General features: G+C 68.9%; 116 protein-coding genes, 1 tRNA gene and 1 riboswitch (2 of these 118 running past the window's edge). Of the genes, 45 read left to right on the top strand and 72 right to left on the bottom strand.

Going from position 1 to position 108,670, the window contains the following annotated elements; genetic code table 11:
* From RA210_RS17115 to ahcY, 3 genes are all read right to left on the bottom strand, one after another.
* Window positions 1–1,302, bottom strand: partial view of a DEAD/DEAH box helicase gene (locus tag RA210_RS17115; protein ID WP_201487401.1) — the 5' portion only. The gene continues 627 nt to the left of window position 1, outside the view; the window shows 1,302 of its 1,929 coding nt (coding positions 1–1,302); the start codon lies at window positions 1,300–1,302; its stop codon lies off the left edge, out of view.
* Window positions 1,303–1,540: 238 nt separating this feature from the next.
* Window positions 1,541–2,386: a methylenetetrahydrofolate reductase [NAD(P)H] gene (gene metF / locus RA210_RS17110; RefSeq protein ID WP_136491722.1), complete on the bottom strand. Its 846-nt coding sequence runs from the start codon at window positions 2,384–2,386 to the stop codon at window positions 1,541–1,543.
* 150 nt (window positions 2,387–2,536) lie between these two features.
* Complete coding sequence (gene ahcY / locus RA210_RS17105) at window positions 2,537–3,940, bottom strand: adenosylhomocysteinase (RefSeq protein WP_201487400.1); 1,404 nt, start codon at window positions 3,938–3,940, stop codon at window positions 2,537–2,539.
* Window positions 3,941–3,948: 8 nt separating this feature from the next.
* Window positions 3,949–4,073, bottom strand: a riboswitch (S-adenosyl-L-homocysteine riboswitch).
* A 167-nt stretch (window positions 4,074–4,240) separates the two neighbouring features.
* Here ahcY and RA210_RS17100 point away from each other — a divergent pair.
* Complete coding sequence (locus tag RA210_RS17100; RefSeq protein ID WP_136491720.1) at window positions 4,241–4,687, top strand: c-type cytochrome; 447 nt, start codon at window positions 4,241–4,243, stop codon at window positions 4,685–4,687.
* On the opposite strand, the gene ligB is transcribed toward RA210_RS17100, so the two are convergent.
* The 9 genes from ligB to RA210_RS17055 all read right to left on the bottom strand — a co-directional run bounded on the left by ligB (window position 4,681) and on the right by RA210_RS17055 (window position 14,683).
* On the bottom strand, window positions 4,681–6,375 hold the full coding sequence (ligB, locus tag RA210_RS17095; RefSeq protein WP_201487399.1) for an NAD-dependent DNA ligase LigB: 1,695 nt from the start codon (window positions 6,373–6,375) through the stop codon (window positions 4,681–4,683). The two genes, RA210_RS17100 and ligB, sit on opposite strands and share 7 nt — an antisense overlap.
* Window positions 6,376–6,531: 156 nt before the next feature.
* The gene (gene dctM, locus RA210_RS17090) at window positions 6,532–7,815 is read right to left on the bottom strand and encodes a C4-dicarboxylate TRAP transporter large permease protein DctM (protein WP_136491065.1); all 1,284 of its coding nucleotides are present in this window, start codon (window positions 7,813–7,815) and stop codon (window positions 6,532–6,534) included.
* Entirely contained in the window at window positions 7,812–8,444 is a 633-nt protein-coding gene (locus RA210_RS17085) for a TRAP transporter small permease (RefSeq protein ID WP_201487398.1), read from the bottom strand. Before RA210_RS17085 ends, dctM begins: the two co-directional genes overlap by 4 nt.
* 102 nt (window positions 8,445–8,546) lie before the next feature.
* Window positions 8,547–9,554 (bottom strand): C4-dicarboxylate TRAP substrate-binding protein DctP, encoded by a 1,008-nt coding sequence (gene dctP, locus RA210_RS17080; protein ID WP_136491063.1) that lies wholly within the window; start codon window positions 9,552–9,554, stop codon window positions 8,547–8,549.
* Window positions 9,555–9,872: 318 nt separating this feature from the next.
* The gene (locus tag RA210_RS17075) at window positions 9,873–11,255 is read right to left on the bottom strand and encodes a sigma-54-dependent transcriptional regulator (protein ID WP_201487397.1); all 1,383 of its coding nucleotides are present in this window, start codon (window positions 11,253–11,255) and stop codon (window positions 9,873–9,875) included.
* Window positions 11,252–13,066 carry a sensor histidine kinase gene (locus tag RA210_RS17070; protein ID WP_201487396.1) on the bottom strand — a complete coding sequence of 605 codons (1,815 nt, stop codon included), beginning with the start codon at window positions 13,064–13,066 and terminating at the stop codon, window positions 11,252–11,254. The genes RA210_RS17075 and RA210_RS17070 overlap by 4 nt, the downstream gene beginning before the upstream one ends.
* Before the next feature lie 29 nt (window positions 13,067–13,095).
* A complete protein-coding gene (gene rfbD, locus RA210_RS17065) occupies window positions 13,096–13,965 on the bottom strand; it encodes a dTDP-4-dehydrorhamnose reductase (RefSeq protein ID WP_201487395.1) in 870 nt (289 codons plus the stop codon).
* Window positions 13,962–14,510: a dTDP-4-dehydrorhamnose 3,5-epimerase gene (rfbC, locus tag RA210_RS17060; RefSeq protein ID WP_136491059.1), complete on the bottom strand. Its 549-nt coding sequence runs from the start codon at window positions 14,508–14,510 to the stop codon at window positions 13,962–13,964. Before rfbC ends, rfbD begins: the two co-directional genes overlap by 4 nt.
* On the bottom strand, window positions 14,507–14,683 hold the full coding sequence (locus RA210_RS17055; RefSeq protein ID WP_136491058.1) for an SDR family oxidoreductase: 177 nt from the start codon (window positions 14,681–14,683) through the stop codon (window positions 14,507–14,509). Before RA210_RS17055 ends, rfbC begins: the two co-directional genes overlap by 4 nt.
* Window positions 14,684–14,813: 130 nt before the next feature.
* Here RA210_RS17055 and RA210_RS17050 point away from each other — a divergent pair, with 130 nt between their 5' ends.
* Window positions 14,814–15,641, top strand: a complete 828-nt coding sequence (locus RA210_RS17050; protein ID WP_136491057.1) for a TlpA disulfide reductase family protein — start codon at window positions 14,814–14,816, stop codon at window positions 15,639–15,641.
* A 61-nt stretch (window positions 15,642–15,702) separates the two neighbouring features.
* Window positions 15,703–15,778: transfer RNA gene (locus RA210_RS17045), tRNA-Thr, on the top strand.
* Window positions 15,779–16,749: 971 nt separating this feature from the next.
* Here the strand turns inward: RA210_RS17045 and RA210_RS22030 are convergent.
* The 26 genes from RA210_RS22030 to RA210_RS16925 form a co-directional block, all read right to left on the bottom strand.
* Window positions 16,750–16,881, bottom strand: coding sequence for a hypothetical protein (locus RA210_RS22030; RefSeq protein ID WP_268932802.1), 132 nt, complete (start codon window positions 16,879–16,881; stop codon window positions 16,750–16,752).
* Window positions 16,882–17,044: 163 nt separating this feature from the next.
* Window positions 17,045–19,420 (bottom strand): hypothetical protein, encoded by a 2,376-nt coding sequence (locus RA210_RS17040; protein ID WP_201487394.1) that lies wholly within the window; start codon window positions 19,418–19,420, stop codon window positions 17,045–17,047.
* A gap of 16 nt (window positions 19,421–19,436) precedes the next feature.
* Window positions 19,437–20,390, bottom strand: coding sequence for a hypothetical protein (locus tag RA210_RS17035; protein WP_201487393.1), 954 nt, complete (start codon window positions 20,388–20,390; stop codon window positions 19,437–19,439).
* A complete protein-coding gene (locus RA210_RS17030) occupies window positions 20,363–21,073 on the bottom strand; it encodes a hypothetical protein (RefSeq protein WP_201487392.1) in 711 nt (236 codons plus the stop codon). Before RA210_RS17030 ends, RA210_RS17035 begins: the two co-directional genes overlap by 28 nt.
* Window positions 21,073–21,612 (bottom strand): baseplate complex protein, encoded by a 540-nt coding sequence (locus tag RA210_RS17025; RefSeq protein ID WP_201487391.1) that lies wholly within the window; start codon window positions 21,610–21,612, stop codon window positions 21,073–21,075. The genes RA210_RS17030 and RA210_RS17025 overlap by 1 nt, the downstream gene beginning before the upstream one ends.
* Entirely contained in the window at window positions 21,609–22,532 is a 924-nt protein-coding gene (locus RA210_RS17020) for a hypothetical protein (protein ID WP_201487390.1), read from the bottom strand. The genes RA210_RS17025 and RA210_RS17020 overlap by 4 nt, the downstream gene beginning before the upstream one ends.
* Window positions 22,529–23,239: a DUF4376 domain-containing protein gene (locus tag RA210_RS17015; RefSeq protein ID WP_201487389.1), complete on the bottom strand. Its 711-nt coding sequence runs from the start codon at window positions 23,237–23,239 to the stop codon at window positions 22,529–22,531. Before RA210_RS17015 ends, RA210_RS17020 begins: the two co-directional genes overlap by 4 nt.
* An 8-nt stretch (window positions 23,240–23,247) precedes the next feature.
* Window positions 23,248–24,837 carry a phage tail-collar fiber domain-containing protein gene (locus RA210_RS17010; RefSeq protein WP_201487388.1) on the bottom strand — a complete coding sequence of 530 codons (1,590 nt, stop codon included), beginning with the start codon at window positions 24,835–24,837 and terminating at the stop codon, window positions 23,248–23,250.
* Window positions 24,838–24,851: 14 nt separating this feature from the next.
* Window positions 24,852–25,427, bottom strand: a complete 576-nt coding sequence (locus tag RA210_RS17005; protein ID WP_201487387.1) for a phage tail protein — start codon at window positions 25,425–25,427, stop codon at window positions 24,852–24,854.
* Entirely contained in the window at window positions 25,420–26,595 is a 1,176-nt protein-coding gene (locus tag RA210_RS17000; RefSeq protein WP_201487386.1) for a baseplate J/gp47 family protein, read from the bottom strand. The genes RA210_RS17005 and RA210_RS17000 overlap by 8 nt, the downstream gene beginning before the upstream one ends.
* A complete protein-coding gene (locus RA210_RS16995) occupies window positions 26,592–26,909 on the bottom strand; it encodes a DUF2590 family protein (RefSeq protein ID WP_201487385.1) in 318 nt (105 codons plus the stop codon). Before RA210_RS16995 ends, RA210_RS17000 begins: the two co-directional genes overlap by 4 nt.
* Window positions 26,906–28,843, bottom strand: coding sequence for a phage tail tape measure protein (locus RA210_RS16990; RefSeq protein ID WP_201487384.1), 1,938 nt, complete (start codon window positions 28,841–28,843; stop codon window positions 26,906–26,908). Before RA210_RS16990 ends, RA210_RS16995 begins: the two co-directional genes overlap by 4 nt.
* 3 nt (window positions 28,844–28,846) lie before the next feature.
* On the bottom strand, window positions 28,847–28,993 hold the full coding sequence (locus RA210_RS22250) for a DUF6890 family protein (RefSeq protein ID WP_442963405.1): 147 nt from the start codon (window positions 28,991–28,993) through the stop codon (window positions 28,847–28,849).
* A gap of 20 nt (window positions 28,994–29,013) precedes the next feature.
* Window positions 29,014–29,301, bottom strand: a complete 288-nt coding sequence (locus tag RA210_RS16985; protein ID WP_201487383.1) for a putative phage tail assembly chaperone — start codon at window positions 29,299–29,301, stop codon at window positions 29,014–29,016.
* Window positions 29,298–29,561, bottom strand: coding sequence for a hypothetical protein (locus RA210_RS16980; protein ID WP_201487382.1), 264 nt, complete (start codon window positions 29,559–29,561; stop codon window positions 29,298–29,300). The genes RA210_RS16985 and RA210_RS16980 overlap by 4 nt, the downstream gene beginning before the upstream one ends.
* Before the next feature lies 1 nt (window position 29,562).
* Window positions 29,563–29,925, bottom strand: coding sequence for a DUF1353 domain-containing protein (locus tag RA210_RS16975; protein WP_201487381.1), 363 nt, complete (start codon window positions 29,923–29,925; stop codon window positions 29,563–29,565).
* A gap of 1 nt (window position 29,926) precedes the next feature.
* Complete coding sequence (locus tag RA210_RS16970; protein ID WP_201487380.1) at window positions 29,927–30,319, bottom strand: D-Ala-D-Ala carboxypeptidase family metallohydrolase; 393 nt, start codon at window positions 30,317–30,319, stop codon at window positions 29,927–29,929.
* Window positions 30,316–30,528 (bottom strand): TraR/DksA family transcriptional regulator, encoded by a 213-nt coding sequence (locus RA210_RS16965; protein ID WP_201487379.1) that lies wholly within the window; start codon window positions 30,526–30,528, stop codon window positions 30,316–30,318. Before RA210_RS16965 ends, RA210_RS16970 begins: the two co-directional genes overlap by 4 nt.
* A complete protein-coding gene (locus RA210_RS16960) occupies window positions 30,528–30,977 on the bottom strand; it encodes a DUF2597 family protein (protein ID WP_201487378.1) in 450 nt (149 codons plus the stop codon). The genes RA210_RS16965 and RA210_RS16960 overlap by 1 nt, the downstream gene beginning before the upstream one ends.
* Before the next feature lie 6 nt (window positions 30,978–30,983).
* Entirely contained in the window at window positions 30,984–32,102 is a 1,119-nt protein-coding gene (locus RA210_RS16955; RefSeq protein ID WP_201487377.1) for a DUF2586 domain-containing protein, read from the bottom strand.
* Window positions 32,103–32,117: 15 nt separating this feature from the next.
* Window positions 32,118–32,798, bottom strand: a complete 681-nt coding sequence (locus RA210_RS16950) for a phage virion morphogenesis protein (RefSeq protein WP_136490259.1) — start codon at window positions 32,796–32,798, stop codon at window positions 32,118–32,120.
* Window positions 32,788–33,237 (bottom strand): phage tail protein, encoded by a 450-nt coding sequence (locus tag RA210_RS16945; RefSeq protein WP_201487376.1) that lies wholly within the window; start codon window positions 33,235–33,237, stop codon window positions 32,788–32,790. The genes RA210_RS16950 and RA210_RS16945 overlap by 11 nt, the downstream gene beginning before the upstream one ends.
* A complete protein-coding gene (locus tag RA210_RS16940; protein ID WP_201487375.1) occupies window positions 33,234–33,695 on the bottom strand; it encodes a head completion/stabilization protein in 462 nt (153 codons plus the stop codon). The genes RA210_RS16945 and RA210_RS16940 overlap by 4 nt, the downstream gene beginning before the upstream one ends.
* A 99-nt stretch (window positions 33,696–33,794) precedes the next feature.
* On the bottom strand, window positions 33,795–34,553 hold the full coding sequence (gene gpM / locus RA210_RS16935; RefSeq protein ID WP_136490256.1) for a phage terminase small subunit: 759 nt from the start codon (window positions 34,551–34,553) through the stop codon (window positions 33,795–33,797).
* A complete protein-coding gene (locus RA210_RS16930; RefSeq protein ID WP_201487374.1) occupies window positions 34,553–35,572 on the bottom strand; it encodes a phage major capsid protein, P2 family in 1,020 nt (339 codons plus the stop codon). The genes gpM and RA210_RS16930 overlap by 1 nt, the downstream gene beginning before the upstream one ends.
* A gap of 1 nt (window position 35,573) precedes the next feature.
* Entirely contained in the window at window positions 35,574–36,485 is a 912-nt protein-coding gene (locus RA210_RS16925) for a GPO family capsid scaffolding protein (RefSeq protein ID WP_201487373.1), read from the bottom strand.
* 158 nt (window positions 36,486–36,643) lie between these two features.
* Here RA210_RS16925 and RA210_RS16920 point away from each other — a divergent pair, with 158 nt between their 5' ends.
* From RA210_RS16920 to RA210_RS16910, 3 genes are all read left to right on the top strand, one after another.
* Window positions 36,644–38,704: a terminase large subunit domain-containing protein gene (locus RA210_RS16920; RefSeq protein ID WP_201487372.1), complete on the top strand. Its 2,061-nt coding sequence runs from the start codon at window positions 36,644–36,646 to the stop codon at window positions 38,702–38,704.
* Complete coding sequence (locus RA210_RS16915; protein ID WP_201487371.1) at window positions 38,616–39,476, top strand: phage portal protein; 861 nt, start codon at window positions 38,616–38,618, stop codon at window positions 39,474–39,476. Before RA210_RS16920 ends, RA210_RS16915 begins: the two co-directional genes overlap by 89 nt.
* A 71-nt stretch (window positions 39,477–39,547) precedes the next feature.
* A complete protein-coding gene (locus RA210_RS16910) occupies window positions 39,548–39,802 on the top strand; it encodes an ogr/Delta-like zinc finger family protein (protein WP_201487370.1) in 255 nt (84 codons plus the stop codon).
* A gap of 56 nt (window positions 39,803–39,858) precedes the next feature.
* Here RA210_RS16910 and RA210_RS16905 read toward each other — a convergent pair whose 3' ends face one another.
* The 4 genes from RA210_RS16905 to RA210_RS16890 are packed head-to-tail and all read right to left on the bottom strand — an operon-like array spanning window position 39,859 to window position 42,562.
* On the bottom strand, window positions 39,859–40,557 hold the full coding sequence (locus RA210_RS16905; protein WP_201487369.1) for an HIRAN domain-containing protein: 699 nt from the start codon (window positions 40,555–40,557) through the stop codon (window positions 39,859–39,861).
* On the bottom strand, window positions 40,544–41,536 hold the full coding sequence (locus RA210_RS16900; protein WP_201487368.1) for a hypothetical protein: 993 nt from the start codon (window positions 41,534–41,536) through the stop codon (window positions 40,544–40,546). Before RA210_RS16900 ends, RA210_RS16905 begins: the two co-directional genes overlap by 14 nt.
* Before the next feature lie 48 nt (window positions 41,537–41,584).
* The gene (locus RA210_RS16895) at window positions 41,585–42,088 is read right to left on the bottom strand and encodes a hypothetical protein (protein WP_201487367.1); all 504 of its coding nucleotides are present in this window, start codon (window positions 42,086–42,088) and stop codon (window positions 41,585–41,587) included.
* Between the two features lie 36 nt (window positions 42,089–42,124).
* Complete coding sequence (locus tag RA210_RS16890; RefSeq protein ID WP_201487366.1) at window positions 42,125–42,562, bottom strand: helix-turn-helix domain-containing protein; 438 nt, start codon at window positions 42,560–42,562, stop codon at window positions 42,125–42,127.
* 87 nt (window positions 42,563–42,649) lie between these two features.
* Between RA210_RS16890 and RA210_RS16885 the strand changes: the two genes are divergently transcribed.
* The 16 genes from RA210_RS16885 to RA210_RS16810 all read left to right on the top strand — a co-directional run bounded on the left by RA210_RS16885 (window position 42,650) and on the right by RA210_RS16810 (window position 53,250).
* The gene (locus tag RA210_RS16885) at window positions 42,650–42,988 is read left to right on the top strand and encodes a hypothetical protein (protein ID WP_201487365.1); all 339 of its coding nucleotides are present in this window, start codon (window positions 42,650–42,652) and stop codon (window positions 42,986–42,988) included.
* Window positions 42,985–43,251: a hypothetical protein gene (locus RA210_RS16880; RefSeq protein WP_201487364.1), complete on the top strand. Its 267-nt coding sequence runs from the start codon at window positions 42,985–42,987 to the stop codon at window positions 43,249–43,251. Before RA210_RS16885 ends, RA210_RS16880 begins: the two co-directional genes overlap by 4 nt.
* Before the next feature lie 21 nt (window positions 43,252–43,272).
* Window positions 43,273–43,830 carry an antA/AntB antirepressor family protein gene (locus RA210_RS16875; protein WP_201487363.1) on the top strand — a complete coding sequence of 186 codons (558 nt, stop codon included), beginning with the start codon at window positions 43,273–43,275 and terminating at the stop codon, window positions 43,828–43,830.
* 85 nt (window positions 43,831–43,915) lie between these two features.
* The gene (locus RA210_RS16870) at window positions 43,916–44,386 is read left to right on the top strand and encodes a YmfL family putative regulatory protein (protein WP_201487362.1); all 471 of its coding nucleotides are present in this window, start codon (window positions 43,916–43,918) and stop codon (window positions 44,384–44,386) included.
* Window positions 44,383–44,730, top strand: a complete 348-nt coding sequence (locus RA210_RS16865; RefSeq protein ID WP_201487361.1) for a hypothetical protein — start codon at window positions 44,383–44,385, stop codon at window positions 44,728–44,730. Before RA210_RS16870 ends, RA210_RS16865 begins: the two co-directional genes overlap by 4 nt.
* Window positions 44,731–44,804: 74 nt before the next feature.
* Complete coding sequence (locus tag RA210_RS16860) at window positions 44,805–45,038, top strand: hypothetical protein (RefSeq protein ID WP_201487360.1); 234 nt, start codon at window positions 44,805–44,807, stop codon at window positions 45,036–45,038.
* A gap of 18 nt (window positions 45,039–45,056) precedes the next feature.
* Window positions 45,057–47,774, top strand: coding sequence for a toprim domain-containing protein (locus tag RA210_RS16855; RefSeq protein ID WP_201487432.1), 2,718 nt, complete (start codon window positions 45,057–45,059; stop codon window positions 47,772–47,774).
* A 55-nt stretch (window positions 47,775–47,829) separates the two neighbouring features.
* A complete protein-coding gene (locus tag RA210_RS16850; protein WP_136490243.1) occupies window positions 47,830–48,045 on the top strand; it encodes a hypothetical protein in 216 nt (71 codons plus the stop codon).
* Window positions 48,046–48,104: 59 nt separating this feature from the next.
* Window positions 48,105–48,458 carry a DUF7673 family protein gene (locus RA210_RS16845; RefSeq protein ID WP_201487359.1) on the top strand — a complete coding sequence of 118 codons (354 nt, stop codon included), beginning with the start codon at window positions 48,105–48,107 and terminating at the stop codon, window positions 48,456–48,458.
* Window positions 48,459–48,477: 19 nt separating this feature from the next.
* On the top strand, window positions 48,478–49,470 hold the full coding sequence (locus RA210_RS16840) for a hypothetical protein (RefSeq protein ID WP_201487358.1): 993 nt from the start codon (window positions 48,478–48,480) through the stop codon (window positions 49,468–49,470).
* A 157-nt stretch (window positions 49,471–49,627) separates the two neighbouring features.
* Window positions 49,628–49,804, top strand: a complete 177-nt coding sequence (locus RA210_RS16835) for a hypothetical protein (RefSeq protein WP_305956056.1) — start codon at window positions 49,628–49,630, stop codon at window positions 49,802–49,804.
* The gene (locus RA210_RS16830) at window positions 49,794–51,356 is read left to right on the top strand and encodes a DNA cytosine methyltransferase (protein WP_136490239.1); all 1,563 of its coding nucleotides are present in this window, start codon (window positions 49,794–49,796) and stop codon (window positions 51,354–51,356) included. The genes RA210_RS16835 and RA210_RS16830 overlap by 11 nt, the downstream gene beginning before the upstream one ends.
* Window positions 51,356–51,679 (top strand): hypothetical protein, encoded by a 324-nt coding sequence (locus tag RA210_RS16825; protein WP_136490238.1) that lies wholly within the window; start codon window positions 51,356–51,358, stop codon window positions 51,677–51,679. The genes RA210_RS16830 and RA210_RS16825 overlap by 1 nt, the downstream gene beginning before the upstream one ends.
* Window positions 51,676–51,813 (top strand): hypothetical protein, encoded by a 138-nt coding sequence (locus RA210_RS16820; protein WP_168772523.1) that lies wholly within the window; start codon window positions 51,676–51,678, stop codon window positions 51,811–51,813. Before RA210_RS16825 ends, RA210_RS16820 begins: the two co-directional genes overlap by 4 nt.
* Before the next feature lie 85 nt (window positions 51,814–51,898).
* Window positions 51,899–52,111, top strand: a complete 213-nt coding sequence (locus RA210_RS16815; protein WP_136490237.1) for a DUF4224 domain-containing protein — start codon at window positions 51,899–51,901, stop codon at window positions 52,109–52,111.
* Window positions 52,108–53,250: a site-specific integrase gene (locus RA210_RS16810; RefSeq protein ID WP_201487357.1), complete on the top strand. Its 1,143-nt coding sequence runs from the start codon at window positions 52,108–52,110 to the stop codon at window positions 53,248–53,250. The genes RA210_RS16815 and RA210_RS16810 overlap by 4 nt, the downstream gene beginning before the upstream one ends.
* A 230-nt stretch (window positions 53,251–53,480) precedes the next feature.
* On the opposite strand, the gene RA210_RS16805 is transcribed toward RA210_RS16810, so the two are convergent.
* The 4 genes from RA210_RS16805 to RA210_RS16790 all read right to left on the bottom strand — a co-directional run bounded on the left by RA210_RS16805 (window position 53,481) and on the right by RA210_RS16790 (window position 59,666).
* Complete coding sequence (locus RA210_RS16805) at window positions 53,481–53,804, bottom strand: helix-turn-helix domain-containing transcriptional regulator (protein WP_136490235.1); 324 nt, start codon at window positions 53,802–53,804, stop codon at window positions 53,481–53,483.
* Window positions 53,805–53,816: 12 nt separating this feature from the next.
* On the bottom strand, window positions 53,817–54,149 hold the full coding sequence (locus RA210_RS16800; protein ID WP_201487356.1) for a type II toxin-antitoxin system RelE/ParE family toxin: 333 nt from the start codon (window positions 54,147–54,149) through the stop codon (window positions 53,817–53,819).
* Window positions 54,150–54,416: 267 nt separating this feature from the next.
* Window positions 54,417–55,670, bottom strand: coding sequence for an MFS transporter (locus tag RA210_RS16795; protein ID WP_136490234.1), 1,254 nt, complete (start codon window positions 55,668–55,670; stop codon window positions 54,417–54,419).
* 174 nt (window positions 55,671–55,844) lie between these two features.
* On the bottom strand, window positions 55,845–59,666 hold the full coding sequence (locus RA210_RS16790) for a DUF3427 domain-containing protein (protein ID WP_201487355.1): 3,822 nt from the start codon (window positions 59,664–59,666) through the stop codon (window positions 55,845–55,847).
* Between the two features lie 327 nt (window positions 59,667–59,993).
* On the opposite strand from RA210_RS16790, the gene RA210_RS16785 reads away from it, so the two are divergent.
* The 3 genes from RA210_RS16785 (at window position 59,994) to RA210_RS16775 (ending at window position 62,622) form a co-directional block, all read left to right on the top strand.
* A complete protein-coding gene (locus RA210_RS16785; RefSeq protein WP_201487354.1) occupies window positions 59,994–61,391 on the top strand; it encodes a DUF3300 domain-containing protein in 1,398 nt (465 codons plus the stop codon).
* Window positions 61,392–61,405: 14 nt separating this feature from the next.
* Window positions 61,406–62,302: a DUF2950 domain-containing protein gene (locus RA210_RS16780; RefSeq protein ID WP_201487353.1), complete on the top strand. Its 897-nt coding sequence runs from the start codon at window positions 61,406–61,408 to the stop codon at window positions 62,300–62,302.
* A gap of 65 nt (window positions 62,303–62,367) precedes the next feature.
* Window positions 62,368–62,622 carry a hypothetical protein gene (locus RA210_RS16775; protein WP_201487352.1) on the top strand — a complete coding sequence of 85 codons (255 nt, stop codon included), beginning with the start codon at window positions 62,368–62,370 and terminating at the stop codon, window positions 62,620–62,622.
* Here the strand turns inward: RA210_RS16775 and RA210_RS16770 are convergent.
* Window positions 62,619–63,065 carry a 3'-5' exoribonuclease gene (locus RA210_RS16770; RefSeq protein WP_201487351.1) on the bottom strand — a complete coding sequence of 149 codons (447 nt, stop codon included), beginning with the start codon at window positions 63,063–63,065 and terminating at the stop codon, window positions 62,619–62,621. The two genes, RA210_RS16775 and RA210_RS16770, sit on opposite strands and share 4 nt — an antisense overlap.
* A gap of 67 nt (window positions 63,066–63,132) precedes the next feature.
* The gene (locus tag RA210_RS16765) at window positions 63,133–63,732 is read right to left on the bottom strand and encodes a LysE family translocator (protein WP_201487350.1); all 600 of its coding nucleotides are present in this window, start codon (window positions 63,730–63,732) and stop codon (window positions 63,133–63,135) included.
* Window positions 63,733–63,886: 154 nt separating this feature from the next.
* Here RA210_RS16765 and RA210_RS16760 point away from each other — a divergent pair, with 154 nt between their 5' ends.
* Entirely contained in the window at window positions 63,887–65,350 is a 1,464-nt protein-coding gene (locus tag RA210_RS16760; RefSeq protein WP_201487349.1) for an aminotransferase-like domain-containing protein, read from the top strand.
* 33 nt (window positions 65,351–65,383) lie between these two features.
* On the opposite strand, the gene RA210_RS16755 is transcribed toward RA210_RS16760, so the two are convergent.
* From RA210_RS16755 to RA210_RS16740, 4 genes are all read right to left on the bottom strand, one after another.
* The gene (locus RA210_RS16755; RefSeq protein WP_236574788.1) at window positions 65,384–65,644 is read right to left on the bottom strand and encodes a DUF2790 domain-containing protein; all 261 of its coding nucleotides are present in this window, start codon (window positions 65,642–65,644) and stop codon (window positions 65,384–65,386) included.
* 207 nt (window positions 65,645–65,851) lie between these two features.
* Window positions 65,852–66,361, bottom strand: a complete 510-nt coding sequence (locus RA210_RS16750; RefSeq protein ID WP_201487348.1) for a hypothetical protein — start codon at window positions 66,359–66,361, stop codon at window positions 65,852–65,854.
* A gap of 215 nt (window positions 66,362–66,576) precedes the next feature.
* A complete protein-coding gene (locus RA210_RS16745) occupies window positions 66,577–67,023 on the bottom strand; it encodes an acyl-CoA thioesterase (RefSeq protein WP_136491743.1) in 447 nt (148 codons plus the stop codon).
* A 247-nt stretch (window positions 67,024–67,270) separates the two neighbouring features.
* Complete coding sequence (locus RA210_RS16740; protein WP_201487347.1) at window positions 67,271–68,212, bottom strand: AraC family transcriptional regulator; 942 nt, start codon at window positions 68,210–68,212, stop codon at window positions 67,271–67,273.
* A 170-nt stretch (window positions 68,213–68,382) separates the two neighbouring features.
* On the opposite strand from RA210_RS16740, the gene RA210_RS16735 reads away from it, so the two are divergent.
* The gene (locus RA210_RS16735) at window positions 68,383–69,237 is read left to right on the top strand and encodes a class I SAM-dependent methyltransferase (protein WP_201487346.1); all 855 of its coding nucleotides are present in this window, start codon (window positions 68,383–68,385) and stop codon (window positions 69,235–69,237) included.
* 30 nt (window positions 69,238–69,267) lie between these two features.
* On the opposite strand, the gene RA210_RS16730 is transcribed toward RA210_RS16735, so the two are convergent.
* Window positions 69,268–69,570, bottom strand: coding sequence for a hypothetical protein (locus RA210_RS16730; RefSeq protein WP_201487345.1), 303 nt, complete (start codon window positions 69,568–69,570; stop codon window positions 69,268–69,270).
* Window positions 69,571–69,633: 63 nt separating this feature from the next.
* Window positions 69,634–70,617 carry a LysR family transcriptional regulator gene (locus RA210_RS16725; RefSeq protein ID WP_201487344.1) on the bottom strand — a complete coding sequence of 328 codons (984 nt, stop codon included), beginning with the start codon at window positions 70,615–70,617 and terminating at the stop codon, window positions 69,634–69,636.
* A 236-nt stretch (window positions 70,618–70,853) separates the two neighbouring features.
* Between RA210_RS16725 and RA210_RS16720 the strand changes: the two genes are divergently transcribed.
* Genes RA210_RS16720 through RA210_RS16705 form a run of 4 tightly spaced genes read left to right on the top strand, consistent with a single transcriptional unit; the run spans window position 70,854 to window position 75,678 of the window.
* On the top strand, window positions 70,854–72,365 hold the full coding sequence (locus RA210_RS16720; protein ID WP_236574787.1) for an efflux transporter outer membrane subunit: 1,512 nt from the start codon (window positions 70,854–70,856) through the stop codon (window positions 72,363–72,365).
* A gap of 10 nt (window positions 72,366–72,375) precedes the next feature.
* Entirely contained in the window at window positions 72,376–74,532 is a 2,157-nt protein-coding gene (locus RA210_RS16715; RefSeq protein WP_201487343.1) for an FUSC family protein, read from the top strand.
* A 29-nt stretch (window positions 74,533–74,561) separates the two neighbouring features.
* Window positions 74,562–74,762 carry a DUF1656 domain-containing protein gene (locus RA210_RS16710; protein WP_201487342.1) on the top strand — a complete coding sequence of 67 codons (201 nt, stop codon included), beginning with the start codon at window positions 74,562–74,564 and terminating at the stop codon, window positions 74,760–74,762.
* A gap of 22 nt (window positions 74,763–74,784) precedes the next feature.
* Window positions 74,785–75,678 (top strand): efflux RND transporter periplasmic adaptor subunit, encoded by an 894-nt coding sequence (locus RA210_RS16705; protein WP_136491464.1) that lies wholly within the window; start codon window positions 74,785–74,787, stop codon window positions 75,676–75,678.
* 13 nt (window positions 75,679–75,691) lie between these two features.
* On the opposite strand, the gene RA210_RS16700 is transcribed toward RA210_RS16705, so the two are convergent.
* The gene (locus RA210_RS16700; RefSeq protein ID WP_201487341.1) at window positions 75,692–76,936 is read right to left on the bottom strand and encodes an OprD family porin; all 1,245 of its coding nucleotides are present in this window, start codon (window positions 76,934–76,936) and stop codon (window positions 75,692–75,694) included.
* A gap of 364 nt (window positions 76,937–77,300) precedes the next feature.
* On the opposite strand from RA210_RS16700, the gene RA210_RS16695 reads away from it, so the two are divergent.
* Window positions 77,301–77,549, top strand: a complete 249-nt coding sequence (locus RA210_RS16695; protein WP_136491471.1) for a DUF2790 domain-containing protein — start codon at window positions 77,301–77,303, stop codon at window positions 77,547–77,549.
* Window positions 77,550–77,709: 160 nt separating this feature from the next.
* Here the strand turns inward: RA210_RS16695 and RA210_RS16690 are convergent, their stop codons facing one another.
* The 9 genes from RA210_RS16690 to RA210_RS16650 form a co-directional block, all read right to left on the bottom strand.
* Window positions 77,710–78,090 (bottom strand): carboxymuconolactone decarboxylase family protein, encoded by a 381-nt coding sequence (locus RA210_RS16690; protein WP_201487340.1) that lies wholly within the window; start codon window positions 78,088–78,090, stop codon window positions 77,710–77,712.
* Between the two features lie 46 nt (window positions 78,091–78,136).
* Window positions 78,137–78,538, bottom strand: a complete 402-nt coding sequence (locus RA210_RS16685; RefSeq protein ID WP_136491467.1) for a MerR family transcriptional regulator — start codon at window positions 78,536–78,538, stop codon at window positions 78,137–78,139.
* A 291-nt stretch (window positions 78,539–78,829) separates the two neighbouring features.
* A complete protein-coding gene (locus tag RA210_RS16680; RefSeq protein WP_201487339.1) occupies window positions 78,830–79,459 on the bottom strand; it encodes a CoA transferase subunit B in 630 nt (209 codons plus the stop codon).
* A 3-nt stretch (window positions 79,460–79,462) separates the two neighbouring features.
* Entirely contained in the window at window positions 79,463–80,158 is a 696-nt protein-coding gene (locus RA210_RS16675; RefSeq protein ID WP_201487338.1) for a CoA transferase subunit A, read from the bottom strand.
* 82 nt (window positions 80,159–80,240) lie between these two features.
* Window positions 80,241–81,140 carry a hydroxymethylglutaryl-CoA lyase gene (locus RA210_RS16670; RefSeq protein ID WP_201487429.1) on the bottom strand — a complete coding sequence of 300 codons (900 nt, stop codon included), beginning with the start codon at window positions 81,138–81,140 and terminating at the stop codon, window positions 80,241–80,243.
* A 161-nt stretch (window positions 81,141–81,301) separates the two neighbouring features.
* Window positions 81,302–83,254: an acetyl/propionyl/methylcrotonyl-CoA carboxylase subunit alpha gene (locus RA210_RS16665; protein WP_201487337.1), complete on the bottom strand. Its 1,953-nt coding sequence runs from the start codon at window positions 83,252–83,254 to the stop codon at window positions 81,302–81,304.
* Window positions 83,251–84,051 carry a gamma-carboxygeranoyl-CoA hydratase gene (locus RA210_RS16660; RefSeq protein WP_201487336.1) on the bottom strand — a complete coding sequence of 267 codons (801 nt, stop codon included), beginning with the start codon at window positions 84,049–84,051 and terminating at the stop codon, window positions 83,251–83,253. Before RA210_RS16660 ends, RA210_RS16665 begins: the two co-directional genes overlap by 4 nt.
* 11 nt (window positions 84,052–84,062) lie before the next feature.
* On the bottom strand, window positions 84,063–85,670 hold the full coding sequence (locus RA210_RS16655) for a carboxyl transferase domain-containing protein (protein WP_201487335.1): 1,608 nt from the start codon (window positions 85,668–85,670) through the stop codon (window positions 84,063–84,065).
* A 112-nt stretch (window positions 85,671–85,782) separates the two neighbouring features.
* A complete protein-coding gene (locus RA210_RS16650; protein WP_201487334.1) occupies window positions 85,783–86,946 on the bottom strand; it encodes an isovaleryl-CoA dehydrogenase in 1,164 nt (387 codons plus the stop codon).
* 240 nt (window positions 86,947–87,186) lie between these two features.
* Between RA210_RS16650 and RA210_RS16645 the strand changes: the two genes are divergently transcribed.
* The 10 genes from RA210_RS16645 to RA210_RS16600 all read left to right on the top strand — a co-directional run bounded on the left by RA210_RS16645 (window position 87,187) and on the right by RA210_RS16600 (window position 97,820).
* On the top strand, window positions 87,187–88,866 hold the full coding sequence (locus RA210_RS16645) for an AMP-binding protein (RefSeq protein WP_201487333.1): 1,680 nt from the start codon (window positions 87,187–87,189) through the stop codon (window positions 88,864–88,866).
* 163 nt (window positions 88,867–89,029) lie between these two features.
* The gene (locus tag RA210_RS16640; protein ID WP_136491041.1) at window positions 89,030–89,623 is read left to right on the top strand and encodes a peroxidase-related enzyme; all 594 of its coding nucleotides are present in this window, start codon (window positions 89,030–89,032) and stop codon (window positions 89,621–89,623) included.
* Between the two features lie 131 nt (window positions 89,624–89,754).
* The gene (locus RA210_RS16635; protein WP_136491042.1) at window positions 89,755–90,528 is read left to right on the top strand and encodes an ABC transporter ATP-binding protein; all 774 of its coding nucleotides are present in this window, start codon (window positions 89,755–89,757) and stop codon (window positions 90,526–90,528) included.
* A complete protein-coding gene (locus RA210_RS16630; RefSeq protein WP_201487332.1) occupies window positions 90,525–91,250 on the top strand; it encodes an ABC transporter ATP-binding protein in 726 nt (241 codons plus the stop codon). The genes RA210_RS16635 and RA210_RS16630 overlap by 4 nt, the downstream gene beginning before the upstream one ends.
* 106 nt (window positions 91,251–91,356) lie before the next feature.
* A complete protein-coding gene (locus tag RA210_RS16625; protein ID WP_201487331.1) occupies window positions 91,357–92,583 on the top strand; it encodes an ABC transporter substrate-binding protein in 1,227 nt (408 codons plus the stop codon).
* 98 nt (window positions 92,584–92,681) lie between these two features.
* The gene (locus RA210_RS16620; RefSeq protein ID WP_201487330.1) at window positions 92,682–93,569 is read left to right on the top strand and encodes a branched-chain amino acid ABC transporter permease; all 888 of its coding nucleotides are present in this window, start codon (window positions 92,682–92,684) and stop codon (window positions 93,567–93,569) included.
* Window positions 93,570–93,571: 2 nt separating this feature from the next.
* Window positions 93,572–94,582 (top strand): branched-chain amino acid ABC transporter permease, encoded by a 1,011-nt coding sequence (locus RA210_RS16615; protein ID WP_201487329.1) that lies wholly within the window; start codon window positions 93,572–93,574, stop codon window positions 94,580–94,582.
* A 16-nt stretch (window positions 94,583–94,598) separates the two neighbouring features.
* The gene (locus RA210_RS16610; protein ID WP_201487328.1) at window positions 94,599–95,348 is read left to right on the top strand and encodes an electron transfer flavoprotein subunit beta/FixA family protein; all 750 of its coding nucleotides are present in this window, start codon (window positions 94,599–94,601) and stop codon (window positions 95,346–95,348) included.
* Window positions 95,348–96,277: an FAD-binding protein gene (locus tag RA210_RS16605; protein ID WP_201487327.1), complete on the top strand. Its 930-nt coding sequence runs from the start codon at window positions 95,348–95,350 to the stop codon at window positions 96,275–96,277. Before RA210_RS16610 ends, RA210_RS16605 begins: the two co-directional genes overlap by 1 nt.
* Before the next feature lie 124 nt (window positions 96,278–96,401).
* Entirely contained in the window at window positions 96,402–97,820 is a 1,419-nt protein-coding gene (locus tag RA210_RS16600) for a homospermidine synthase (protein WP_201487326.1), read from the top strand.
* Window positions 97,821–97,872: 52 nt separating this feature from the next.
* On the opposite strand, the gene RA210_RS16595 is transcribed toward RA210_RS16600, so the two are convergent.
* The 7 genes from RA210_RS16595 to RA210_RS16565 form a co-directional block, all read right to left on the bottom strand.
* Window positions 97,873–98,586, bottom strand: coding sequence for an ABC transporter ATP-binding protein (locus RA210_RS16595; protein ID WP_201487325.1), 714 nt, complete (start codon window positions 98,584–98,586; stop codon window positions 97,873–97,875).
* A complete protein-coding gene (locus tag RA210_RS16590) occupies window positions 98,579–99,799 on the bottom strand; it encodes an ABC transporter permease (protein ID WP_136491050.1) in 1,221 nt (406 codons plus the stop codon). The genes RA210_RS16595 and RA210_RS16590 overlap by 8 nt, the downstream gene beginning before the upstream one ends.
* Before the next feature lie 4 nt (window positions 99,800–99,803).
* Window positions 99,804–100,988, bottom strand: coding sequence for an efflux RND transporter periplasmic adaptor subunit (locus tag RA210_RS16585; RefSeq protein WP_201487324.1), 1,185 nt, complete (start codon window positions 100,986–100,988; stop codon window positions 99,804–99,806).
* A gap of 189 nt (window positions 100,989–101,177) precedes the next feature.
* The gene (locus RA210_RS16580) at window positions 101,178–101,549 is read right to left on the bottom strand and encodes a histone-like nucleoid-structuring protein, MvaT/MvaU family (RefSeq protein ID WP_136491227.1); all 372 of its coding nucleotides are present in this window, start codon (window positions 101,547–101,549) and stop codon (window positions 101,178–101,180) included.
* Between the two features lie 270 nt (window positions 101,550–101,819).
* On the bottom strand, window positions 101,820–102,506 hold the full coding sequence (locus RA210_RS16575; RefSeq protein ID WP_136491226.1) for a UPF0149 family protein: 687 nt from the start codon (window positions 102,504–102,506) through the stop codon (window positions 101,820–101,822).
* Window positions 102,507–102,614: 108 nt separating this feature from the next.
* A complete protein-coding gene (locus tag RA210_RS16570; protein ID WP_136491225.1) occupies window positions 102,615–102,965 on the bottom strand; it encodes a YajD family HNH nuclease in 351 nt (116 codons plus the stop codon).
* Between the two features lie 115 nt (window positions 102,966–103,080).
* Window positions 103,081–103,950: a helix-turn-helix transcriptional regulator gene (locus RA210_RS16565; RefSeq protein ID WP_201487323.1), complete on the bottom strand. Its 870-nt coding sequence runs from the start codon at window positions 103,948–103,950 to the stop codon at window positions 103,081–103,083.
* Between the two features lie 120 nt (window positions 103,951–104,070).
* Between RA210_RS16565 and RA210_RS16560 the strand changes: the two genes are divergently transcribed.
* A complete protein-coding gene (locus RA210_RS16560) occupies window positions 104,071–104,742 on the top strand; it encodes an HD domain-containing protein (RefSeq protein ID WP_201487322.1) in 672 nt (223 codons plus the stop codon).
* Window positions 104,743–104,748: 6 nt separating this feature from the next.
* Here the strand turns inward: RA210_RS16560 and RA210_RS16555 are convergent, their stop codons facing one another.
* Window positions 104,749–105,390, bottom strand: a complete 642-nt coding sequence (locus tag RA210_RS16555; protein WP_136491223.1) for a TetR family transcriptional regulator — start codon at window positions 105,388–105,390, stop codon at window positions 104,749–104,751.
* A 244-nt stretch (window positions 105,391–105,634) separates the two neighbouring features.
* On the opposite strand from RA210_RS16555, the gene RA210_RS16550 reads away from it, so the two are divergent.
* Window positions 105,635–106,801 carry an efflux RND transporter periplasmic adaptor subunit gene (locus RA210_RS16550; RefSeq protein ID WP_136491222.1) on the top strand — a complete coding sequence of 389 codons (1,167 nt, stop codon included), beginning with the start codon at window positions 105,635–105,637 and terminating at the stop codon, window positions 106,799–106,801.
* Window positions 106,802–106,813: 12 nt separating this feature from the next.
* Window positions 106,814–108,670, top strand: partial view of an efflux RND transporter permease subunit gene (locus tag RA210_RS16545; RefSeq protein ID WP_201487321.1) — the 5' portion only. Its footprint extends 1,284 nt past the window's final position; the window shows 1,857 of its 3,141 coding nt (coding positions 1–1,857); the start codon lies at window positions 106,814–106,816; its stop codon lies beyond the right edge, outside the window.

Genomic DNA, 108,670 nt, shown 5'->3' with positions numbered 1-108,670 from the left:
CCTCGGCTTGTCGCCCTTCTCGCTCTTCTCGCCCTTGGCGGCGCGCGGGGCGCGCTCCTTGCGTTCCTGCTGCGGCAGGTCCTTGCGGCCGTGGCCACGGCCCTGGCGCGGCGGCCGCTCGTCGCTGTCGGTCGGCGCGGCTTCCACCACCTGGCTGGGGTCGAAGCCCTGCATGTCGCCTTCGGGGATGCGCTGCTTGGTCAGGCGCTCGATGGCCTTGAGCAGCTTGTCCTCGTCCGGGGACACCAGCGAGATCGCCTCGCCGCTGCGTCCGGCGCGGCCGGTGCGGCCGATGCGGTGGACGTAGTCCTCCTCGACGTTGGGCAGCTCGTAGTTGACCACGTGCGGCAGCTGGTCGATGTCCAGGCCGCGGGCGGCGATGTCGGTGGCCACCAGGATGCGCACGCTGTTGGCCTTGAAGTCGGCCAGCGCCTTGGTGCGCGCGTTCTGGCTCTTGTTGCCGTGGATCGCGGCGGCCGGCAGGCCCTGCTTGCACAGGTACTCGGCCAGGCGGTTGGCGCCGTGCTTGGTGCGGGTGAACACCAGCACCTGCTCCCAGGCGCCGACGGTCACCAGGTGGGCGAGCAGGGCGCGCTTCTGGGTGGCGGCGATGCGGAACATGCGCTGCTCGATGCGCTCCACCGTGGTGTTCGGCGGGGTCACCTCGATGCGCTCGGGGTTGTGCAGCAGCTTGCCGGCGAGATCGGTGATGTCCTTGGAGAAGGTCGCCGAGAACAGCAGGTTCTGGCGCTTGGCCGGCAGCTTGGCGAGCACCTTCTTGACGTCGTGGATGAAGCCCATGTCGAGCATGCGGTCGGCCTCGTCGAGGACGAGGATCTCCACGTGGCCGAGGTCGATGGCCTTCTGGTTGGCCAGGTCGAGCAGGCGGCCGGGGCAGGCGACCAGCACGTCGAGGCCCTTGGCGACGGCCTGGACCTGCGGGTTCATGCCGACGCCGCCGAAGATGCACGCGCTTTTCAGCGGCAGGTCGCGGGCGTACAGCTTGAAGCTGTCGTGGACCTGGGCGGCCAGCTCGCGGGTCGGGGTCAGCACCAGCACGCGCGGCTGCTTGGCGGCGTGGCGGTGTTCGCGGTCCGGGTGGCCGCCCGGGAACAGCAGTTCGAGCACCGGCAGGGCGAAGCCGCCGGTCTTGCCGGTGCCGGTCTGCGCGGCGACCATCAGGTCGCGGCCCTGCAGGACGGCGGGAATGGCGCGCTGCTGCACCGGGGTGGGCTGGGTGTAGCCGGCGGCCTCGACGGCGCGGGCCAGGGCCTCGGAGAGACCGAGGGAAGTAAAGGACATGCGGGGTTCCTGTTTCACGTCGGCAACCCGCCGACTCGGGGGGGATCGACCCGGCCTCTGGCCGGTAGATCCCGCGCGCATCATCATCGACTGCGAACAGGGCATGGATTCGGACCATGCCCCCGCCCGACGGCCATCGCCCTGCGCCGGGCGGTGGTCTGGACGGAGGTCCGTAGCGTTGCGAGCCGCCGTCCGCGCCGATGGCGCGGACGGGCGCTCTGAGCCCGGGGGCTCGACCTCAGCGGGGCAGCTTGAGGTTGTTCCAGATCGCCAGGCTCGGTTCGGCCTGGTTCAGGGTGTAGAAGTGCAGGCCCGGGGCACCGCCGGCGAGGAGTTTCTCGCACATCTCGGTGATCACCTGTTCGCCGAACGCCTGGATGCTGGCGAGGTCGTCGCCGTAGGCTTCCAGCTGCTTGCGGATCCAGCGCGGGATCTCGGCGCCGCAGGCGTCGGAGAAACGCGCCAGCTTGCTGTAGTTGGTGATCGGCATGATACCCGGAACGATCGGGATTTCGACACCCAGCTTGCGCACGCGTTCCACGAAATAGAAGTAGCAGTCGGCGTTGAAGAAGTACTGGGTGATCGCGCTGTCGGCGCCGGCCTGGGCCTTGCGCACGAAGTTACGTAGATCATCCTCGAAACTGCGCGCCTGCGGGTGGACTTCCGGATAGGCGGCAACCTCGATATGGAAATGCTCGCCGGTTTCCGCGCGGATGAACTCGACCAGCTCGTTGGCGTAGCGCAGCTCGCCGCTGGCCATGCCCATGCCCGAGGGCAGGTCGCCGCGCAGGGCGACGATGCGCTGGATGCCGGCGTCCTTGTAGGTGGCCAGCAGCTCGCGCAGCTCGGCCTTGCTGTCGCCGACGCAGGACAGGTGCGGCGCGGTCGGCACCTTCACCTCGCCGTCGAGCTGCAGCACGGTGTTCAGCGTGCGGTCGCGCGTCGAGCCGCCGGCGCCATAGGTGCAGGAGAAGAAATCGGGGTTGTAGCCGGCCAGTTGGCGGGCCACGGTCAGCAGTTTTTCGTGCCCGGCTTCGGTCTTGGTCGGGAAGAACTCGAAGCTGTAGCGGCGTTCCTGGGACATGGAGTCGATCCGTTCAGACGTAGGGTGCGCCGTGCGCACCGGGGTAATCATCGCTGCGGGTGGTGCGCGTGGCGCACCCTACGATGTGTCCGTTTGGCGAAGCGGAGGGAGGGAAGCCGCGGCACGGGTTTCCCTCCCGGCGCAGGCGTATCAGTAACGGTAGCTGTCCGGCTTGAACGGGCCTTCGGCGTTCACGCCGATGTACTCGGCCTGCTTGCCGGTCAGGCGGGTGACCACGCCACCGAAGCCCTTGACCATCTCCAGGGCCACTTCTTCGTCGAGCTTCTTCGGCAGCACCTCGACGGTCAGGCGCTGGGCCTTCTCCGCGGCCGGCAGGTCGGCGAAGCGCGCGCCGTACAGGTGGATCTGCGCCAGCACCTGGTTGGCGAAGGAGCCGTCCATGATCCGGCTCGGGTGGCCGGTGGCGTTGCCCAGGTTCACCAGGCGGCCTTCGGCCAGCAGGATCAGGTAGTCGTCGTTGGTCGGGTCGATGTCCTTGCCGGTGCGGTGGATCTTGTGCACCTGCGGCTTGACCTCTTCCCAGCCCCAGTTGGCGCGCATGAAGGCGGTGTCGATCTCGTTGTCGAAGTGGCCGATGTTGCACACCACGGCGCGCTTCTTCAGCGCCTTGAGCATGTTGGCGTCGCAGACGTTGACGTTGCCGGTGGTGGTGACGATCAGGTCGATCTTGCCGAGCAGCGCCTTGTCGATGCTGGCCTCGCTGCCGTCGTTGTTGCCGTCGAGGTACGGGGACACCACCTCGAAGCCGTCCATGCACGCCTGCATGGCGCAGATCGGGTCGATCTCGCTGACCTTGACGATCATGCCTTCCTGGCGCAGCGACTGCGCCGAGCCCTTGCCCACGTCGCCGTAGCCGATCACCAGCGCCTGCTTGCCGGACAGCAGGTGGTCGGTGCCGCGCTTGATGGCGTCGTTGAGGCTGTGGCGGCAGCCGTACTTGTTGTCGTTCTTGCTCTTGGTCACCGAGTCGTTGACGTTGATCGCCGGGACTTTCAGGGTGCCGGCCTTGAGCATGTCGAGCAGGCGGTGCACGCCGGTGGTGGTTTCCTCGGTGATGCCGTGGATCCGCTCCAGCATCGCCGGGTAGCGCTCGTGGAGGATCTGGGTCAGATCACCGCCGTCGTCCAGCACCATGTTGGCGTCCCACGGCTGGCCGTCCTTGAGGATGGTCTGCTCGATGCACCACTCGTACTCCTCCTCGGTCTCGCCCTTCCAGGCGAACACCGGGATGCCGGCGGCGGCGATGGCGGCGGCGGCCTGGTCCTGGGTGGAGAAGATGTTGCAGGACGACCAGCGCACCTCGGCGCCGAGGGCGACCAGGGTCTCGATCAGCACCGCGGTCTGGATGGTCATGTGGATGCAGCCGAGGATCTTCGCGCCGGCCAGCGGCTTCTCCGCGGCGTACTTGCGGCGCAGGCCCATCAGCGCCGGCATCTCGGACTCGGCGATGATGATCTCGCGACGGCCCCAGTCGGCCAGGGCAATGTCGGCAACCTTGTAATCGGCAAAAGCAGCGCTCATGCGTATCTCCATTCGTGATTGGCGAATGGGCGCCGTTGAAGTCAGGAACGGACGCAGGCTGCGTGCCGTGGCGACAGCCCGTCCGAGCCTGACAGGTGCCGGTGCATCGACCGGCGCAAACCCTGCTGCAGCGCCCCTCGGACGGGAGGCGGGTGCGGCCGGAGGCCGCGGGGAGCCCGGATTATAGCGGCGCGCGCGGCCGTGCCCAAGTTTTCCGTACGTGCGGCGCCCCGACGCGCCCGCAGGCCTTGGCCCGCAGGAGCGATGCGCGGATACTGTCGCGCGTTTTCGACCCGACCCCCGCGAGTAGCCATGATTGCCCGAACCCTGCTGTTGCTGGCCCTGAGCGGCCTGACCCTGACCGCCTGCGACCGTGTCGACCCCAATTCGCCGCTGGGCCAGCGCCAGGCGCTGTTCAAGCAGATGCTCAACACCAGCGAGGACCTCGGCGGCATGCTGCGCGGCCGCATCGGCTTCGACGAGCAGCGCTTCGCCGAGGGCGCCGCCAGGCTCGATGCGCTGTCGCGCCAGCCCTGGCAGCACTTCCCGCAGGTGCGCGAGGAGGACAGCAGCGCCCGCGACGAGGTGTGGCAGCGTCAGGAGCGCTTCCAGCAGCTGGCCCGCGACCTCGAGGCGAGCACCGCGGCGCTGGTCGCCGCCACCACCGCCCGGCCGCTCGAGGCCAAGGCCCTGGCCGCGCCGGTCGATCGCGTGGAGAAGGCCTGCAAGGCCTGCCACGAGGAATTCCGCATCTACTGAAAGCCGCGCACGCCGGCGACCTGCAGCCGGCGGCGCAGCTCGCCCACCTCGGGATGGGCGAAGAACGCCTGCAGCTGCGTGGCCTGTCGGGCGCTGGCGCCGGCGGCCTGCCAGTCCGCGGCGCTGCGCGCCGCCAGCGTCGCCCAGTCCTCCGCCAGCCGGGCACCGCCACTGGGCGGCAGGCCCAGCGCCCTGAGCCAGTGCGCGAACGGCCGCTGGCGGGCCGTCTGCAGGCTGCGCCACACAGTCGCCGCGCGCCGCGGGCCGAAGCCCGGCAGGGCCGCCAGTTGCGCCTCGTCCAGCGCCAGCCAGTCGAGCAGGCCGTCCAGCCGGCCGCTGTCCTGCAGCGCCTGCCAGGTGCCCGGGCCAAGGCCGCCCAGCGCCAGGCCCTGGCGTCCGCCGAGCCAGACCAGCCGCGCATGGAACTGTCCGGCGCAACCCGGCTCGCTGGCCCGCCAGCAGCTCAGCGGATGATGGCGCGCCGGGTCGGGCACGGCGAGCGGCGCCCGCTCGGCCGCCTGCCAGGCCACGCCGTCGAGGCGCGGAATGCTCAGCCCGGCCAGGCGCAGCGCCACCTGGTCGCCGGGGCGGATGTCCAGCTGCCGCCAGCGCCCGAGCGAGCCGGCGCTGACCCGGGCGATGCGCCGGTCGTCCAGCTGCAGCGGTTCGAGGTGCAGCAGCGGGGTGATGCGCCCGCGGCGGCCGATGCGGAACTCCACTGCGCGCACCTCGGCCAGCGCCTGCGCCGCCGGGTATTTCCAGGCCACCGCCCAGTGCGGCGGCTCGGCCTGCCAGCGCGTGGCCGGCGGGCGGCTGCCGTGGCGGATGACGATGCCGTCGCTGGCGAACGGCAGCGCCTGGCGATACCACTGCTCGCGCCAGCGGGCGATCTCGTCGGCACCGCGTACCGGTCGGGTGTAGTCCGGGCTGTCGAAGCCCAGGCGGCGCAGGCCGGCCAGGCGTTCGCCCATCTCCTGCGGCCCCTCCGGCCAGTCCCAGACGAACAGGCCGATGCCGCGGCCCTCGGCCTCGCTCAGCGCCGCGCGGGCGAGCAGGCCGGCGACCCGGGCGCGCGCCCCGGCGCCGCCGTGTTCGGCCTGCACGTGGCCGTCGAGCCGCCAGTACAGCTCGCCCTGCAGCAGCAGGTGCGCGGGCGCGCCGGGCAGCTCGGCGGGGATGGCGGGGATCCGCCGCGCGCTGGCGGTCCAGTCCTGGCCGTGGCGGCCGTCGCCGCGGCTGATCGCCCGCGCCAGCCGGCCGCGCTCGTAGATCAGGCTGACCGCCACGCCGTCGACCTTGGGCTGCACCCACAGGTCGTCCTGCCCGCCGACCCAGGCCGCCACCGCCGCGGCATCGGCGAGCTTGGCCAGGCCGGTGTGCGCCACCGGATGGGCGAGCGGCCCGGCGGCCGTGGCCAGCGCCGGCGGCGTGCGGGCCGCGGCGGGAAAGCACTGGTTCCACTGGGCGAGGCGCGCGCGGGCCTGGTCGTAGAGGGCGTCGTCGACCGGCGACTGGCCGTCGCGGTGATAGGCGGTGTCCCAGGCGGCGATGCGCTCGGCGAGCGCCCGGACTTCGCGGGCGGCGCGTGCGGCCGGCCAGTCCGGACAGGCGGCGTGGACGAGGGGAGGCAGCAGCAGGGCCAGCGCCAGGGCGGCGCCCGGCAGCGTGCGCGGCAGGCGGCGGGGCATGGAGGTGAGCGTCCTTGCTCGAGGGAGATCGCAGCTTAGGGGCGGCGCTCCGTTCTGGCTGTGCGCCGCTGCGCACTCCGCGCCGCCTTTCGTCGGACAAAAAAAGACCCGGCAGAGCCGGGTCGAACGCCTTTCAAGCCAGAACGCGCAACGGGATCAGCTCATGCCCAGCCACTCGGGCAGGGCCAGGGAGATCGCCGGGATGTAGGTGATGAGGAGCAGGAAGCCGATCAGCATCATCAGCCAGGGCATGGCGGCGCGGATCACCGCGGAAACCGGCATGCCGGTGACCGCCGAGGTGACGAACAGGTTGAGGCCGACCGGCGGGGTGATCAGGCCGATCTCCATGTTCACCACCATGATGATGCCGAGGTGGATCGGGTCGATGCCCAGCTGCACGGCGATCGGGAACAGGATGGGGGCGAGGATCAGGATGATCGCCGAGGGCTCCATGAAGGCGCCGGCGACCAGCAGCACGATGTTCACCACCAGCAGGAACATCCACGGCGACAGGCCCATCTCGACCACCCAGGCGGTGATCTGCTGGGGGATCTGCTCGGTGGTCAGCACGTGGGCGAACAGCATGGCGTTGGCAATGATGAACATCAGCATGATGCTCAGCTTGGCCGACTCGAGGATCACCGCCGGCGCCTCGGACAGCTTCATGTCCTTGTAGACGAACAGGGCGACGAAGGCCGAGTAGACCGCGGCCACGGCAGCGGCCTCGGTGGGGGTGAACATGCCCGAGTAGATGCCGCCGAGGATGATCACCATCAGCAGCAGGCCCCAGATCGCCTTGCGCGCGGCGCCCAGCCACTCGCGCACGCTGGCGCGCGGCAGGGCCGGCAGGTTCTTCTTCACCGCGATGATGTAGATCGCCACCATCAGCACCGCGCCGAGCAGGATGCCCGGCACCACGCCGGCCATGAACAGCTTGCCGACCGAGGTCTCGGTGGCGGCGGCGTACACCACCATCACCACCGACGGCGGGATGAGGATGCCCAGGGTGCCGGCGTTGCAGACGATGCCGGCGCCGAACGCCTGCGGGTAGCCCGAGCGCACCATGCCGGCGATGGCGATGGAGCCGACCGCGGCCACGGTGGCCGGGCTGGAGCCCGACAGCGCGGCGAACAGCATGCACGCCAGTACCGCGCCGATCGCCAGGCCGCCGCGGATGTGGCCGACGCAGGCGTTGGCGAAGTCGATCAGCCGGCGGGCCACGCCGCCGGTGGTCATGAAGGCGCCGGCGAGCAGGAAGAACGGGATGGCCAGCAGGGTGTAGTGCTCGGAGGTCTCGAACAGCTTGATCGCCAGCGAGCGCACCGAGTCCTCGCTGAAGATCATGATGGTCAGCGAGCCGGCCAGGCCGAGCGACACGGCGATCGGCACGCCCATGAACATCAGCACGAACAGGGCGAGGAACAGGAACAGGATGGTCATTTGGTGTGCTCCTCGTGCTCGGTCAGCTTGATCGCCTCGGCGGCCTCGTCGGCCAGGCCCAGGCCGGTCTGCCGGTTGGTCAGGATGCGCACGAAGATCTCGGCGAAGCGGATGAACACCATGGCGAAGCCGAGCGGCACGATCAGGCCGATGTGCCACTGCATGACGCCGAAGTGGCCGAGATCCTCGGCACCGATGGCGGCGGTGAACAGGGTCTGTACCCACTCGAAGCTGGCGACGCTGAGCAGGCCGGCGTAGCCCAGGCAGGCCAGGCAGCCGACCAGGCCGATCAGGCGCTGCACCGGCTTGCTGGCCAGCTTGACCAGCGCGTCGACGCCGATGTGGCCGGCGGTGCGCACGCCGTAGGCCAGGCCGAAGAAGATCAGCCAGGCGAACAGCGCCTTGGTCAGCGCGTTGCTCCAGGTCATCGCCTGGGCCAGGTCGAGGATGAAGTCGCCGATGGCGAAGAAGAAGTCGCCGGCCGCCGCGAAGCGGTCGCCGAGGTTGTAGAACAGCGTGTACAGGTTGTTGAGGATGACGTAGACGAACGTCACCAGGGTCATGGCCGCCAGCAGGAAGACGATGAAGCCTTCCTCGAAGCGATCCCAGACCAGGCGCAAGGCGTTCATGGCAGGTATCTCCGGTGGAAAGAACGGCGGGGCGGGCGGCGTGCAGCTCTGCGGCTGCCGGCGGCGCCCGCCCCGCGGGCGAACCAATCGCTCAGGTAGAACTCAGTTGGCGGTATTGGCGGCTTCGGCGGCCTTGATCAGGTCGGCGCCGATCTCGCCCTCGAACTTCTTCCACACCGGCTTCATCGCCTCGCGCCACTTGGCGCGCTGCTCGTCGTTGAGGGTGATGATCTCGGTGGTCTTGGCATCGAGGATGCGCTGCTTGTCGCCCTGGTTGAGGGCCTCGGCCTGCTTGTTCACCTCGACGGACACCTCGTCCATGATCTTGCGCAGCTCGCTGCGCACGTCATCCGGCAGGCCGTTCCAGAACTTGGTGTTGGTGATCACCATGTAGTCCAGCACGCCATGGTTGGACTCGGTGATGTACTTCTGCACCTCGTGCATCTTCTGCGAGTAGATGTTCGAGTAGGGGTTCTCGGCGCCGTTGACCACGCCGGTCTGCAAGCCCTGGTAGACCTCGGCGAAGCTCATCTTGCGCGGGTTGGCGCGCACCGCCTTGAACTGCTCCTCGAGCACCTGCGAGGCCTGCACGCGGAACTTCAGGCCGCGGGCGTCCTTGGGTTCGTACAGCGCCTTGTTGGCCGACAGCTGCTTCATGCCGTTGTGCCAGTAGCCCAGGCCGGTGATGCCCTTGCTCTCCATGGAGGTCAGCAGGCCCTGGCCGGCGGGGCTGGCCTGGAAGCGGTCGACCGCCGCCATGTCGTCGAACAGGAACGGCAGGTCGAAGACCTGGACGCCCTTGGAGTAGTGCTCGAACTTGGCCAGCGACGGGGCGATGAGCTGCACGTCGCCGAGCAGCAGCGCCTCCATCTCCTTGCCGTCGCCGAACAGCGAGGAGTTCGGGTAGACCTCGACCTTGACCTTGCCCGCCAGGCGCTCCTCGGCCAGCTTCTTGAACAGCACCGCGCCCTGGCCCTTGGGCGTGTTCTCCGCCACCACGTGGGAGAACTTGATGACGATGGGGGCGGTCGCAGACTCGGCGGCCTGGGCCAGACCGGCGACGGCGAGCGAGAGGGCGCAGGCGAGCGCCTTGGCAGTCAGCTTGAACATGCGGGTACTTCCTCGTTGTTGTGATGACGCAGCTTGAACGGCGTTACCCCGGCGGCCGGCCTGCCGCCGGCCCGAGCGGTGGAGAGAGGGGGAACCGCTCGGGCGCGGCGGACAGGCCGGCGCGGGATACCCTGAGCTTAGCAACCGCTATGCCAGCGGCCGGAAACGTGCGCCAGCGCCCGCCCGCATGGAGGCGCCAAGGCCTCTGGTGCGCGGCTTGCAGGGGCGGGTTCGACTTTGGTCGAGGGGGGGAATGCCGCGCCCGGCGCGGCCCGGAGTGGCCGGCGCGGGCGGGTGGGGTGGCGGGATTCCGCCAGATCAGTCGAGATCGTCGTGCGGGTTTCCGCCACCCTCGCCGAGGCTCAGGCCGTGCTTGCGCAGCTTGTCGTGCAGGGTCTTGCGCGGCACGCCGAGCGCCTCGGCCAGGCTGCGCAGCGAGCCGTGGCCGCGGGCCAGTTCGGCGGTGATCAGGCCGCGCTCGAAGGCCTCGACGCGGGCGGCCAGGTTGCCTTCGGTCGGCTGCCCGACGGGCGCCGCGCCGAGGCCCAGATCAAGGCCGAGGGCGAAGCGCTCGGCGGCGTTCTGCAGCTCGCGCACGTTGCCCGGCCAGGCATGGCCGAGCAGGGCGGCGCGCTCGCCGGCGTCCGGTTCGCGCAGCGGCAGGCCGTGGCGCTCGGCGGCCAGGGCGCCGAAGTGGCGGAACAGCAGCAGCACGTCGTCGCCGCGCTCGCGCAGCGGCGGGATGCGCAGCGGCGCGACGTTGAGGCGGTAGTAGAGGTCGGCGCGGAAGCGGCCCTGGTCGGCGGCCACGCGCAGGTCCTCCTTGGTCGCCGCGATCACGCGGATGTCCAGCGGGATCAGCTGGTTGGAGCCGAGGCGCTCGACCGTGCGCTCCTGCAGCAGACGCAGCAGCTTGACCTGCACGTCGAGGCTCATGCTCTCGATCTCGTCGAGGAACAGGGTGCCGCCGTTGGCGAACTCGAACTTGCCGATGCGCCGCTTGCTGGCGCCGGTGAAGGCGCCGACCTCGTGGCCGAACAGCTCGCTCTCCACCACCGACTCGGCCAGGGCGCCGGCGTTGATCGCCACGAACGGACCGTCGCGGCGCGCCGAGAGGTCGTGCAGGGCGCGCGCCACCACCTCCTTGCCGCTGCCGGTCTCGCCGAGGATCAGCACGTCGGCGCGGGTGCCGGCCAGCGCGGCGACCTGCTGGCGCAGGCGCACGATCTCCGCCGACAGGCCGATCAGGCGGCCCTCCAGGGCGTCGCGGCCGGACAGGGTCTGGCGCAGCTGGCGGTTCTCCAGGGCCAGGCGGCGCATCGCCTGGGCGCGGCGCACGCTGTCGAGCAGCGCGTCGCTGGAGAACGGCTTCTCGAGGAAGTCCCAGGCGCCGGCGCGCATCGCCTGCACCGCCAGCGGCACGTCGCCGTGGCCGGTGATGAGGATCACCGGCAGCTCGGGATCGCGGCCGTGCAGTTGCCCGAGCAACTGCAGGCCGTCGATCCCCGGCATGCGGATGTCGCTGACCACCACCCCCGGCCAGTCCGCCGGCAGCGCTTCGGCCAGGCCGCGGGCGTCGCAGCGCGCCTCGACCCGCAGGCCGGCCAGGTCGAGGGTCTGCGCCAGCGCCTGGCGCAGGTGCGGGTCGTCGTCGACCAGCAGCACCTCGGTGGTGGCGGCGACGGTGGGCGCGGAACTCATGGGCGATCCTCCGGAGACTGGGTGCCGGGCCCGGCGCTGGCCGGCAGCAGGTTGAGGGTGACCAGCGCGCCGCCATCGTCGTGGTTGGCCAGCAGCAGCTCGCCGCCGAGGGCGCGGATCAGGCTGTCGCAGATGGCGAGGCCCAGGCCGAGGCCGCGGGCGGTGGTCTTGGTGGTGAAGAACGGCTCGCGGGCGCGCGCCAGCGCCTCGGCGGAAAAGCCCGGGCCGTTGTCGCGCAGGGTCAGGCTGATGCGGCCGTCGGCCAGGGTCTGCGCGCTGAGCCACAGGCGCCGCGGCGGCGCGCGCTCGGCGAGGGAGTCGAGGGCGTTGGCCAGCAGGTTGCCGAGCACCTGGCGCAGGCGCGTCTCGCCGGCCTGCACCCACAGGGTGGCGTCGGGCAGGTCGCGCAGCAGCTCCACCTCCAGCGCCCGGCGGCGCTGGGCGAGCAGGGCCAGGGCGTCGTCGAGGGCCGGCTGCAGGGCCACGGTCTCCGGCGCCTTGCGGTCGCGGCGGGCGAAGGCCTTGAGGTGGCTGATGATCGAGGCCATGCGCGCGGTCAGCTCGCTGATCAGCCTGAGGTTGCCGCGGGCGTCGTCGATCCGGCCGTGGTCGAGCAGCACGCCGGCGTTGTCGGCGTAGCTGCGGATCGCCGCCAGCGGCTGGTTGAGCTCGTGGCTGATGCTGGCGCTCATGGTGCCCAGCGCGGAGAGCTTGCCGGCCTGCACCAGCTCGTCCTGGGCGCGCACCAGCTCCTGCTGGGCCTGCTCGCGCTCGAGCACCTCCTGCTTGAGGCGCTCGGTCAGCGCCACCAGGTCTTCGGTGCGCTCGGCCACCCGCTGCTCCAGTTCGCGGCGGGTGCGGGCGTCGAGGGCCAGGCGTTCGAGCAGGTGGCGGCGGCGCTGCAGCCACACGGCGAGCAGCAGCAGGATCGCCAGCAGGGTCGCCGTGGCGATGGCCATCACGCTCTGCACCGGGCGCTCGACCAGGCTGCGCGGGGCGAGGATGTTCACCGTCCAGCCGGTTTCGGCGAGCAGGTGGCTCTGGCGCAGCCAGTCGTGCTCGGCGAGCGCCAGCGGCTGCGGCTGCTGGGTCGGATAGGGCAGGTTGGCGGCGATGTCGGCGCGCTCGGCGGCGCTCAGCGCGCGGGTGGCGCGGAAGCGCCAGTCCGGGCGCGAGGTGAGGATCACCACGCCGTTGGCGTCGGTGACCAGCAACTGCTCGGGGGTCGAGCCGAGCAGGGTCTCGGTGTGGTCGAGGTCGATCTTGACCACCAGCGCGCCGAGCACCTCGTGGCCGTCGCGCACCGCGGTGGCGAAGTAGTAGCCGCGCTTGCCGGAGGTGGTGCCGAGGCCGAAGAACTGGCCGAGGCGCCCGGCCAGCGCCTCGCGGAAGTACGGGCGGAAGGCGAAGTTGCGCCCGACGAAGGCGTCGTAGTCGCTCCAGTTGGAGGCCGCCAGGGTCAGCCCGGCCGGGTTCATCAGGTAGATCACCTCGGCGCCGCTCTGCCGGCGCACCCGGTCGAGCAGCTGGTTGGCGGCGTTGATGCTGTCGGCGTCCTCCTGGGCGCGCAGGGCGGCGCGCAGTGCCGGCAGGTCGCCCATGATGTGCGGCAGCGCCTCGTAGCGGCGCAGGGTGCCGCGCAGGTTGGCCACGTACAGCTCGAGGGTCTGGCTGCTCTGCCCGGCCACCCGCTCGCGGTAGTAGCGGGTCGCCAGGTGCTCGATCGGCCACAGCAGCGGGGCGAGCAGGGCGGCGAGGACGAACAGGGTGCGCCAGCGCGGACGCTGCAGCAGGTCGAGGGGGCGGAGCATGGCGGCCTTCGGCGGTGGATCGGCCGGCATTATGCGGGGCCGGCCAGACAGGCCGCCAGCGCCGTGCGCCAGTCGGGCAGCGCCACGCCCCAGTCGCGCTGCAGGGCGCTGCAGTCCAGGCGAGAGTCGGCCGGGCGCGCCACCGCGCTGGGATAGTCGGCGGCGGCGATCGGCAGCAGGCGCGCACAGGGCTCGCCGCGGGCGCGCAGGTCGGCGGCGATCGCCTCGGCCAGCTCGTACCAGCTGGCGCCGCCGGTGCAGCTGGCGTGGTACAGGCCGCCGGGGCCGGGATTGCCGGCGGCGATGCGCGCCACCAGCGCGAGGCTGGCGGCGGCCAGCGCGGCGCAACTGGTCGGGTTGCCGAACTGGTCGGCGACCACCCGCACCTCGGCGCGCTCGCGCAGCAGGCGCTGCATGGTCAGCAGGAAGTTGCGGCCGTGGCGGCTGTACAGCCAGCTGGTGCGCAGGATCAGTGCTTTGCCGCCGGCGGCAACGATGGCCTGCTCGCCGGCCCGCTTGCTCTGGCCGTAGACGTTGAGCGGCGCGCAGGCGTCGTCCTCGCGGTAGGGGCGGCCGAGGCGGCCGTCGAACACGTAGTCGGTGGAGTAGTGCAGCAGCCAGGCGCCGAGCGCCGCCGCCTCCTCGGCCAGCGCGGCCGGCGCTGCGGCGTTGAGGGCGAAGGCCGCCTGCGGCTCGCCTTCGGCCTGTTCCACCGCGGTCCAGGCCGCGGCGTTGACCACCAGCTGCGGCCGTTCGCGGCGCAGGCACTGGCGCAGCGCGGGCAGGTCGTGCAGGTCCAGTTCGGCGCGGGTCAGCGCCTGCAGTTCACCGAAGCTGGCCAGCAGCGGGGCGAGGCTGCGGCCGAGCTGGCCGTGCGCGCCGAGCAGGAGGATCTTCACGGGAACACCTCGGCATCCGCCAGCGCCAGGCCCTCGGCATCGCGCGGCGACAGCAGCGGCGCGGCGGCCAGCGGCCAGGCGATCGCCAGGGCCGGGTCGTCCCAGCGGATGCAGCGCTCGTGCCGCGGACTGTAGCCGGCGGTGGTCTTGTACAGGGTGACGGTGTCGTCGGCCAGGCTGAGGAAGCCGTGCGCGCAGCCCGGCGGAATCCACAGCTCGCGGCGGTTGGCCGCGCTCAGCTCGATCCCCAGCCAGCGGCCGAAGGTGCTCGAACCGCGGCGCAGGTCGACCACCACGTCGAACACCGCGCCCTGTACCACGCGCACCAGCTTGCCCTGCGCGGCCGGCGGCAGCTGGTAGTGCAGGCCGCGCAGCACGCCGCGGTGCGACAGCGAATGGTTGTCCTGGACGAACTCGGCCGCGATGCCGGTCAGCTCGGCGAAGGTGTGCGCGTTCCAGCTCTCGAAGAAACAGCCGCGCGCGTCCTCGAACACCCTGGGTTCGAGGATCAGCACGCCGTCCAGGGCGGTGGCGATGGCCTTCACGGCAGTTCCTCCAGCAGGTGTTCCAAGCGCTGCGCCGGATCGCATTCGGCAAGCACCTCGGCATGTTGGCCGCGATTGCTCAGATACATCTCCGCTTCTCCGCACTGACGGATCAGCTGGGGCACCAGCGCCGAGCCGATGAAGCCGGCACCGCCGGTGAGCAGGATGCGCATGCGCGGTCTCCGCAGGTCATTTCCGGTAACGGCGCCGGGCTGGCTCCGCTGCGTGGTGCGGGCGAAGATGGCCGCCCGCCGCCCAGCCACAAGGATACCCGATGCCACCGCCTGCCGCCCCGGAGCACCGATGCTGACCCTCGACCTCGGCCCGCTGGCCCTGCCGGTGCGCTACCTGCTCCTGCTGCTGGCCTTCGCCGCCGCCTGGGCCGTCGGCTGGTGGGCCGGCCGACGGCAGCGCCTCGATCCCGAGCCGACCCTGTTCGCCATGCTGCTCGGCGGCCTCGTGCTGGCGCGGCTGGCCTTCGTGCTGCAGTACGCGGGCGACTACGCCGCCGCCCCCTGGCAGGCGCTGGACATCCGTGACGGCGGCTTCCTGCTCTGGCCCGGGGTGCTCGGCGCGCTGCTGATCGGCGCGATCCGGGCCTGGCGCCGCGCCGCGCTGCGCCGCCCGCTGGCGCTCGGAGTGCTGGCCGGCGCGCTGGTCTGGGGCGGGGCCAGCCTGGCCCTGCACCAGCTCGAACGCGCCGGCCGCCTGCCCGAACTGACCCTGCGCGATCTCGCCGGCCGGCCGGTGCTGCTCGACGAACTGCGCGGCCAGCCGCTGGTGATCAACCTGTGGGCCAGCTGGTGCCCGCCGTGCCGGCGCGAGATGCCGGTGCTGCTGGCCGCGCGGCAGAGCGAGCCCGACGTGCGCTTCCTGCTGGTCAACCAGGGCGAGGGCGCCGCCGAGGTTGCCGCCTTCCTCGCCCGCCAGGGCATCGACGGTCAGGACGTGCTGCTGGATGGCGGCAACCAGCTCGGCCAACTGGCCGGCTCGCGCGCCCTGCCGACCACCCTGTTCTACGACGCCGCAGGCCGTCTGCGCCACAGCCACCTGGGCGAGCTGTCCCCCGCCAGCCTGCGCCACGCCCTGCAGTTCATCCGCCAGCCTCCGGGGGATGGCGCAAGACCCTGAAGATTCAGGCATTTTCCGGTTTACTCCAGCGCCTCAGTCGCTATAATCCGGACCCATTCTTGCCGGTATAGCTCAGCTGGTAGAGCAACTGACTTGTAATCAGTAGGTCCCGGGTTCGATTCCTGGTGCCGGCACCATCTACATCAAGGCCTGCAGCCGATCTGGCTGGATGCTGACAAGCCTTCGCGTAACAAGGCGCGTAACAAGGAAAAGGCGCAGACCTGAAGCGCCACCCCCATAGGCGGAGCGTCCAGCCAAGGTACAGGGGGGGGCAAAAAAAAGAGTAACATCGGTAACCTTTCCTGACGCTGGCCAGCAACCCGTTGAAAATGCTGGGCTTTCTGCTCACGGCAAAAGGTAATCTTTGAGTAACCTTGAAGTAACCAGATTACTCTTTTGATAGGTGATTTCCGCTCAAGAAAAAAGCCTTATAAATCAGGCGCTTAGCAAAAAATTACCTTTTCAGTTACCTCCTTGTTACTCCTGCCTGTAATCGTGAAAGCCACGAACGACGGGGCCTCCAGCCCGGTTACCAGGCGAGATTGCAGAAATTACTCTTTCTGCAGACCCCACCCCCTACCAACGATCCTGCATCCCATCCAGATGTCCATTCATGGCTCCATCGTTCCTGGTGCAGCTGTGGGTGCTGCGGAGTGAAATCATCGGGCACCGATGATTTGAACGAGCACCAGGAGCGGCGTGGCCTCCAGCGAGTTGTTACGCCGGACAGCGCTGTCGCTTGGCCGTTGCAGGCTTGACGTGATCGCGGATGGAAAAACTAGCGTTCGCCAAGTTTTCGTTGGTGTTGGAAGATGATCGCCGCATTTCATGATGTGCCCAGAGGGCCGTGCGAATCTCCAGGCCGTGCCAATGATTTCGCAGCCCAGCAATTCCTTTCACGCAGTGAAATTCCGGCCTGTCAGCGCAAGCCCGCGCCGCGCCTGGGCTGGGGCCGGCCGTTCACCTCATGCCCAGGTTGCACAAAAAAAGTGCACAAGCCGCGTCGGCGGGAGGGGGATAAGTGCGTTTGGTGGCTGGGTTTTGTCGGGGCGGGAGGTTTTCCAGTGGAGCAGGGGCGGTCTGCCCCTGCTCCTGGATGCGTTGCGCCTCAGCGGCGGCGCATCACCACCCGCTCACGCTTCTGCTGCACGACTCCGCCCCCGGGGAGTGGGATGCGGATGACCTCGGTGATCACCTGGATCTCCGGCTCGGCCGGCTGGGTTTTCTTCTGCTCGGACATAGGTGCCTCCTTCGGCGGTTCTTGTCGGGCAGTCATGCTATGCGAGGTGGTGAGCGCCTCATGGATGCACTTTCCGATTCCTGGCCGTAAGGCGCAGGCATGAAAAAGCCCGCCGGGTGGCGGGCTGTGAATGGTGTGGATAGAACGTGAAAGATTTGTCATGTCAAATCGGCTTAAATTGCAGGCGTGCCCCATAGAGATACCAGCGCCGTGTGCCGGCTTCACCCCACGCGCGCATGGTGGCGATATTGGTCCTTTCCTTGTGATCGAACCCGCCGCCATGGATGACAGCCTGCGCCCCAGTCTCCAGGTAGTGGGCGGCACCGAAATAGGTGGTTTCGCTGCCGCCGACAATTGAGACAGACGTCATCGGAACCTTTGGCCGGACCGGATCGAAGGCAAGCTCCGTGGCCCAGACTGGATCAACGCCTCCTGTATTTCCCTGCTGCAGTTGGATAGGCTCGGCCAATGGACGATAGCTCCCGCCCACCTTATTGAACTCGTAATCTGTGATGTCATCGGAGACGTACAGTACTTGATCGACGAAGTGCACGTCCGGCAGCCAGTGCCAGACGTTGCCGCATAGGTTCTCGATGCGCCGATACCGATTGCAGTTCAAGCGATCACGGGAAATGGTCGAAGCCTGGATCGCCTTGGCGCGATCAAGGCGACCAGTGTGGTAGTCCATGGCATCGGTCTGTCCGGTGGTCTGCGGAGCACCGCCGAAGAACATGCTCGTGGTGACCGCAATGGCGGAGCCGTCGACCACAACCGACGACTGTCCGACAACCGGCGAATTGATGCTCACCGAAACAACCTTGCGTCGCGCAACAATGTTGGCCTGCTCTGTATCGCAGATCAGGATGTCCGCGCCCGGCCACAGGCGCTCCTGGTCGTTGTTGGACAGCGCGCGATCTGTCACCAGCGTATTGGTGCTGCTGGATGCGACGACAATCGGTAGATAGTCGGTGCGAGGCTGGATCATGTCGGAGATGCCGTGGCCGATGATCAGCGTGCTGTTGCGCTTGCCGTGCTCGATCCACATCAGGTTCTGTAAGGCATCCAGGGTTCTCGAATCGAACAGTGTCCAGCCGGGCCCCTTCGCGGTTGCAGCATCTAGGAATGTCTGCGGGTATTCGTTACTGGTCGGCAGCACGCCGGGCCGCGAGTACAGTACACCGGCCTCGATGTTTCCCTCGAAGGCGGAGACGTAGATCCGGTCAAGCACACGCCCGCCCTCGATGAACGCCGGATGCGGCTGAGTACCAACGGCGCTGATCCAGCGGTATTCGTAGCCGCCGATTATCGAGCGCTCATGATAGAAAAGCGGGATCTCCAGCATGATGTCGCCCGCAGAACCATCGGCGGCATAGCCGGCATCAGTCTCGTAGAGTATGCGGGTAGCACCACTGGCAAGCGTCGACACCGCGCAGCGCTTAATCTGTGACCACGGATAGACGCTGTCGAAACTGTTGGCGCCTCCGGCCGTTCCGGTGCCGATCACGGTCTGTGCTGTCATCCCGACCGCAGCTCCGAGGCGTTCGCAATCTGACGATGAGGACGCCACTTGCCAGCGGATGCCATAGCGGCCGGTGTCTATGCTCTTGCTCAGTTGCTGATAGCGCCCGTCGGACACGGTGCGGCCATAGACGTCAAGCTCGCGCCCGGTGACGCGGCGCACGACTGGAGGGTACGTATTGTAGCCGCTGACGCGAACCTTGGTGGCGCCCCCCGGGATCGTCAGCTTGTAGTTGGGATGGGCAGTGCCGGTGCCGGTGCCGTGCAGTTCGTAGCCTAGATAGTTATTCGCGTTGTCGTAGTACGCTATGGCCACACCTATGGATGACTGCGACCAACAATCCACATATATCTCGTCGGTCGCATTGATGGCGATGTATTCAGTTGTCCGGTAGGCAGTTGATGCTGCATACACGCCATCTGTAAAGCGGATATAGCCATTGCTGAGCGTACCGTTATGCAGCGTCTCCGTCACATCGTTGATCAGGCTCTGGGCAGCTTGATACATGACGTCGGCTTTCGCTTTAACGGCAGTGACCAGAACTTCGGACGGATATCGCTTTCCAGTGTCCTGTGCTAATCCAGAAATGTTGCGATAGAGGGCCAAATACTCGTCGCTCGATGCGCTCGGAACACTGAAGTACTCCCCACTTGCCGTCCCAGCCAACCCCGCCGCCGTATCCGCAAACACCCCAGCCGACAACTGTGCCGCATCCCGCGCCACCTCCGCTCGGCCTGCCGCCGCCTCAGCATCGGCCACGCTCTCCTGGACATCCACGCACTGCACCCGCACCCGGTAGTCCCGCGGCCCCTTCACCACCCGCAGGTCGTACAGCCCGTTCGGCGCGGCGAACTGGATCAGGCCTTTGGCGTCGGCGGTGAAGGGGTTGGCCAGGGCGGTGCCGTTGGCGGCCTGCAGGCCGGCGGCGAGGTTCTCGGTACCGCGGGCGTACAGGTAGCAGGTCGCACCGCCGAGGAGGTTGCCCTGGTCATCCTGGGCGAAGAAGTTCTTCAGTTCCATGTCGTGTTCCTTGGGGTCAAGCGGTGATCGGCGCGAGCTGGCCGTGCAGGCCGGCGGCGGTGGCGGCCATCGTGCTGAAGGCCGAGGCGTCGCCCGGGCTCGGTTGTGGGCCGGGGATATGGGTGTGGGCGGCCACCTGTTGGGCCAGCTGTTCCACCAGGTCGATCAGGTCGCAGAGGATCTGCAGCGCGTTGACCGATCCGGAGCCGATCCAGGTGGTATCCGCCACGCTGCGGCGCAGGCCCTGGATGCGCTCCTCGAGGTCACCGCCGACGGTGACGTTGCCCTTCTGGCCGAGCACCAGGTTCAGGTCGCGGCCGGTGGCCAGGTGCAGATCGTCCAGCGCCGCCAGGCTGGCGGAGCCGCCGGACAGCAGCTTCAGCGCGCCCAGCGCTTCCACTTTCTTGATGCCGCCCACCGTCTCGGTGGCGTGGTCGCCGACCTCCACCCTGTGGCTCTGGTAGTGCTCGGTGTTGGCCATGGCCTCCACCTCGCGCTCGATCGCCTGGTCGCGGATCTTGCCGTCGGTCTGGCGCAGCCAGTTGCCGTCGGCGTCAACGCGTTGCTGCGCGGCCTCGCTGTGCTGCCACACCTGGTCGCCCTTTGGCACCCGCGGCAGGCTCAGGCCGTGCGGCAGGATGCTCTGGATGTACGGCTTGTGCGGCAGGCCGTAGGCGAAGCTGACCACCACCGTGGTGCCTTCCTCGGGGAAGGCGAAGAAGCCCATCTCCTCGCCACCCACCGGCAGCGGCAACGGCAGGCCGGCGAGCAGCGGCAGCGCCGCGTCGGGCTCGCCGTCCGGGCCGAGCACCTCCACGTCCACCGCGAAGCGCGGGCGGAAGTCGTCGCACAGGCCGGCGCCGGCCGGCGCGTCGGCCACCGCCACCACGCGGGCGAAGCGCGGCAGGTGGTAGCCGCCGGCCAGCTCAGGGAATTGCCGCTCTACGCTGCGGCGGATTGCGTCGTCCATCGGATCGCCATCTGGTTGCCGGCGAGCGTCACGCTGGTGACCCGCTCGCCCTGGTTGATCGATGCGCCCGGTCGCAGGCCCGGCAGGGCCGCCACCATCGCGCTCTGGTTGCCCTGGTAGCCGTCGAACAGCTCGACCGGCAGCTGCAGCGCCGCGCGGGCGCCGAAGAAGCTGTGCGCCCAGCTGCCCACGAACACCTCGCCGTCGCCCTGCTGCTGCCAGATGCAGTCGGCGATGCCGAACACCCGGGCGAGGCTGTCCATCGCCTGGTAGCCGCTGGCCAGGCTGTAGAAGAACGGCGCCCTGACCTGCGCGTAGGGCTGCTCCGGCACGCGGAAGCGCAGGCCGGTGCGCTCGCCGATCGCCGCCAGCACCGCGCGCAGGTCTACGTGGCGCAGGTTCAGCGGCAGCGGGTTGGCCAGGATCGCCGCCAGCTCGCGGCAGAACAGCACCTGCTGCTTGGCGTTGGCCGCGGTGCAGTGCTCCACGTAGCCGATGAAGTGGCGCTGCAGCGGCGCCTGGTTGTAGCCGATGTCGAGCGTCACCAGCCCCTTCACCGGCGCGTCGGCCTGGACGGTGAAGGTCGCCCGGCCAGGGCTGCGCAGCTCCAGGCGCACCTCGTCCTTCACCAGGTCGTAGGCGGTGCCGGCGATGGTCAGCACCTTGTGCAGCTTCATGCTCATCAGGCCAGCCAGTCGTCGAGTTTCTTCAGGGTCGCCTCGAAGCCGGTCAGCTCCTGGGCGGGCTCGGTTGCGGCGCCGCTCCCCGCACTGCTGCCTGCCACCGCCTGGCCGGGTGCCGACTGGGTGGTGACGGCGTTGCCGGCGCGGCGCTTCTCCACCCGCTCGGGGTTGGAGAGCTTCTCGGCCAGGGTGAACTGCACCCGCCAAGCGGCCAGGCTGTCGTCCTCGCGCGCGCTCACGCCGTCGGAGAACTGCACCTGACGCACGCCGAAGGCTGCCGCGGTGTCGTTGACGATGCGGTAGGTCTTCAACTGGCTGCCGCCCTCGGTGGCCTCGGCCAGGCTCATCAGGCTGCGCAGCTGCGCCGCGTCGGCGAAGCGGATCAGCAGCGAGACGGTCAGGGTCTTGGGCTTGAAGCCCTTGTGCGCCGAGTCCGTGTTGCTGGTCTGGCCGGACAGGTCGTCGCTTTCGATGCGCAGGTTGGCCGTCACCTTCAGGCCCTTGCCGCGCACCTGTTCGCCATCGAGCAGCAGAGTCATAGGCCCACCAGCTCCCTGACGAAGGACAGCCCATCGAGCGAGCCGACCAGCATCACGCCGGCCGACAGCGCCCACTCATGCCCAGGCGCCTCGCCCTCGAGCAGCTGGCGGCGCAGCTCGGCGCCGTCGCCGGGGCCGATCAGCTTCGCGCGCATGCTGGTGTCCGGCGTGCCGCCGGCGAGCAGCGCCTGCAGGTCGGCCAGCTTCTGGTCGCGGGCCGCCGCCTGCGCCGCCTTGCGTGCGGCCAGGGCGCCCAGCTCGGCCAGCGGCGCGCCGTCGGCGGCGTAGCTCTCCAGCACCGCCAGCTGCCCGGCCATGGCCTGGCTGGCGGCCTTGGTCAGCGTGCAGCGCTCCAGCGGCAGCTGCCCCCAGCGCGGCAGCGCGCCGGCCTTCGGCAGCTCCCACTTTTCCGTCTCCAGATCGAACAGCCGCTGCGCGCGGCGCTCGGCGCGTTGCAGGTCGGGCAGCGGCAGCAGCGCGTTGAAGCGCGCCAGGGTGGTGGCGAACTGGTCGTAGCGGGTGGCCAGGAACAGCACGACCAGCGCGTACTGCGGGCCGATCGGGCGCGCCTCGTCGCTGCTGTCGGTCAGCTTGCCGGCCAGCTGCTGCCGCACGTTGGGTGCCGACAAGTAGCGCTGCAGGCCCGCGCCCTGGCCGATTCCGCTCTGGAACGGGGTGACCACCAGGCAGGCCGGCGCCTCGCCCAGCGCGCCGGCCAGGGCCGCGCGGCCGGCGGCGATCGCCTCCTGCGCCGCGGCGCCCACCGGGCCAGGGTTGGTCGTCGCCAGCCCATCGAGCGAGGAAAGGCGCAGCCCGGTGCTGGCCAGCTCGCTGCCGGCCAGCGTCTTGGCCGCGTCCAGGTCGGCCAGCCACTGGGTGGCCTGCTCGGGCCAGCGCAGGGTGATCGGAGCCCAGGTCATGCCCGCTCGTCCTCCCAGCCAAGCGCCTCGATGGCGTCCAGATCGCCCAGCGCGCGCGCCTCGGCCAGCAGCACCTTGAGGGCATGCACCTTCTGCAGACGGTCCAGCTTGAAGGCGGTGAACTCGTCGCCCACCTGGCGCAGCTGCTCGGCGCTGTGCTGGCGGAAGGCCTTCGTGCCCTGCTCGTCGCGGCAGGCATAGGGCCCATCCAGGCCGCGCAGCACCATGCCCGTCAGGTTGATCTGGTCCTCGAGGAGAGTGTCGTAGCGGTGCGGCGCGCCGAGCGCCGAGGACCAGAAACCGGCGGAGATCTCCGCCTCGCAGGCCGCGTTCACCGCCTGCAGCTGCTCGACATAGCGGCGCTCCACCAGCGCTGGGATGTCGTCCACCCACTGGTGGCCGTTCCACACCTGCTGCGCGCCGGGCACCTCCAGTGTGTAGCCGGCCGGCAGGCGCCCGTGGCGCTCGATGGTGATCGGCTCGCGGGTCTGCACGTTGTAGGCGGTCAGGCCCTGGTAGGAGTCGATCAGTTGCCAGTGCTCGCCGTCCCACAGCGCCGCCTTGCGCTCAGGCACCGCCGGCGGCGCCTCCTCGACACAGCCTGCCGGCAGCAGCCAGACGTCAGGCTCCAGCGGCGAACGGTCGGCCACGGCGGTACCGACGTAGATGCCAAGGTGGTCGGTTTGGTAGACGGTCTTGGTGGTCATGGGCGGCCTCAGTACTTGATGCAGGCGAGCAGCGCGGTGTTTCTCGGGCGCGTCTCGGCCCCGCCTGTCGCGTTGATGGTGACGGGGTGGGTGTGGTCGGGGACGGGGTTGATGTTGAGGATGTGCCCGTGGCTGCCGGACGTGCCGGATGCCTTGCTGGTGTTCGGCTCCGCGGAGGAGCCCCAGGGGGTCGGCCCGTCGGACGGCCAAATCCCAGAGTGCACAGGCACATCATGGCTGTGTGCCCCATCGGTGCTGGTGGAGCCAGTGTGAGTGTGCCCGCCATTCGCCCCCGTGCTACCCGTATGCCCGTGGCTCTGGATCGCCCCATCCTGGTCGCTGCCCAGTGCCCGTCCGGTGTCAATGCCGCGGCCGTCGTCCCAGTAGCGCGGGAACTGGCCGCGCAGGTCCGGCAGATTGAAGGTGGTGCTGCCGTTGCCGGTGCCGTACAGCGTGCCGATCCTGGCGAACAGCGCCGCATAGGTGATGCGCGATACCGCCGCGCCGTTGGCTTTCAACCAGCCGCTGGGGGCGGCGCTCATGGCAAAGGTGGCCACCTGGCCGACCAGCGGGTCCTCCACTGACTTCTTGCTGGCCAGCACCGCCTTGGTGGTGGCGAGGATCTCGCTGCTGTCGGTCGTCGGGTCGTCGCTCTTGGCGTTGGGCAGGTTGCCCAGGCCCACGTCCGCCTTGGTGGTGGCCCGGGCACGCAGGTTGGCGTAGTCGCCGTTGCGCGCGGCGAAGTGCTGCACCAGCGCGCCGCCGATCGGCTCGACGGTGCGCAGGTCGGTGATGGTGCTTGTATCCGGGATGTCGGCCAGCGGCACCCGGTAGTGCGCAACGCCGTTGGCGTCGGTGGTGTCCACCAGGTCGGCACCGAATACCACCTGCCAGCTCGCCACCACGTCGCTGGCCTGCCGCTCCAGGGCCACGTCCAGCCAGGCCTTGGCCGGCAGCGCCGGCAGCTGCACGCCCACCGGCTCGACCAGCTCGACGCGGATGCCTTCCACGTAGGCGATGCCGGCCTTCAGCTGGTAGGCGCCGAACATCTTCTCCATCTGCAGGCTGTCGGCCAGGAAGCAGGCGCGGCCGAAGGTGTCGCGGTTGCTCATCCGCTCGCGCGCGTCGATGCCGAGCAGGCGCACGGTGAAGTCGTGCTGCCAGGTGCTGGCATCCACAGTCAGACCGGTCAGCTCCTGAGCGCCGTTGAACTCCACCAGGAAATTGCGGGTGATGTTGTTGCCGATCTGCAGCGGCGGGATGTTCTTGCGCTTCTGCTGGGTCGGCACGTAGGCCACCGCCAGCAGCACGTCCTCCTCCGTCTCCAGGCCGATCCAGTTGAAGTCCCAGTCGCCGACGTTGGAGCCGACCATCATGCTGTACACCACCTGCCGCGGGTTCACGTAGCCCGAGCGGGTCACCTCGGCGACGTGCACGATCTGCCCGGCGGGCGGCATTCCCGCGGCGCGGTCCACGGCCGCGTTGTGGTTGAGGCCCGGCACGTTGGCCAGCACGAAGCGGGCGACGGTCAGCACCTCCTGGGCGGCCTGCTTCTGGGCGATCAGATCCTCGCCGGCGAGGGTAATGCTTGCTGCCATGGGGTACTCCTGGGTCAGGGCTGGCTGGCGACCAGCGCCAATTCGTTGATGACCACCACCGGCGGCTCCAGGCGCGCAACCAGCGTCTGCTGGTCGTCGTTGAAGTCGGCCAGGACGATGCCGACGGACACCGGGGTGATGGTTGCGAACTCGTAGCGGCGGCAGGTGCGCCCATACTGCTGGGTGATCACCCGCAGCAGGGTGGGCGAGCGGCTCAGCTGGGCATCGGTCAGGTGCAGGCGGATCACGTCCCAGTCGACCGGGTCGAAGCGCTCCTCGAGCTCCACGTAGCCGACCCCGAGGCGCTGGAAGATCCGCAGCATCCCGGCGCCGCTGCCGGCGTCCACCGCGTTGCTGAAGGCCCACTTCACGCGCAGGCGGTACAGGCTTTCCGGCTCACCGACGAAGCGGGAGATGTCGCGCTGCCAGGCCAGCAGGTCCAGCACCGTCAGGTGGCAGGTCAGCGGATCGAGCTGCAGCAGCGGCCAGCGCAGCCAGTTCTCGACCTTGCCCCACCAGTTCTGCGCGGCGGCGCGCAGCTTGGCCAGCTCGGTACCGTCGAGCCAGAACGGCAGGCTGAGCTTAAGCATCGATCGTCACCGTCAGGATCTGCAGGCGCGGGATGGCCAACTCCGAAACGATGTCCTCGTTGGCGAAGCGCAGCGAGTCGATGCCCGGGAACTGCTGGTGCAGCTCCTCGCCCAGGCGGCTGAAGGAGAAGCGCGACTGCGGATAGGTCAGCGTCGGCTGGTAGTCGCTGGCGGTGCTCTCGCGGAAGGCGGCGCGGATGAACAGCTCGATCTCCGCCTGCAGCGCGGCGTGCTGCTCGGCGCCCACCGTCGGCTTCGGCCACACCGTCAGGCTCACGTCGTGCAGGGTTTCCGGCATCGCCAGCACCTGCAGGTCGTCGCCGTGGCCGTGGTTGCCCTGGTCGTTGATGTAGGCGTTGATCTGCTCCAGGTAGCTCTCGGCCGGCGTGTCCGCCTCGAACAGCACGTAGGCGTTGGCGCTGCCCGGGCCGCGCGGCGCGTTGTGCTCGAAGTACACCCCGTCGGCGCGCACGCCCTGGAACGAGGTGATCATCGCCCGGTACACCGCATCGGTGTGCCACTGGTTCACCGCCGAGTACTGGTTGCGCACGCGCAGGCGCAGGTCGTCGTCGGGCTCCTTGTCGGTGCCTGGCTGGGTCAGCCAGTTCTCCGCGTTCACCACCTGGACGATGCCGGTCACCGGCTCCGGCAGGATCGCGTAGTAGCCCGGGGCCAGGTTGTAGCCGCTGCCGGCGGCCACCGCGCGCACCGCGATCTCGCGCTGCGCCTGACCATCGGCGAAGCTCGCCGCCGCCAGGGTGGCCAGCTCGTAGACGTTGCCGTTGATCGACACCGAGCGCACCCGCGTGCCGGCCGGCACCTCCAGGGCGCCCGCCGTGGTGCTGCGGGTGAACAGGATCACCCCCTCGGCGCGGGTGGCCGCCTTGCGCTCCACGTTCACCTGCCAGGCCAGCATGTCCAGCCAGCTGTCGCGGGCCGTCTTCACGAAGAAGTTCGGCAGCACCGTGCCGCTGACGAACTCCAGCAGCCACAGCACCGGCTTGGTCACCAGCGCGTTGACCACCCGCCAGAAGGGCGAGTAGGCGCTGGTGTTGCTGAGCAGGCTGCCCTGCGCGGTGGCCTCGCTTTCCCAGGCGGCGCGCAGCCCGGCCTCGGTGGTCGGGATGCCGGCGTCGGCCAGCGCCTTCTTGAAGTCCACGTCGCTCACAAGCTCACCTCGATGCTGCCGAACTTCAGGGTCTTGGCGGTCACCAGGTACTGGCCCGGCTCCACCTGGACGATCTGCGCCGTGCCAGGCACCAGGCGCTCGTCGGTCTCCACCAGCAGCTCCAGCTGCTGGATGCAGTCGCGTTGGCGCAGCCGGTCGCGCTCGGCCACCAGCGTCACCAGCAGGCCGCTGTCGCGGATCATGTGGGCGATGTCCTGGGCGATGCTGGCCCGGTCATCCACCAGCAGCGGCTGGCGGCCGGCGTCCAGGGCCAGGTCGTTGTTGACGATCAGCAGGTCGATGTACTCGCTCATCCGCCCACCGCCATGCTCATCATGTTTTCCAGCTCCAGCGGGCTCATGGCCTTGCCGGTGTGGATCTCGACCTTCTCGATATGGTTGCCGCGGTTCTGCGTCTGGGTGTTCTGGATGCTGGTCAGCAGGCCGCCGGGCGGCACCGCTGCCGGCCGTTGCGGGGAAAGGCTGGGGATGGCCGCGTTGATGGTCTCCTGCGCCTTCTGCGCGCGGACGGCCTGCTCGGCAGCGGACATGGCCGGGGCGGTTCCGGGCAGCTCAGGCATGGTCGGTATGTCACCGAAGCTGGCGTCGATCTCGATGCCCGGAATCTTGTTCAGCAGCCCGATCAGGTACTGCAGGGCATCGCCGAGCAGGGCGAAGGGCGACACGTTGGTCAGCGCCCAGATGAAGCCATCCCAGACCGCCTTGGCCGTGCTGGTGACGGCCTCAAGCTGGAGCAGCCAGGCCACGAACTGCGAGCCGTAGCCGATGCCCATCTGCAGGCCGACCCACAGCACCTCGAGCAGCGCACCGAACACGCGGAACAGCAGCACCACCGGCGTCAGCACGGACACCAGCGCTTGGAACCAGGCCGTATTGCCGAAGGAGGCCTTCAGCTCGTCCCAGTGGTTGGTCACCCAGATCACGGCCGCCACGACCGCAGCGATGCCGATCACGATCCAGGTGATCGGGCTGGCCCAGATGGAGGCGGACAAGGCCAGCCAGGCCATCTTCGCCAGCCCCACCGCGAAGGTGATCGCCGCCACTCCAGCAGTCAGCCCGAACACCGCAAGTGTGGCGATGCCGACCACCCTGGCGATGTTGGGGAACATGTCGATCCAGCGCGTCAGCGTGCCGGCGATGCCGGTCAGCCGCTCCATCAGCGGCGTCAGCATCGGGATCAGCACCTGGCCGAAGGCAATGCGCAGCCCCTGCACCGCCGCGCCGAACTGCTGCCACGGATCGACCATCACCTTGGCCATGTTCGCCGCGTAGTCCAGCCCCTTGATCTTGCCCAGCGACTCGATGCTGTTGCCCAGTCCGTCGACCTGCGGCATCAGCAACTGGAGCAGCGCCATGGCCTCGTCGGAGCCGAACGCCTTCTTCAACTGGTCGGCCTCGGCAACCTCCAGCGTGTCGCCGAACTTGCCGTTGAGTTTCTCCAGGATGTCGAGCATCGGCAGCATGCGGCCCTGGCTGTCGACGAAGGACAGGCCAAGCTCCTTCTGGGCATTGCCGACGCCGGCGAGGAACGCCTTGTACTTGGTGCCCGCCTCGCTGCCGCTCATGGTCGCCTGCAGCGTGCCCATGATGGCCATCTGCTCGGTCAGCGAGATGCCGGCCGATTGGGCCGAGGCGCCCAGCGAGGTGAACGCCTGGCTCATGCCCTCGCCGTCGGTCTTGAAGATGTTCAGGGCGTAGGCGGTCTGGCTGGCAAGATCGTTGATCCAGTTCTCCTTGCCCATGGCGTCGGCCTGCTTCTGGAAGATGCCGTACATCGTCCCGACGTAGTCGGACATCGTCGTCGCGCTGGCCTTGGTCGCCTTGGCCATGATCGCCGAGGCGGTGGTGAAGGTGGACAGCTCGCTGCCCACCAGCCCGGAGATCGCGCCCTGGATGTCGTAGGCCGAGGCAACGAACTCCTCGGCGTTCTCGCCGTAGGCCACGCTGAACTCCAGCGCCTTGCTGTTCAGCCGGTCCAGCGCCTCCTCGGCGACGCCCAGCGAGCGCACCTCGGCCAGCCGGCGGTTCATCTCCAGCGCTGGCTGCAGGGCCTCGTTGATGGCCACGCCGGCGCCGACCATGCCGGCCAGCCCGGCGCCCATCTGCACGATGTTCGCCTGCGCCTTCTCGGCCAGGTCGTTGAAGCCCATCTTCACCTTGCCCAGGGGCGCGGTGACCTGATCGGTCAACTTGAGGATGAAGTTCAGCGCGGCGTTGGTGTCAGCCATCGGTTACCTGCCGTTGAGCGCCCGGGCGATGCCGTTGGCCACGGCGATCTCCAGGCGTCTCCAGTGTTCGTCTTCCAGCCACTTGGCCGTGCCCATGTTTTCCGCCGTCGGTTCGGCGCCGGGCAGCCAGCGTTCGGCCAGGGCCAGCAGCTGGCCCAGGCCGTCCTCGGTCAGTCGTTCGGCTCGCTCGAGGGCTTTTTTACCGTCACCTCGACGTCCGGCGAGTACTCCTCGAGCAGCGCGCCGGCGAGCTTCATGGTCAGCACCGGGTTACCCAGCAGCGGGCGCAGCGCATCGCGCTGGTCGGCCTGCACGGTGGTCACCAGCAGGTTGTGCGCCGGGGCCACCTTGTTGGCAGGGGTCATGGCGTTGAAGTACTTGGTCACGTCCTGGGCGGCGATGTTGAAGTTGAACTCGGCGGCGCCGACGATCAGGACGATCTGGCTTTTCTCGGTCATGCGGGCGATCTCTCTCGTTGGGTCATGGTGTAGAAGTGGGTTTCCAGGCGGTCCTCGAGGCGCCGCACGGTGTCGTCGAAGCGCTGCGCGAGACGCTCGATCGCGTCGGTGCGCACGTAGTTGCCGGCCAGCTCGACGCGCAGCTCCTGGAGGTCGCGGCGGGTCTCGGACATCTGGCGGAACAGGAACACCTGGAAGGCCAGGGCGCCGCTGAGCAGCAGGTCGGGCAGCGATTCCATCAGCTTCTCCATCAGCTCCATGTCAGGCGCTCCAGTTGCCGCGCCCACCCAGGCGCACTGCGGCGTACATCAGCCAGGCCAAGGGCTTGCTCACCCCCTCCTCGAGCAGCGCCTCGTAGAACATCCGGTCGGCCTGCGCCTTGCTGAAGCGGTGGGTCTGGTTCGTGTAGATGTAGTCGTGCACCACCGCCGGCCGGCGCGCCGGGCCGTGGTCGCGCGGCACGATGCGCCAGGCGATGCGCGGCACGCTGGCCAGGTCGGTGCGGTAGCCGATCGGCACCACCACCAGGCGGCGCCGGCGGTCGCGGTACTGCAGCGGCTTGGCCACCTTCCAGGTGTCGCCGCCCGGCACGTGGCGCAGTTCCAGTTCGCTGAGAAACGGCATCTCAGTAGCTCCAGATCGTCGGACGCGGGCGTCCGGGGGCGTCCGGTGCCATGTCCAGGTGGATGAAACGGCCGCCGCCTTTCTGGTCGATGCCGATGCCGGTGAACGGCAGGGTCATCGCCAGGCGCAGGATCTCGACGGCCTGGGCGCCGCTGCAGGCGATGTCCACCGCGCAGCCCAGGCTGTGCGCGCCCGGTGTGGCCTTGCGCGCCTCCGCGGGGTGCCGACGGCAGCGGTAGGGGCTGGTGATCACCAGCGGCTTGCCGTACAGCTCGCGCAGGCGCTGCAGCTGCGCCATGAACGCCGGGTCCATCTCGGAGCCGTCGCTGTCGCACTTGCCGCAGCGGCAGCGCAGCTCGGCGTAGCTGAAGTTCGGCCAGGGGCTCTTGGTCATCGGCGGGTGCTCTTCTCGAACAGGGTCTGGCAGGCCACGCAGCGGGTCACCCCGCCCAGGGCGCGGCGCGCCTCGGGGATCGGCTCGCCGCACTCGGCGCACTCGTCAAGGCTGGGGGCGGAGAAGTCGGCCTTGGCCCGCTGGGCATTCAGGGCCAGCTCGCGCTCCAGCTCCTCGCGCTCCTTCGCGCGGTCGAGCCAATCGGTCATCAGCGCAGGCCCTCGATCTCGGCCGCGGCCAGGTACGGCACGCCGTTGATGCGGATGAAGTCCGGACTGGTGACGTCGAACGGCACCTTGTGCTTGGTCTTCTCGCCGCCCTTGGGGTCGATGTTCAGCAGGCTGCTGACCTTCAACTTGCAGCCGAAGGCCTCCACCTTCAGCTCCTCCTCGCCGGCCTTGGCGAAGAACACCGAGTCGAACGGCGCGAGCTCGCGGAAGCTGCCGGCGCTGCGGGCCGCCTCGATCAGCAGGTTGAAGTTCGCGGTATCGAATTCCATCTCGCCGCTGGCCGACACGTCGCCGTCGACGTGCCCGTTCGGCACCCCGCGGTCCTGCGCCACGGCGGTGTTGTCGGTGATGTCCAGGGTGCAGGTCTCGACGTGAACCATCAGGTCGCCCAGGTTCACGTCGAAGTTCTTGCCGCCAATGCGTGCCATGCGCGGTTACTCCGAGTCGGTGGAAAGGTCGAGGGCGATGTTCGCGGTCAGGTCCTTCGGGCAGTTGTACGGGCGGAGCTTGATGTAGGCCTCCACCTTGGTCTTGCTCTGCCACACCAGCACCACGTCACCGTCCTTGGGCGGCTCGATCTCGCCGGGGAACACCTGGCCGGCGAAGGCCGCACTGCGCGCCATCGCCCGCAGCGGCGCCATCAGCGCGCTGGTGTTGGCCGCCATGCTGTTGGGCGTGTTGTTCAGGCGGCGGTCGGCCACCCGCTGGATCAGCAGCACGCGCACCCGGCGCGCGGCCTTGTCGACCAGGCGCAGGTACTCCACCACCTGGAAGTCGCTGCCCGGGGCGTCGAGCATGTTGGCGTCGCCCCAGAACACACCCGGGTAGTCCGGATAGGTCTGCGAGACGGAGAAGCGTGCGGTGTCCAGGGCGGAACGGATCGCCGAGGGCAGTGGCACGCCGGCCGAGTCCACCGGCGTGGCGCCCAGGCCCAGCAGCGGGCCGCTGGCCACGCGCATCGGGCTGTCGGCGATGCTCACCGCCGCGTTGGCCAGGCGCCCGGCCAGCACGCCCAGGTCGTTGCCGTGCAGCTGCGGCACCACCAGCACGCGCGGCGCGGCCACGTTCAGGGTGATCGCCTGCTGCTCGGACAGGTACTGCGCCCAGGTCTGCAGCGCCGGGTCGATGCCGGCGCTGGCCGCCATCACGAAGCAGCGGCGGCCGTAGGTGTTGTTCAGCGCCACGGCCGCGTCGTGCATCGCCGTCAGCTCGGCGCCGGTGGTCACCGGGCTGGTGATAACCACCGCCTCCACCGAGTGGCCCTGCTGCATGGCCTGCTCCAGGGCGTCGGCCCAGTCGCCGCCGACGGCATCGATCGGCGCCGCCAGGCAGGCCCAGCGGTCGCCGCCGTTCTTCTGCGCCGCGGCGATCTGGGTCTTCAGCTCACTCGACGCGGCGCCCAGGGCGGTGTCCAGATTGCTCTGGGTGTTCAGGGGGATCAGCTGGCCGACGTTGGCCGTGGCCGGGCCGATGAACAGGAAATAGCGCTCGATCTCGGTGACGGCACCCTGGCCGAGGTTGAGGTTGTTGACGCTGACTTTGCCGAGTGCCATGTGGGCTGAGCCTCGCTAGCGGGGGGAATTGAGGATTTGTTCGAGCACCGCGTTGACCAGCCGGCGGGTGTCGGCCTCGGTGCTCGCGCCGAGGAATTGGCGCTTGGGCAGGGTGATTTCCCAGCTCTGCTTGCCGCTGCCCTCGGCCTTTTCGCCTTGCAGGATGCGGATCAGCAGGCCGGCCTGGTGGTACTGCACGTGCTCCTGGATCCAGCCGACAGAGGGCCTGCTCAGGCTCTTCTTGCCGGCCTGGCGCACGCGAAAGCCCAGGCGCCTCAGGCGCTTGGCCTGTCTCTCGGAGGCGCCCTGGTTGGGCAGCACGCGGTTCCAGCGGCGCATCTGTGCAGCGGTGCGGCGCTCGGACTTGCCGTGGTGCTGCTGCGCGGCGATCCAGCGGGTCAGGCCGTTGCGCCACCCCAGCTCGGCCTCGTCCGGGGTGAGTCGGGTGACGAACAACAGCTTGCCGAGGCCAGCCTCCATCTTCTTCTGGCCCTTCTCGGGGTTCTTGCGCGGTGCGAAGGGCGAGCCGTCCAGGTTCTGCTGGTTGCGGATGCGCTGGCGGCTCATCGTCCGCACGCGCTTGGCCACGTTGTTCAGCAGCCGGCGGCGCAGCTGCGCAGGCAGCTCCAGCAGTGCCAGCTGCTCGCGCACGCCCAGGTAGCCGCGGGCGTCCAGCTCGAAGGTTCTACGCGCCATGGCTGGCCACCTCGCCTTGCTCCGCCACCCACAGGTCGAACGGCACGAACGCCCAGCGCTGGCCGAAGGCCTCGATCTCGCCGTCCGCGTCCTCGGCCAGGTACTGCGGCTCGATGAACTCGACGGTGATCTCCACGTCGGCGGTGTCCGGGTCGAGCTGCTCGATGTCGAAGGTCGGCGCCGGCAGGTCGTCGTCGGCGCGGTCGGCGTCGAAGCGCTCCAGCCAGCTGCCGAGCAGGGCCATCAGCCGGCCGGGGTGGTCGGCGAAGCGCTCCAGGACGATCACCGCGCGGTAGCGCATGTCGCCCAGGTGCATGCCGTTCACGTCCGGCTTCCACACCAGGCTCAGCGACACCTGCTCGGCCCAGCTGTCGAGCTGCTCCTCGAGCACCAGGCGGCGCTCCAGCAGATAGGCGGTCAGGGCGCGCAGCTTGTTCACAGCAGCACCGCCGTCATCCGGCCGCGGCCCTGGATCAGGCGCACCGCCTGCTGCGAGAAGGCCAGGAACTGCTCGCTACGCTCCGGCGCCTCCTTGCCCAGGTTCTCCGCCGACTCGCGGCGGTTCACCGTGGCGAACTGCTGCAGCAGGTAGGCCTTGGCGCGGCAGTACACCGCGCGCTTGTAGCTGGCCGCCATGAAGGCGCGCTCGGGCAGCAGCAGCGGGTCGGCGGTCTCGACGTTGGCGATGCCGGCGGCCTGCCATGCGGCCTTGCGCCTGGCCAGGTCGCGGTTCACCTCGCCCATGGACAGGGCGATGCCATCGACCAGCAGCTCGCGCAGGTACTCCGCCGGCAGGCGGTAGCCATGCTGGAACTCGCTCACCGACAGGTCGGGCCAGAAGCCATCGTTGGCGATGGCCTGGTCGACGAGGGTGGTGGGTTTGCCGGAGAAGCTCATGCTGCTGGTCGCTCAATAGGGCGGGGTGGCTGTCGTTGGGGTTGCTGGCTGCATGCAGCCGTAACGCCAGGACAGGCCCCGCTGGGGGTGGGAAGACGGTTATTCGCCCTGCGCGGTGTCTGCGCCTTGCCGACGCAATGCCTTGTCGGCCTGCGCGCGGCGGGTGCCGACGCCGATCTCCGGGTACAGCTCGGTGGCGCGGTCGAAGTGCGAGATGGCCTTGGCCCACTCCTCGCGCTCCAGGGCGATGATTCCGAGCAGCTTGTGGAAGCGAGCCGGGATGCGCTCGAACAGCTCCCAGCCCGGGGCGCGCTCGATGTCGCCACCGGTGGCGAAGCCATCCCAGCTGCCATCAACGCGCGGCAGCAGGATCGAGACGTAGGGCTCCGGGTTGCGCCCGGCCTTGTGCTCGGCCTCGGCCCACTCGATCACCTCATCGGCGACGAAGGTCTGCACGTCACGCTTGAAGCGCTCCGGCAGCTGCTGGCCCTGGGCGATGGCGAACTCGGCCAGCTCCAGGCCCTGCTCGAACTGCGCGGTGTCGAACAGCCACACCAGCACCTGCATCAGCACCGGGTTGGGGTGGTTCAGGCCGGACTCGCGATAGCGCTCGACGTAGGGCAGGTACTTGGGCAGCAGCTCGTCGCGCTTGAGCTGCTGGCGGGCCTCGCGGCTGTTGATGTCGGCGATGCGGGCCAGATCCTCGGCCAGCGCCGACTCCATCAGCTTCAGGTGCTTCTGCGCGTTGGCCGGGCCGGCCAGGGCCGTGGCGGGGGTGTAGGCCTCCGCCTTGCCCGGGGCCTTGCCAGCCGCGCGCTCAGCCAGCAGGCGGCGCTTGTGGGCCAGGGCCAGGCTCATCAGACGAACTCCACGTTGTCGGCTTCGATGGCGGCGAACTTGCCCAGCTGCTCGATGACGTAGCCCTCGTTGCGGCTGTTGTAGTCCTCGACCTGGTCGCGCTTGGGGTTCTCCTGGATGTGGCGCCGCCAGCTGCTGTCCTGGAAGTAGATCGACAGGTTGTCGAAGCTGGTGACCACCACGCCCTTGCCCGGGAAGTGCGGGCAGGTGTAGGTCGGCAGGCCGCCGTAGGTATCGATCACCTGGGCCAGCTCGATGCGTTCCTTCTCGGTCGGGGTGTCGCCCTGGGCGGCGTACAGCTTGCCCTTCTCATGGGCCAGCAGCTCGCGGCCGACAATGGCCACCAGGTCGCCGCCGTCGCGGAACTCCTCGTCGATCATCAGCGACACGTCGAACACCAGGGCGTCGAGGTTCTTGTAGTCGCCGGTGGCGCCGATCTGGATCTTGCCGGCTACCTTGGAGCCTTGGGCCATAACCTGCTGCGGCGCCTGCTCGCGGGCGATCTGCAGCCAGCCCTTGTTCACGTCCTGCAGCCGCGGGTTGGCTTCGCGGTCGGTGGTGGCGGCCACGCTGGTGCCGTTCCATCCGATCATGATGCGGTCCAGGGCGATCTGCTTCAGCACCGCGGCGGAGTAGCGCTGCGGGAAGTTCGGGAACTTCGCCCAGGCGTCGATGGTGGCGTACTTCAGCGCCACGTCGCTGTCGGTCTTGAACAGCTCGTAGGGCTGCCCGTCGAGGCCGAGCACATTGCGCGCCTCGCGGTCGGTGGTGGTGGTGTTGGTGCGGCCGGTTACGGTGCCGCTGACCCCGATCATCACCTTCTCGCCCTTGATCTCGCTGACCGGGATCACGTTGATCCGCTGCAGGAAGGACGAGCTGAGGGTGATCTTTTCGTTCAGCGTCTGCGCGTGGGTCGGCGTGACGTTGAACTCCTGGCGGGCCGACTCGACGCCGTAGGTGGCCGCGATGGCGACGGCCAGGGCGCTGAATTTAGCGCGTGCTGCAGTGCTCATGCCCATATCAGTACACGGCCTCTTGTTGGTCACTGGCGGCGCCGGTGGTGGCCGGCACGTCCTTGCCCTTGCCCTGGTTCAGGGCGGAGCTGAACAGCTCGGTCAGCTTGTCGACCTTGCCCTCCAGGCTGGAGAACTGCTCGGTGCTGACGCCGGCGGCCGGTTGCTGCTCGGTACCGCTGCCAGCGGCCTTGCCATCGGCGCCGGTGGCGGCGGGCTGGGTGGTGGTGCCGGTGCCGGCCGGAGCCTGCGCGGCGAACTTGGCGGCGCTCTGCTCCAGGCTGGTCGCCACGGTGCCGAGCTTCTCCACCGCGGAGGCGAACGCCTCGACGGTCTTCTGATCCATGGGGGTGCTCTCGCTGTTGGGGGTTGCGGGGGATGCGGGGGTGGCGGCCTGGCCTACGCCGATGGCCTTGAACAGGCGGGTGAAGAACGACATGGCGGCGGCCTCGGCGTCCTCCTGGACGGCCAGATCGCCCAGCGGCTCCAGGTTGCCGAAGTGGTTGCCGGCGCCGGCGCGGCGGGAGAAGTGCAGCGCCTCGGTACCCACGCTGGCCGGCTCGTCGGTGACCGCCATGCCGGAGAGGTACGCCTTGCCGGTGTCGGCGAAGTTCGGCTGGATCTCCACGCTGGCGAACAGCTTCTGGCCGTCCTTGTTCAGGCGCAGCAGGGTGTCGTTCGGCTGCAGGCGGGCGTAAAGAGCGACCTTGCCGCCGTCCACATCCTCTGCCTTGAGCTCGGCCACGGTGCCCAGGCTGCCGAAGTAGCGGATGTGCTCGTACCAGATGGTCGCGGTGTAGAGGGCGGGGTCGTAGTTCTCCGCCATGTCGCGCAGGTCCTGCGCGGCGATGGTGCGGCCGTCGGCGGTCTTGCCGCTGGTGGCGACACGTTTCCAGTCGGAGACGAGGGAGCGGGGCATCGGCATCGGGCTCTTCGGGTGGTCGATGCCGCAACCATAGGGAGCGGATGCGCCTCCCTCAAATACTTTGCCTGATAGCTTCTCCTATCTGCTCAATCTAGGAGATTTGCGTATTTTGCGCGCTAATTCGCTGCGCGGCGCCTGCTTAGACTGCGCCCATGCCATACGCCACAGAAGTGAAGGAAGCCGCCAAACGCCTGTACCTGCGCCGCTGCAAGGCGAAGGAGATCCAGGTGCAGCTCGGCCTGCCGAATATACGTATCGTCTACTACTGGATCGCCAAGGGCGGCTGGGACGAAATGCTCGCGGACGAGGAGCCGCTGGCCGCCGTCAGCCGGCGCATCACCCTGCTGCTGGAGCGCCCGGGCAACCTCGGCAAGGCCGAGCTGGACGAGCTCGACCGCCTCACCACCATCCGCGAGCGACTGCAGAAGCAGGCCGCCAGGCCGGCGCCGGCACCCGCCGTTGAACCCGCGGAGGAAGGCGATCAGCCGGAGCGGCGCCGCAGCGGGGAACGCGGCGGCCGGGGCGGCAAGGGTGGCCACGGCGAGAAGCGCGGAAAGCCGCCGAAGAACGACGTCACCGGCCTGACCGAAGTGGACTTCGTCGAGAAGTTCACCAGCCAGATGTTCGGCTACCAGCTGGAGCTGTTCGAGGCGAAGCAGAACCCACTCACCGCGCGCATCCGCAACGTGCTCAAGAGCCGGCAGATCGGCCTCACCTACTACTTCGCCGCCGAAGCCTTCATGGACGCCGTGCTGACCGGCGACAACCAGATGTTCTTGTCCGCCAGCCGCGCCCAGGCGGAGATCTTCCGCAGCTACATCGTCGCCTTCGCCGCCGAGTGGTTCGGCCTGACCCTCTCCGGCAACCCCATCGTGCTGAGCAAGGACGGCAAGCCGTGGGCCGAGCTGCGCTTCCTCTCCACCAACAGCAGCACCGCGCAGGGCCACCACGGCCACGTCTACGTCGACGAGTACTTCTGGATCCGCGACTTCGACAAGCTCAACAACCTGGCCGGCGCCATGGCCTCGCACAAGAAGTGGCGCAAGACCTACTTCTCCACGCCGAGCGCCGTCAGCCACCAGGCCTACCCGTTCTGGACCGGCGAGGAGTTCCGCAACAGCAAGCGCGGCAAGAAGCTCGGCCAGGAGTGGCCGAGCGAGGCGCAGATCCACGCCGGCGCGCTCTGCCCGGACGGCCAGTGGCGCAAGGTCATCACCCTGCCGGACGCCATCGCCGGCGGCTGCGACCTGTTCGACATCGAGCGCCTGCGCCTGGAGTACGATGAGGACCGCTTCGAGCAGCTGTTCATGTGCAAGTTCATCGACAGCACCCAGAGCGCCTTCGCCCTGGCCGACCTCGAGCGCTGCTACTCCGACCGCGAGCTGTGGGACGACTACGACCCCGACCCGAAAAACCCGCGGCCGTTCGGCAACAGCCCGGTGTGGCTCGGCTACGACCCAAGCCGCACGCGCGACGACGCCACCTGCGTGGTGGTGGCGCCGCCGCTGGAGCCGGGGGCCAAGTTCCGCATCCTGGAGAAGCACAGCTGGCGGGGCCACTCGTTCACCTACCAGGCCAGCCAGGTCAAGCAGCTGTGCGATCGCTTCAACGTCCAGCACATCGGCATCGACATCACCGGCGTCGGCTACGGCGTGTTCGACCTGGTGCGCGACTTCTTCCCGCGCGCCACGCCGATCCACTACAGCCTGGAAACCAAGAACACCCTGGTGCTCAAGGCGCAGGACACCATCCAGGGCAGCCGCATCGAGTGGGACGCTGGCTGGAACGACATCGCCGCCGCCTTCCTGACCATCAAGCGCGGCGCCACCGCCAGCGGGCAGATCACCTACAGCGCCTCGCGCACCGACGCCACCGGCCACGCCGACGTGGCCTGGGCAGTCATGCACGCGCTGGCCAACGAACCCCTCAACACCAACCGCAAGCGGCGCAGCCGCTGGTCGCTACTCCAGAAGGGCACCCATGACCGAGCAAACACCGCCCAAGCAGCCCCGCAAGGGGGTGCGCAGCTTCACCTTCGGCGCACCCGAGTCCGTCCTGACCCGCAACCTGGGCGAGTACCTGGGCGTATTCGCCAGCGGCGACGGGCGCCTGTACACACCGCCGGTGTCGCGCATCGGGCTGGCCAAGCTGCTGCGGGCCAACGCCCACCACGGCGCCATCCCGAAATTCAAGCGCAACCTGCTGCTGCGTGACTTCCTGCCCTCGGCCGGCTGCAGCGCGCAGACCATGGGCCGCGTCGCGCTCGACTTCATCGTGTTCGGCGAGGCCTACCTGCAGCGCCTGACCAACGTCATCGGCCAGGTGCTCGAGCTGCGCCACCTGCCGGCGATCAACATGCGCCGCAAGGTCGACGGCGGCTTCGTCATGCTGCTGCCCAACGGGCGCGAGCTGGAGTTCGCCGCGGACGAGGTGGAGCACGTGATGGACTACGACGTGGAGCAGGACGTCTACGGCGTGCCCGACTACCTGGGCGGCATGCACTCCCTGCTGCTCAACGAAAGCGCCACCCTGTTTCGCCGCCGCTACTTCAACAACGGCGCCCACGCCGGCTTCATCTTCTACACCAACGATCCGGACCTCTCCGAAGAGGACGAGGACAACCTGCGACTGCAGATCGAATCGAGCAAGGGCGTGGGGAACTTCCGCTCGATGTTCGTCAACATCCCGAACGGCACCGAGAAGGCCATCCAGCTGATCCCCGTGGGGGACGTGGCCACCAAGGACGAGTTCGAGAAGATCAAGAACATCACCCGCGCCGACGTCATCGCCGCCTGGCGGATGAATCCGGCGCTGGCCGGCATCATGCCGGAGAGCGTGGGCGGATTCGGCGACATCGAGAAGATCGACCGGGTCTACACCAACAACGAGATCCGCCCGATCGCCCAGCTGTTCCTGCAGGTCAACGACAGCCTGCGGGGCGACCGGCGCATTGGCTGGCGGGATGCGGTGGCGGTGGGGCAATGACGAAATTGCGCAGTTCCAGCGCGGCCTTGTTACGTGTCAGAATGACAACATCTTGGCTTGGGAGGTGGTGCATGCGGGTCTATTGCAAGGAGTGCGGCGGCAAGGGGCGCATCGCCTCGCGCGAAGAACTGTCCATGGAGTTCGCCCGGCTGTACTGCCAGTGCCTGTCCGCCGAGTGCGGGCACACCTGGGTTACCAACCTGACCTTCTCCCACACCCTCAGCCCGTCGGCGCAGGCCGTAGACCGCCTGCTGTTCGACCGCCTGCGCGAGCTGCCCAGGGCTCGGCAGCGCGAGCTGTTCGACCAATTGGGGGCCTTGCCGTAGCAGGGCAGATGCACAGCAAAAAGGGCGCCGCAGCGCCCTTTGTCATCAAGCACTGTTCAACGATACTGCAATAGCGCCAAGACCCTGATTTTTTCCTTGAACGACGAAACTTTAAGGACGCTCGCAGAAAGATTGCCTGAGCGCATTATCTCTCTCACGCCTGCGGCATACACTCTGCCGATATAGCCGATCAGTTTTCCATTGTGCAGAATACGGACGGCATTTTTATCGTGCCGATTGTCGTCGTCATTGACAAGAGTGAGCTGGTCGCCTTCGGTCAACTCGCTGCTGTGTTCAATGTAGTGCCTGGCCCCAGCAATATCGATTACAAAGTCTATTGGGGCAACCGCTTTGCTGATATCTGGATATAGCTCGAATGTGTCGCTGGCTAGCTTCGCTCCAGTGTAAGCGAGCAGTGCGAAGTCAGAGCCGGCGAAGTCTGTTGGCAAATTATACTGGCGCAGATAGTCCTTGAAGTCGGCCCGCTTTCTTGGTGGCAAGCGCTTCATAAAGACATCTAGAGCCGAGATATGGATTGTGTTTGCCCCGTGCTTCTGGATGTCGAAGGCCGGGAAGCTAAAAAATCCCTCCTTGCGGGCCTGCTCGAAATCAGTGGTTCCCGGCAGGTAGCGGAAGTAGGTTTCGAGGTCGCCCCGGCACAGCTCGCCGACGACCAGGCGAGTCCCATTACCTGTAGGGCTGTGCCATGCAAGGACGAGCCTGTGCGGCTCGAATATGTGGTTAATGCTTTCCATACAAGGCGTCCAAGGCTATTTCTATGCGTCGCCTGGTTAGACGATATACGAATTCTGCTCTCTTTGCTGAGAATTTGCCGCCATCTGGCATTCCATTCATGGATGTGCAGCGGTCAAGAACTTTCGTGAGTCCTGCAAGATCAAATTCTTCTAATTTCTTTCTGAGCCTGAACACGACAACTGCCATTTCTGCATCATTTTTCGCAAGATTAAAAGCCAGTCGCATCGATGCTATATGGCCTATTTGCGTGAGGTTTCTTTCGGAATAGCGCATGTGATGCTGGCCGCGAATGATGTAGCGATCATAAGCATCGCTGCGCCACTGTGTGAATTTGTTTGGCGGGATCTGGTAGCCGAGGCTTGTCCCGTTATCGAACCATGGCGCAAATCCCCATTCGACTCTGAATCGATTGCGAGTTTCCTTGAATACACGCTCAGGATTCTTGATGACAGCCAGCAGGTGCCCCCAGTTGTCCTGGTGTCGATCTGTGTTGCCAATGACGGTGTCGAAGAGCAGCATTTCCCATATGCAATACAGATGGTCGCCACCGACAGCGGTCGAGTTGAACCTGACAGCTGTTTCGAGGTTATGCTGGCGGCCCTTATCCCGGTCGAAATCCTGGATCAGGTTATTGAAAAAGTTGCCAGCCGAGAAAAAACCGGTGCTGCCCTCCTTGTAAAACCACTCGATCAGCGCGCCGCACTGCTCGCGTTCGGAGTCGAAGGCGGCATAGGCGGGAGGCACGCTGACGCCAAGAAGCTCCCCGATCTCGTAGGCGATGATCTCCGCCCAGAACTGCTCAGCAGCTCGGTCGGAAGACAGCTTGAACATGTACCGCCAGTCGGGCCTGATGAACTCAAGCCCGGTGTCAGCTGGCGACACTACCACCCGCTTGGGCCGCGCACCTTCTGGGTAGGCATTGGCGAACTTCTCATCCGCCAGCCAGCCAGCTATGTCTATCGCTTCTGTTTGGATCATCGCTGACCGTCTGCGCTCTCAAACCACCTGAGGTGTGGCTATCCCCATTCAGGCTTGCGTTGTTCGTCGACCAACCAACCCTTCGCCGAACTCCAGGTACTCGCCAGCGGACAGTCGCTGCCGCTCGTCATCGGTGAGCCACCAGACCGCGTCGGTGCTCGGGACCAGACTGATGAGGCTGGATAGCACCTGGAAAGACACCTGCGCGACCATCACTGGATAGGGCCCCAGGTTGCGCACCGACAGTGGTGGAGTACCGTTCAGGTAGATCGCCAGCTGAAAGTACTTGTCGGAGTTGTAGACCGGCAGCGTGACAGCCTTGACCCGCAACTCGCGCCAATCCTTGCCGACCCGCACACGAGCCAGCTCCTTCAGCAGCTCGGCCGTGAGTCGCGGTTTCTTGTCCGGCGTGGGTTTCTCGTGCAGATAGTTGAACAGCCAGAACAACCCCTGCAGGGAGAAGACGTAGCGCACACCGAAGTGATAGTCCCTCTCGACCTCGATCCCCCGTTGGCGCAGCAGCGCCTCATCCCTGACGCCTAAAGCAGGCATATCCGTCTCCAGTCTGTTCCTAGTGGGAACAGGACTCTAAGCCCGCTGCCTGACGGCTTCAAGAGCCGCGGCCAGCTCTTCGATGCGCTGCTCCAGTGCGCTCAGGCGTTTCTTCTCCGCAGCAGCGCCCTGTATCTCTCGTTGGCCGTCCTCGTCCAAGGAGCGGAACAGCTCCAGCAGCGCCGCCTCCCGGGGGCTCATCTCGAAGGCGGTGTACCCATCGGGCACCTCAACTGCCGTCGCCGGCGGTTGCGGCGACTCTTCGCGGCGCATCGGGCCTTCGCCGGTCAGCAGCCAGTCAGCGTGGACACCCAATCGGGTGCATATCATCGTCAGCGCTTCAGCGTTCGGCTCCCTTAGTCCGCTGAGATAGTTCTGCCACGAACGATAGGGAACACCTGATATCTCCGATGCCTCGCTGATCTTGAGGCCCAGGGTGTCGATGACTGTGCGGAGCCGATCTTTTATACCCATTCGTTCACTTTCCACTTGACGCACCCGAATGGGTGCGCAATTATGTTGCCAATCGAGTACATCTTAACCCAGTGGGAACACACGATCATGGCACACAACAGCATCCACATCGAAATCAGCGGGACCGTCGGCGCCGGCAAGAGTGAACTGCTGCGCATCATCGGCGCCCACCTCCAGTCCCTCGGCTTCAACGTCGCCGGCGTGGATGGCGATTTGCAGCATCCGGATTGCTGCACCGATAAGTACGAGTCGTTCGATGGCATCAGGCTGTTGCAGAACCCCAAGCCGTACCCGGTGCTGATCACCGCGCGCGGCCTGCGCGGCGAGGAGTACGAGCAGCGTTTCGCCGGGGAGCGTCTGCTGCCCAAGAAGGACGCCTCGTTCCGCCGCTTCGGCGACCGACTGCTGATCAAGGCCGGCCAATGACTCCCAACCAGATCCGCGCCCGCCTGGTGGAAAAGGGCAGCAGCTTCCGCCAGTTCGCCATGGAGCACGGTTACAACCCGCGCAACGTCACTCAGGTGGTGGCGCGTTGGGCCGGAGAGACGCGACTGCCCAATGGCCGCCAGGCCTTCGCCATCCTCCACGACCTGTCCCTTGAGATCGGCGAGGAGCTGATCCCCGGCCTGCTCAACGACGATGAGCGCCAGAGCCTGAGCCAAACCAGCGCCGGCAACGGCCACCACTGAACGCAACGAGGAGAGAGAGCAATGGAACAGAACCAACTGGTCACCGTCATCAGCGGCGAAATCGGCGGCGTGGAGCAGAGCCTGTGCGATGCCCGCGAGCTGCACGGCTTCCTCAAGGTCGGCCGCGATTTCAGCAACTGGATCAAGGGGCGTGTCGAGCAATACGGCTTCGTCGAGGGCGAGGACTTTTCGCCCGTTTTGGCGAAAAGTACCGGCGGTCGGCCGGGGCAGGAGTACCTCATCACCCTCGACATGGCCAAGGAGCTGGCAATGGTCGAGAACAACGACCAGGGCCGCATGGTGCGCCGCTACTTCATCGCCATGGAGCGCCGGGCGCGCGAGGTGCACGGCAACACCAAGCTCAAGCACAGCGAGCGCATCGCCATCCAGAAGCAGGTGGTCAACCTGCTCAAGGCCCTGGAGGCGGCCACCGCGCACGCCTCGCGCCGTGTGATTCATGCCGCCCTGGCGCAGAACTGCGTGCAGCTCGGCCTGCCGGTGCCGGCCCTGCACGACGTGGGCAGCGACGGCCCGCAGAACGGCGAGCTGTTCCCGCGCAGCCTGTACCCGGTCAAGTAAGGGGCGCGTGTCCGTGTGCATGCAAACCACTCCGTCAGTCGAACGCGGAGCCTATGTCCGGCAACGAACAGGGAGAAACGAGAACATGAAACGCCCCTTGCTAGAGACCCGCCGCCAGGTGATGAGCGCCGTGATCTGCGCCTATCCGGGTGGCCGCGAATGCGCCGCCGCGCTGCTCGGCCTGCAGCTGAAGAAGCTGGACAACGCCGCCTACGAGGCCGCCGGCCACCGCCCGCTGAGCGACGAGCAGGTCCACATGCTCGAGCAGCAGATCGGTACCACCTTCCTGCCGGACTACATCTGCGGCCTGTACGGCGGCGTGTTCGTGCCGATGGCCGACGCCGAGCAGCTGGACAACGTGGCGCTGTACGCCATGGCCATGGATGCCGAGGCCAAGCGCGGCGCGGTGGCCCGGCTGATCGCCGAGGCGCTGGACGACGGCGAGCTCGACGAGGGCGAGCTGGCCGAGATCGTCGCCGCGCACCGCAAGCACATCGCCGCCGAGCACGCGGAGGTGGAAGCCGTCATCACCCTGCACCGGAGGGTTGCGCCGTGAACACCGCCACCGAGCGTAACTACCGCGAGACCCTGGACGCCGCCGCGCTGGGTTACCTGCAGCGGCACCAGGCGCAACACCTGGCCAACGAGCAGCACCTGTTCAACCTGGCCGTGGCCTACCTGATGGCCTGCTACGGCGCCGCCAAGGTGCTGGCGGAGAACACTGTGGCGCGGGTCGTCAGCGAGCTGCGCAGCGGCGGCGAACGGTGCTTCCTGGACGTGTCGGCCAGCACCTGCACCACCGCGGTGATCGTCGACCCGGCCAGCGGCATCAGCCACAGCGTGCCGCTCCACCTGATCTGCCAGCTGCTGCTGGACAACCCCGAGCGGCAGCGCCGCTGATCCACCCCTGAACCACGCCCCTGATCCGCTGAGCGCGGGTTTGGGCAAGTTGCGCCCGGAGTATGGAGTACCCCATGGAAAAGCCGGTTTTCGTCCCGATGCAGATGAGCCAGAGGCATGCCAGCGCGCTGCTGGAGCAGCTGCGGCAGCAGTTCCGCCAGCAGCTGCAGGACCTGTGGTGGTGCGACGACTTCTCGCGCGTTCCGGAGACCCAGCGGCTCAACACCATCATCACTTCCCGCCCGCACATCGCTGCGCAACGGATCGCCATCGGCGCCCTGAAGGCCGCCCTCGGAACCAACCAGTAAGGCAGCAGCATCATGCAGATGAAAGAACGACTCAGGGTTGAGGTGCTGCAGCGCCTGGAGCGTGACTACGGGCTCAAGCACATGGCCGGCACCAACTACATGCGCAAGGGCAAGTGCCCGGCGCACAGCTGCGGGCAGAAGACCCTGTACACCTTCCACGACTCGCCGTGGATGCTGATCTGCGGACGCCAGGAGAAGTGCGGCCACCGGGTGCACATCAAGGACGTGTACGACGACCTGTTCAACGACTGGAGCAAGACCGCGCCGGCAACCCAGGAGAGCCCGAACGCCACGGCGCGCGCCTACCTGGAGTTCGCCCGGGGCTTCCGTCTGGAGCTGATCGATGGCTGGTTCAGCCAGGAGAACTACTGGAACCGCGACCTTGGCATCGGCAGCGCGACCGTGCGCTTCCCCCTGGAGAAAGGCGGCTACTGGGAGCGGCTGATCGACCGGCCGGAGCGCTTCGGCAAGCAGAAGGCGCGCTTCCAACCGGGCGCGAGCTACAAGGGCGTCTGGTGGTGCCCGCCGAGCCTCGACCTACTGGAGGTGGACGAGCTGTGGATCGTCGAGGGGATCTTCGATGCCATCGCCCTGCTGCATCACGACATCGCCGCGGTGTCGATGATGTCCAGCGCGCCGCTGCCGAGCGAGTCGCTCAAGGCCCTGGTGAAGTTGCGCCAGGACGCCGGCAAGCGCCTGCCGCGCCTGGTGTGGGCGCTGGACAACGAGCCGACCGCCCGCGGCAACACCCGCCGCTGGGCGAAGGAAGCGCGCGAGCTGGGCTTCAAGTGCGATGCGGCGCTGATCCCGCAGCGCGGCGGCAAGAAGGTCGACTGGAATGATCTGCACCAGCGGTGGGCCTTCATCGAGGATGATCACGAACGCGCCAAGCGTGTCGAAAGCGATCTCGACGAGGCGCGACATGAAGGAGCCCTGCTGCTGGCCGAGACGCCGGACGAGAAGGGCCTGCTGATGTACGACTGGGAGCCGCGCCGAGAATTCCCGTTCTCGTTCAAGAACCGCATGTACTGGTTCAAGTTCGACCTGGAGCACTACGACCGCACGCTGCGCGACCTCGAGTGCTCGGAGGAGATCGAGGACAAGCAACTCAACGACCGCCAGCGGCGGGAGAAGGCCATGCGCCAGAGCGGCGCGGTGGTGCGCATCGCCAACTGCTACCTGCAGGCGCTCTATTACATGCGCAACGAGCAGACCGACGAGTCCTGGTACTACTTCCGCGTCGAGCGGCCCGATGGCCTGCCGACGGTGAAGAACACCTTCACCGCCGGGCAGCTGGCCTCGGCGCCGGAGTTCAAGAAGCGGCTGCTGAGCATCTCGTCGGGCTCGATGTTCCTCGGCACTGGCCAGCAGCTGGAGCGCTTCCTGGAGCCGCAGCTGGAGCGCCTGAAGACGGTGAACACCATCGACTGGATCGGCTACAGCCGCGAGCACGGCGCCTACGTGTTCAACGACCTGGCGGTGATGAACGGCAAGGTGCACAAGCTGAACGAGGAGGACTTCTTCGACCTCGGCCCGTTGAGCATCAAGAGCCAGAGCCAGTCGCCGGTGCTGCACATCAACCCCGACCTCAGCGGCTACGACGAGAGCTGGTTCGAGGTGTTCTGGCGCTGCTTCGGCGCACGTGGCGTGGTGGTGCTGGCCTGGTGGCTGGGCTCGCTCACCGCGGAGCAGATCCGCCTGGTGCAGAAGTCGTACCCCTTCCTGGAGCTGGTCGGCGAGGCCGGCGCGGGCAAGACGACGCTGGTGGAGCTGTTCTGGAAGCTGGTCGGCCGTACCGAGTACGAGGGTTTCGACCCGTCGAAGGCGACCCAGGCGAGCCGGGCGCGCAACTTCGCCCAGGTGGGCAACCTGCCGGTGGTGCTGATCGAGTCGGAGCGCGAGCAGAAGGACGGCGCGCCGGTGAAGCACTACGACTGGGACGAGCTGAAGACCGCCTACAACGGCCGCAGCGTGCGCTCCACCGGTGTGAAGAACAACGGCAACGACACCCGCGAGCCGCCCTTCCGCGGGGCGCTGCTGATCGCCCAGAACAACCCGGTCAGCGCCTCCGAACCGATCCTGCAGCGGATCTGCCATGTGGGCCTGACCCGCGAGCACCAGACGCCGGAGACCAAGCTGCTCGCCGAGCAGCTGGAGCGCTGGCCGATGGAGCAGCTCAGCGGCTTCCTGATCAAGGCGCTGCAGCGCGAGCACGAGGTGGTGCAGACGGTGACCGAGCGCACCTCGGGCTACGAGCAGGAGCTGCTGGCCCGCCCGGGCATCCGCACGGTGCGGATCGCCAAGAACCACGCGCAGCTGCGCGCCCTGGTCGACGCGCTGGCCCTGGTGGTACCGCTCGGCGCAGAGCGCGCGGCCCAGGTGCACGCCGAGATCGGCCGCATGGCCGAGGAGCGGCAGCAGGCGATCAACGCCGACCACCCGACGGTGCGCGAGTTCTGGGACCTGTACGACTTCCTCAACGGCGCCGCGCCGGGGGAAGGCGGCGCCCTCAACCACTCGCGGCGCAAGGATCTGATCGCGGTGAACCTGAACGAGTTCGTCGAGCAGGCGGCCAACAAGCGGCAGCAGGTACCGCAGCTCAGCGAGCTGAAGCGCCTGCTGAAGACCAGCAAGTCGCCGAAGTTCCTGGAGTCGAACAAGCCCGTGAACTCGGCTCGGGGGGACGCCTACAACACAGCCAAGACCGTCCGTTGCTGGGTTTTCCAGCCGGCCTGACAACCCCACGCTCCGGCGCGGCAACGCCGGGGCGACAACCCCAAGGAGAAGTGCCATGCAGCAGCTCTATGCAGAGATCAAGAAGTCGAGCAAGTACGCGCACCAGGCCGTCCAGGCGCAGCGCCAGGGCATGCCCTACCCGTTCCAGGTGCACATCGAGGACGACAAGGACGGCTACGTTGTCCTCGGCGGCTACGGCGGTCGGTACCGCCTGGAGGACGTTGACCTGTTCGTGATCGACGAGCAGGGCCGCAAGGTCCGCATCAACTGACCCGACGGCGCCGGGAGCGGCAACTCCCAGGCGCCTGACCAACCCCAAGGAGAAGCACCATGCAACACGACAAACAAGCCCTGCTCGCCGCCTGCCAGCGCATCAGCCGCGACATGGAAGAACGCCCGGCCATCCGTGCCGCCGGTCTAGCCGCCCTGGAGCGCCTGGTTCCCGTTGCCCTGCGCGGCACCGGCCAGAGCAGCGTGATCGGCCGCTTCCTGCTCGGCCTGTACAACGGCAGCGAATACCGGTTTGACCTGACCGACTTTCGGCTGCTGGACGGCGAACTGTTCGATGACTGCCTGGCCCTGCTGCGCATGGACAACATGCCCGAGCGCGAGGTGCACGAGTACCTGGCGGACGGCGAGGCGGTCTTCGCCGAGCTGCGCCGGCGCTATGGCAACGGCTGCTGAGCCGGAGAGGAGAAGCACCATGCACAACCTGATCACCCGCTACCGCTGGCCGCTGCTGGCCATGGTCGCCCTGCTGGCCGGGGTGACCTCCGCTTCGGTGGCGATGGCCATCCAGGCGCTGATCGACGACGCCCTGCTGGCCGGCCTGTTCGCCACCGCGGCTGTCGTGCTCGACCTGTTCAAGTACGTGGCCTGGCCGCTGGCCTTGGGCCTGCTGGCGATGCGCCGGGCGCTGTGCGCGCTGCTGATGATGGGCTGCGCGCTGGCCCTGGGCGGGGTGTCCGGCTGGGCGACCTATGACCGGCTGATGTCCTCGATCGCCACCAGCCGCGCCGAGCACCAGGCGCTCCAGGTGCAGCGGCAGGCCGACCTCGAGGAGCTGCGCCGCGCCGATGCGGCACGCATCGAGCAGCTGGACGCGGAGGCGGCTGGCGTCCGCCAGCAGTCCGGCGCGCTGCGCGATCGGGGCATGGTCAGCCGCGCCCTTGAGCTGGAAACCGCCGCCATGGTGCGAATCGACACCGAGCGCGATCGCGCCCTGGCTCGCCGGGATGCGGCCTCGCAGGAGCTGACGGCGCTGCGCAGCCAGCCGGCGAAGGCGGCAGGTCTGCCGCTGGAGATCGCCACGCTGCTGTGCCTGAGCTTCGCCGCGGCGCTGGAGATCGTCCCGGCGCTGATCCTCTCCGCCCTGCGGCCGGCGCCGGCCGCCGAGCGCGAGCCGGAAACCGTCACTGCGCAGCAGGAACGCACCGAGGAACAGGCGGAAACCATCGCTCAGGAACAGCCGGAAACCGCGCAGGACAAGGCGCGCAGCGAGGAAGTCGGGGTGGATTCGGCCCTGCCTGAGCCGTTGCTGCAGCTGATCGCCAGCACGGAGAGCGGAACCAAGATGGCGGTGCGCCGGGTCGCCAAGGAACTGCGGATCGGCAGCGACAAGGCCACCAAGCTGATGCAGAAGGCGGCAGGAATGGGCGTGCTGAACAAGACGGACGCCGGGTACGTGACGGCGTGAGCTGATCACCAGGATCAAGAGAAGTGGCGCCGGGGAGCGGCAACTCCCCGACGCCGAACCAACCCCAAGGAGAAGCACCATGCGAGTACAAGACCCAAGGACTGGCGGCGCAGAGGCTAGCACGAAACCTGAGCGCATTCGCCCGCCCATGGCTCGGATGAGCCTGCAGCACCCGAGCCACTGCGACATCTGCGGCAAGCACCGCTCGAGCAAGAATCACCAGGCCTGTTCGCGCATCCGGCAGGAGCGCAAGAACGCCGAGTGGGCAGCCCACATGGCCGAGCAGGAAGCCGCCCGTACCGCCAAGCAGGAGAAGCGCCGCTATGCACGTTAAACGCACCTTCACGCACTTCCACTTCTGCTGCGGCCTGGGCGGCGGCGCCAAGGGCTTCAACCGTGCCCGCCCGGTGGTCGGCAACCAGCAGGCCGAGTGGCGCTGTCTCGGCGGCATCGATGTCGACCCGGCCGGGCTGCGCGACTTCGAGCGTCTCGCTGGCGTGCCGGGCACCCTGCTGGACCTGTTCACCCGCGACCAGTACAGCCGTTTCCACGGCCAGGAGCCGCCGGCCGGCTGGCGGGAGGCAACGCCCGAGGACATCCGCCGCGCCGCGCAGAACGAAGACCCGAACGCGGTGTTCATCAGCAGCCCGTGCAAGGGCGCCTCCGGCCTGCTGTCAGAGAGCATGAGCAAGACCCCGAAGTACCAGGCGCTCAACGAGCTGACGCTGCGCTGCGTGTGGCTGATGTGCGAGGCCTGGAAGCACAACCCGGTCGACCTGATCGTGTTTGAGAACGTGCCCCGGCTGGCCACACGCGGCCGGCACCTGCTGGACCAGATCGGCAAGCTGCTCGGCCACTACGGCTATGCCGTCGCCGAGACCACCCACGACTGCGGCGAGCTCGGCGGCCTGGCCCAGAGCCGCAAGCGTTTCCTGCTGGTGGCACGGTACTGCGAGAAGGTCCCGCCCTATCTCTACGAGCCGGAGAAGAAGACCCTGCGCGCGGTTGGCGACATCCTCGGTCGCATGCCGCTGGCCGGCGACGTCGAGGCCGCCGGGCCGATGCACCGGGTACCGGCACTGCAGTGGAAGACCTGGGTGCGCCTCGCCCTGGTCGAGGCCGGGAAGGACTGGCGGTCGCTCAACCGTCTGGCGATCGAGGACGGCTACCTGCGGGATTTCGTGATCGTGCCCGAGTACCAGGCGGGCTACCTGGGTGTGCGCGACTGGGATCAGGCGGTGGGTACCGTCGCCGGCCGCAGCAGCCCCACCAACGGCGCATTCTCGGTGGCCGACCCGCGGGCGCCGGCCGAGGCCCTGCAGTACCAGCAGTACGGCGTGCGCCGCTGGGACGAGACCAGCGGGGCGGTGATCGGCGTGAAATCGCCCGGGCAAGGCACGTTCAGCGTCGCCGATCCGCGGCCGGGCATGCGCCGCGTCGCCGGCGATGCCTACCTGACCGGCGGCCACTACGGCGTGGTGGCCTGGGATGGCCAGGCCGGCGCCGTGTCAGCAAGCGCGCGCCAAGACAACGGCCGCTGGAGCGTCGCCGATCCGCGCATGCCGGCGGCCGATGAGCGCCTGACCTGCGTGATCCGCGCCCTCGATGGCACCTGGCACCGGCCTTTCACGACGCTCGAGCTGGCTGCCCTGCAGAGCCTGGTGGACCCGGAGGAGCAGCTGGAGCTGGACGGCCTGTCCGATCAGGCCTGGCGGGAGCGCATCGGCAACGCGGTGCCGCCGGCCGCGGCAGAGGCCATCGCCCACGTAATGGGCACTACCCTGCTGCTGGCCGGCCAGGGCGAGACCTTCATGCTCAGCAGCATGCCGGTGTGGGTGCGGCCGGTGGCGGTGGGGTTGAGCATGGCGCGGCAGGAGGTGTTGTGATGCAGGTGATAAGGAACGCATGGGCCCGGCTGATTGGCGACACGGTCAGCCGCGAGGAGCACGAGGCCGCCCAGGAGCGCATCCGCGCGCTGCTCGAGCTGTCGGCGAACCAGCAGGCGGAGATCATGGACCAGGCGCAGCGCCTCACGTCCTGCGCGGCGATCGCCGAGGCCTACAAGCAGGACCTGCAGCAGTCCTCGGCCGAGGTGGTGCGCCTGCGCGCCGCGCTGGCCAGGGTGAAGGGCGAGCGGGCCGAGTGGCGGGATAGGGCGCTGGGGTACCGGGAGAAGATGGGGATGCAGCGGCGGAGGGGGCGGGGATGAGCACGCCACGCAAGCCGGCCGTCTTCAGCGACTTCGGCACGGTGTGGCGCTGCGACATCTGCGGCAAGCCACGCAGTGCCGGCAAGCACACCAGGTGCTCGGCCGAGCGCAAGAAGAAGAGGGCCGGGCAGTGACGGTCCCCCACCTTCGGCGAGAAGCCATGGCGGGTGTTTCTCGGAAGTGGTGGCAGGCTGGAGGCGGTAGACTGGAGCCGCTGCCATGAACGGTGCGTCCAGCGGCGTGCTCACTTTCGAGGATCTGAAGCGCATCACTGGATACGCCCGCCGGGCAGACGTTGAGCGGGCCCTGCATGAGCAGGGCATCCGCCTGTTCAGGGGCCGCACCGGCCCCTGGACTACCGTGGAGCTGATCAACCAGGCCGGCGGGCTGAAGCCGGCGCCCCAGGAGCAGTACGGCGTCGAGATCCTATGAGGCGAGCCAGGAAGCACAACCCCAACATCCCGTCGCACATCGACCAGGCCGCTATCCCAGCGGCCTGCTTTTTTGATCATCGCGGCAGGGGTACCTGGTACACCCTGCACCGCGACGAGGCCGGACGGCAGCGACGGCAGAACGTGGCGCCGGCCACGGCGACCCTCTCCGAGCTGCACAAGATCATGGAGCTGCGCGACGGCATCGATCGCGACAGCCTCCGTTACCTCTGCGAGAAGTTCCACGACAGCGCCCAGTTCAAGCGCCTGGCGGCCAAGACGCAGGCGGACTACTGCTACAGCCGCGACGCGCTGCTGGCGATCCCTACCCGCATCGGCAAGCCACTTGGCGAGCTGGCCGTGCGCAAATTTACGTCCGCCCTGGTGCAACGCCTGGTGGATCGCATCGCCGACGAGGGGACACCGTCGAAGGCGGCGCACCTGCTCCGCTATCTGCGCCGGGTGATGCAGTGGGGGCGGAACCGCGGCTACCTGGACGCGAACCCGGCCATGGGGATCGAGGCGCCGGTGGAGCGCCGGCAGCGCCGGCTGCCATCGGCGGAGACCATGCAGAAGCTGATCGACCGGGCGCGCGAGCTCGGCCAGTTGAAGCGCGGCCAGCCCGGGGCGTGCCCAGAGTACTTGAGCTACGTGATGGAGCTGGCCTACCTGTGCCGGCTGCGCGGCATCGAGGCCGTCACCCTGACCGACGCCAACGAGCTCCAGGACGGCGTGCTGACCAACCGGCGCAAGGGAAGCCGCGACAACGTGGTGCGCTGGACGCCACGGCTGCGCGCTGCGTGGGACGGCGCCAAGGCCTACCGCGGGCTGATCTGGGAGAGCAAGCGAACCGCGGTACCCACGGCGGCCGACAAGCGCTTCATCATCGTGGCGGCCCACGGCGGCGCGCTGCAGAAGTCCAGCCTGGACACGGCCTGGCAGCGCTTCATCACGACCGCGATCGAGGCCGGCGTGATCACCGCCGAGGAGCGCTTCGGCCTGCACGACCTCAAGCGCCGCGGCATCACCGACACCCCCGGCACCCGCGCCGACAAGCAGCTGGCCAGCGGCCACCGCGACCAGGCCATGCTCGACGTCTACGACCACAGCATCCCGCTGGTCGATCCCTCCTCGAACTGACCCCCATCCCCTACGTAACAGAACGGCCGGAAACCGCATGGACTCCGGCCGAAACCCTGCCTATTGCGTAACAAGAAACCGCGCAAACGCCCGGTTTTGCTGCTGTGAGCAGCGTTCTTGTAATCAGTAGGTCCCGGGTTCGATTCCTGGTGCCGGCACCATATAAATCAACGACTTAGGCTCGCAGCGATGCGGGCCTTTTTTGTTTCTGGGGAATCTGTGCCCCGTTGTCAGGCTGCGCGCACGGCGTGGACCTGGATATCGACGCCGAGCTTGGCACGGATGACGGCAAATATGGCCGCCAGGTTGTCCATGCTGGGATTGCCGCTGGCGGAGAGCATGCGGTGCAGGCTTTTACTGGGTTTCGCAGTTTCGCGGGACAGCTCCTCAAATCCCACGGTAGCGTTGACCAGGTCACGCAGAATCACGCGAGCGGCTTCCGGCTCACCATTCAGGAACAGAGTGGCCGCCTCGTCCAGCAGGGCTTGGGCGAATGCGGGATCACGCTGCGCACGTTCTGCGACAGTTTGTTTGAAGCTGCGGGTGAGAGCCATGGTGGATTACCTCTATCGTTTGGCCGCGCTCTTGCGGCTTTTGTACTCGGCCAGCAGCTCCTTTGCTTGCTTGATATCGGCTTTCTGGCTGGCCTTGGTTCCGCCGCCGAACAGGATGATGAGGCGTTTCCCCTCTTGAACCAGGTAGATCCGGTAGCCCGGCCCCCAGTCAATCCGGTATTCGCCGAGTCCGTCGAACCACTTGATGCTGGAGGTGTTGCCCATCTCCATGCGCACGATGGCCGTGGACACCTTGGCGGCGGCTTGGGCGTCCAAGGATGAGAACCAGCGTTCGAAAGGGCTGGAGTCATCGGAGCGGAGGTATTCTTCGACTGTGATCGTCATGACTCAAAAGGTAACTTATATGTTACCTCTGGGCAACTTGAATTCAGCTTTTAGGCAGTCTGACGTACTGCCGGGTAGTCGCTGGCAGACGCCATCGCGGCGGAAGCGCCGGTACAGGGTTCGGTAGAAAGTTCGGTGCAGAGCGGAAGAAAGGCGGAAGAAACACCGCTGCTGCGCCTGCTCAAGGCGCATCCCGGCCTGACGGCGAAGCAGGCGGTCGAGCAGCTGGGCCTGTTGCAGCGGGCGGTGGAGAAGCCTGCGAGAGGCTCACCCCCGCGTGCCATAAGGTCGCCGATCCGGAATGCAGGCTGGCGGGCGTGAGCAGCGAGCTGGCCGCGCGGCAGGCAGCTGCGCCACCAGCAACAGGCCGAGCAGCGATGCGCTGCCGGTGAGCAGCCAGGTGTAGTGCCAGCCGCCGACGCTGACGGCCAGCCAGCCGGCCAGCGGAGGTGCGCAGAACTGGCCGAGCGCCGACCATTGCTGCATCCAGCCGACGGTGGTGGCGATGCTGCGCTCGCTGGGAGCCAGGCGCACCGCCTGGGCGAACAGGGTGGCGGGGATCAGGCCGCCGACCGCGGAGAACAGCAGGACCGCCGCATAGCGCAGCTGCGGCAGTTCGGCGCTGGCCGGGGTGAAGGCGCCGAAGGTGCCCAGGCTCATGCAGAGGAAGCCGATGCCGAGCAGCAGGCGGGCGGACAGGCCGCGCTGCAGCAGCAGCCCGGCTGCCAGGTTGCCGAGCACGTTGGCCGCCGAGGCCAGGGCGGTCAGCGCGCCGGCCAGGGCGGTGCCGATGCCGGCCTGGGCATAGATGGACGGCAGGAAGCCGATCACCGTCAGCCACTGGCTGGCATAGGCGGCGAAGAGCAGGGCGAGCAGCCAGGGGCCGCGCGCGGTGAGGGTCAGGCGCAGGCGTCCCAGCCATTCGGCGAGCGCGTCCGCGCCGGCATGGGCAGGGGCCTTGGGCGGGTCGGCCGGCACCCGCCGCCATACCCACAGCAGCATGCCGAGCGACAGCAGCGCCAGCGTCCACCACCAGCCTTGCCAGCCGGACGAGGCCATCACCCATGGCCCGCACAGCAGGGCCAGGGCGGTGCCGCTGCCCATGTAGCAGCCCCACAGGCCCAGCCTGAGGTTGAGCTGCGCCGGGGCGACCAGGCGGCGGATCAGACCCGGGGCGGGCAGGGCGACCAGCAGGAAGCCGCAGCCTTCCAGCGCGCGCAGCCAGAGCAGGTCGGACGCCTCGCGGGCCCAGCCGCCGAGGGCGCTGACGCTCGCCAGCAGCGCCAGGCCGCAGAGGATGCTGCGGCGCATGCCCAGGTTGTCGGCGGCCAGGCCGATCAGCAGGCCGAGGCTCATGCCGGCCAGTTGGACCAGCGAGAGCAGGAAACCGGCCTGGATCAGGCTGAGGCCCAGAGCCTCGCGCAGCACGGGCAGGGCGGGCGGCAGTTTGCCGACATGCATGGCGGCGACCATGCCGGCGGCGAGCACCACGAGATCGGGCGTGAGGATGACGCGCCTCATGGGAGGTCCTTCTTCTTGTTGTTCTGGGGGCTGCCGGGCAGGCAGCGCCGGACACGCTCCGGGAGCGTCCGGGTCCGCAGGACATGTACCACAAAGCGGCGCGGCAGGGCGATGACGGCCAGGGCGCGCAGCAGGTTGCCGCACAACGGAAGTGCGCACCCCGCCCGTCGACGGTCACGCGACGGTCAGCGCGTCCAGCTCAAACACCACGCTCATCGGCTTGCTGCCGCTATGGCTCTGGTAGTTCACCTTGCCGTAGTAACGGAACGGCGCCGCCTTGCCGTTTTCCAGTTTGTTGTCCCGCACAAACAGGTGCAGGTCGATGCCCAGTGCCGCGTGGTGGATGATTTCCTTGCCGCGCTTGTTGTCGGGCGCCGTCTGGTTCTGCGTCTGCCAGTGGAAATGCTGCTCGTCGATCCAGTGATCTCGATAGCGCAGGTCTTCGGCCTTGCCCTGCTTGTTCAGGGTGACCAGCAAAACATGGGCATTGCGCTCGCCGATCACCACATGCCCGCTGTTCCAGTTGCCAGCATTGAACTCGACGCCGAACAGCGGCGGGATTTCCTCGCGCATGAAGCGTTGGCCGACCTGCATTTGCAGCGGGTCGATGACCGCTTTCAGGCGGGCGAAGGTGCGCAGCTGTTCCCGTAGTTCGTCGCTGACCAGAATGTCGGCATAGTCGGGGTTGTTGGCGCGCAGGCGGTATTGGCCGTTGGCGTCCTTGAGGACTTTGCGCAGCAGGTATTGGTTGTCGCCGGATTCGTCCTGGCGCTCGATGGCCACGGTTTCACCGGTGATCTTGCCGGCGTTGTCGCTGCCGATCACTTCCAACAGCAGGTAATCGCCGTCTCGGATTGGGCTCTTTCCACCGTTCATCGAGTTGCCGGAAGCGCGGGCGAGGAAGTGGCGGGACGGGTCGAGGTTGCCGTATTGCTGGCCGAGCGCGCGGTATTCCTCGTAGTCGGCGCGGCTGGTGCGGAAGTGGCCGCAGGCGATTTTCAGGCTGGGGAAATAGGCCAGTTCCACCTGCTGTGGGTGGCTCGGTAGCTGATGCACGTTGTCCGGGATTGGGGCCGTGCGTGCGGCGTAGGTGGTCAGGCGGTAGTCCACCAGTTCCTGCACCATATCTGTCAGCGGTGCGATGGCCGTTTCAGCGACGACGAGATTGCCGATAAACAGGCCTTCCTCGACGCTGAAATAGCGGCCGCCGGTCCAGGCGTCGATGGGGTTCTTTTTCCAGTATCTCAGCCAGTCTCCAGGCATCTGCTTCGCGCCTTGATATTCCTCGGGCAGATCGCCGAGCAACGGGCGGCGGCGTTGCAGCACTTGCCAGGAGCGCTCGGTCAGTTGTGCGAGTTCGACAGCTTCGCGCCAGCCGTCCAGTTCCTGAAAGGCTTCGAGCAGGACCATCTTGTAGCTCTTGGTCATCGCGGTGGTTTCCAGCTCGCGCAGGAAGTCGCCGTGTTTGGTGATGAGCTGACGCTCGATCTGTGGCAGTTCGGCTTCCTCGCTGGCGATCAGGGCGAACCAATGGCCATGCTGGCGGCGCATGTCCGGCAGGCTGGCGCCCGAACGGTAGAACTCGGTCAGGCTGGGGCGGCGGCCGAGCACTTCGCGCAGGCTGCGGTAGTCGCTTTGCACGCTGGCGCTGTCCAGCGACTTGAGGAAGTCGATGAACTGCAGGTCGTAATTGACGAAGCAGCCTTCCGGCAGCTCCAGTTGGCCCCGTTCCGCCTTTCGACCGAACTCGGCCAGTTGGCGGTGGTTCATGCTGCGGTTCATCAACGCCATCGGCTTGTGCAGGAAGCTCTGGTGGTTGGCGACGAAGTCGAGCACCACCAGCTTGTCCTTGCCGTCCGCCTTGCGCAGGCCGCGGCCGAGCTGCTGCAGGAAGAGAATCTTCGACTCGGTGGGGCGCAGCATCATCACCGTGTCGATGCTCGGCAGGTCGACGCCCTCGTTGAACAGGTCGACGGAGAACAGCACCTGCAGCTGGCCGGCGCTCAGTTGCTCCAGCGCCTCGCCGCGCGACAGCTGGGAGTCGGCGTACACCGCCGCCGCCCGCACGCCCTGCTTGCGGAAGTAGTCGGCCATGAAGTCGGCGTGGCGGGTGGAGACGCAGAAGGCCAGGGTGCGCTGCTGGGCATGCAGGCGCCAGGTGCTCAGCGCATGGCGGGCGCGGCCGAGGGTGGCCAGCTTGTTGCCCAGCAGCTCGGGATCGAAGCGGCCATTGCGCCAGGGAATGGCCTGGTAATCCACGTCGCTGTCGAAGACGCCGTAGTAGTGGAAGGGCACCAGCAGCTTTTCCGTGACGCCGCAGAACAGGTCGCTTGCATAGACCAGATTGTCGTCGCACAGGGCGAGGATGTCGGCGTTGTCGGTACGGTCCGGGGTGGCGGTCAGGCCGAGCAGGAAGGCCGGGGCGAAATGCTGCAGCAGGCGGCGATAGGTCGGCGCCGAGGCGTGGTGGAATTCATCGACCACCAGGTAATCGAAGTGCTGCGCCTTGAAGCGCTGCAGGTGCTCGGCCTTGCCGAGGGTCTGCACCGAGGCGCAGAGGATGTCGACCTGGTTGTCGCGTTGCTGGCCGCGGTAGAAGCCGATGCTCGCTGTGGGTTGGATGCGCGCGAAGGTCGCCGCCGCCTGGTTGAGGATTTCCTCGCGGTGGGCGACGAACAGCACCCGCCGTGCGCCCATCTGCTTGACGTCGAAGGCGGCCAGCCAGGTCTTGCCGAGGCCGGTGGCCAGCACCACCAGCCCGCGCAGGTAGCCTTCGGCGCGGGTGGCGCTGAGCGCCTGCAGCGCCTCGCGCTGCACCTTGCTGGGCGTCGGTGGCGGTTCGCTCTCGGTGCTGCCCGGTTCGAAGGATTGCGTCGGTTGGATGCGGCGCTGCTCGTAGGCGTCGATCCAGGCGTCGCTGAGTAGCGTGCTGCGCGGGTGGGCGAACAGCTCGTCGAAACGCCGGCGGGCTTCCAGATAACCGTCATCGCCGGGGTAGTCGATCCGGTAGTTCCACTCCAGGCCCTGCTGCAGTGCCAGTCGACTGATATTGCTGGAGCCGATAAAGGCGCGTCCCCAATCCTGCCCGCTGAACAGATAGGCCTTGAGGTGGAAGCTGCTGCCGCTGCTCTGGTAGACGCGCACTTGGGCGCCTTGTTCGGCCAGCAGCATCAGCAGGCGCAGGGCCTCCGGATCGGTGACGTCCAGATAGTCGCTGGTCAGGATGCGCACCTGCGCCGGCGGCAGCTGGGATTCGCTGCGTTGCAGGGATTCCAGCAGGTCGGGCAACAGCAGGCGCAGGCCGGTGGTCTTGATGAAGGCGACCGCCATGTCGACGCGGTGTGCCTGATGGATGGCGGCGCACAGGTGCGGCAGGAACGGGTGCTCGTCGCCGCCGGTCACCAGCTTGCTGGGCGCCTTGTGCAGCAGGGCGTTCAGCCACTGCTCACTGCGGCCGGGGCGCTGGTCCGTGCTGGTCCAGCAGTGCGTGCGGGTCAGGCCGGGCAGCTGCTGGGTCCAGGCGGCGAGGCGCGCTTCGTCGGCATCGGTGAAGTGGCGTTCGTGGTGCAGGCGCTCGCCGCTGCCCAGCTTGAAGCTGCAGTACAGCACCCCGCCGGGCTTGAGCGCGCGCCACAGGCGGGCGAAGGCGTCCGGCAACTGGCTTGCCGGCACATGCAGCAGGCTGGCGCAGGCCCAGATGCCGTCGTAGCGCTCGACTTCGTCGACCTCGGCGAAGCGCCTGACCGGCACGGTCTGGCCGAGCAGTCGGCTGGCGTGCTCGGCCAGCGGCGCGCTGGCGTCGAAGGCGCTGACCTGATGGCCGAGTCGCTGGAAGGCTAGGGCATCGCGCCCTGCGCCGCAGCCGGCGTCGAGGATGTGGGCGCTGGCCGGCAGTTCGGCGAGGAAGGGCGCATGGAGCGCCTGCATGTCCACGTCCTGGGTGTCGGCGATGAACTGCTGGGCGTTGCGGGCGTAGTAGGCGTCGGTGCTACTCACTGAAGAACTCCGATTGCGGCCGGCTGGCCGAAAGGGGGCAGATCAGGAGTGCGCAGCGGTGCCGACGTCGAGCATCGGGAAGCTGAGGCGAAGGGACCATCCCTGAGGTACCACGGTCTGCCATGAGGAGCGCTACCTTATGCCAGCCCTCTCGCAGGGGTAAAGACGGTGTGGTCCTGGGGATTGAGGTAGCGGCGCCGAAACAGCGGCCAGTCGCGCGGCGTGCGGCGCTTTCCGGCGCGTCCGGCCCCCGGTCGGGCGAGCGGGCACGCAGCGGGGGCGCGACCTATGCTTGCTGGGCCGCCGGCCTGCTCGAGGAGAGGCTCCATGCGTATCGATCGTCGTTTCAGCGCCATCCTGCTCGCCTGGCTGGCCCTCGGCGGCTGGCCGCAGCCGGGCGCTGCCCAGGCGGCCACGGAGGCCGCCAGCGCCGCGCCCGCCGCCGCGCCCGCTGCCGCGGTGTTCCGCCAGGAGGAACTCGACCAGATGATGGCGCCGCTGGCGCTGTATCCGGACGCCCTGCTGGCCCAGGTGCTGATGGCCAGCACCTACCCGGGCGATGTCGCCGATGCGGTGGCCTGGTCGAAGGCGCATCCGAAGGCCAGCGGCGACGACGCGGTGCGTCAGGTCGCCGAGCAGCCCTGGGATCCCAGCGTGCAGTCGCTGGTGGCCTTCCCGGCGGTGCTGGTCACCCTCGGCCAGGATCCGGCCTGGGTGCAGCGGGTCGGCGATGCCTTCCTCGCCCAGCCCGGCGAGGTGATGGATTCGGTGCAGCGCCTGCGCCGCCAGGCGCAGGCCGCCGGCAACCTCGAGTCCAACGAGCAGCAGAAGGTCACCGTGCAGAGTGCGGCAGAGGGCGGCCCCACCACCGTGGTGCAGGCGCCGCCGGCCGGGCAGACCATCATCATCGAGCCGGCCGACCCGCAGGTGATCTACGTGCCCAGCTACAACCCGAGCGTGGTCTACGGCAGCTGGCCCTATCCGGCCTATCCGCCGGTGTACTACCCGCCGCCGCCCGGCTACTACTTCGGCTCGGCGCTGGTGGCCGGCCTGGGCTTCGCCGCCGGCGTGGCGATCATCGACTCGATCTGGGGCGACTGCGACTGGGGCCACGGCGACATCGACATCGACGTCAACCGCTACAACAACATCAACCGCAACAACCAGATCAACGCCAGGCAGAACAAGTGGCAGCACAACGCGGTCAACCGCGACGGCGTGCCCTACCGCGACAACGCCAGCCGCGAGCGCTACAGCCAGCGTCTGCCCGGTGCCGAGCAGCGCGACGCGCTGCGCGGCCGCGAACCGGCGCGGGGCGCCGAACGCGAGCGCGCCCGCCAGACCCTCAGCCAGCGCGGCATCGAGGCGCCGGCCACCAGCAACCGCGAGGCGCGCGAGCGGGCGCAGGTCGCCGACCGCGAGATGCGCAGCCAGGCGCAACGGCCCCAGCGCGCGGAGGCCGGCGCCCAGCCGCGCCAGCGCACGCAGAGCAGCACGCAGGCCCGCCAGCAGGCGCGCCAGCAGTACGCGAGCAGCCCGGGCACGCGCGACAACGCCTTCGCCGGGGCGCGCGAGCCGGCGCGCTCGCGGGCCGTCGCCAACCGCGGCGAAGCCAGCCGGGCCTCGGCCAGCCGGCCGCGGGCGGAGCGCGCCAGCCGTCCGGTGCAGCGCTCGGCACCCAGCAGGCCGGCCCGCAGTGGCGGTGGCGGCGGCTTCCGGCGTTGACCAGGAGACATCCCATGCATCCGCTCTTGCGTATCTGCCTGCCGGCGCTGCTGGCCCTGCTGACCTGGGAGGCGCGCGCCCAGCAAGCCTTCGCCACCCCCACCGCTGCCGTCGATGCGCTGATCGCCGCGCTGGGCACCGAGCACGCCGATCCCCAGCGCATGGCCGCGCTGCTCGGCGACGACTGGCAGACCTTCATCCCCACCGATGACATCGAGCGCAAGGACGTCGACGCCTTCCTCGCCCTCTACCGCGAGCAGCGCACCATCCGCCTGGCCGACGAGGCGCGTGCCAGTCTGGTGGTCGGCAACACGCCCTGGACCTTTCCGCTGCCGCTGGTCCACGGCCGGGACGGTTGGCGCTTCGATCCCCGGGCTGGCGGCGAGGAAATCCGCGCGCGGCGCATCGGCCGCAACGAGCTGGCCGCCATGCAGGCGGTGCGCGCCTACCACGACGCCCAGATGGACTACGCCGAGGCCGACCACGACGGCGACGGCGTGCTCGAGTACGCGCAGCAGTTCATGAGCAGCGACGGCCGGTACGACGGCCTGTACTGGCCCGACGAGCCGGGCGTGCCGCAGAGCCCGCTCGGCCCGCTGTTCGGCGACGAGCTGCCGGACGGCGAGTGGCAGGGCTACCGCTACCGCATCCTCGACGCCCAGGGGCCGTCGGCGCCGGGCGGCGCCTACGCCTACAAGATCGGCGCCGACATGAGCCGCGGCTTCGCCCTGATCGCCTGGCCGGCGCGCTACGGCGACAGCGGGGTGATGAGCTTCATGATCAGCCATGACGGCCTGGTGTTCGAGAAGGACATGGGGCCGGACGGCGCCAAGCTCGCCCTGGCGATGCCGCGCTTCGATCCCGACAGCAGCTGGCACGAGGTGAAGGAGGCGGAGCTGGCGCAGCCTTGAGCGCGCTGTCCCGCGGTCGGCCCCAGGGGCGGTAGACTGCCTGTCTCCGCCTCGCGAGCCGCAGCATGTCCGACCACGACCACGACCACGACCACGACCACGACCACGACCACGACCACGGCGCGACTTCCCGCGCCGACTACCACCGCGCCCACCAGGCCCGCGCGCGGGCCGAGGCCGAGCGCCTGCTGGCGGCGCGCGAGCAGCTGGGCGCGCGCTGGCTGAGCTGGGTGGCCGGGGAGCTGTATGCGCTCAGTCCGCCGCACTACGCCGGCATGGTGCGCCGCGAGCTGCAGCGCCTGCAGGAGGGCGACGCCTAGTCGCCGCCGCCCTCGCACAGGTCGCGCAGCAGGCGCGCATCGAGCAGCGCGTGGTGGGGAACCTCCTCGGGCGGCAGTACGGCCAGCGGGTCGTCGACCTGCCGGCAGCCCAGCACGTTGCCCGGCAGGCCCGGCGCGCCGAGCAGGTCGAGCAGCAGCGGCCAGTCCCAGGCCAGCGCGTCGCCGACCACCTCCACCGCGCCCAGGCCGGCGAGGAAGGCGTGCAGCGCCGCGCGGGCTTCGGCGCGCGGACGGCCGTGCGTGGCGAGGTCGAGCTGCGGCAGGACGACCTCGACGACGAAGTCCGAGCAGTCGGCTTGCTCCCAGCCGTCGCTCAGCTCGACGTAGAACTCGGCGCCGTCGGCCGCCACCAGGGCCAGGGAGATCAGCCGCCGTTCGGCGCTGAGCTGGGTGAACTCGGTGTCGATGTACAGCGTGCGCATGGTTGCCTCGTTCGTCCGTGTCTCGGGCTGGCAAGTCTGGACCGGCGTGGCGCCGGCCGCCAGCGCCTCAGCGCAGCAGTTCCTCCACCAGCAGCCACAGCGCGGTGGCGGCCAGCAGGCCGGCCATGCTCAGGTTGAACAGGCGCAGCGCCCAGTCCTGCTGCAGCCAGTGGCGCAGGCGTTCGCCGCCCCAGGCCCACACCGCGATGCACGGCAGGTTGACCATGAGCGCCAGCAGCGCCATGGCCGCGGCGGCCGGCAGCTGGCCGCCCTGCGGCAGGAACAGCACGCAGGCGTTGAGCACCATGATCCACGCCTTGGGGTTGACCCACTGGAACAGCGCGGCAGCGACGAAGCCCATCGGCCGCGCCGTCTCGCGGCGGCCCGGAGCACCGGCGCGCGCCAGCTTGAGCGACAGCCACAGCAGGTAGGCGCAGCCGGCCACCGCCAGCGCCGGGCGCACCTCGCCGAGCCAGCCGGATATCTGGGCGAACAGCGCGGCGCACAGCAGCAGTTGCAGCGAGCAGCCGAAGGCGATGCCGAGCATGTGCGGCAGGGTGCGGCGGAAGCCGAAGTTCACCCCGGAGGCGGTGAGCATGATGTTGTTGGGGCCGGGGGTGATCGACATCACTCCCATGTAGCTGGCCAGGGCGAGGGCTTCGAGCATGGCGGGCTCCTGCGGTTGATCCATGGCAGTCCATGCTAGGCACTGGCGGTGGATGGTGACAGACTCACGAAATCGCTTTTGTCATGGTGACAGAGTGGCCGTCAGGGCAACTGTCACCATGCCTCGCCCACTCCGCTGTCACCGGTGATCCGCCATGAATGCACCTGCGTCCGCACCTGCGTCCGCACCTGTCCGCTACCGCCTGCTCGCCGACCAGCTGGCCGAGGCCATCGACCGCGGCAGCCTGCCGGCCGGCGCCCGCCTGCCGTCGGTGCGCGCCTGCGCGGCGCAGCACGAGCTGAGCCTCAACACCGTCACCGCCGCCTACCGCCTGCTCGAGGACCGCGGCCTGATCGAGGCGCGCCCGCAGTCGGGCTACTACGTGCGCAGCAGCCTGCCGCCGCTGCAGCGGCCGCTGCGCGAGCAGCCGGCCGGGGTGCGCAAGGCCGGCGAGATCGAGGACCTGATGGCGGTGGTGCTGCAGTGCCAGCAGCGCGCCGACCACGTCGACCTGGCGCTGGCCTGCCCGCGCGGCGAGGCGTTCTATCCCGGCGCCAAGCTGGCGCGGCTGACCGCCGGCCTGCTGCGTCGCCAGCCGCAGCTGGTGGCGCGCTACGCGCTGCCGCCCGGCTCGCAGCGCCTGCGCGAGCAGATTGCCCGGCGCGCCGCGCTGCTGGGCATGACCCTGGCCGCCGACGACATCGTGCTCACCCACGGCGCCATGGAGGCGCTGCAGCTGGCGCTGCGCGCGGTGACCCGCGCCGGCGACACGGTGGGCATCGAGGCGCCGAGCTACTTCAACCTCTATCCGCTCTTGGCCAGCCTTGGCCTCAAGGTGCTGGAGATCCCCACCCATCCGCAGCACGGCCTGGCCCTGGACGCCCTCGAGCTGCTGCTGGAGGAGAAGCGCCTGGCGGCGATCATCGCCATGCCCACGGTGCACAATCCGCTGGGCTGCAGCATGCCGGTGGCCGCCAAGCAGCGCCTGGCCGAGCTGGCCAACCGCCACCGGGTGCCGCTGATCGAGGATGCCCTGTACGCCGAACTGCAGTTCGCCGAGCCGCTGCAGCCGACGGTCAAGGCCTTCGACCGCGACGGCTGGGTGATGACCTGCGCCAGCTACACCAAGACCCTGGCGCCGGACTACCGCATCGGCTGGCTGGAGGCGGGGCGCTTCCGCGATGCGGTGCGCCAGCTGAAGTTCAGCTCCAGCGTCGCCGAGTCGGTGCTGCTGGCCGAGACGGTCGGCCTGTTCCTCGAGAACGGCGGCTACGACCACCATCTGCGCGTCCTGCGCCGGCGCTATGCGGCGCAGGTGGATGCGGTGCGCGGGATCGTCGCCCGCCACTTCCCGGCCGGCACCCGCGCCACCCAGCCGGTCGGCGGCTTCCTGCTGTGGCTGGAGCTGCCGGAGACGGTGGACAGCCTGGAGCTGTTCCACGCCGCGCTGGCCGAGCGCATCGTCATCATCCCCGGCCAGCTGTACTCCAACGGCGCGCGCTTCCGTCACTGCCTGCGCCTGTCCTGCTGCCAGGAGCTGGACGAGCGGGTCACCGGCGCGCTGCGCCGCCTCGGCGAGCTGGCCACGGCGCTGGCCGCCGGAGCGTCCGCGCCCTGAGGTGCGGATGCTCCGGCCGCTGCGCGCGCAGGCTCAGAGGCTGCCCTCGATGTCGCTGCACACGCTGCTCATGCGCAGGTATTCGATGATCTGCAACTGGCCGGCGGAGTCCTCGTAGGTCATCCGCGCCGGCACCACGCGGCAGGTGCCGTACAGCTCGTAGGGTTCGACGATCTCCACCACCCGGGCGATGTCCAGGCGCATGCCGTAGGCATAGGATTCGGCCGGCGGTTCGGCCGCCAGCGCCAGGCTCGAGCAGGCCAGCAGGGGCAGCAGGCAGTATTTGATGTTCATGGGGTACCTCAGCGATTCCGACAGGACATTTCCCTACTCGGGCGAGCCGACGGTTCCGTGCGGCCTACAGCGTCACGCCACGGACAAATTCTAGCCAGCTTCCGGGCGCGTAAAGGCCGCGGGGGCTGCCCGCGGCCAATCGTTAGGAAGTAGCGGCGCGGGCGCTGATCGCCGGCGCTTCTGTGCGTCCGGCGCCCGGCGCCGCGGCTAGCCCTGGGCCGGCGGGCGCGAGCGCGCGGCCCTGGGGGCGCCGTCGGGGGTGCCGAAGCGGCAGCGCGCCACCTCGTTGTCCAGCACGTTGCTGCCGGGGCGCAGGCAGTGGCGGAGTTCGCGGGGGGCGACGGTCTTGGCCGGCGGCTGGGCGGCCGCGGCCTGCGGTGCGCCGTCGGGAGTGCCGAAGCGGCAGCGCGCCACCGCATTGTCGAGCGTGTGGCTGCCGCGCGGCAGGCACTCGGTCAGCTCCCGGGGCGTCGCCGGCCTGGCCGCCGGGGCAGGCTGCGGCTGCGCGGCCGGCGCGGGTTCCGGTGGCGGCGGTTCCGGCGCCGGACTGATCTCCACCAGCGGCGGCGCGGGCTGGGCCGGCGGCGGGGGCGGGGTGGGCCGCTGGGGATTCAGCACCAGCGCGAGGGCCAGGCCGAGGCCGAGCAGCAGGATGGGCACGACGATCAGCTGGCGGCCGGCCTGGGCCGGGCGCGGACGTGCAGTCAGGCGGCTCATGGCCGTCTCCCGGTGCACGGATGGGGACGGCGGGGGCGGGCCAGCCGGGCTGGCCGCAGGGGTGGGAAGTACATGGCAACCTCGGGAGCCGAGAGGATTTCTCCTTACCGGGCCCAGCCGACGCTCCGCTGTACCGCCCAAGGCGCGCTGCCTCGCTGCAAGTCTAGCCAGTCTGCGCCGGCGGGCGCGGCCGGCGGTCCGATGCGGGCGGGCCGTCAGGCCGCCTGGCTGACGCCCGGGAAGCGCGCGCGGAACGCCTCGGGCATCGCCACCACCTTGCTGGCGCGGTAGTCGAAGAACACGAAGCCGTTCTTGGCCAGCGCGATCAGCGCGCCGTCGTCCGGGCGGCTGACCCGGTAGGTGATGTCGCCGCCGTACTTGTTGAAGTCCATCACGCCGACCTCGAACAGCAGCTCGTCGCGGGCGAAGGCCTCGGCCCTGTACAGGGTGGCGAGGTCGGTGACCACGATGCCCAGGCCGTCCTCGTCGCCGGCGTCGTCGATGCCCTCGGCGAACAGGAAGCGCGAGCGCGCCTCGGAGAGCATGGACACCAGCGCGTCGTTGCCGAGGTGCTGGCCGGCGTTGATGTCGGTGCTGCGCACGGTCATGCGCGTGGAGAAGCGGAAGCCGTCTTCGGGCAGGTCGAGTTGCAGGCGGGCCATGGGCGATCCCTGGTCATGGTGTGGGGGATGCCTAGAGTCTAAGCGGCCGAGGCGCCAGGAGCGAGCTGCGGCACCCGCTGCCGGCAGCACCTCGAGGCGCGCGAAGGTGAGGATCATCAGCATCTCCACCGGCCACCGTCCTGGCCATGACCGGGTGGTGCGCAGCGACGCTTGGCTGTCCGGCTGCCACCGGGCCACGGCCGCGCTTGCCGGAGGATCGGCAAGCCCCGGCAAGGCGCCCGGCCGCTCACTCTGCCGCCACGCTGCGCCGCCAGGTTGCCGGCGGCACGCCGACCAGGCGCTTGAAGGCGCGCGAGAAGGCGGCCTCCGACTCGTAGCCGACTTCCTGGGCGATGGTGGCGACGGTGCGGTTGCTCTCGCGCAGCAGGCGCGCGGCGAGCTGGATGCGCCACTGGGCGAGGTAGTGCATCGGCGGCTGGGCGAGGAACTGCAGGAAGCGTTCGTGCAGCGCCGAGCGCGACAGGCCGGCCTCGCGGGCCAGCTCGTCCATGCTCCACGCCCGCTGCGGCGCCTCGTGCAGCAGGGCCAGGGCGCGGCCGACGTGGCGGTCGCGCAGCCCGGCCAGCCAGCCGGTGGCGTCCGCGGGCAGGCTGTCCAGATAGCGCCGCGCGGTGTCGACGAACATCATCTCCGCCAGCCGTTCCAGCACCGCCTCGGCGCCGGGGCCGGGTGCGTCCGACTCGTGCGCCGCCTGGTCGATGACCCGGGCGATCCAGTCGCCGGCGCGCGCCGCCGGCAGGTGCAGGAGGCGCGGCAGGGCGGCGATCAGCGGGTTGAAGGGGCGCAGGTCGCAGCCGAGGAAGCCGCACACCAGCACGCTGTCGGCCTCCTCGAGCGGCGCGCTGGCGCCCGGCTCGCGCACGCCGCTGTGGAAGGCGACCGGGATGGGCTTGGGCTGGTGGCGGGTGGCGAACACCCACTCGACGCCGATGCGCTGCGGCGCGAGGCCCGGCGCGCTGGACAGCACGTGGGCGTCGCCGTGGGGGAACATCACGATGTCGCCGCTCTCCAGGCGTACCGGCGGCAGGCCGCTGACCGCCGCCCAGCCGCTGCCGCGGGCGACCATGTGGAACTCCATGACGTGCTCGGCGCCGGGCAGCACCGCCGCGGCGATCTCCCGCGCCGCGCAGGCGCACGCTGCGCAGCAGATCCGACAGCGGGTCTCCACTCATGGCCTGGCTCCGTGCCGGCGGCGCCGGCGCAGGGGGGCGGACCTCGCCCGCGTCCATCGCGGACGCACGGACAAGTTTCCCGGATTTCCAGTGAAGCACCGATTGCCCCGCGGCGGAACAATGGGCTCGTCGGGATATCCCGTCCTGTACGCAGAGGAGACCGTCCATGACCACCCCCGCCCACAGCTGCCCGGCCCCGGCCGCCAGCGCCACGCCGCAACCCGACCTCGTCGCGATCAAGGCGCGCCAGCAGGCCACCTGGGCCAGCGGCGACTTCGCGGTGATCGGCACCACCCTGCAGATCGTCGGCGAGTCGCTGGCCGAGGCCGTCGACCTGCGCGCCGGCGAGCGCGTGCTCGACGTCGCTGCCGGCAACGGCAACGCCACCCTGGCCGCGGCGCGCCGCTTCGCCCGGGTGACCTCCACCGACTACGTGGCGCACCTGCTCGACAAGGGCGCCGCGCGCGCCAGCGCCGAGGGCCTGGCGGTCGACTTCCAGGTCGCCGACGCCGAGGCGCTGCCGTTCGCCGACGCCAGCTTCGACGTCGCGCTGTCCACCTTCGGCGTGATGTTCGCCCCCGACCAGCCGCGCGCCGCCGCCGAGCTGCTGCGCGTGGTGCGCCCGGGCGGGCGCATCGGCCTGGCCAACTGGACGCCGGAGGGCTTCATCGGCGAGCTGTTCCGGGTGATCGGCGCCCACCTGCCGCCGCCGGCCGGCCTGCGCTCGCCGCTGCGCTGGGGCGACGAGGCCGGTCTGGTCGAGCTGTTCGGCCCGCAGGCCGCCGACATCCGCTGCACGCGCCGGCTGTTCAACTTCCGCTACCTGTCGGCGGCGCACTGGATCGAGGTGTTCCGCCGCTACTACGGCCCGACCCACAAGGCCTTCGCCGCCCTCGACGCCGCCGGGCAGGCGGCGCTGCACGCCGACCTCGAGAAGATGCTGGCAGCGCGCAACGTCGGCGGCGCCGACTCGCTGGTGGTGCCGGGGGAATATCTGGAGGTGGTGATCACCCGCAGGTAGGGCGAAGCGGGGACGGCTCAGCCGCCCCGTCTACCAGCGCCGGTCGCTGTAGTAGTAGTGGTCGCGGTGATGGCGACGGTAGTGGTCGTGCCGATGGGCATGGCGGTGGCGCTCGTGGCGGTAGCGGGGCGCCGGGCGGTAGACCGGTGCGGGCCGGTAGTAGCGGTCGCGGTAGGCCGGGCGCGGCTCGTGGTAGTACGCCGGCGCGCGCCGGACTTCGTCGTAGCGGTCGTAGCGGTAGTGGTCGTCACGGTCGGAGGCCCGGGCCGGCGCCTGGATGAGCAGCGCCAGGCCGGCGAGCAGGGCGGTGACGAGGACAAGACGCGAAAGCATGAACGGGGCTCCTGTGGCGCCGGCAGATCCGGCCTCCCACTAGGACCGCCGCGCGCGGATGGCTCAATCCGGGGCTGTAAGACTTTGTGTCGGCGCGGCCGTGCGCCTGCTCCCGGGGCTGCAGTCGAGCAGCAGCTGCTCGTCGGCGGCCAGGCGCGCCGGCAGGCGCTCGCGCAGGAATTCCACCCAGGTGCGGATCTTGGCGTCCAGGTACTGGCGCGACGGATAGAGCGCATAGACCCCCAGCGGATACAGGGTGTGCCCGGGCAGCACGCGCACCAGGCTGCCGTCCTGCAGGCTGCGCAGCGCCGAGTACACCGGCAGCGCGCCGATGCCCATGCCGGCGCGCAGCGCCACGGTCATGGCCTCGACGGTGTTGACCTGGAAGTGGCTGCGGCCGACGGTGACCAGCTCCTGGCCGTCGGGGCCGTCGAGCAGCCACTTGTCGAGGCTCATCACCGGGTAGACCAGGCGCAGGCAGCGGTGGCGCTGCAGGTCGGCGGGCTGCGCGGGCACGCCGTGCCGGGCCAGGTAGTCGGGTGCGGCGCACAGCACGCTGTAGATGGTGCCCAGCTGCTTGGAGATCAGCCCCGAGTCGGGCAGTTCGCGCGCGGTGATCACCGAGACGTCGTAGCCCTCGTCGAGGATGTCGGGGGTGCGGTTGTTGAGGGTCAGGTCGAAGCTGACCTCGGGGAACTGCTCGCTGTAGGCGGCCGCCGCCGGGATCAGGTAGTGCTGGCCGATGCCCGGCATGGCGTGCAGGCGGAGGTTGCCGGCCGGCAGCGCATGGGCGTCGCCGGCCTCGGCCTCGGCCTCGGCGATCTCGCCGAGGATCTGCTGGCAGCGGCGCAGGTAGCGCTGGCCGGCCTCGGTGAGGGCGATGCGCCGCGTGGTGCGGTGCAGCAGGCGGGTGCGCAGGTGGGTTTCCAGGGCGGCGACCGCGCGCGACACGTAGGAGGTGGTCAGGTCCAGGCGTGCAGCGGCGGCGGTGAAGCTGCCGGTTTCCGCCACGCAGACGAAGGCACGCATGTTGAAGAGGATGTCCATCGGGCTCCAGTGGGGCAGGCAACGGGCTGGGATCCCGGCAGTTCCTGGGTGGGGGCGCGTCCTGCGAAAACCGGAGTCCTCGGCGGGTAGACAGCGATTGTGTCACAAAGTTTGTCAGCCGATTATGAACCAACAGGACACAATCCATCACCTATCCGGGCGCTTATCCTGCTCCGGGCCGGCTCTTAGAATCGCCGCTCCTTCCGGCTCCCCGCCTCCTTCCAGGATCCGTCGCAGTGCCCGCCATCGTTCGGCCCGGTCCACTTCTCGTCAGTCTGCTGGTTACCATCATTTCCTCGCTCCCCGGCTGCATTCCCAGCGGCGACCTGGTTCCGCAGGCCGAGCTGGCCGACGACGCGGCGCTGCCCGCCGGCGCGGCGATCCGCCATGCCGCGCGCGAGGCCGGCTGGCCGCAGGCGCAGTGGTGGCGCGCCTACGGCGACGCGCAGCTGGACGCCTGGGTCGAGCGCGCGCAGGCCGGCAGTCCCGACCTGGCGATGGCCGCCGCACGCCTGCGCCAGGCCGAGGCGCTGGCCGGCGTCGCGGCGGCCGCGCAGGCGCCGCAGGTCGGCCTGGATGCCGCCATGCAGCGCAAGCGCTGGCCGACCGACAACTTCTACGGCCCCGGCCCGCTGGCGGACACCAGCACCTGGAACAACACCGCCGCCTTCGCCCTGAGCTACGACCTCGACCTCTGGGGCCGCCTGCGCAGCCAGCGCGAGCAGGCGCTGAGCCGGGCGCGGCTCGCCGCCACCGAGCAGCGCGCCGCCGCGCTGGCGCTGCAGGGCAGCGTGGTGCACGCCTACATCCGCCTGGCCCGCCAGCATGCCGAGCTGGACATCGCCCGGGCCGAGCTGCGCCAGCGCGAGGAGCTGCTGGCGCTGGCCCGCGAGCGCAAGCGCATCGGCCTGGGCACCGAGCAGGAGATCGCCGAGGCCGAGGCGCCGCTGCCGGAGGCGCACCGCCAGCTCGACCTGACGCACGAGGCCATCGCCCTCAGCCGCCACCAGCTGGCCGCCCTGGCCGGCGCCGGGCCGGCTGCCGCCGCCGAGCTCGAGCGCCCGCGCCTGGCCCTGCACGCGGCGGCGCAGCTGCCCAGCGCGCTGCCGCTGGAGCTGCTCGGCCGGCGCCCCGACGTGGTCGCCAGCCGCTGGCAGGTGGCGGCGGCGGCGCGCGGCATCGAGGTGGCCAGGGCCGACTTCTATCCCAACGTCGACCTGCTCGGCAGCTTCGGCCGCGCCGCCACCCAGGGCGGCGCGCTGGATTTCCTGCGCCACGACAAGCTGAGCTGGGGACTCGGCCCGGCGCTCAGCCTGCCGATCTTCGACGGCGGCGCACGGCGCGGCCGGCTCGGCGCCGAGACGGCCGGCTACGACCTCGCCGTCGAGCAGTACAACCGCACCCTGGTGCAGGCGCTCAAGGGCGTCGCCGACCTGCTGGTGCGCCTGCACTCGCTGCACGAGCAGGAAGGCTTCGTCGCCCACGGCCTGGCCACCGCCGAGCGGCGCGTCGAGCTGGCGCGCGAGGCCCACCAGCGCGGGCTGAGCGATGCCCGCGAGGCGCTGGCCGCGCAGGGCGGGGTGTTCGCCCAGCGGCGCCTGCAGCAGCAGGTGCTGGCCGAGCGGCTGGCCGCCCAGGCCGAGCTGTGGGTGGCGCTCGGCGGCGGCGTGCTGGAGGCCGGCAGCGCGCCGGCGGACGAGCGCCTGCAGCCGCGCGCGGTGCGCCTGCAGCTGCCGGGGCGGCGCTGAGGTGCCCGGCATGAACGGCCCGGCCACGCCCGCACTGCCCGGCGCCCTGCGCCGCGGCTTCGACGAGTGGCTGCAGGACGAGTGGCCGGTCTGGGCGTTCGTCTTCAAGGCCCTGCTCAGCGCCTTCCTCGCCCTGTGGCTGGCCTACCGGCTGGAGCTGCCGCAGCCGAGCACGGTGCTGGCCACGGTGTTCATCGTCATGCAGCCGGAAAGCGGCCAGGTGCTGGCCAAGAGCTTCTACCGGATCATCGGCACCCTGCTCGGGCTGACGGTGATGATCCCGCTGCTCGCCCTGTTCGCCCAGGAGCGCGTGCTGTTCCTGCTCTGCCTGGCGCTGTGGATCGGCCTGTGCACGGTCGGCGCGGCGCGCTACCGCGACTTCCGCGGCTATGCCTGTGTGCTGGCCGGCTACACCGCGGCGCTGATCGGCCTGCCGGCCATCGCCGATCCGCAGGGGGCGTTCATGCAGGCGCTGTGGCGGGTGCTGGAGATCAGCCTGGGCATTCTCTGCTCGGGGCTGATCAGCGCGCTGCTGCTGCCGCAGAACAGCAGCGCCAGCCTGCGCCGCCTGCTGGCCACGCGCTTTCGCGACTTCGCCGCCTTCGCCGCCGCCGGCCTGCACGGCCAGCCCGACACCGCGCGCCTGGAGCAGCTCAACGCGCGCTTCGCCGGCGAGGCGGTGCTGCTCGACAACCTGCGCAACGCCAGCGCCTTCGAGGACCCGCACATGCGCCTGCGCAGTGGCCGGCTGGGACGCCTCAACCATGAGTTCATGGTGCTCTCGACCCGTTTCCACGGTCTGCACCAGCTGCTGCAGCGCCTGCAGGGCGAGGCCGGCGCGCAGGTGCGCACGGCGCTGGCGCCCTGCCTGGCCGAGGTCGGCGCGGTGCTGGCGCCGCTCGGCCAGCACCTGTGCAGCGAGGCCGACGCGGCGGTGCTGGCCGCGCGCCTGGAAGGCAGCCGGCGGGCGCTGATGCAGCGGATCCGCGATGCGCGCGCCGCGCTGCTGGCGCAGGCTCCCGACGAGCAGCAGCTGCTCGACTTCAACACCGCCGCCGAGCAGCTCTACCGCTTCAGCGGCGACCTGCACGACTACGCGCTGACCCACGCCTCGCTGCTCGAGCACCACCACGCCCGCGAGCAGTGGCGGGACAGCTTCACCCCGCGCGCCAACGGCATGGCCGCGGCGGTGGCGGGGATGCGCTGCGCGCTGCTGATCCTCGGCCTCGGCGCCTTCTGGATCGCCAGCGCCTGGCCGAGCGGCGGCACCTTCGTGCTCACCGCGGCGATGGTCTCGGCGCTGGTCAGCACCGCGCCCAATCCGCGGCGCCTGGCCTGGCAGCTGCTGGTCGGCGCCGCGGGCAGCGCCGTGCTCGGCGGCCTGCTGCAGTTCCGGGTGCTGCCCTGGCTGGACGGCTTCGCCCTGCTGTGCAGCGCGCTGGCGCCGGTGTTCGCCCTCGGCGCCTGGCTGCTGGCGCGCCGCCAGAGCATGGGCTACGGCGCCGGCCTGCTGCTGTGGTTCTGCATCGTCGCCCTGCCGGCCAACCTGCCCTCCTACGACTTCAACCGGCTGCTCAACGAATACCTCGCCGCCCTGCTGGCGATGGGCGTGACCGCGCTGGCCAACGCGCTGATCCTGCCGCCGGACCGCCCCTGGCTGTGGCGGCGCCTGGAACACGACCTGCGCATGCGCGTGGTGTTCGCCGTCGGCGGCAGGCTCCGGGGGCTGGCCGCCGGCTTCGAGAGCGGCACCCGCGACCTGCTCAGTCAGGCCCACGGCCTGGCCGCCGGGCGCCCCGAGGTGCAGCGCCGCCTGCTGCGCTGGATGTTCGCCGTGCTGGAGATCGGCCACGCGGTGATCGAGCTGCGCCAGGAGCAGGCGCGTCTGCCCGGCGAACCCTGCTACGGCGAGGGCATGCCCTGGCAGGCCAGCGTGCGCGCCCTCGGCCGCGCCCTGGTACGCCTGTTCATCCAGCCCGACGAGGGCAATCGCCAGCGCGCCCTGGCGGCGGTGGAGCAGGCCATCGCCACCGTGCGGCAGACCCCGGAACGGCGCCCGCCACAGTTCGACAGCTCGCCGCTGCGCCGGGTGCTGAGCTACCTGCACTTGATCCGCAGCTCGCTGCTCGACCCCCATTCGCCGCTGGCGGCCGGGCGCCGGAGCTGAGCATGCGAACCCACCGGAAAGGCCTCTAGATGCCGCGCGAGATCGCCCTGTTCGGCGTCTACTTGCCGAACCTGACCCTGCTGTTCGTCATCACCCTGGCCGTCGGCTGGGCCATCGACCGCCTGGTGGCCTGGAGCGGGCTGTACCGCCACGCCTGGCACCCGACCCTGCTGCGCGCCAGCCTGTTCACCTGCCTGTACGGCGCCATGATGCTGTACGTCTACCAATGATTTGCCGCGAACGAGCCTGGATATGCCCTGGAAAAGAATCATCAGCGTCGTCTTCACCCTGCTGGTCTTCGCCGCCGCCGTGCTGCTGGTGCGCAGCCTCTGGCTGCACTACATGGATGCGGCCTGGACCCGTGACGGCCGGGTGCGCGCCGAGGTGATCAACATCGCTCCGGACGTCGCCGGGCTGGTGGTCGAGGTAGCGGTGCACGACAACCAGCTGGTGCGCAAGGGCGACCTGCTGCTGCGCATCGACCCCGAGCACTATCGCACCGCGCTGCGCCAGGCCGAGGCGCTGGTGGCGGCGCGGCGCGCCGAACTGGCGATGCGCGAGGACAACGCGGCGCGGCGCGCCGACATCGACGAGCGGGTGGTGTCGCGGGAGAGCCGCAGCGATGCCGGGCACCTGGCCGCGGCGGCGCGCGCCGACCTGCTGGAGGCGCAGGCCCGTCTCGACGAGGCGCGCCTGCAGCTGGCGCGCACCGAGGTGCGTGCCCCGGCGGACGGCTACATCACCAACCTCAACCTGTTCGAGGGCGACTTCGCCGAGCGCGGCGAGGCGGCGCTGGCGCTGGTCGACCGGCATTCCTTCTACGTCTACGGCTATTTCGAGGAGACCCGCCTGCCGCTGATCCGCACCGGCGACCGCGCCGAGCTGCGCCTGATGAGCGGCGAGCGGTTCAGCGGCCGGGTGGAAGGCATCGCCCGCGGCATCTACGACCGCGACAACCCGGAAAGCCGCGAGCTGACCGCCGACGTCAACCCGACCTTCAACTGGGTGCGCCTGGCCCAGCGCGTGCCGGTGCGCATCCGCCTCGACGAGCTGCCCGCGGGGCTGGAGCTGGCCGCGGGGATGACCTGCACGGTGATCGTCAGCCCGCCCAGCGGCGAGCCGCGGGCGGTGCCCGACCGCTGGTGAGGGGGAGGAGGGCTCAGAACCTGAAGGTGTAGCTGGTGATCAGGCGCAGCTCGTCGTAGTCCTTGGCGAAGCTGGTGCGCACCGTGGAGTTGCGCAGCTGCACCGACAGGTCGCGCAGGCGGCCGCTCTGCACGGTGTACTTGAGGTCGGTGTCGCGCTCGTATTCGCTCTCGTGCGAACTGGCGCCGCGGACGATGTCGCTGCCGCTGGTGTAGCGGGTCATGAAGGCCAGTCCGGGCAGGCCGAATCCGGCGAAGCTGTAGTCGTAGCGCAGTTGCCAGGAGCGCTCGCCGGCATTGACGAAGCCGCCGTTGGTGACCCAGTTGACCAGGGTGAGCTGCGGGGTATAGCCGCCGAGCAGCGGGTGGGCGTCGGCGCCGAGCATGCGCTGGTAGCTGGCGCTGAAGGTGTGCACGCTCCGCTGCAGGCTGACCTTCAGTCCGTAGCTGTGGTTGTCGATGCTTCCGGACAGCGCTTCGCCCGATTCGTCGTGCTGGTAATAGCGCAGCGTGGTACTCAGCAGCGTGTCGTCGGCCAGTGGCAGGCGATGTTCCAGGGAAAGATAGTGCTGGTCGTAGATGTCTTTCAGGTTGGAAAACCAGTAGCTGGTCTTCAGTCGTTCCGTCCATTGGTAGTCGGCGCCGAAGAAGTTCATTTCGTCGCTGCCCTGTGCTTCGCTGTCGCCTTCCAGATACAACTTGTCGCGGTTGCTGGATGCGCGCGTGCTCATGTTCCAGAGTTGCCCGGCGGTCAACTTTAGTCTGTCGATGTCGTTGGATTCGAGCAGTACGCCTTCGAATGTCTGCGGCAATACGCGCACGTCGTCCTGGAATGCCACCGGCAATTGCGGTTCGAGCAGACCGATCCGCAACAGGGACTTGGCATGGCGCATCTTCAGGGTGGCGCCGCCGCGGCCGAACTGGTCGGCCGGATCGAGGCTGTCGTGGTCGTAGGGCAGGCTGCCGTCGCGGCTGGTGCCGCTGCCGCCGTCCAGTTTCAGGGCGTGGAAACTGGTGGCATCGACACCGAAACCCAGGTCACCTTCGGTGAAGCCGGAGCGAAAGCGCAGATACAGGGCCTGGGCCCAGCTGCCCGTGCGGGACTGCTCGGCGCCTTCCTGGCGGTAGTCGCGGTGCAGGTAGAAGTTGCGCAGGGTGGCGTCGAGCTGGCTGTCCCTGACCAGCTCGGCGTGGGCGAAAAACGGCAATAGCAATCCGGCAAAACCGGCCAGTCTTGCAGTGTGGCTGAGTGCGGGCATCGGGGAATTTCTTCGATCAGGTGGATTCTGCACGGGGCAGCGGGACGGGTTCGGCCGCCTCTGGAGTGCGGCCGGCGGCGAATTCTGCCATGCACTCCGGAGATGTTTTTGCCGGATAGACCAAAGTCGGAATTATTGTCGATTTGGTAAAAGGTGTTTTATCCGATTGCCGGTTAAATGCCTGCGCCGTCCCGCGTAGAATTGGCGCGTCTCCCACGAGGAGACAACTTTCTATCCAGGCTAATTCCGATTGCGCAATCGCTCCGGCGATTCTCCGCAAGAGTTCCGGCCGGTCATCCCCGGCGGGAATTTCCACATTGTGCGCCCGGTACAACGGCGCCGTCTTGAACATGGTAAACAGCAGATGAAAGCGTTGGCTTTATTGCTCTTGTCGGGAATCTCGTGCGTCGCCCTGGCCGGCGAGGCTGTCGACAATGGCCCGGTGGAGAAGTACCACTACGGGATGGATCTGGATGTCGCCCGGGTGATCAGCCGTAGCGAGATTCCCGATGTGTGTGGCACCGTCCCGGTGCAGATGGTCTACGAAGACCACCAGGGCCAGCGGCATACCCTGGAATATCTGGTCATGGGCAACGGCTGCCGGGACGGCTGATTCCCTCCCTATTCGGCCTGGCTCCGGGGCCGACCGGACATGGCGCGCGGCCGGCGGATTCGCCTCGTTGCGCAGGTCGTGCGCCATCCCTTGCCTGCGCCAGGCGTTCGTCGCCCGGCGCCCGCCCCGCCATCGCGGCCCGTGGCGGGCGCCGGCGGGATCAGTCTTCCTGCTGCCAGGCGTCGATCACTTCCTGGGCGGCGCGGAAGGCGTCGATGGCCGCCGGCACGCCGGCGTACACCGCGCAGTGCAGCAGCGCCTCGCGGATCTCCTCCACCGTGCAGCCGTTGTTCAGCGCGCCGCGCACGTGGCCCTTGAGTTCCTGCGGGCATTTCAGCGCGGTGAGCGCGGCGAGGGTGATCAGGCTGCGGGTCTTGTGCGGCAGCCCCTCGCGGGTCCACACCCCGCCCCAGGCGTGGGCGTTGACGAACTCCTGCAGCGGGGCGGTGAAGTCGGTGGCGTTGCCCAGGGCGCGGTCGACGAAGGCGTCGCCCATCACCTCGCGGCGGACCCTGAGGCCCTGCTCGTGGCTGTCGGTCATCGGGGATTTCCTGAAGGAAGGGCGCCTGCGCGCAGGCGCCGGCGGGTTACTCGGGAAGGATGGTGTCGTCGTCGATTTGCAGCAGGGCGGCGCGGCAGCGCTCCTCGGCGGTGTCCAGCTCCAGCTGCATCTGGCGGATGTCGAGCAGCTGCTGCTCCAGCTGCAGGCGGCGCTCGGCGATCAGCGCCAGCATGCTGTGCAGCTGCTTCTTGTTGCCGGCCTGCGGGTCGTACAGGCCGATCAGGGTCTTGCACTCGGCCAGCGAGAAGCCGAGGCGCTTGCCGCGCAGGATCAGCTTGAGGGCCACGCGGTCCTTGGGGCTGTAGATGCGCTCCTGGCCGCGGCGCTGCGGCGTGAGCATGCCCTGCTCCTCGTAGAAGCGGATGGCCCGGGTGGTCACGTCCAGCTCCTGGGCCAGGTCGGAGATGCTGTAGGTCTGCTTCGCCATTGGGTTTTCCACATCGGTCGGCGTGCGCGCCCGACGCCGCACGGGGGCCGGGGTTGCGCTGTTCATGGGCGTTCGACGGACAAGGCTACACCTTGGCCATCGCCGATGCACCGGGTCGACTGGCCCGGATGGTGGTCGTGGTGGCTCGGCAGAGCGCTGGGGAAGACGACGTCGTGCATGTTGTTGTTCTCGTGGGCGTCGTGAATGGAGCAGGGCAGGATGGGAAACTCGCGCAGCGATTTCCCACCCTGGCGGTGGACAAGGCGGCGCCGTTGTCCACCCTTCCCGGGTTCAGCGCTGGATCGGGCAACCGGTGGCGGCCTGCAGCTCGTCGAAGCTGACGCCCTCGGCCAGCTCGACCAGCCTGAGGCCCTCTGCGGTGACGTCGAGCACGGCCAGGTCGGTGATGATGCGGTCGACCACGCCGACGCCGGTCAGCGGCAGGTCGCAGTGCTCGAGGATCTTGTGCGCGCCGCCCTTGGCGGTGTGCTCCATCAGCACCACCACGCGCTTGACCCCGGCCACCAGGTCCATCGCCCCGCCCATGCCCTTGACCATCTTGCCGGGGATCATCCAGTTGGCCAGGTCGCCCTGGGCCGACACCTGCATGGCGCCGAGGATCGACAGGTTGATGTGGCCGCCGCGGATCATCGCGAAGCTCGCCGCGCTGTCGAAGAAGCAGCTGCCGGGCAGGGTGGTGATGGTCTGCTTGCCGGCGTTGATCAGGTCGGGGTCGACCTCGTCCTCGGTGGGGAACGGGCCGATGCCGAGCAGGCCGTTCTCGCTCTGCAGCCAGACGTCCATGCCTTCGGGGATGTAGTTGGCCACCAGGGTCGGCAGGCCGATGCCGAGGTTGACGTAGAAGCCGTCCTGCAGCTCGGCGGCGGCGCGCTGCGCCATCTGTTCGCGGGTCCAGGCCATGATTCAGCTCCTTACCGTACGCTGTTCGATGCGTTTCTCGGGCGTGGCGTTGACCACGATGCGCTGCACGTAGATGCCCGGCAGGTGGATCTGGTCGGCGTCCAGCGCGCCGGTCTCGACCAGCTCCTCGACCTCGACCACGCAGACCTTGCCGGCCATCGCCGCCAGCGGGTTGAAGTTGCGCGCGGTCTTGTTGAACACCAGGTTGCCGGCCTGGTCGGCCTTCCACGCCTTGACCAGCGCGACGTCGGCGGTCAGCGAACGCTCCATGACGTACCACTCGCCGTCGAACTGGCGGGTCTCCTTGCCCTCGGCGACCAGGGTGCCGTAGCCGGTCTTGGTGAAGAACGCCGGGATGCCGGCGCCGCCGGCGCGCAGCTTCTCGGCCAGGGTGCCCTGCGGGGTGAACTCCAGCTCCAGCTCGCCGGCCAGGTACTGGCGCTCGAACTCCTTGTTCTCGCCGACGTAGGAGGAAATCATCTTCTTGATCTGCCGGGTGGCGAGCAGCTGGCCGAGGCCGAAGCCGTCGACGCCGGCGTTGTTGCTGATCGCGGTGAGGTTCTTGCGGCCGCTGTCGCGCAGGGCGGCGATCAGCGCCTCGGGGATGCCGCACAGGCCGAAGCCGCCGACGGCGATGGTCATGCCGTCCTCCACCAGCCCGTCGAGGGCGGCGTGGGCGCTGGGGTAGAGCTTGTTCATCGGGATGCCTCGCTTGTTGTTCTGTTCGTGGCGTCGGGTGTTGTGCTCCCTCTCCCGCTGGCGGGAGAGGGGGAGAAGAGCGTCAGGCGCCGCGCCGGGCGCGCGCCACCCGCGAGCCGTTGTCGCGGCCGAGCACGGCGCAGATGCGCTCGCCGGCGGCGATCAGCGCGTCGATGTCGATGCCGGTGTGGATGCCCAGGCCGTCGAGCAGGTAGAGCACGTCCTCGCTGGCGACGTTGCCGCTGGCGCCCCTGGCGTAGGGACAGCCGCCGAGGCCGGCCACCGAGCTGTCGAACACGTGGATGCCTTCCAGCAGGCTGGCATAGATGTTCGCCAGCGCCTGGCCGTAGGTGTCGTGGAAGTGCCCGGCCAGCTTGTCGCGCGGGATGTCGCGGCCGACCGTCTCGAACAGGGTGCGGGTCTTGCCGGCGGTGCCGGTGCCGATGGTGTCGCCCAAGGAGATCTCGTAGCAGCCCATCTCGAACAGCTCGCGGGCCACCGCGGCGACCTGCTGCGGGGCGACCTCGCCTTCGTAGGGGCAGCCGAGCACGCAGGACACGTAGCCGCGCACGCGGATGTCCTGCTCGCGGGCGGCGTCCATCACCGGCACGAAGCGCTGCAGGCTCTCGCTGATCGAGCAGTTGATGTTTTTCTGCGAGAAGGCCTCGCTGGCGGCGGCGAACACCGCGACCTCTTTCACCTCGGCGAGCATGGCCGCCTCGAAGCCCTGCATGTTTGGGGTCAGCGCGGCGTAGGTGACGCCGGGTTTCTGCCGGATCTGCGCGAACACTTCGGCGGAGCCGGCCATCTGCGGCACCCACTTGGGCGATACGAAGCTGCCGACCTCGACGTATTCGACGCCGGCGGCGCTCAGGTCGTCGACCAGACGCACCTTGTCGGCGACGCTGATCGGCTGTTTCTCGTTCTGCAGGCCGTCGCGCGGGCCGACTTCGACCAGGCGGACGTGCTGGGGCAGGGCAATGGCGGTTGTCTTCATCTGCGGTTTCCGTGTCGATGTGCGGACTCTGTACGCGCGGTGGTCATGGCGGGCAATCGCTGCGCGAGTTGCCCACCCTACCAGTTGCGCAGCGTCTGCGAGCGTCGGGTGGACAACGGCGCAGCCTTGTCCACCAAGGCCAGGACTCAGGCCTCTTCCAGCTCCACCAGCGCGGCGCCTTCGCTGACCAGCTCGCCCTCGCTGCAGTACAGGCCCTTGACCACCCCGGCCTGCGGCGCGCGGATGCTGTGCTCCATCTTCATCGCTTCCAGCACCACCAGGGCGGTGCCGGCCTCGACGTGCTGGCCAGCCTCGACCAGCACGCGGACGATGCTGCCGTTCATCGGCGCGGTCAGCCCGCCGTGGTGGGCGTGGCTGGCCTCGGCCTCGGCGATCGGGTCGACGCGCTGCACGTCGCGCAGCTCGCTGCCCCACTGCAGGTACAGGCTGTCGCCGCGGCGGATCGCCAGGTGCTGGCGGCGCAGGCCGTCCTGCTCGACCAGCAGCTGCTCGCCGACCAGCCGCGCCTGCGGCGCGCTGCCGGCGCGCAGGCGCACCACGCGCTGGGCGTCGCCGCAGCGCAGCGCCAGGTCGGTTTCCGCCGGCAGGCCGGCGCGCCAGCCGCAGTTGCCCTGCCAGGGCGAGTGCGGATCGTCGCCGCGCACGCGCTCGGCCTCGCCCTGCACGAAGGCGCTGGCGGCCAGCTGCCAGAAGCTTTCCGGCAGCTCGCCCGGCGGCGGCAGCAGCTGCGCCTGGTGGCGCGGGATGAAGCCGGTGTCCAGCTCGGCAGCGGCGAACGCCGGGTGGGCCAGCACGCGGCGCAGGAAGGCCAGGTTGGTCCTCACCCCGCCCACCGCGGTCTCGGCGAGCATGGCCAGGAGGCGCTGGCGCGCTTCCTCGCGGTTCTCGCCCCAGGCGATCAGCTTGCCGAGCATCGGGTCGTAGAAGGGGGAGACGGTGTCGCCCTCGGCCACGCCGCTGTCGACCCGGCGGCCGGGGCCGGCGCTCGGCTCGCGGTACAGCTCCAAGGTGCCGGTGGCCGGCAGGAAGTCGTGGTCCGGATCCTCGGCGTACAGGCGCACCTCGATGGCGTGGCCGATCAGCGGCACCTGCTCCTGGCTGATCGGCAGCGGCTCGCCGCGGGCGACGCGGAGCTGCCAGGCGACCAGGTCGAGGCCGGTGATCGCCTCGGTGACCGGGTGTTCTACTTGGAGCCTGGTATTCATCTCCATGAAGAAGAACTCGCCGCGCGCATCCAGCAGGAACTCCACGGTGCCGGCGCCGACGTAGCCGATGGCCTGGGCCGCCTTGACCGCCGCCTCGCCCATGGCGCGGCGCAGCGCCGGCGACAGGCCCGGGGCCGGGGCTTCCTCGACCACCTTCTGGTGGCGGCGCTGGATCGAGCAGTCGCGCTCGTTGAGGTACAGGCAGTTGCCGTGCTGGTCGGCGAACACCTGGATCTCCACGTGGCGCGGCTTGAGCACGTACTTTTCCACCAGCATGCGCGAGTCGCCGAAGGCGGCCTGCGCCTCGCGCTGGGCGGAGGCCAGCGCCTCGGCCAGCTCGCTCTCGCGCTCGACCACCTTCATGCCCTTGCCGCCGCCGCCGGCGGCGGCCTTGAGCAGCACCGGGTAGCCGATCACCTCGGCGGCGGTGCGGAAGGTCTCGTAGTCCTGGGCCTCGCCGTGGTAGCCGGGCACCAGCGGCACGCCGGCGGTCTCCATCAGCGCCTTGGCCGCCGACTTGCTGCCCATGGCGTCGATGGCGCTGGCCGGCGGGCCGAGGAAGATCAGCCCGGCCGCCTCGATGGCGCGGGCGAAGCCGGCGTTCTCGGAGAGGAAGCCGTAGCCGGGGTGGATGGCCTGGGCGCCGCTGGCCTTGGCCGCGGCGATCAGCTTGTCGACCAGCAGGTAGCTGTCGGCCGGCTTGGCGCCGCCGAGGTCGACGCGGATGTCGGCCTCGCGGGCGTGGCGGGCGTTGGCGTCGATGGCGCTGTGCACGGCCACGGTGGTCAGGCCCAGGGCCTTGGCGGTGCGCATCACCCGGCAGGCGATCTCGCCGCGGTTGGCCACCAGCAGGGTGTCGATGTGTCGGGTCATGCGTGCTTCTCCTGCCAGGCGGGACTGCGTTTCTCGAGGAAGGCGCGCAGGCCCTCCTGGCCCTCGGCGCTGACGCGCAGGCGGGCGATGGCGCTTTCGGTGTGGCGGCGCAGGGCCGGCGACAGCTCGGCGCTGCCGACCTCGCCGAGCAGGTCCTTGGTCGCCTTCATCGCCTGCGGGCTGTTCAGCTGCAGGTCGGCGATCCAGCGCTCCAGCGCGGCGTCCAGCTCGGCGGCCGGGTAGGTTTCTGCGAGCAGGCCCAGTTCGCGGGCGCGGGGGCCATTGAAGCGCTCGGCGGACAGCGCGTAGCGGCGCGCGGCGCGCTCGCCGATGGCCTTGACCACGAACGGGCTGATCACTGCCGGGGCCAGGCCGATGCGCACCTCGGACAGCGAGAACAGCGCGTCCTCGGCGCCGATGGCGATGTCGCAGCAGGCGGCCAGGCCCACCGCGCCGCCGAAGGCCGCGCCCTGCACCACGGCCAGGGTCGGCAGGGGCAGGTGGTAGAGGTTGTACATCAGCTCGCCCAGCTCGTGGGCGTCCGTCAGGTTGGCGGCGTAGTCCAGCTCGGCGGCCTCGCGCATCCAGGCGAGATCGGCGCCGGCGGAAAAGTGCTTGCCGCGCCCGCGCAGGATCAGGAAGCGCAGTTCGGGGTGGTCCTTGACCCGGTCGAGGGCGTCGATCAGCTCGCGGATCATGGTGGCGTTGAAGGCGTTGTTCTTGTCGGCGCGGTCCAGCCACAGGGTGGCGAAGCCGCGCGGATCGAAGTCGAGCTGGATGGTCTGGAAGTCGCTCATCTCGGGGCCTCTTACATCCGGAACACGCCGAACGGGGTCGGCTCGATGGGGGCGTTCAGGCTGGCCGACAGCGCCAGCGCCAGTACCTGCCGAGTCTGCGCCGGGTCGATCACGCCGTCATCCCACAGCCGCGCGCTGGAGTAGTAGGGGTGGCCCTGGCGCTCGTACTGCTCGAGGATCGGCTGGCGGATGGCTTCCTCCTCGGCGGCGGAGAAGGTCTTGCCGCTGCGCTCGACCTGCTCGCGCTTGACCTGGGTGAGCACGCCGGCGGCCTGGGCCGCGCCCATCACGCCGATCCGCGCGTTCGGCCACATCCACAGGAAGCGCGGGTCGTAGGCGCGCCCGCACATGCCGTAGTTGCCGGCGCCGAAGCTGCCGCCGATGATCACTGTGAACTTCGGCACCTTGGCGCAGGCCACCGCGGTAACCAGCTTGGCGCCGTGCTTGGCGATGCCGCCGGCCTCGTACTTCTGGCCGACCATGAAGCCGGTGATGTTCTGCAGGAACAGCAGGGGGATGCCGCGCTGGCAGGCCAGCTCGATGAAGTGCGCGCCCTTCTGCGCCGCTTCGGCGAACAGGATGCCGTTGTTGGCGAGGATGGCTACGGGATAGCCGTGCAGGCGGGCGAAGCCGCACACCAGGGTGGTGCCGAACAGCGCCTTGAACTCGTCGAAATCGCTGCCGTCGACCAGGCGGGCGATCACCTCGCGCACGTCGAACGGCTGCTTGGCGTCGGCCGGGATCACCCCGTACAGCTCCTCGCCGGCGTACAGCGGTGCGCGCGGGGCGACGCTTTCCAGCTGGCCCTGCTTGCGCCAGTTGAGGTTGGCCACGCAGCGGCGGGCGATGGCCAGCGCATGGGCGTCGTTCTCGGCGTAGTGGTCGGCCACCCCGGAGGTCTTGCAGTGCACGTCGGCGCCGCCCAGTTCCTCGGCGGTGACCACCTCGCCGGTGGCGGCCTTCACCAGCGGCGGGCCGGCGAGGAAGATGGTCGCCTGGTTGCGCACCATGATGGTCTCGTCGGCCATCGCCGGCACGTAGGCGCCGCCGGCGGTGCACGAGCCCATCACCACGGCGATCTGCGGGATGCCCTGGGCGCTCATGTTGGCCTGGTTGAAGAAGATGCGGCCGAAGTGCTCGCGGTCGGGGAACACCTCGTCCTGGCGCGGCAGGTTGGCGCCGCCGGAGTCGACCAGGTAGATGCACGGCAGGCGGTTCTGCTGGGCGATGGTCTGCGCGCGCAGGTGCTTCTTCACCGTCAGCGGGTAGTAGCTGCCGCCCTTCACGGTGGCGTCGTTGCCGATGATCATGCACTCGACGCCCTCGACCCGGCCGATGCCGGCGACCACGCCGGCGGCCGGCACGTCCTCGCCGTACACGTCAAAGGCGGCCAGCGCGGAGACCTCGAGGAAGGCCGAGCCGGGGTCGAGCAGGGCGTTGATGCGTTCGCGCACCAGCAGCTTGCCGCGGGCGGTGTGACGCTGCTGGGCGGCGACGCCACCGCCCTCGCTGATGCGCCCGAGCAGGGCGCGCAGGTTGTTCACCTGTTCGAGCATGGCCGCGCTGTTGGCGGCGAACTCCGGCGAACGGGTATTGATCTGGGTGTGCAGGATGGCCATGGGGCTCACTCCGTCGGGATCGATCGCTCCCACGCTCCGGCGTGGGAGTGCCGCTTGAGGACGCTGAGCGTCCGTTCGGGGTGCCCACGCCGGAGCGTGGGCACCATCATGCTCATTTCGACTCGTTGAACAGCTCGCGGCCGATCAGCATGCGGCGGATCTCGCTGGTGCCGGCGCCGATCTCGTAGAGCTTGGCGTCGCGCAGCAGGCGTCCGGTGGGGAACTCGTTGATGTAGCCGTTGCCGCCGAGGATCTGGATCGCCTGCAGGGCCATCTGGGTGGCGTTCTCGGCGGTGTAGAGGATCACCCCGGCGGCGTCCTTGCGGGTGGTCTCGCCGCGGTCGCAGGCCTGCGCCACGGTGTACAGGTAGGCGCGGCTGGCGTTGAGCTGGGTGTACATGTCGGCGACCTTGCCCTGGATGAACTGGAACTCGCCGATGGCCTGGCCGAACTGCTTGCGGTCGTGGATGTAGGGCACCACCACGTCCAGGCAGGACTGCATGATGCCGACCGGGCCGCCGGCCAGCACCACGCGCTCGTAGTCGAGGCCGCTCATCAGTACGCGCACGCCGCCGTTGAGCTGGCCGAGGACGTTCTCCTCCGGCACCTCGACGTCGTCGAAGAACAGCTCGCAGGTGTTGGAGCCGCGCATGCCCAGCTTGTCGAACTTGCTGCCGCGGGTGAAACCCTTCCAGTCGCGCTCGACGATGAACGCGGTGATGCCGTGCGGCCCCTTGTCCAGGTCGGTCTTGGCGTAGATCACGTAGGTGTTGGCGTCCGGGCCGTTGGTGATCCAGGTCTTGCTGCCGTTGAGGACGAAGCGGTCGCCGCGCTTCTCGGCGCGCAGCTTCATGGAGACCACGTCGGAGCCGGCGTTCGGCTCGCTCATCGCCAGCGCGCCGATATGCTCGCCGCTGATCAGCTTGGGCAGGTACTTCTGCTTCTGCGCCTCGCTGCCGTTGCGCTTGATCTGGTTGACGCACAGGTTGGAGTGCGCGCCGTAGGACAGCGCCACCGAGGCCGAGGCGCGGCTGATCTCCTCCATGGCCACCACGTGGGCCAGGTAGCCCATGCCCGCGCCGCCGTACTCCTCCGGCACGGTGATGCCGAGCAGGCCCATCTCGCCGAACTTCTTCCACATGTCCATGGGGAAGGTGTTGGTGGCGTCGATCTCGGCGGCACGCGGCGCCAGTTCGGCGTCCACGAAGGCGCGCACCTGGTCGCGCAGCATGTCGACGGTTTCACCGAGGGCGAAGTTGAGGCTGGAGTAAGTCATGGAACCACCTTTTGTCTGTCTTGTAGTTGTGCGGTTTGCAGGTTAGTACGGTAACCGGTGCGCTGCTCCCGGAGCCCCCGTTCCAGTCCGGCGCCTGCCGTTCCGGGCTGGGTTGTCAGTCGGTAACCTTTACGTTAACGTAAACAAACCCCGCGGCGACTGTCAACAACCCCGGTCGCCCCGGGACAGCAAGTCTCAGAAGTGGCAAACCTCATAACAAACATAAGACTGAGGGATTCTATGAATCTTCCGAGCTACACCTGCGGACCGCAGGAGAAACCGCTGCTGGCCATGACCATCGGTGCAGCCTTCGATCAGACGGTTTCCCGTTTTGCCCAGCGCGAGGCGCTGGTGGTGCGCGACCAGGGCCTGCGCTACAGCTGGGCCCAGCTGGGCGAGGCGGTCGACCGCTGCGCGCGCGCCTTCATCGCCCTCGGCCTGCAGCCGGGCGAGCGCCTGGGCATCTGGTCGCCGAACCGTGCCGAGTGGACCATCGCCCAGTTCGCCAGCGCCAAGGCCGGCGTCATCCTGGTCAACATCAACCCCGCCTACCGGCTCAACGAGCTGGAGTACGCGCTCAAACAGTCCGGCTGCCGCTGGCTGATCTGCGCCGACACCTTCAAGACCTCCGACTACCACTCCATGCTCGGCGAGCTGCTGCCCGAGCTGGCCACCAGCGCCACCGGCGCGCTGCACAGCCACATGCTGCCGGAGCTGCGCGGGGTGATCAGCCTCGGCGCGCAGCCGGCCGACGGCATGCTCGGCTGGCAGCAGCTGCAGGCGCTGGCCGAGCAGGTCGGCCCCGAGCAGTTGCGCCAGTGCGGCGAGCAGCTGCAGTTCGACGAGCCGATCAACATCCAGTACACCTCCGGCACCACCGGCTTCCCCAAGGGCGCCACCCTCAGCCACTACAACATCCTCAACAACGGCTACATGGTCGGCGAGAGCCTCGGCCTCACCGAGCAGGACCGCCTGGTCATCCCGGTGCCGCTGTACCACTGCTTCGGCATGGTGATGGGCAACATCGGCTGCCTGACCCACGGCAGCACCATGATCTACCCGAGCGCCGCCTTCGAGCCGCTGGCCGCCCTGCAGGCGGTGGCCGAGGAACGCGCCACCGCGCTGTACGGCGTGCCGACCATGTTCATCGCCATGCTCGACCACCCCGGGCGCGAAGGCATGGACCTGTCCAGCCTGCGCACCGGCATCATGGCCGGCGCCACCTGCCCGATCGAGGTGATGAAGCGGGTGATCGCCGAGATGCACATGAGCGAGGTGCAGATCGCCTACGGCATGACCGAGACCAGCCCGGTATCGACCCAGACCGGCCCGGCCGACGATCTGGAGCGCCGCGTGACCAGCGTCGGCCGCACCCAGCCGCACCTGGAGAGCAAGATCGTCGACGAGCACGGCCGCGTGGTGCCGCGCGGGCAGATCGGCGAGCTGTGCACTCGCGGCTACAGCGTGATGCTCGGCTACTGGAACAACCCCGAGGCCACCCGCGAGGCCATCGACGGCGCGCGCTGGATGCACACCGGCGACCTGGCGGTGATGGACGACGAGGGCTACATCCGCATCGTCGGCCGCAACAAGGACATGATCATCCGCGGCGGCGAGAACGTGTACCCGCGCGAGATCGAGGAGTTCCTGTTCACCCACGCGGCGGTGGCCGACGTGCAGGTGATCGGCGTGCCGGACAGCAAGTACGGCGAGGAGATCGTCGCCTGGGTCAAGCTGCATCCGGGGCACGCGGTCGAGGCCGAGGCGCTGCGCGACTACTGCAAGGGGCGCATCGCCCACTTCAAGATCCCGCGGCACATCAAGTTCGTCAGCGACTTCCCGATGACCATCAGCGGCAAGGTGCAGAAGTTCCGCATGCGCGAGATCAGCGTGGTGGAGCTGGGCATCAACCACCACTGAATGCCGGCAGCTTCGGTGATCGTTCCCGCGCTCTGCTGATCGTTCCCACGCTCCGCGTGGGAACGCCGCCGCCCGGACGCTCCGCGTCCCTCCAGCGTGAGCACGGGCGCAGCGCGCCCGGAGCGTGGGCACCATCAATCGGATAACAAGAAAGGAATCACGCATGACCGCTTCGATCAGCCGCTTCCCCGTTCCCGAATCCCTCGACGAGCTGCCGCAGGACCTGCGCGAGCGCATCCTCGCCGTGCAGGACAAGGCCGGCTTCGTGCCCAACGTGTTCCTCATGCTGGCGCACCGCCCCGACGAGTTCCGCGCCTTCTTCGCCTGGCACGACGCGCTGATGGAGCGCGAATCCGACAGCCTGACGGTGGCCGAGAAGGAGATGATCGTGGTCGCCACCAGCGCCCGCCACGGCTGCCTGTACTGCGTGGTGGCGCACGGCGCGGTGCTGCGCATCCGCAGCAAGGATCCGCAGCTGGCCGACCAGCTCGCCATCAACCACCGCACGGCGGCCATCGGCGAGCGCCAGCGAGTGATGCTCGACTTCGCCATGCACCTGAGCTTCGCGCACGGCGTGCTCGACGACGCCTGGCAGGCGCGCCTGCAGGCGGTCGGTTTCAGCCTGAACGACATCTGGGACATCGGCGCCGTCGCCGCCTTCTTCAGCCTGTCCAACCGCCTGGTGTCGCTGGCCGGCACCCCGCCCAACGACGAGTTCTACCTGATGGGCCGTCTGCCGCGCGAATCGCGCAGCTGATCACGTTGCACTGCACTAAAGGCGTACGAATGGCGCTTGCCGCCCGCCGCTCCATGCTGTTAACGTTTACGTAAAGGCCACCAAGGCCTGCGCCTCATCCAACAAAAACAATCAAGGTTAGAGGGCACCCCATGGCACCAGAGTTCGTGCTGGAAACACGCGGCCTGACCAAGGAATTCCGCGGCTTCACCGCGGTGGACTCGGTCGATCTGCGCGTGCAGAAGGGCCATATCCACGCGCTGATCGGTCCCAACGGGGCCGGCAAGACCACCGTGTTCAACCTGCTCACCAAGTTCCTCACCCCGACCCGCGGCGAGATCCTCTACTACGGCCAGCCGATCACCGGCATGAAGCCCAACGAGATCGCCCGCCTGGGCCTGGTGCGCTCGTTCCAGATCTCCGCCGTGTTCGGCCACATGAGCGTGCGCGACAACGTGCGCGTGGCCCTGCAGCAGCGCGAGGGCAACTCCTTCCATTTCTGGAAGCCGGCGCGCTGCCTGGATGCACTCAACGAACGCGCCGAGCAACTGCTCGCCGAGGTCGACCTGCTGTCCTTCGCCGATACCCTGACCATCGAGCTGCCCTACGGCCGCAAGCGCGCCCTCGAGCTGGCCACCACCCTGGCCCTGGAGCCCAAGGTGCTGCTGCTCGACGAGCCGACCCAGGGCATGGGCCACGAGGACGTCGACATGGTGGTCGGCCTGGTGCGCCGCGCCGCGGTCGGCCGCACCGTGGTGATGGTCGAGCACAACCTCAGCGTGGTCAGCCGCCTGTGCGACCGCCTCACCGTGCTGGCGCGCGGCTCGATCCTCGCCGAGGGCGACTACGCCACCGTTTCCGCCAACCCGCAGGTGCGCGAGGCGTACCTGGGCAGCGAGGCCGCCGCCGAGGAGGCCCACGCATGACCAGCCTGCACACCAATCCGGATTTCGAACAGCTGCGCCTCAGCGACCTGCACGCCTTCTACGGCGAGTCGCACATCCTCCACGGCATCGACCTCTTGGTGCGCCGCGGCGAGCTGGTGACCCTGCTCGGGCGCAACGGCGCCGGGCGCACCACCACCCTGCGCGCGATCATGAACCTGGTCGGCCGGCGCACCGGCTCGATCATGATCAACGGCAACGAGACCATCGGCGTCGCCGCGCACATGATCCCGCGCCTGGGCGTCGGCTACTGCCCCGAGGAGCGCGGCATCTTCGCCAGCCTCAACGTCGAGGAGAACCTGCTGCTGCCGCCCACCGTGCGCAGCGGCGGCATGAGCCTCGACGAGATCTACGAGATGTTCCCCAACCTCTACGAGCGCCGCTTCAGCCAAGGCACCCGGCTGTCCGGCGGCGAGCAGCAGATGCTGGCCATGGCGCGCATCCTGCGCACCGGCGCCAACCTGCTGCTGCTCGACGAGATCACCGAGGGCCTCGCCCCGGTGATCGTGCAGAAGCTCGGCGAGGTGCTGCTCAAGCTCAAGGACAAGGGCCTGACCATCGTCCTGGTCGAGCAGAACTTCCGCTTCGCCGCGCCGCTGGCCGACCGCCACTACCTGATGGAGCACGGCCAGATCGTCGAGGAGATCAGCGCCGCCGAACTGCCGGCGAAGAAGGAACTGCTCAACACCTGTCTGGGCGTCTGAACCCCGTAATACCCCGCGGCACCTGCCCGGCGCTCACGCGCCGGCGGGCTTCCGTCGGTCTGCTCGTCTGTACCACAACAATAACCATGGAACAGTGGGTGAACACATGAAGGTATTCCAGAAGACCGCAACCGCTCTGCTCGTCTCCAGCCTGATCGCCGGCACCGCGCAGGCGGCGGTCAGCGACGACGAGATCCGCATCGGCTACCTCGCCGACATGTCCGGCACCTACCGCGACCTCGCCGGTCCCGGTGGCCTGGAGGCGCTGAAGATGGCGGTGGAGGATTTCGGCGGCAACGTCGACGGCAAGAAGATCGTCATCTTCAACGCCGACGACCTCAACAAGCCGGACGTCGGCGCCAACACCGTGCGCCAGTGGGTCGACGAGCGCAACGTCGACATGGTGACCGGCCTGGTCGCCTCCTCGGTGGTGCTGGCGGCGGTCAAGGTGGTCGAGCAGGCCGACAAGCTGGCGCTGATCTCCGGCGCCGCCTCCTCGGGCATCACCAACGAATCCTGCTCGCCCAACCATATCCACTGGACCTACGACACCTACGCGCTGGCCAACGGCACCGCCAAGGCGGTGCTCGAGTCCGGCGGCAAGAGCTGGTACATGCTGACCGCCGACTATGCCTTCGGGCATGCCCTGGAGGCGGACATCACCAAGGTGGTGACCGGTGGCGGCGGCAGCGTGGTCGGCACCGTGCGCCATCCGTTCCCCAGCCAGGACTTCTCCTCCTACATCCTCCAGGCCCAGGGCTCCGGCGCCCAGGTGGTGGCGCTGGCCAACGCCGGCGCCGACACCGTCAACGCGCTGAAGACCGCCAGCCAGTTCGGCGTCACCCAGTCCGGGCAGACGCTGGCCGGCATGCTGGTGTTCCTCAACGACATCCACGCCATGGGCCTGGACGTCACTCAGGGCCTGATGCTGACCACCGGCTGGTACTGGGACATGAACGACGAGACCCGCGCCTGGGCCAAGCGCTACTTCGAGCGCGTCGGCAGCATGCCGACCATGTCCCAGGCCGGCGTCTACTCGGCGACCATGCACTACCTCAACGCGGTCAAGGCCACCGGCAGCGACGACACCACCACCGTGCGCGCCAAGATGGCCGCCACCCCGGTCAACGACATGTTCGCCAAGGGCGGCAAGATCCGCGAGGACGGCCGCATGGTCCACGACATGTACTTGGCCCAGGTGAAGACCCCGGCCGAGTCGAAGGGCGAGTGGGACCTGTACAAGATCGTCAGCACCATCCCCGGCGACCAGGCGTTCCGCCCGCTGAGCGAGAGCCAGTGCAAGCTGGTCAAGGATCGGGTGGCGAAGAACTGATCGACCGCCGGCTCCCGCGCGCCTGAGTGCGCGCGGGAGCGAGCCATCCACCCGGCCCGCGCGGCCGGGTGTCGCGGACTTCCTGTGGGTGGTGACTCATGACTCTCGTATTCGGTATTCCCCTGGGCGTGCTGCTCGGCCAGCTGCTGCTCGGCCTGATCAACGGCGCCTTCTACGCGCTGCTCAGCCTCGGCCTGGCGATCATCTTCGGCCTGCTGCGCATCATCAACTTCGCCCACGGCGCGCTGTACATGCTCGGCGCCTTCGCCGCGCTGCTCGGCCTCAACTACCTGGGCGTCAACTACTGGGTGGCGCTGGTGCTCTCGCCGCTCTTGGTCGGCGCCATCGGCATGGCCGTCGAGCGCCATCTGCTGCGGCGCATCGCCGGCGAGGATCACCTCTACGGCCTGCTGCTGACCTTCGGCCTGGCGCTGATCGTCGAGGGCAGCTTCGTCAAGCTGTTCGGCGTGTCCGGGGCCTCCTACCCGATGCCCGAGCTGCTCAAGGGCGGCGTCAACCTCGGCTTCATGTTCCTGCCCACCTACCGCGCCTGGGTGGTGGTGGCCGCGCTGGTGGTGTGCATCGCCACCTGGTACATGATCGAGCGCACCCGCCTCGGTTCCTACCTGCGCGCCGGCACCGAGAACCCCAAGCTGATGCAGGCCTTCGGCATCAACGTGCCGCTGTTGATCACCCTGACCTACGGTTACGGCGTGGCGCTGGCCGCCTTCGCCGGGGTGCTCGCCGCGCCGATCTACCCGGTCAGCCCGACCATGGGCGCCAACCTGCTGATCGTGGTGTTCGCCGTGGTGGTGATCGGCGGCATGGGCTCGATCATGGGCGCCATCGTCACCGGCCTGGCCATGGGCCTGATCGAGGGCCTGACCAAGGTGTTCTATCCGCAGGCGGCCAGCACCGTGGTGTTCCTGGTGATGGTCATCGTCCTGCTGTTCCGCCCGGCGGGACTGTTCGGGAAGGAGGCATGAGCATGTCGAGTCTGGAAAACATTCAGGCGGCCGCGGTCGTCGCCCATCCGCAGGTCGAGCTGGAGCGCCGTCGCGCGCAGCAGCGGCGCAAGCTGGTCGGCTACCTGGCGCTGCTCGGCGTGGCGCTGGTCGCCCCGCTGGCGGTGTACCCGGTGTTCCTGATGAAGCTGCTGTGCTTCGCCCTGTTCGCCTGCGCCTTCAACCTGCTGCTCGGCTACGCCGGCCTGCTGTCCTTCGGCCACGCGGCCTTCCTCGCCACCGGCGGCTACGTCACCGGCTACCTGCTCAGCCAGTACTCGGGACTGTCCACCGAGCTGGGCATCCTCGCCGGCACGGCGGCCTCGGGCGTGCTCGGCCTGGGCTTCGGCCTGCTGGCGATCCGCCGCCAGGGCATCTACTTCGCCATGATCACCCTGGCGCTGGCGCAGCTGGTGTTCTTCCTGTTCGTCCAGGCGCCGTTCACCGGCGGCGAGAACGGTCTGCAGGGCGTGCCGCGCGGCGAGCTGTTCGGCCTGATCGACCTGAAGAGCAACCTGGCGATGTACTACTTCGTGCTGGCGGTGTTCGTGTTCGGCTTCGCGGTGATCCAGCGCACCATCCACTCGCCCTACGGCCAGGTGCTCAAGGCGATCCGCGACAACGAGCCGCGCGCCATCTCCCTCGGCTACAACGTCGCCGCCCACAAGCTGCTGGCCTTCGTCATCTCCGCCACCCTCACCGGCCTGGCCGGGGCGACCAAGACCGTGGTGTTCCAGCTGGCCTCGCTGACCGACGCCCACTGGCACATGTCCGGCGAGGTGATCCTGATGACCCTGCTCGGCGGCGTCGGCACCGTGCTCGGCCCGCTGGTCGGCGCCGGCGTGGTGGTGACCCTGCAGAGCTACCTGTCCAACGGCCCGCTGGGCGACTGGGTGCACGTCATCCTCGGGGTGATCTTCGTGCTCTGCGTGCTGCTGTTCCGCGCCGGCATCGTCGGCTGGGTGCAGAAGCTGATCCGCCGCAACTTCAAGTGACAACAAGAGGCAACCGATGAAGATCCTCGTGACCGTGAAACGCGTGGTGGACTACAACGTCAAGGTCCGCGTCAAGGCCGACGGCTCCGGCGTCGACCTGGCCAACGTCAAGATGGCGATGAATCCGTTCTGCGAGATCGCCGTGGAAGAGGCGGTGCGCCTCAAGGAAAGGGGCATCGCCAGCGAGGTGGTGGTGGTCTCGGTCGGCCCGAACGCCGCCCAGGAGCAGCTGCGCACCGCCCTGGCCCTCGGCGCCGACCGCGCCGTGCTGGTCGAGAGCACTGCCGAGCTCGGCTCGCTGGCCATCGCTAAGCTGCTCAAGGCGGTGGTCGACCGCGAGCAGCCGCAGCTGGTGATCCTCGGCAAGCAGGCCATCGACAGCGACAACAACCAGACCGGGCAGATGCTCGCCGCGCTGAGCGGCTTCGCCCAGGGCACCTTCGCCTCCAGGGTGGAGATCGCCGGCGAACAGGCCCGCGTGACCCGCGAGATCGACGGCGGGCTGCAGACCGTGTCCCTCAACCTGCCGGCCATCGTCACCACCGACCTGCGCCTCAACGAGCCGCGCTACGCCTCGCTGCCCAACATCATGAAGGCCAAGAAGAAGCCGCTGGACGTGCTGACGCCGGAGGCGCTCGGCGTGTCCACCGCCTCCACGGTGAAGGTGCTCAAGGTCGAGGCCCCGGCCGCGCGCAAGGCCGGCATCAAGGTCGGCTCGGTGGCCGAGCTGGTCGACAAACTGAAGAACGAAGCGAAGGTGATCTGATGGCTATCCTGGTACTCGCCGAGCACAACAATGCCGCGCTGGCCGCGGCCACCCTCAACACCCTCGCGGCCGCCAGCCAGATCGGCGGCGACATCCACCTGCTGGTCGCCGGCCAGGGCTGTGGCGCGGTGGCCGCCGCCGCCGCCCAGGTCGCCGGGGTGAGCAAGGTGCTGGTCGCCGACGCCCCGGCCTACGCCCACCAGCTGCCGGAGAACCTCGCGCCGCTGCTGGCCGAGCTGGGCCGCGCCTACAGCCACGTGCTGGCCGCGGCCACCAGCAACGGCAAGAACGTCCTGCCGCGGGTCGCCGCGCTGCTCGACGTCGAGCAGATCTCGGAAATCATCAGGGTCGTCAGTGCCGACACCTTCCAGCGGCCGATCTACGCCGGCAACGCCATCGCCACCGTGCAGTCCAGCGCGGCGGTGAAGGTCATCAGCGTGCGCGCCACCGGCTTCGACGCGGTGGCCGCCACCGGCGGCAGCGCCGCGATCGAGACCCTGGCCTGTGGCGAGGACTACGGGATTTCCTGCTTCGTCGGCGCGGAGCTGGCGCAGTCCGAGCGTCCCGAGCTGACCGCGGCGAAGATCGTCGTCTCCGGCGGCCGCGGCCTGCAGAACGGCGACAACTTCCAGTTGCTCTACCAGGTGGCCGACCAGCTCGGCGCCGCGGTGGGCGCCTCGCGCGCGGCGGTCGACGCCGGCTTCGTGCCCAACGACATGCAGGTGGGGCAGACCGGCAAGATAGTCGCCCCCGAGCTGTACATCGCCGTCGGCATCAGCGGCGCCATCCAGCACCTGGCGGGGATGAAGGACTCCAAGGTGATCGTGGCGATCAACAAGGACGAGGAAGCGCCGATCTTCCAGGTCGCCGACTACGGCCTGGTCGCCGACCTGTTCGAGGCGGTGCCGGAGCTCGGCCGCGCGCTCTGAGCCCCGCCATGCCGGTCGCCCGCAGGGCGGCCGGCACCCCCCCCCCGGGCCGTCTTCCCTCGCGCCGGCGTCCCGCTTCCTATACTGAGGCCTATGCCAGGAATGCCAGGAAGGGGGACGGCCATTGGACACTTCGCATCAGCGTCAGGCGTTCGCCGGGCGCATCGTCCTGCTCGGCTTCGGCTGCATCGGCCAGGGGGTGCTGCCGCTGCTGCTGCGCCACATCGCCCTGCGCCCGGCGCAGCTGGTGATTCTCGCCGCCGACGCCGAGGGTTTCGCCGCGGCCGAGCAGGCCGGCATCGCCCATCGCCAGCTGGCGCTCACCCCGGCCAACTACCGCACGGCGCTCGAGCCGCTGCTCGATCCGGGCGACTTCCTGCTCAACCTGTCGGTGGACGTCAGCAGCGTGGCGCTGATCGCGCTGTGCCGCGAGCGCGGCGCCCTCTATCTGGACGCCTGCATCGAGCCCTGGGCCGGCGGTTACGTCGACCGCCGCCTGCCGGCGGCGCAGCGCAGCAACTACGCCCTGCGCGAGGCGGCGCTGGCGCTGCGCCGGAGCGATGCGCCCGGGCCGACCGCGGTGCTGGCCCACGGTGCCAATCCGGGGCTGGTATCGCACCTGGTGAAGATGGCGCTGCTCGAACTGGCCGCCGGCAACGGCATGGCGCAGCCGGCGCCGGCCAGCCGCACGGAGTGGGCGCGCCTGGCGCAGCGCCTGGGCGTTCGCGTCATCCACGTCGCTGAGCGCGACTGGCAGGTGGACCGCCAGCGCAAGGTGCCGGACGAGTTCGTCAACACCTGGTCGGTGCCCGGCTTCGTCAGCGAGCTGCTGCAGCCGGTCGAGCTGGGCTGGGGCAGCCACGAGCGTCACCTGCCCGCCGACGGCCGTCGCCACGCCGGGGGCAGCCAGGCGGCCATCTACCTGGAGCGTCCGGGCGCGGCCACCCGGGTGCGCAGCTGGACGCCGCTGGCCGGTCCTTACCACGGCTTCCTGATCAGCCACGGCGAGGCGATCTCCATCGCCGACTACTTCACCCTGGGGACGGACGATGCCCCCGAGTACCGGCCGACCGTGCTCTATGCCTATCACCCCTGCGACGACACCGTGCTGTCGCTGGACGAACTGGCCGGGCGCAACTGGCAGCTGCAGCCGCGGCTACGCGTGCTGCGCGACGGTATCGTCTCCGGCGTCGACGAGCTGGGCGTGCTGCTGCTCGGTCACGACGACGGAGCCTACTGGTACGGCTCGCGGCTGTCCGTCGAGCAGGCCCGTGCGCTGTGTCCGGCCAACGGCCCGACCAGCCTGCAGGTGACGGTGGGCGTCGTCGCCGGGGTGCTCTGGGCGATGCGCAACCCGGCCTGCGGGGTGGTCGAGCCCGACGAGATGCCCTTCGAGGAGATCCTCGACTTCTGCCGGCCCTACCTCGGCGAGCTGGTCGGCGCGTTCAGCGACTGGACGCCGCTGGAGGGGCGCGGCTGGCTGTTCGACGAGGACCTCGACACGGACGACCCCTGGCAGTTCAAGAATTTCCGCGTGCAGTAGGGTGCGCCGTGCGCACCATGGGTAGTGCCTTGGTGCGCACGGCGCATCCTACTCAGCCATTCAGCTGATCGCTGACGATGCGCCCGTCGACCAGCTGCACGGTGCGCGCGCAGCTGGCCGCCAGGCGCGGGTCGTGGGTGACCACCAGCACCGCGCAGCCGAACTCGCGGTTGAAGCGGCGGAACAGGGTGAACACGCTTTCCGCGGTCTTCGTATCGAGGTTACCGGTCGGCTCGTCGGCCAGCAGCAGCGCCGGGCGGGTGACCAGCGCGCGGGCGATGGCCACCCGCTGCTGCTGGCCGCCGGAGATGCGGTTGGCCTTGCTGGTGGCGAAGCCGGCCAGGCCGACCGCGTGCAGCAGCTCGAGGGCCAGCTCGCGGTCCTCGGCGCGCGGCTTGCCGTGGCGGATCATCAGCGGCATCAGCACGTTGTCCAGCACGCTGAACGCCGGGATCAGGTGGTGGAACTGGAACACGAAGCCGATCGCCTCGTTGCGCAGGCGGGTGCGCGCGCCGTCGTCCAGCTCGCGGGTCGGCTGGCCGAGCAGGTACAGCTCGCCGGCGGTGGGCGAGTCGAGCAGGCCGATGAGGTTGAGCAGGGTGCTCTTGCCCGAGCCGGACGGGCCGATCAGCGCGGTCAGCTCGCCGCGCACCAGACGCAGGTCGATGTCGTGCAGCACCTGCTGCTCCAGCGGCGTGCCGGGGTTGTAGGCCTTGCACAGACCGGCCAGGCGCAGCACTTCCTGGTCGCGTTCGAATTCAGACATAGCGGATCGCCACTGCCGGGTCGTAACGGGCCGCACGGCGCGCCGGCATGGCCGCGGCCAGCACCCCGGTGACGGTGGCCACCGCCATGGCGGTGGGAATCAGCGTCGGGTCGACCGGGATGAAGAACAGCCCGGGGCCGAACACGTTGAACACCTGCACCAGCGACCAGCCGACCAGTCCGCCGAGGCCGGAGCCGGCCAGGCCGAGCAGGCCGCCCTGCAGGAGGAACACGCGCAGGATCTGCCCGCGCGGGCTGCCCATGGCGCGCAGGATGCCGATCTCGCGGGTGCGCTGCACCACGCTGACCGCCAGCACGCTGGCGATGCCGAAGGCCACCGACAGGCCGACGAACAGGCGGATCATCTGGGTGGTCATGGTCTGCGAGCGCAGCGCGTTGAGCAGCTGGCCGTTGGTGGCCATCCAGCTTTCCGCCTTGAGCCCGGTGAGGCGCGCCAGGCGCGTGGCGATGGCCTCGGCCTGGAAGATCTGCTGCACCGCGGTCTCGATCACCGTCACCCCGCCGGGCAGGTCGAGCAGGGTCTGCGCCTGCTTGAGGTCGAGGTAGACGTAGCGCGCGTCCAGCTCGCGCACCTCCAGCTCGAAGATGCCGGAAACGTCGACCACCGCCTCGCGGCCCTCGCCGGCATCCAGGCGCAGCTTGTCGCCGATGCCGAGGCCGAGATCCTCGGCCAGCTCCTTGCCGATCACCGCATGGCCGGCCTCGACCCGGAAGCGTCCGGCGATCAGGTGCGGCTCGATGGGGATGATGCGCTGGTAGCGCGCGGGGTCGATGCCGAGCAGGGCCACCGAGGCGCGCGCCACGCCGCGGCGGGCGATGGCCGGGCCGCTGATCAGCGGCGACACCGCGCGCAGCTGCGGCTGCTGGTCGAGGACGTCGCGCACGTCGGGCCAGTTGACGATGGTGCGCAGGCGCTGGGCGCGCGGGCTTTCCAGGGTCAGCGCCACGGCACCGTCTTGCGGCGGCGGCACGCGGTTGACCTCGTCCGGCGGCAGGATGCGGATGTGCGCCTGGGTGCCGAGGGTGCGTTCGATGACGTTGGCCTGCAGGCCGGTGATCAGCGCGGTGATGAACACGATCACCGCCGAGCCGACGGCGATGCCGACGATGATCAGCAGGCTCTGCAGGCGGTTGTCGGCGAGGAAGCGCAGGGCGATCTTCCATTCGACCCACTGGGTGTCGATCAGGCGCATGGCCTCACTCCGCCACGCCGGCCGGCAGCGGCTGCTCGCGCAGGCGCACGCGCTGGCCGGGCTCGGCGTCGGCGGCGAGCACCAGATCGCCCTCGGCCAGGCCCTCGACCACCTCGCTGAGCGCGGTGCCGCGCAGGCCGAGGGTCACCGCGACCCGCTCGACCTCGCCGCCGCGCACGCGCAGCACCTCGGCGCGCCCGCCGGCGACCGCGCGCAGGGCGTCGTTGGCGATCACCAGGGCGCGCTCGCGGCGCGCGGTCTCGATGCTCACCGAGACGGTCATGCCCTGGCGCAGGAAGCCGGCCGGCTCGGCCAGCTCGAGGTGCACGTCGAGGGTGCCGCGCGCCGGGTCGACCGCCGGGGCCAGCCAGGCGACCCGTGCGGCCAGCACCCGCTCGGGAAAGGCGTCGGCGATCACCTGCGCGCTCTGGCCGAGGGCGAGCGGGGCGAGGCTCTTCTCGTCCAGCGGCAGGAGGATCTCCTGGCTGCCCTGGCGGGCGATTTCCAGCAGGGTATCGCCCGGGCGCACCAGGTCGCCGGGCTCGACGTTGCGGGTCTGCACGCTGCCTTCGACCTGGGCGTGGATCTTCGTCCTGGCCAGCGCGCTGCGCGCCTGTTCCACGCGCTGGCGTGCCTGCTGCTCGGCGCTGCCGCCCTCGGCCAGGGCGGCGGCGGCCAGCTGCGCGCGGTCGCGGGCGGCGCGCGCGGCCACCTCGGCGTGGCGGGCCTGGTCGCGGTCCTCGGCGGACAGCAGCTGGCGGGCGAACAGCGTCTCGCGCCGCTGGCGCTCGCTGCCGGCGCGCTGCAGCTGGCTCTCGGCCTCGCGCAGCGCCGCGCGCGCCTGCGGGCGCTCGGCGTCGATCAGCTGGCGCAGCGCCGCCTCGGCCTCGCCCAGGCGGGCCCGCTGCTCGCGGTCGTCCAGCTCCAGCAGCAGGTCGCCGGGCTTGACCGCATCGCCCTCGCGCACATGGCGGGCCCTGACCACGCCGGTCAGCTCGCTGCCGATGCGCGCCAGCGACTGGCTGCTGACCTCGCCGCTGGCCACCACGCGCTGCACCAGCGGGCGCGTCTCCAGCCGGTAGCCGGGCAGCGGCGGCCCCTGCCAGTGGCGCCAGGCGAGCAACAGCAGCAGGGCGAGCGGCAGCAGGAGCAGGAGGAGAACGGGACGGGGGCGGAGGGCGGACGACACGGATCACTCCCTGACAGGGCCGTAGGGCGGCAGCTATGGCGGGCAGTGTGCGAGAAAAGCGGGCGGGAGGCTACCGGTCGAGCGTCGCAGGGGCGCCCGGAGCGGGCATCGCCGGGGCGCGCAGCGTCCAGCGCTTGCGCCCCCACGCAGGCGCATGGGAGCGATCATGCCGTGCGGCAGGGCCGGACCTCAGTCCTTCTGCAGCCAGGTCGAGACGAACTTCTCGCCGTACTCTTCCTTCCAGGCCTTGAGCTTCTTGTTGTTGCCGCTCTTGGTTTCCAGCACTTCGCCGGTGACCGGGTTCTTCCACACCTGCAGCTTGCGCACGCGGCGGCCGCCCTGCTGCTCCAGGAGTTCCAGCTCGGGAATATGGATCGGTTGCGGATCGAGGATGTCGACGATGTTCTGCAGTTTGAAACCGTACTCCTGCAGCAGCGCCTTGAGTTTTTCCTCGAATTCCATTTCGTGCTTGAGTTCCTGGTCGTGCTTGAGCGATTCCAGGCGCGCCAGTTGCTCCCTGAGCGCCTGTTCGGCCTTGCGGAATTCCAACAGTTTGGACATCGAGTTTCTCCGGGAAAGGGAATGGGTCGGCAATAGGAAAATCCGCACACGCGAATTACCTGCACTCCCTGCACCTGTTCCCGTTGCGGACAAGAGGCTGCTTTTTATAGAGGCGGCTGCCTGCCGTCAATAGTTTCAATAATAGCGGAGGGAATTGGCGGCAGTGCGGGGGAACTGACGGAATTCCCACACTGCGGCTCTGGACCCGGTGCGGGAGGGCGGAATGCCGGCCGCCAAGCGCGGCCGACATTCGCGGCGTTCAGGGACGCCTCAGTGCAGGCAGCACTGCTTGTATTTCTTGCCGCTGCCGCACGGGCACAGATCGTTGCGGCCGATCTTCGGCGCCTTGGGCTTTTCCGCCTCGGCCATCCAGAAGTCGCGGATGGCGAACACCAGGTCGGGCAGGCTCTCGCGCATTTCCTCCAGTTCCTCCTCGGTCACCTCCTCGCCGTCGTCCAGCGAGAAGGCGCCGCTGAGCAGCATGAACGGCAGCAGCAGCTCCGGCTGGGCGTCGCGCAGGGCCTGCCAGTCCTTGTCGCGCAGCTCGACGCCGCGCATGTAGCCGTAGCACCACTCGTCCACCAGCACTTCTTCGCTGCCGTCCTCGTCGCCGATCTCGTAGATGGGCGCGAAACTTTCCGGGTCCTCGAACAGGCTGTGGGCCAGGGCATTCATGTGGCGCATCAGCAGGTCGGTGAGCTGCTGCAGTTCGGCTTCGGTCTCGAACTTCGGCAACTTGCCGCGCCACAGCGCCGGCAGCCACTCCGCCGGCGAAATCGGATTGAGGCCGGTGAGCACCGCGGTGAGGAAGCCGTCCAGCTCGGAAACGCTGAACACGCAATCCACTTCCTCGCCGTCCTTGCCATGCTCCTGCTCGGCCTTTTCCGAATAGCTGAACAGCAGTTCGTTCAGCTGGTCGATTTCCGCCTCGTCGAGGGGCTTTTCATAGTCTTGCATGGGATTTTCCTGGGTATGGATGGGCGCGGCGGAAACTGGCGATCCGCCGCGCCGGGAGATGCGTCGCGCGCATCGGTTGCGGTCGTGGCCGGCGGCCCTGTCCGGCAACTACTTCTGCTGCTTGTCCATCAGCGACTTGAGGTTGGCGAACGGATTGTGCTTCACCTGTGGCGACTTCTCGCCGGGAATCACCGCGCTGCCATTCTCGCCGTTGTAGATGGAGTACTTGGAGTGTTCGTGGTCGTGGCAATACAGGCAGAGCAACTCCCAGTTGCTGCCGTCGGCCGGATTGTTGTCGTGGTTGTGGTCGATATGGTGGACGGTCAGCTGGCTCAGGTTGGAATAGGTGAATTCCCGCGCGCAGCGGCCGCAGACCCACGGATACATCTTCAGCGCCTTGTCGCGATAACCCGCCTCGCGCTGCCTGTAGCTGGCACTGCTGCCCGTTCTGTCCGACATGGTGATAACCCGCACTTTCTTTCTGGAGATGGATGAGGCGGCGCCGTGCGGCGCCACCGCCTGCGCCGAGTGTTGGCCATGTGCGCCGCCCAGGCAAGAGGGGCCGATGCCCGGCTCAGTACAGCCAGGGCTTGAGCGCCTCCAGGTTGGCTACCTGCAGCTGCTGCGCCGCCGGATTGGGGTGCAGCTTGGTCGGATCGAGCTGGTAGCGCTGCAGCACGTACTGCACCAGCGCGCCGCGGGTCGGCAGCACCAGGCGACCGCCCTGCATGGCGTAGTCGCTCTCGGTGATCGCCTTCTGCTCCGCCAGCAGGCGAGCATCCGGCTCGAGGATCACGTCGACCCGGGTGTTCCAGCCCGGATCGTAGTCGCGGCCCTGCGCCGTGCGGTCGAGCAGCTCCGGCGTGCCGCGGAAGCGGCTGAGCACGAAGTCGCGCCAGTCGCGGTTCTTCTCGCAGTAGGCGCGCACGTGCCAGCGCATGCCGGTGAACACCAGGGTGTGCGGGGCGATCACCCGCACCTCGACCCGCGGGGTGTTGAACGACACGTACTCGGCCTCCAGGCGCAGCCCCTCGCGGCAGGCGCGCAGCAGCGGGCGCAGCACTTCCGGGCGCACGCTGCGGTCGGGCAGCTCGACCACCTCGCTGTGCGCATAGCTGCGTTCCAGGCCCTCGATGTGCGGGGCGCGCTCGCGGCTCTGGTTGAGCAGGTGCAGGTAGGCGCTGGCGCTGGTGTCGATGAAGCGCGGGCGGAACTGGCGGGTCGGCGCGTAGCCCTTCAGGCGGGCGTCATATGTCAAGTTTCTTGGCGCATGTTCCCGGATGTAGCTGTTGATGTCCTTGCTCGCCTGCTGGCGGGAAATGCCGAAGCCCTGCATCAGGTGCTGGGTGGTCAGCCGCCCTTCCCACAGGGCGATGGTCTCGATCAGCCGGTAGCGCATGGCCAGATCCCAGCGGATCTCGTCCAGCGCGGGTCGTCCCTTCATCTTGCCTCCATGTGCGCCAAAACTTTACCTGTGTACTTCTACAGGATGGACCTGTCGCCTGAAGCTACATAGGGTGGCGGCGTCAGGCAAGCACAAGCGGGCGCGGCAGGAGATGACGACATGCGCAGGATTCCCACACTGGTCACCGCCATGCAGCGGCTCGGCGCCCCCGCCCAGGCCGCCGCGGCGACCGCCCAGCCACCCATCCGCCAGCATCGGGAGCCGTCCGCGATAAAGCACAGCGAGCGGCTGTCCCGCGCCTTCGGCTATGCCGCCCACGTGCACGCCGGCCAGCTGCGCAAGGGCACCGCGGTGCCCTACATCTCCCACCCGCTGGCGGTCAGCGCCCTGGTGCTGGAGTACGGCGGCGACGAGGACCAGGCCATCGCCGCCCTGCTGCACGACGTGGTCGAGGACGGCGGCCACCAGCACGCCTCGCAGATCAACCAGTACTTCGGCGAACGGGTGCTGCGCATGGTGCTCGACTGCACCGATGCCCTCGACCAGGGCGAGCCCGAGTGGCGGGCGCGCAAGCAGCGCTACCTGGCCCATCTCGCCGAGGTCGGTGCCGACTCGCTGCTGGTCAACGCCTGCGACAAGCTGCACAACGCCCGCTGCATCCTGCACGACCTGGAGCGGTTCGGCCCCGCGAGCCTCGAGCGCTTCAGCGGCGGCCGCGAAGGAGTGCTGTGGTACTACCGCAGCCTGGGCGAGCTGTTCGCCCGCCGCGAGGCGCTGCCGGCTGCGGCGCTGGGCGCGGTGGTGGCGGGAGTCGTCGCTCTGGCCGGCTGAGCGCGGTCAGCCGGCCGGCAGGCGCAGTGCCGGGCTGTAGCGCAGCATGTCGAGCAGCGCGTCGACCAGCGCGCCGGCTTCCTGGTCGAGGGCGAAGCTGTCCGGGCGCAGCAGCCAGTTGTTGATCAGGCCGTGGATGTAGGCATGCATGCCGATGGCGGCGCGGGTCAGGTCGAGGTCGGCGGGCAGCTGGCCGCGGCTGATGGCGTTGCGCAGCGACAGGGCGATGTCGCGGTCGATCTCGTCGCCGGTGGCCTGCAGCAGCTCGCGCAGGCTTTCCTGGTCGCCGGCCAGTTCGCACTTGTGGTGGAAGATCTCGTTGACCCGGCGCTGCTGGGGGTCGTGCACCGTCTTGCACAGGAAGTGCACGAGAATGTTGCGGATCTGGCCGAGCGGGTCGGCCTCGTCGGGATTGCGGGCGGCGGAGCAGACCACCTTGTTGGCGTCATGCTGGCGGGTGAGCAGGGCGTTGAACACGTCGGCCTTGCTGGTGAAGTGCCAGTACACCGCGCCACGGGACACCCCGGCGTCGGCGGCGATGTCGGCCATGGTGGTGTGGGCGACCCCCTTGGCGGCGAACACGCGCTCGGCGCTGTCGAGGATCTGTTGCCGAGTGGCTTCGGCTTCTTCTTTGGTTCTGCGAGCCATGCGGAGGTCTCTGGGCCTGTGGCGGATTGTGACTTCCCTGTGGTGTCGAGGGCGCGCAGTCTCACAAAAAACGCTGCTGGCGGCGAGCGGGGTTCTGGCGCGATCTTCCGGGCGTGCGAGTGGATACTTGCAATTCTGCGAATTTACAAACAGACGCGAATGTAAGTATAGTGCCTGGCACTGGAGATGCAATCTCCTCCCCGATTCCAACCTTGCTTGTGCACAACGAATTCGAGGCTTTCCGATGAATAGCTCCTCCGCACGCGCGACGCTGGGCGCCTCCGCCCTGCTGTCGCTTTTGCTGTTGGCCGGCTGCCAGAAGGAGGCGGCGCCGCAGCAGGCCCGCCCGGCGCCGCAGGTAGGCGTGGTGACCCTCGAGGCGCAGCCGTTCACCCTGACCAGCGAGCTGCCGGGACGCACCGCGGCCTACCGGATCGCCGAGGTGCGTCCGCAGGTCGACGGCATCGTGCTCAAGCGCCTGTTCGCCGAGGGCCGCGAGGTCAAGGCCGGCCAGCAGCTGTACCAGATCGACCCGGCGACCTACGAGGCGACCCTGAAGAGCGCCGAGGCCACCCTGCTGTCGAGCCGTTCGCTGGCCGAGCGCTACAAGGTGCTGGTGGCCGACCAGGCGGTCAGCCGCCAGCAGTACGACGAGGCGCGCGCCGCCCAGCTGCAGGCCGAGGCGGCGCTGGAGAAGGCGCGCATCGACCTGCGCTACACCAAGGTGCTGGCGCCGATCGGCGGGCGCATTGGCCGCTCGGCGGTGACCGAGGGCGCGCTGGTCAGCAGCGGCCAGGCACAGGAACTGGCGGTGATCCAGCAGCTCGATCCGATCTACGTCGACGTCACCCAGCCGGCCACCGAGCTGCTGCGCCTGCGTCGCGAGCTGGCCGCCGGCCAGCTGGAGAAGGCCGGCGACACCGCCGCCAGGGTGAGCCTGAGCCTGCCCGACGGCAGCGCCTACGCCCACGACGGACGCCTGGAGTTCTCCGAGGTGTCGGTAGATCCGGGCACCGGCTCGGTGACCCTGCGCGCGGTGTTCCCCAACCCGCAGCACGAGCTGCTGCCGGGGATGTTCGTCCAGGCGCGGCTGCAGACCGGCAGCAAGAGCGCGGCGATCCTCGCCCCGCAGCAGGGCGTGACGCGCAACGCCAAGGGCGAGGCGGTGGCCATGGTGGTCAATGCCGAGAACAAGGTCGAGGTGCGCACCCTCAAGGCCGAGCGCACCGCCGGCAGCTTCTGGCTGGTCAGCGAGGGCCTCGAGGCCGGCGACCGGCTGATCACCGAGGGCCTGCAGTTCATCAAGCCGGGCGTCGAGGTCAAGGTGCAGGCGGCGAGCAACGTGCCGGCGCTGGGCAAGCCTGCCGAGAGCCAGCCGGCCGCCCAGCAGCAGTCGGCCCAGGGCCGTTAAGGGGATAGCGCCATGTCCAGATTCTTCATCGACCGGCCGATCTTCGCCTGGGTGATCGCCCTGGTGATCATGCTGGCCGGCGGCCTGTCGATCCTCAAGCTGCCGATCAACCAGTACCCGAGCATCGCCCCGCCGGCGGTGGGCATTTCCGTGAGCTACCCGGGCGCCTCGGCGCAGACGGTGCAGGACACCGTGGTGCAGGTGATCGAGCAGCAGCTCAACGGCATCGACGGCCTGCGCTACATCTCCTCGGAGAGCAACTCCGACGGCAGCATGACCATCACCGCCACCTTCAACCAGGGCGTCGATCCCGACATCGCCCAGGTGCAGGTGCAGAACAAGCTGCAGCTGGCCACCCCGCTGCTGCCGCAGGAGGTCCAGCAGCAGGGCATCCGCGTCACCAAGGCGGTGCGCAACTTCCTGCTGGTGATCGGCCTGGTGTCCGAAGACGGCAGCATGGACCGCAACGACCTGGCCGACTACATCGTCTCCAACATCCAGGACCCGCTGTCGCGGACCCGCGGCGTCGGCGACTTCCAGGTGTTCGGCGCCCAGTACGCCATGCGCATCTGGCTCGATCCGGCCCGGCTGAACAACTACGCGCTGACTCCGGTGGACGTGAAGAGCGCCATCCAGGCGCAGAACGTGCAGGTGTCCTCCGGCCAGCTCGGCGGCCTGCCGGCCTCGCCGGGCCAGCAGCTGACCGCCACCATCATCGGCAAGACCCGCCTGCAGACCCCCGAGCAGTTCCGCGACATCCTGCTCAAGGTCAACGCCGACGGCTCGCAGGTGCGCCTGAAGGACGTCGCCCGCGTCGAGCTGGGCGGCGAGAACTACAGCATCAGCGCCGAGTACAACGGCCTGCCGGCCACCGGCATCGCGGTCAAGCTGGCCACCGGCGCCAACGCGCTGGACACCGTGGCCGCGGTGCGCCAGACCCTCGACGAGCTGGAGCCGTTCTTCCCGCCGGGGATGAAGGCGGTCTATCCGTACGACACCACGCCGGTGATCTCGGCGTCGATCATGGGGGTGGTGACCACCCTGTTCGAGGCTATCGGCCTGGTGTTCCTGGTGATGTACCTGTTCCTGCAGAACTTCCGCGCCACCCTGATCCCGACCCTGGCGGTGCCGGTGGTGCTGCTCGGCACCTTCGGCATCCTCGCGGCGTTCGGTTTCAGCATCAACACCCTGACCATGTTCGCCATGATCCTCGCCATCGGCCTGCTGGTCGACGACGCCATCGTGGTGGTGGAGAACGTCGAGCGGGTGATGAGCGAGGAGGGGCTGTCGCCGCTGGAGGCCACCCGCAAGTCGATGGGGCAGATCCAGGGCGCGCTGGTCGGCATCGGCCTGGTACTGTCGGCGGTGTTCGTGCCGATGGCGTTCTTCCCCGGCTCCACCGGGGTGATCTACCAGCAGTTCTCCATCACCATCGTCTCGGCCATGGCGCTGTCGGTGCTGGTCGCGCTGGTGTTCACTCCGGCGCTGTGCGCCACCCTGCTCAAGCCGATCGCCAAGGGCGCGCACCATGAGAAGAAGGGCTTCTTCGGCTGGTTCAACCGCAGCTTCCAGCGTGGCGTGCAGGGCTACGAGCGCGGCGTCAAGGCGGTTCTGCGGCGCAAGGCGCCCTACCTGCTGATGTACCTGGTGATCGTCGGCGTGATGGCCTGGATGTTCACCCGCATCCCCACCTCGTTCCTGCCGGAGGAGGACCAGGGCGTGCTGTTCGCCCAGGTGCAGACCCCGGCCGGCTCCAGCGCCGAGCGCACCTACGAGATGGTCCGCCAGATGCGCGAGTACCTGCTCGAGGAGGAGGGCGAGGTGGTCAAGTCGGTGTTCACCGTCAACGGCTTCAACTTCGCCGGCCGC

This window comes from Pseudomonas sp. OF001 (assembly GCF_904426495.1).
Taxonomy (GTDB): domain Bacteria; phylum Pseudomonadota; class Gammaproteobacteria; order Pseudomonadales; family Pseudomonadaceae; genus Geopseudomonas.
The sequence above is the reverse complement of the archived record's forward strand: the minus strand, read 5'-3'. Positions and strand labels throughout refer to the sequence as shown.

Excerpts from the sequence above, each read along its gene's own strand:
- metF (WP_136491722.1), bottom strand. The coding sequence starts at position 2,386 with ATGTCCCAGGAACGCCGCTACAGCTTCGAGTTCTTCCCGACCAAGACC.
- ahcY (WP_201487400.1), bottom strand. The coding sequence starts at position 3,940 with ATGGAGATACGCATGAGCGCTGCTTTTGCCGATTACAAGGTTGCCGAC.
- RA210_RS17100 (WP_136491720.1), top strand. The coding sequence starts at position 4,241 with ATGATTGCCCGAACCCTGCTGTTGCTGGCCCTGAGCGGCCTGACCCTG.
- ligB (WP_201487399.1), bottom strand. The coding sequence starts at position 6,375 with ATGCCCCGCCGCCTGCCGCGCACGCTGCCGGGCGCCGCCCTGGCGCTG.
- dctM (WP_136491065.1), bottom strand. The coding sequence starts at position 7,815 with ATGACCATCCTGTTCCTGTTCCTCGCCCTGTTCGTGCTGATGTTCATG.
- RA210_RS17085 (WP_201487398.1), bottom strand. The coding sequence starts at position 8,444 with ATGAACGCCTTGCGCCTGGTCTGGGATCGCTTCGAGGAAGGCTTCATC.
- dctP (WP_136491063.1), bottom strand. The coding sequence starts at position 9,554 with ATGTTCAAGCTGACTGCCAAGGCGCTCGCCTGCGCCCTCTCGCTCGCC.
- RA210_RS17075 (WP_201487397.1), bottom strand. The coding sequence starts at position 11,255 with ATGAGTTCCGCGCCCACCGTCGCCGCCACCACCGAGGTGCTGCTGGTC.
- RA210_RS17070 (WP_201487396.1), bottom strand. The coding sequence starts at position 13,066 with ATGCTCCGCCCCCTCGACCTGCTGCAGCGTCCGCGCTGGCGCACCCTG.
- RA210_RS17055 (WP_136491058.1), bottom strand. The coding sequence starts at position 14,683 with ATGCGCATCCTGCTCACCGGCGGTGCCGGCTTCATCGGCTCGGCGCTG.
- RA210_RS17050 (WP_136491057.1), top strand. The coding sequence starts at position 14,814 with ATGCTGACCCTCGACCTCGGCCCGCTGGCCCTGCCGGTGCGCTACCTG.
- RA210_RS22030 (WP_268932802.1), bottom strand. The coding sequence starts at position 16,881 with ATGTCCGAGCAGAAGAAAACCCAGCCGGCCGAGCCGGAGATCCAGGTG.
- RA210_RS17040 (WP_201487394.1), bottom strand. The coding sequence starts at position 19,420 with ATGGAACTGAAGAACTTCTTCGCCCAGGATGACCAGGGCAACCTCCTC.
- RA210_RS17035 (WP_201487393.1), bottom strand. The coding sequence starts at position 20,390 with ATGGACGACGCAATCCGCCGCAGCGTAGAGCGGCAATTCCCTGAGCTG.
- RA210_RS17030 (WP_201487392.1), bottom strand. The coding sequence starts at position 21,073 with ATGAGCATGAAGCTGCACAAGGTGCTGACCATCGCCGGCACCGCCTAC.
- RA210_RS17025 (WP_201487391.1), bottom strand. The coding sequence starts at position 21,612 with ATGACTCTGCTGCTCGATGGCGAACAGGTGCGCGGCAAGGGCCTGAAG.
- RA210_RS17020 (WP_201487390.1), bottom strand. The coding sequence starts at position 22,532 with ATGACCTGGGCTCCGATCACCCTGCGCTGGCCCGAGCAGGCCACCCAG.
- RA210_RS17015 (WP_201487389.1), bottom strand. The coding sequence starts at position 23,239 with ATGACCACCAAGACCGTCTACCAAACCGACCACCTTGGCATCTACGTC.
- RA210_RS17010 (WP_201487388.1), bottom strand. The coding sequence starts at position 24,837 with ATGGCAGCAAGCATTACCCTCGCCGGCGAGGATCTGATCGCCCAGAAG.
- RA210_RS17005 (WP_201487387.1), bottom strand. The coding sequence starts at position 25,427 with ATGCTTAAGCTCAGCCTGCCGTTCTGGCTCGACGGTACCGAGCTGGCC.
- RA210_RS16995 (WP_201487385.1), bottom strand. The coding sequence starts at position 26,909 with ATGAGCGAGTACATCGACCTGCTGATCGTCAACAACGACCTGGCCCTG.
- RA210_RS16990 (WP_201487384.1), bottom strand. The coding sequence starts at position 28,843 with ATGGCTGACACCAACGCCGCGCTGAACTTCATCCTCAAGTTGACCGAT.
- RA210_RS16985 (WP_201487383.1), bottom strand. The coding sequence starts at position 29,301 with ATGACCGAGAAAAGCCAGATCGTCCTGATCGTCGGCGCCGCCGAGTTC.
- RA210_RS16980 (WP_201487382.1), bottom strand. The coding sequence starts at position 29,561 with ATGGAGCTGATGGAGAAGCTGATGGAATCGCTGCCCGACCTGCTGCTC.
- RA210_RS16975 (WP_201487381.1), bottom strand. The coding sequence starts at position 29,925 with ATGCCGTTTCTCAGCGAACTGGAACTGCGCCACGTGCCGGGCGGCGAC.
- RA210_RS16970 (WP_201487380.1), bottom strand. The coding sequence starts at position 30,319 with ATGACCAAGAGCCCCTGGCCGAACTTCAGCTACGCCGAGCTGCGCTGC.
- RA210_RS16965 (WP_201487379.1), bottom strand. The coding sequence starts at position 30,528 with ATGACCGATTGGCTCGACCGCGCGAAGGAGCGCGAGGAGCTGGAGCGC.
- RA210_RS16960 (WP_201487378.1), bottom strand. The coding sequence starts at position 30,977 with ATGGCACGCATTGGCGGCAAGAACTTCGACGTGAACCTGGGCGACCTG.
- RA210_RS16955 (WP_201487377.1), bottom strand. The coding sequence starts at position 32,102 with ATGGCACTCGGCAAAGTCAGCGTCAACAACCTCAACCTCGGCCAGGGT.
- RA210_RS16950 (WP_136490259.1), bottom strand. The coding sequence starts at position 32,798 with ATGGCGCGTAGAACCTTCGAGCTGGACGCCCGCGGCTACCTGGGCGTG.
- RA210_RS16940 (WP_201487375.1), bottom strand. The coding sequence starts at position 33,695 with ATGAGCTTCTCCGGCAAACCCACCACCCTCGTCGACCAGGCCATCGCC.
- gpM (WP_136490256.1), bottom strand. The coding sequence starts at position 34,553 with ATGAGCCTGGCCCTGGCCCACAAGCGCCGCCTGCTGGCTGAGCGCGCG.
- RA210_RS16930 (WP_201487374.1), bottom strand. The coding sequence starts at position 35,572 with ATGGGCATGAGCACTGCAGCACGCGCTAAATTCAGCGCCCTGGCCGTC.
- RA210_RS16925 (WP_201487373.1), bottom strand. The coding sequence starts at position 36,485 with ATGCCCCGCTCCCTCGTCTCCGACTGGAAACGTGTCGCCACCAGCGGC.
- RA210_RS16920 (WP_201487372.1), top strand. The coding sequence starts at position 36,644 with ATGCCATACGCCACAGAAGTGAAGGAAGCCGCCAAACGCCTGTACCTG.
- RA210_RS16910 (WP_201487370.1), top strand. The coding sequence starts at position 39,548 with ATGCGGGTCTATTGCAAGGAGTGCGGCGGCAAGGGGCGCATCGCCTCG.
- RA210_RS16905 (WP_201487369.1), bottom strand. The coding sequence starts at position 40,557 with ATGGAAAGCATTAACCACATATTCGAGCCGCACAGGCTCGTCCTTGCA.
- RA210_RS16900 (WP_201487368.1), bottom strand. The coding sequence starts at position 41,536 with ATGATCCAAACAGAAGCGATAGACATAGCTGGCTGGCTGGCGGATGAG.
- RA210_RS16895 (WP_201487367.1), bottom strand. The coding sequence starts at position 42,088 with ATGCCTGCTTTAGGCGTCAGGGATGAGGCGCTGCTGCGCCAACGGGGG.
- RA210_RS16890 (WP_201487366.1), bottom strand. The coding sequence starts at position 42,562 with ATGGGTATAAAAGATCGGCTCCGCACAGTCATCGACACCCTGGGCCTC.
- RA210_RS16885 (WP_201487365.1), top strand. The coding sequence starts at position 42,650 with ATGGCACACAACAGCATCCACATCGAAATCAGCGGGACCGTCGGCGCC.
- RA210_RS16880 (WP_201487364.1), top strand. The coding sequence starts at position 42,985 with ATGACTCCCAACCAGATCCGCGCCCGCCTGGTGGAAAAGGGCAGCAGC.
- RA210_RS16875 (WP_201487363.1), top strand. The coding sequence starts at position 43,273 with ATGGAACAGAACCAACTGGTCACCGTCATCAGCGGCGAAATCGGCGGC.
- RA210_RS16870 (WP_201487362.1), top strand. The coding sequence starts at position 43,916 with ATGAAACGCCCCTTGCTAGAGACCCGCCGCCAGGTGATGAGCGCCGTG.
- RA210_RS16860 (WP_201487360.1), top strand. The coding sequence starts at position 44,805 with ATGGAAAAGCCGGTTTTCGTCCCGATGCAGATGAGCCAGAGGCATGCC.
- RA210_RS16855 (WP_201487432.1), top strand. The coding sequence starts at position 45,057 with ATGAAAGAACGACTCAGGGTTGAGGTGCTGCAGCGCCTGGAGCGTGAC.
- RA210_RS16850 (WP_136490243.1), top strand. The coding sequence starts at position 47,830 with ATGCAGCAGCTCTATGCAGAGATCAAGAAGTCGAGCAAGTACGCGCAC.
- RA210_RS16845 (WP_201487359.1), top strand. The coding sequence starts at position 48,105 with ATGCAACACGACAAACAAGCCCTGCTCGCCGCCTGCCAGCGCATCAGC.
- RA210_RS16840 (WP_201487358.1), top strand. The coding sequence starts at position 48,478 with ATGCACAACCTGATCACCCGCTACCGCTGGCCGCTGCTGGCCATGGTC.
- RA210_RS16835 (WP_305956056.1), top strand. The coding sequence starts at position 49,628 with ATGAGCCTGCAGCACCCGAGCCACTGCGACATCTGCGGCAAGCACCGC.
- RA210_RS16830 (WP_136490239.1), top strand. The coding sequence starts at position 49,794 with ATGCACGTTAAACGCACCTTCACGCACTTCCACTTCTGCTGCGGCCTG.
- RA210_RS16825 (WP_136490238.1), top strand. The coding sequence starts at position 51,356 with ATGCAGGTGATAAGGAACGCATGGGCCCGGCTGATTGGCGACACGGTC.
- RA210_RS16820 (WP_168772523.1), top strand. The coding sequence starts at position 51,676 with ATGAGCACGCCACGCAAGCCGGCCGTCTTCAGCGACTTCGGCACGGTG.
- RA210_RS16815 (WP_136490237.1), top strand. The coding sequence starts at position 51,899 with ATGAACGGTGCGTCCAGCGGCGTGCTCACTTTCGAGGATCTGAAGCGC.
- RA210_RS16810 (WP_201487357.1), top strand. The coding sequence starts at position 52,108 with ATGAGGCGAGCCAGGAAGCACAACCCCAACATCCCGTCGCACATCGAC.
- RA210_RS16805 (WP_136490235.1), bottom strand. The coding sequence starts at position 53,804 with ATGGCTCTCACCCGCAGCTTCAAACAAACTGTCGCAGAACGTGCGCAG.
- RA210_RS16800 (WP_201487356.1), bottom strand. The coding sequence starts at position 54,149 with ATGACGATCACAGTCGAAGAATACCTCCGCTCCGATGACTCCAGCCCT.
- RA210_RS16795 (WP_136490234.1), bottom strand. The coding sequence starts at position 55,670 with ATGAGGCGCGTCATCCTCACGCCCGATCTCGTGGTGCTCGCCGCCGGC.
- RA210_RS16785 (WP_201487354.1), top strand. The coding sequence starts at position 59,994 with ATGCGTATCGATCGTCGTTTCAGCGCCATCCTGCTCGCCTGGCTGGCC.
- RA210_RS16780 (WP_201487353.1), top strand. The coding sequence starts at position 61,406 with ATGCATCCGCTCTTGCGTATCTGCCTGCCGGCGCTGCTGGCCCTGCTG.
- RA210_RS16775 (WP_201487352.1), top strand. The coding sequence starts at position 62,368 with ATGTCCGACCACGACCACGACCACGACCACGACCACGACCACGACCAC.
- RA210_RS16770 (WP_201487351.1), bottom strand. The coding sequence starts at position 63,065 with ATGCGCACGCTGTACATCGACACCGAGTTCACCCAGCTCAGCGCCGAA.
- RA210_RS16765 (WP_201487350.1), bottom strand. The coding sequence starts at position 63,732 with ATGCTCGAAGCCCTCGCCCTGGCCAGCTACATGGGAGTGATGTCGATC.
- RA210_RS16760 (WP_201487349.1), top strand. The coding sequence starts at position 63,887 with ATGAATGCACCTGCGTCCGCACCTGCGTCCGCACCTGTCCGCTACCGC.
- RA210_RS16755 (WP_236574788.1), bottom strand. The coding sequence starts at position 65,644 with ATGAACATCAAATACTGCCTGCTGCCCCTGCTGGCCTGCTCGAGCCTG.
- RA210_RS16750 (WP_201487348.1), bottom strand. The coding sequence starts at position 66,361 with ATGAGCCGCCTGACTGCACGTCCGCGCCCGGCCCAGGCCGGCCGCCAG.
- RA210_RS16745 (WP_136491743.1), bottom strand. The coding sequence starts at position 67,023 with ATGGCCCGCCTGCAACTCGACCTGCCCGAAGACGGCTTCCGCTTCTCC.
- RA210_RS16735 (WP_201487346.1), top strand. The coding sequence starts at position 68,383 with ATGACCACCCCCGCCCACAGCTGCCCGGCCCCGGCCGCCAGCGCCACG.
- RA210_RS16730 (WP_201487345.1), bottom strand. The coding sequence starts at position 69,570 with ATGCTTTCGCGTCTTGTCCTCGTCACCGCCCTGCTCGCCGGCCTGGCG.
- RA210_RS16725 (WP_201487344.1), bottom strand. The coding sequence starts at position 70,617 with ATGGACATCCTCTTCAACATGCGTGCCTTCGTCTGCGTGGCGGAAACC.
- RA210_RS16715 (WP_201487343.1), top strand. The coding sequence starts at position 72,376 with ATGAACGGCCCGGCCACGCCCGCACTGCCCGGCGCCCTGCGCCGCGGC.
- RA210_RS16710 (WP_201487342.1), top strand. The coding sequence starts at position 74,562 with ATGCCGCGCGAGATCGCCCTGTTCGGCGTCTACTTGCCGAACCTGACC.
- RA210_RS16705 (WP_136491464.1), top strand. The coding sequence starts at position 74,785 with ATGCCCTGGAAAAGAATCATCAGCGTCGTCTTCACCCTGCTGGTCTTC.
- RA210_RS16700 (WP_201487341.1), bottom strand. The coding sequence starts at position 76,936 with ATGCCCGCACTCAGCCACACTGCAAGACTGGCCGGTTTTGCCGGATTG.
- RA210_RS16695 (WP_136491471.1), top strand. The coding sequence starts at position 77,301 with ATGAAAGCGTTGGCTTTATTGCTCTTGTCGGGAATCTCGTGCGTCGCC.
- RA210_RS16690 (WP_201487340.1), bottom strand. The coding sequence starts at position 78,090 with ATGACCGACAGCCACGAGCAGGGCCTCAGGGTCCGCCGCGAGGTGATG.
- RA210_RS16685 (WP_136491467.1), bottom strand. The coding sequence starts at position 78,538 with ATGGCGAAGCAGACCTACAGCATCTCCGACCTGGCCCAGGAGCTGGAC.
- RA210_RS16680 (WP_201487339.1), bottom strand. The coding sequence starts at position 79,459 with ATGGCCTGGACCCGCGAACAGATGGCGCAGCGCGCCGCCGCCGAGCTG.
- RA210_RS16675 (WP_201487338.1), bottom strand. The coding sequence starts at position 80,158 with ATGAACAAGCTCTACCCCAGCGCCCACGCCGCCCTCGACGGGCTGGTG.
- RA210_RS16665 (WP_201487337.1), bottom strand. The coding sequence starts at position 83,254 with ATGACCCGACACATCGACACCCTGCTGGTGGCCAACCGCGGCGAGATC.
- RA210_RS16660 (WP_201487336.1), bottom strand. The coding sequence starts at position 84,051 with ATGAGCGACTTCCAGACCATCCAGCTCGACTTCGATCCGCGCGGCTTC.
- RA210_RS16655 (WP_201487335.1), bottom strand. The coding sequence starts at position 85,670 with ATGGCCATCCTGCACACCCAGATCAATACCCGTTCGCCGGAGTTCGCC.
- RA210_RS16650 (WP_201487334.1), bottom strand. The coding sequence starts at position 86,946 with ATGACTTACTCCAGCCTCAACTTCGCCCTCGGTGAAACCGTCGACATG.
- RA210_RS16645 (WP_201487333.1), top strand. The coding sequence starts at position 87,187 with ATGAATCTTCCGAGCTACACCTGCGGACCGCAGGAGAAACCGCTGCTG.
- RA210_RS16640 (WP_136491041.1), top strand. The coding sequence starts at position 89,030 with ATGACCGCTTCGATCAGCCGCTTCCCCGTTCCCGAATCCCTCGACGAG.
- RA210_RS16635 (WP_136491042.1), top strand. The coding sequence starts at position 89,755 with ATGGCACCAGAGTTCGTGCTGGAAACACGCGGCCTGACCAAGGAATTC.
- RA210_RS16630 (WP_201487332.1), top strand. The coding sequence starts at position 90,525 with ATGACCAGCCTGCACACCAATCCGGATTTCGAACAGCTGCGCCTCAGC.
- RA210_RS16625 (WP_201487331.1), top strand. The coding sequence starts at position 91,357 with ATGAAGGTATTCCAGAAGACCGCAACCGCTCTGCTCGTCTCCAGCCTG.
- RA210_RS16620 (WP_201487330.1), top strand. The coding sequence starts at position 92,682 with ATGACTCTCGTATTCGGTATTCCCCTGGGCGTGCTGCTCGGCCAGCTG.
- RA210_RS16615 (WP_201487329.1), top strand. The coding sequence starts at position 93,572 with ATGTCGAGTCTGGAAAACATTCAGGCGGCCGCGGTCGTCGCCCATCCG.
- RA210_RS16610 (WP_201487328.1), top strand. The coding sequence starts at position 94,599 with ATGAAGATCCTCGTGACCGTGAAACGCGTGGTGGACTACAACGTCAAG.
- RA210_RS16605 (WP_201487327.1), top strand. The coding sequence starts at position 95,348 with ATGGCTATCCTGGTACTCGCCGAGCACAACAATGCCGCGCTGGCCGCG.
- RA210_RS16595 (WP_201487325.1), bottom strand. The coding sequence starts at position 98,586 with ATGTCTGAATTCGAACGCGACCAGGAAGTGCTGCGCCTGGCCGGTCTG.
- RA210_RS16590 (WP_136491050.1), bottom strand. The coding sequence starts at position 99,799 with ATGCGCCTGATCGACACCCAGTGGGTCGAATGGAAGATCGCCCTGCGC.
- RA210_RS16580 (WP_136491227.1), bottom strand. The coding sequence starts at position 101,549 with ATGTCCAAACTGTTGGAATTCCGCAAGGCCGAACAGGCGCTCAGGGAG.
- RA210_RS16575 (WP_136491226.1), bottom strand. The coding sequence starts at position 102,506 with ATGCAAGACTATGAAAAGCCCCTCGACGAGGCGGAAATCGACCAGCTG.
- RA210_RS16570 (WP_136491225.1), bottom strand. The coding sequence starts at position 102,965 with ATGTCGGACAGAACGGGCAGCAGTGCCAGCTACAGGCAGCGCGAGGCG.
- RA210_RS16565 (WP_201487323.1), bottom strand. The coding sequence starts at position 103,950 with ATGAAGGGACGACCCGCGCTGGACGAGATCCGCTGGGATCTGGCCATG.
- RA210_RS16560 (WP_201487322.1), top strand. The coding sequence starts at position 104,071 with ATGCGCAGGATTCCCACACTGGTCACCGCCATGCAGCGGCTCGGCGCC.
- RA210_RS16555 (WP_136491223.1), bottom strand. The coding sequence starts at position 105,390 with ATGGCTCGCAGAACCAAAGAAGAAGCCGAAGCCACTCGGCAACAGATC.
- RA210_RS16550 (WP_136491222.1), top strand. The coding sequence starts at position 105,635 with ATGAATAGCTCCTCCGCACGCGCGACGCTGGGCGCCTCCGCCCTGCTG.